General features: G+C 46.4%; 76 protein-coding genes (1 of these 76 cut by a window edge). 51 read left to right on the top strand and 25 right to left on the bottom strand.

Going from position 1 to position 93,510, the window contains the following annotated elements; all coding sequences use genetic code 11:
* A protein-coding gene (locus A4R26_RS13270) for a YpdA family putative bacillithiol disulfide reductase (RefSeq protein WP_081164244.1) crosses the window boundary here: on the bottom strand, window positions 1–66 show its start. 915 nt of this gene lie to the left of the window's left edge; the window shows 66 of its 981 coding nt (coding positions 1–66); its start codon is at window positions 64–66; its stop codon lies beyond the left edge, outside the window.
* Window positions 67–229: 163 nt separating this feature from the next.
* On the opposite strand from A4R26_RS13270, the gene A4R26_RS13275 reads away from it, so the two are divergent.
* The 4 genes from A4R26_RS13275 to A4R26_RS13290 all read left to right on the top strand — a co-directional run bounded on the left by A4R26_RS13275 (window position 230) and on the right by A4R26_RS13290 (window position 3,675).
* A complete protein-coding gene (locus A4R26_RS13275) occupies window positions 230–1,171 on the top strand; it encodes an SPFH domain-containing protein (RefSeq protein WP_081164245.1) in 942 nt (313 codons plus the stop codon).
* A 127-nt stretch (window positions 1,172–1,298) separates the two neighbouring features.
* Window positions 1,299–2,012 (top strand): MotA/TolQ/ExbB proton channel family protein, encoded by a 714-nt coding sequence (locus A4R26_RS13280; protein WP_081164246.1) that lies wholly within the window; start codon window positions 1,299–1,301, stop codon window positions 2,010–2,012.
* 115 nt (window positions 2,013–2,127) lie between these two features.
* Entirely contained in the window at window positions 2,128–2,529 is a 402-nt protein-coding gene (locus A4R26_RS13285; protein ID WP_081164247.1) for an ExbD/TolR family protein, read from the top strand.
* A 123-nt stretch (window positions 2,530–2,652) separates the two neighbouring features.
* Window positions 2,653–3,675: a hypothetical protein gene (locus tag A4R26_RS13290; protein ID WP_081164248.1), complete on the top strand. Its 1,023-nt coding sequence runs from the start codon at window positions 2,653–2,655 to the stop codon at window positions 3,673–3,675.
* A 171-nt stretch (window positions 3,676–3,846) separates the two neighbouring features.
* On the opposite strand, the gene A4R26_RS13295 is transcribed toward A4R26_RS13290, so the two are convergent.
* Window positions 3,847–4,803 (bottom strand): N5-glutamine methyltransferase family protein, encoded by a 957-nt coding sequence (locus tag A4R26_RS13295; RefSeq protein WP_081164249.1) that lies wholly within the window; start codon window positions 4,801–4,803, stop codon window positions 3,847–3,849.
* A gap of 20 nt (window positions 4,804–4,823) precedes the next feature.
* On the opposite strand from A4R26_RS13295, the gene ribD reads away from it, so the two are divergent.
* From ribD to A4R26_RS13315, 4 genes are read left to right on the top strand one after another with little or no spacing between them, the layout of a single operon-like run.
* Window positions 4,824–5,921 (top strand): bifunctional diaminohydroxyphosphoribosylaminopyrimidine deaminase/5-amino-6-(5-phosphoribosylamino)uracil reductase RibD, encoded by a 1,098-nt coding sequence (ribD, locus tag A4R26_RS13300; RefSeq protein WP_242674902.1) that lies wholly within the window; start codon window positions 4,824–4,826, stop codon window positions 5,919–5,921.
* Window positions 5,918–6,802: a DMT family transporter gene (locus A4R26_RS13305; RefSeq protein WP_081164251.1), complete on the top strand. Its 885-nt coding sequence runs from the start codon at window positions 5,918–5,920 to the stop codon at window positions 6,800–6,802. Before ribD ends, A4R26_RS13305 begins: the two co-directional genes overlap by 4 nt.
* Before the next feature lie 31 nt (window positions 6,803–6,833).
* On the top strand, window positions 6,834–7,445 hold the full coding sequence (locus tag A4R26_RS13310) for a YigZ family protein (protein ID WP_081164252.1): 612 nt from the start codon (window positions 6,834–6,836) through the stop codon (window positions 7,443–7,445).
* Between the two features lie 29 nt (window positions 7,446–7,474).
* Window positions 7,475–8,302, top strand: a complete 828-nt coding sequence (locus A4R26_RS13315; RefSeq protein ID WP_081164253.1) for an XAC2610-related protein — start codon at window positions 7,475–7,477, stop codon at window positions 8,300–8,302.
* A 100-nt stretch (window positions 8,303–8,402) separates the two neighbouring features.
* On the opposite strand, the gene A4R26_RS13320 is transcribed toward A4R26_RS13315, so the two are convergent.
* Together A4R26_RS13320 and A4R26_RS13325 are read right to left on the bottom strand one after the other, a co-directional pair.
* On the bottom strand, window positions 8,403–9,290 hold the full coding sequence (locus A4R26_RS13320; protein WP_081164254.1) for a 3-hydroxyacyl-CoA dehydrogenase family protein: 888 nt from the start codon (window positions 9,288–9,290) through the stop codon (window positions 8,403–8,405).
* Window positions 9,291–9,563: 273 nt separating this feature from the next.
* Window positions 9,564–10,205 (bottom strand): carboxypeptidase-like regulatory domain-containing protein, encoded by a 642-nt coding sequence (locus A4R26_RS13325; RefSeq protein WP_165760259.1) that lies wholly within the window; start codon window positions 10,203–10,205, stop codon window positions 9,564–9,566.
* A 103-nt stretch (window positions 10,206–10,308) separates the two neighbouring features.
* Here A4R26_RS13325 and A4R26_RS13330 point away from each other — a divergent pair, with 103 nt between their 5' ends.
* The 13 genes from A4R26_RS13330 to A4R26_RS13390 all read left to right on the top strand — a co-directional run bounded on the left by A4R26_RS13330 (window position 10,309) and on the right by A4R26_RS13390 (window position 31,660).
* Window positions 10,309–11,409: an Mrp/NBP35 family ATP-binding protein gene (locus tag A4R26_RS13330; protein WP_081164255.1), complete on the top strand. Its 1,101-nt coding sequence runs from the start codon at window positions 10,309–10,311 to the stop codon at window positions 11,407–11,409.
* A 154-nt stretch (window positions 11,410–11,563) separates the two neighbouring features.
* Window positions 11,564–12,472 (top strand): glycerophosphodiester phosphodiesterase, encoded by a 909-nt coding sequence (locus tag A4R26_RS13335; protein WP_081164256.1) that lies wholly within the window; start codon window positions 11,564–11,566, stop codon window positions 12,470–12,472.
* Between the two features lie 90 nt (window positions 12,473–12,562).
* Window positions 12,563–13,348, top strand: a complete 786-nt coding sequence (locus tag A4R26_RS13340; RefSeq protein ID WP_081164257.1) for an SDR family oxidoreductase — start codon at window positions 12,563–12,565, stop codon at window positions 13,346–13,348.
* Between the two features lie 187 nt (window positions 13,349–13,535).
* Window positions 13,536–14,822, top strand: a complete 1,287-nt coding sequence (kynU, locus tag A4R26_RS13345) for a kynureninase (protein WP_081164319.1) — start codon at window positions 13,536–13,538, stop codon at window positions 14,820–14,822.
* Window positions 14,819–15,622: an orotidine-5'-phosphate decarboxylase gene (gene pyrF / locus A4R26_RS13350; RefSeq protein WP_081164258.1), complete on the top strand. Its 804-nt coding sequence runs from the start codon at window positions 14,819–14,821 to the stop codon at window positions 15,620–15,622. The genes kynU and pyrF overlap by 4 nt, the downstream gene beginning before the upstream one ends.
* A 563-nt stretch (window positions 15,623–16,185) precedes the next feature.
* Complete coding sequence (locus tag A4R26_RS13355; RefSeq protein ID WP_081164259.1) at window positions 16,186–19,953, top strand: T9SS type B sorting domain-containing protein; 3,768 nt, start codon at window positions 16,186–16,188, stop codon at window positions 19,951–19,953.
* 27 nt (window positions 19,954–19,980) lie between these two features.
* Window positions 19,981–20,979 (top strand): PorP/SprF family type IX secretion system membrane protein, encoded by a 999-nt coding sequence (locus A4R26_RS13360; RefSeq protein ID WP_081164260.1) that lies wholly within the window; start codon window positions 19,981–19,983, stop codon window positions 20,977–20,979.
* Window positions 20,980–21,123: 144 nt separating this feature from the next.
* A complete protein-coding gene (locus tag A4R26_RS13365) occupies window positions 21,124–23,139 on the top strand; it encodes an OmpA family protein (protein ID WP_081164261.1) in 2,016 nt (671 codons plus the stop codon).
* Window positions 23,140–23,573: 434 nt separating this feature from the next.
* Entirely contained in the window at window positions 23,574–24,104 is a 531-nt protein-coding gene (locus A4R26_RS13370; protein WP_081164262.1) for a hypothetical protein, read from the top strand.
* A 234-nt stretch (window positions 24,105–24,338) separates the two neighbouring features.
* On the top strand, window positions 24,339–27,746 hold the full coding sequence (locus A4R26_RS13375) for a SusC/RagA family TonB-linked outer membrane protein (RefSeq protein WP_081164263.1): 3,408 nt from the start codon (window positions 24,339–24,341) through the stop codon (window positions 27,744–27,746).
* Between the two features lie 101 nt (window positions 27,747–27,847).
* Window positions 27,848–29,311 carry a RagB/SusD family nutrient uptake outer membrane protein gene (locus tag A4R26_RS13380; RefSeq protein WP_081164264.1) on the top strand — a complete coding sequence of 488 codons (1,464 nt, stop codon included), beginning with the start codon at window positions 27,848–27,850 and terminating at the stop codon, window positions 29,309–29,311.
* 114 nt (window positions 29,312–29,425) lie between these two features.
* Window positions 29,426–30,301: a zinc-binding metallopeptidase gene (locus A4R26_RS13385; protein ID WP_081164265.1), complete on the top strand. Its 876-nt coding sequence runs from the start codon at window positions 29,426–29,428 to the stop codon at window positions 30,299–30,301.
* 30 nt (window positions 30,302–30,331) lie between these two features.
* On the top strand, window positions 30,332–31,660 hold the full coding sequence (locus A4R26_RS13390) for a DUF4302 domain-containing protein (protein ID WP_081164266.1): 1,329 nt from the start codon (window positions 30,332–30,334) through the stop codon (window positions 31,658–31,660).
* 256 nt (window positions 31,661–31,916) lie between these two features.
* On the opposite strand, the gene A4R26_RS13395 is transcribed toward A4R26_RS13390, so the two are convergent.
* The 3 genes from A4R26_RS13395 to A4R26_RS13405 are packed head-to-tail and all read right to left on the bottom strand — an operon-like array spanning window position 31,917 to window position 34,079.
* Window positions 31,917–32,924, bottom strand: coding sequence for a hypothetical protein (locus tag A4R26_RS13395; protein ID WP_081164267.1), 1,008 nt, complete (start codon window positions 32,922–32,924; stop codon window positions 31,917–31,919).
* Window positions 32,899–33,525, bottom strand: a complete 627-nt coding sequence (locus A4R26_RS13400; protein WP_081164268.1) for a hypothetical protein — start codon at window positions 33,523–33,525, stop codon at window positions 32,899–32,901. Before A4R26_RS13400 ends, A4R26_RS13395 begins: the two co-directional genes overlap by 26 nt.
* A 2-nt stretch (window positions 33,526–33,527) precedes the next feature.
* A complete protein-coding gene (locus tag A4R26_RS13405; protein WP_081164269.1) occupies window positions 33,528–34,079 on the bottom strand; it encodes an RNA polymerase sigma factor in 552 nt (183 codons plus the stop codon).
* 266 nt (window positions 34,080–34,345) lie between these two features.
* On the opposite strand from A4R26_RS13405, the gene A4R26_RS13410 reads away from it, so the two are divergent.
* Genes A4R26_RS13410 through A4R26_RS13420 form a run of 3 tightly spaced genes read left to right on the top strand, consistent with a single transcriptional unit; the run spans window position 34,346 to window position 36,433 of the window.
* Window positions 34,346–35,530, top strand: a complete 1,185-nt coding sequence (locus tag A4R26_RS13410) for an acyl-CoA dehydrogenase family protein (RefSeq protein WP_081164270.1) — start codon at window positions 34,346–34,348, stop codon at window positions 35,528–35,530.
* Window positions 35,531–35,541: 11 nt separating this feature from the next.
* Entirely contained in the window at window positions 35,542–36,051 is a 510-nt protein-coding gene (locus A4R26_RS13415; protein WP_081164271.1) for a shikimate kinase, read from the top strand.
* Window positions 36,044–36,433 carry a DUF423 domain-containing protein gene (locus tag A4R26_RS13420; RefSeq protein ID WP_081164272.1) on the top strand — a complete coding sequence of 130 codons (390 nt, stop codon included), beginning with the start codon at window positions 36,044–36,046 and terminating at the stop codon, window positions 36,431–36,433. The genes A4R26_RS13415 and A4R26_RS13420 overlap by 8 nt, the downstream gene beginning before the upstream one ends.
* A gap of 135 nt (window positions 36,434–36,568) precedes the next feature.
* On the opposite strand, the gene A4R26_RS13425 is transcribed toward A4R26_RS13420, so the two are convergent.
* A complete protein-coding gene (locus A4R26_RS13425; protein ID WP_081164273.1) occupies window positions 36,569–38,554 on the bottom strand; it encodes a sensor histidine kinase in 1,986 nt (661 codons plus the stop codon).
* Between the two features lie 294 nt (window positions 38,555–38,848).
* Here A4R26_RS13425 and A4R26_RS13430 point away from each other — a divergent pair, with 294 nt between their 5' ends.
* Complete coding sequence (locus A4R26_RS13430) at window positions 38,849–41,413, top strand: FtsK/SpoIIIE family DNA translocase (protein WP_081164274.1); 2,565 nt, start codon at window positions 38,849–38,851, stop codon at window positions 41,411–41,413.
* Between the two features lie 120 nt (window positions 41,414–41,533).
* The gene (gene lolA1, locus A4R26_RS13435) at window positions 41,534–42,187 is read left to right on the top strand and encodes an outer membrane lipoprotein periplasmic chaperone LolA1 (protein ID WP_081164275.1); all 654 of its coding nucleotides are present in this window, start codon (window positions 41,534–41,536) and stop codon (window positions 42,185–42,187) included.
* A gap of 323 nt (window positions 42,188–42,510) precedes the next feature.
* On the opposite strand, the gene A4R26_RS13445 is transcribed toward lolA1, so the two are convergent.
* Window positions 42,511–43,080: a UbiX family flavin prenyltransferase gene (locus A4R26_RS13445; RefSeq protein WP_207625744.1), complete on the bottom strand. Its 570-nt coding sequence runs from the start codon at window positions 43,078–43,080 to the stop codon at window positions 42,511–42,513.
* A gap of 39 nt (window positions 43,081–43,119) precedes the next feature.
* Here A4R26_RS13445 and A4R26_RS13450 point away from each other — a divergent pair, with 39 nt between their 5' ends.
* Window positions 43,120–43,689: a thioredoxin family protein gene (locus tag A4R26_RS13450; RefSeq protein ID WP_081164278.1), complete on the top strand. Its 570-nt coding sequence runs from the start codon at window positions 43,120–43,122 to the stop codon at window positions 43,687–43,689.
* 495 nt (window positions 43,690–44,184) lie between these two features.
* On the opposite strand, the gene A4R26_RS13455 is transcribed toward A4R26_RS13450, so the two are convergent.
* Both A4R26_RS13455 and A4R26_RS13460 read right to left on the bottom strand, forming a co-directional pair.
* Window positions 44,185–44,631 (bottom strand): hypothetical protein, encoded by a 447-nt coding sequence (locus A4R26_RS13455; protein WP_081164279.1) that lies wholly within the window; start codon window positions 44,629–44,631, stop codon window positions 44,185–44,187.
* Window positions 44,632–44,881: 250 nt separating this feature from the next.
* Window positions 44,882–46,138, bottom strand: a complete 1,257-nt coding sequence (locus A4R26_RS13460; RefSeq protein ID WP_081164320.1) for an aminotransferase class I/II-fold pyridoxal phosphate-dependent enzyme — start codon at window positions 46,136–46,138, stop codon at window positions 44,882–44,884.
* 308 nt (window positions 46,139–46,446) lie between these two features.
* Here A4R26_RS13460 and pafA point away from each other — a divergent pair, with 308 nt between their 5' ends.
* The 3 genes from pafA (at window position 46,447) to A4R26_RS34450 (ending at window position 52,880) form a co-directional block, all read left to right on the top strand.
* Window positions 46,447–48,099: an alkaline phosphatase PafA gene (pafA, locus tag A4R26_RS13465; protein WP_081164321.1), complete on the top strand. Its 1,653-nt coding sequence runs from the start codon at window positions 46,447–46,449 to the stop codon at window positions 48,097–48,099.
* 255 nt (window positions 48,100–48,354) lie between these two features.
* Window positions 48,355–51,216: a M16 family metallopeptidase gene (locus A4R26_RS13470; protein WP_081164280.1), complete on the top strand. Its 2,862-nt coding sequence runs from the start codon at window positions 48,355–48,357 to the stop codon at window positions 51,214–51,216.
* A gap of 1,172 nt (window positions 51,217–52,388) precedes the next feature.
* Window positions 52,389–52,880, top strand: a complete 492-nt coding sequence (locus A4R26_RS34450; RefSeq protein WP_107685834.1) for a hypothetical protein — start codon at window positions 52,389–52,391, stop codon at window positions 52,878–52,880.
* A 285-nt stretch (window positions 52,881–53,165) separates the two neighbouring features.
* Here A4R26_RS34450 and A4R26_RS13480 read toward each other — a convergent pair whose 3' ends face one another.
* From A4R26_RS13480 to A4R26_RS13510, 6 genes are all read right to left on the bottom strand, one after another.
* Window positions 53,166–54,224: a class I fructose-bisphosphate aldolase gene (locus A4R26_RS13480; protein WP_081164282.1), complete on the bottom strand. Its 1,059-nt coding sequence runs from the start codon at window positions 54,222–54,224 to the stop codon at window positions 53,166–53,168.
* 263 nt (window positions 54,225–54,487) lie between these two features.
* Entirely contained in the window at window positions 54,488–55,558 is a 1,071-nt protein-coding gene (fbaA, locus tag A4R26_RS13490; RefSeq protein WP_242674903.1) for a class II fructose-bisphosphate aldolase, read from the bottom strand.
* Between the two features lie 278 nt (window positions 55,559–55,836).
* Complete coding sequence (locus A4R26_RS13495; protein WP_081164285.1) at window positions 55,837–56,709, bottom strand: MBL fold metallo-hydrolase; 873 nt, start codon at window positions 56,707–56,709, stop codon at window positions 55,837–55,839.
* Window positions 56,710–56,725: 16 nt separating this feature from the next.
* A complete protein-coding gene (locus A4R26_RS13500) occupies window positions 56,726–57,817 on the bottom strand; it encodes a hypothetical protein (RefSeq protein ID WP_081164286.1) in 1,092 nt (363 codons plus the stop codon).
* Window positions 57,818–58,032: 215 nt separating this feature from the next.
* Window positions 58,033–58,812 (bottom strand): helical backbone metal receptor, encoded by a 780-nt coding sequence (locus A4R26_RS13505; protein WP_081164287.1) that lies wholly within the window; start codon window positions 58,810–58,812, stop codon window positions 58,033–58,035.
* Window positions 58,813–60,020: 1,208 nt separating this feature from the next.
* Window positions 60,021–61,388: a pyridoxal-phosphate dependent enzyme gene (locus tag A4R26_RS13510; protein WP_081164322.1), complete on the bottom strand. Its 1,368-nt coding sequence runs from the start codon at window positions 61,386–61,388 to the stop codon at window positions 60,021–60,023.
* A gap of 160 nt (window positions 61,389–61,548) precedes the next feature.
* On the opposite strand from A4R26_RS13510, the gene A4R26_RS13515 reads away from it, so the two are divergent.
* Window positions 61,549–62,202, top strand: a complete 654-nt coding sequence (locus tag A4R26_RS13515; protein ID WP_081164288.1) for an alpha/beta fold hydrolase — start codon at window positions 61,549–61,551, stop codon at window positions 62,200–62,202.
* 342 nt (window positions 62,203–62,544) lie between these two features.
* Window positions 62,545–64,818, top strand: a complete 2,274-nt coding sequence (locus A4R26_RS13520) for a Tex family protein (RefSeq protein WP_081164289.1) — start codon at window positions 62,545–62,547, stop codon at window positions 64,816–64,818.
* 317 nt (window positions 64,819–65,135) lie between these two features.
* Here the strand turns inward: A4R26_RS13520 and A4R26_RS13525 are convergent, their stop codons facing one another.
* Together A4R26_RS13525 and A4R26_RS13530 are read right to left on the bottom strand one after the other, a co-directional pair.
* Window positions 65,136–65,660 (bottom strand): hypothetical protein, encoded by a 525-nt coding sequence (locus A4R26_RS13525; protein ID WP_081164290.1) that lies wholly within the window; start codon window positions 65,658–65,660, stop codon window positions 65,136–65,138.
* 19 nt (window positions 65,661–65,679) lie between these two features.
* Window positions 65,680–66,264 carry an RNA polymerase sigma factor gene (locus tag A4R26_RS13530; RefSeq protein WP_081164291.1) on the bottom strand — a complete coding sequence of 195 codons (585 nt, stop codon included), beginning with the start codon at window positions 66,262–66,264 and terminating at the stop codon, window positions 65,680–65,682.
* A gap of 278 nt (window positions 66,265–66,542) precedes the next feature.
* Here A4R26_RS13530 and A4R26_RS13535 point away from each other — a divergent pair, with 278 nt between their 5' ends.
* Window positions 66,543–66,911: a DUF6249 domain-containing protein gene (locus A4R26_RS13535; protein ID WP_081164292.1), complete on the top strand. Its 369-nt coding sequence runs from the start codon at window positions 66,543–66,545 to the stop codon at window positions 66,909–66,911.
* Window positions 66,912–67,195: 284 nt separating this feature from the next.
* On the opposite strand, the gene A4R26_RS13540 is transcribed toward A4R26_RS13535, so the two are convergent.
* Complete coding sequence (locus A4R26_RS13540; RefSeq protein WP_081164293.1) at window positions 67,196–68,782, bottom strand: S41 family peptidase; 1,587 nt, start codon at window positions 68,780–68,782, stop codon at window positions 67,196–67,198.
* A 482-nt stretch (window positions 68,783–69,264) separates the two neighbouring features.
* Between A4R26_RS13540 and A4R26_RS13545 the strand changes: the two genes are divergently transcribed.
* The 15 genes from A4R26_RS13545 (at window position 69,265) to A4R26_RS13615 (ending at window position 84,732) form a co-directional block, all read left to right on the top strand.
* A complete protein-coding gene (locus A4R26_RS13545) occupies window positions 69,265–70,110 on the top strand; it encodes an N-acetylglucosamine kinase (protein ID WP_081164294.1) in 846 nt (281 codons plus the stop codon).
* A 12-nt stretch (window positions 70,111–70,122) separates the two neighbouring features.
* Window positions 70,123–70,977 (top strand): N-acetylmuramic acid 6-phosphate etherase, encoded by an 855-nt coding sequence (gene murQ / locus A4R26_RS13550; RefSeq protein WP_242674904.1) that lies wholly within the window; start codon window positions 70,123–70,125, stop codon window positions 70,975–70,977.
* A gap of 274 nt (window positions 70,978–71,251) precedes the next feature.
* Window positions 71,252–72,484: a T9SS type A sorting domain-containing protein gene (locus A4R26_RS13555; protein ID WP_081164296.1), complete on the top strand. Its 1,233-nt coding sequence runs from the start codon at window positions 71,252–71,254 to the stop codon at window positions 72,482–72,484.
* A gap of 285 nt (window positions 72,485–72,769) precedes the next feature.
* Complete coding sequence (locus tag A4R26_RS13560; RefSeq protein ID WP_081164297.1) at window positions 72,770–73,333, top strand: hypothetical protein; 564 nt, start codon at window positions 72,770–72,772, stop codon at window positions 73,331–73,333.
* Window positions 73,334–73,650: 317 nt separating this feature from the next.
* Window positions 73,651–74,550 carry a prephenate dehydratase gene (locus tag A4R26_RS13565; protein ID WP_081164298.1) on the top strand — a complete coding sequence of 300 codons (900 nt, stop codon included), beginning with the start codon at window positions 73,651–73,653 and terminating at the stop codon, window positions 74,548–74,550.
* 118 nt (window positions 74,551–74,668) lie between these two features.
* Window positions 74,669–75,847 (top strand): pyridoxal phosphate-dependent aminotransferase, encoded by a 1,179-nt coding sequence (locus A4R26_RS13570; RefSeq protein WP_081164299.1) that lies wholly within the window; start codon window positions 74,669–74,671, stop codon window positions 75,845–75,847.
* Window positions 75,848–75,849: 2 nt separating this feature from the next.
* The gene (locus A4R26_RS13575) at window positions 75,850–76,698 is read left to right on the top strand and encodes a prephenate dehydrogenase (protein WP_081164300.1); all 849 of its coding nucleotides are present in this window, start codon (window positions 75,850–75,852) and stop codon (window positions 76,696–76,698) included.
* 415 nt (window positions 76,699–77,113) lie between these two features.
* Window positions 77,114–78,793 carry a DEAD/DEAH box helicase gene (locus A4R26_RS13580; protein ID WP_081164301.1) on the top strand — a complete coding sequence of 560 codons (1,680 nt, stop codon included), beginning with the start codon at window positions 77,114–77,116 and terminating at the stop codon, window positions 78,791–78,793.
* Between the two features lie 102 nt (window positions 78,794–78,895).
* A complete protein-coding gene (locus tag A4R26_RS13585; RefSeq protein WP_242674905.1) occupies window positions 78,896–79,984 on the top strand; it encodes a chorismate mutase in 1,089 nt (362 codons plus the stop codon).
* 125 nt (window positions 79,985–80,109) lie between these two features.
* On the top strand, window positions 80,110–80,538 hold the full coding sequence (locus A4R26_RS13590; RefSeq protein WP_081164303.1) for a transposase: 429 nt from the start codon (window positions 80,110–80,112) through the stop codon (window positions 80,536–80,538).
* Between the two features lie 8 nt (window positions 80,539–80,546).
* Window positions 80,547–81,569: a 3-dehydroquinate synthase gene (gene aroB / locus A4R26_RS13595; protein WP_081164304.1), complete on the top strand. Its 1,023-nt coding sequence runs from the start codon at window positions 80,547–80,549 to the stop codon at window positions 81,567–81,569.
* 64 nt (window positions 81,570–81,633) lie between these two features.
* Window positions 81,634–82,947, top strand: a complete 1,314-nt coding sequence (gene aroA / locus A4R26_RS13600) for a 3-phosphoshikimate 1-carboxyvinyltransferase (RefSeq protein ID WP_081164305.1) — start codon at window positions 81,634–81,636, stop codon at window positions 82,945–82,947.
* A gap of 174 nt (window positions 82,948–83,121) precedes the next feature.
* Complete coding sequence (locus A4R26_RS13605; protein ID WP_081164306.1) at window positions 83,122–84,114, top strand: chorismate synthase; 993 nt, start codon at window positions 83,122–83,124, stop codon at window positions 84,112–84,114.
* 3 nt (window positions 84,115–84,117) lie between these two features.
* Window positions 84,118–84,426 (top strand): DUF952 domain-containing protein, encoded by a 309-nt coding sequence (locus A4R26_RS13610; protein WP_081164307.1) that lies wholly within the window; start codon window positions 84,118–84,120, stop codon window positions 84,424–84,426.
* A 9-nt stretch (window positions 84,427–84,435) separates the two neighbouring features.
* Window positions 84,436–84,732: an MTH1187 family thiamine-binding protein gene (locus tag A4R26_RS13615; protein WP_081164308.1), complete on the top strand. Its 297-nt coding sequence runs from the start codon at window positions 84,436–84,438 to the stop codon at window positions 84,730–84,732.
* Window positions 84,733–84,915: 183 nt separating this feature from the next.
* Here the strand turns inward: A4R26_RS13615 and A4R26_RS13620 are convergent, their stop codons facing one another.
* Window positions 84,916–85,638: a M15 family metallopeptidase gene (locus A4R26_RS13620; protein ID WP_081164309.1), complete on the bottom strand. Its 723-nt coding sequence runs from the start codon at window positions 85,636–85,638 to the stop codon at window positions 84,916–84,918.
* Window positions 85,639–85,713: 75 nt separating this feature from the next.
* Here A4R26_RS13620 and A4R26_RS13625 point away from each other — a divergent pair, with 75 nt between their 5' ends.
* The 3 genes from A4R26_RS13625 to A4R26_RS13635 all read left to right on the top strand — a co-directional run bounded on the left by A4R26_RS13625 (window position 85,714) and on the right by A4R26_RS13635 (window position 88,740).
* Entirely contained in the window at window positions 85,714–87,411 is a 1,698-nt protein-coding gene (locus A4R26_RS13625) for a L,D-transpeptidase family protein (protein ID WP_081164310.1), read from the top strand.
* 34 nt (window positions 87,412–87,445) lie between these two features.
* Entirely contained in the window at window positions 87,446–87,874 is a 429-nt protein-coding gene (locus tag A4R26_RS13630; RefSeq protein WP_081164311.1) for a septal ring lytic transglycosylase RlpA family protein, read from the top strand.
* Window positions 87,875–88,122: 248 nt separating this feature from the next.
* Window positions 88,123–88,740 carry a hypothetical protein gene (locus A4R26_RS13635; protein WP_081164312.1) on the top strand — a complete coding sequence of 206 codons (618 nt, stop codon included), beginning with the start codon at window positions 88,123–88,125 and terminating at the stop codon, window positions 88,738–88,740.
* A gap of 209 nt (window positions 88,741–88,949) precedes the next feature.
* Here A4R26_RS13635 and hisB read toward each other — a convergent pair whose 3' ends face one another.
* The 4 genes from hisB to hisC form a co-directional block, all read right to left on the bottom strand.
* A complete protein-coding gene (gene hisB, locus A4R26_RS13640; RefSeq protein WP_081164313.1) occupies window positions 88,950–90,089 on the bottom strand; it encodes a bifunctional histidinol-phosphatase/imidazoleglycerol-phosphate dehydratase HisB in 1,140 nt (379 codons plus the stop codon).
* Window positions 90,090–90,114: 25 nt separating this feature from the next.
* On the bottom strand, window positions 90,115–90,534 hold the full coding sequence (locus A4R26_RS13645) for a c-type cytochrome (RefSeq protein WP_081164323.1): 420 nt from the start codon (window positions 90,532–90,534) through the stop codon (window positions 90,115–90,117).
* Window positions 90,535–90,670: 136 nt separating this feature from the next.
* Window positions 90,671–91,960, bottom strand: a complete 1,290-nt coding sequence (locus tag A4R26_RS13650; RefSeq protein ID WP_081164314.1) for a PQQ-dependent sugar dehydrogenase — start codon at window positions 91,958–91,960, stop codon at window positions 90,671–90,673.
* 242 nt (window positions 91,961–92,202) lie between these two features.
* Window positions 92,203–93,261, bottom strand: a complete 1,059-nt coding sequence (gene hisC / locus A4R26_RS13655) for a histidinol-phosphate transaminase (RefSeq protein ID WP_081164315.1) — start codon at window positions 93,259–93,261, stop codon at window positions 92,203–92,205.
* Between the last annotated feature and the right edge of the window lie 249 nt (window positions 93,262–93,510).

The following is a 93,510-nucleotide window of genomic DNA, read 5'->3' on the forward strand; positions in this document are numbered from 1 at the left end:
GGCACAGGCCAGGCCAATAGGCCCGCCGCCAACGATTATAATGTCGAATTGATTGCTTGAGTTCATTATAGCAAAGTTAACATGTGGAATTGTTTTATAGTTCATCAATTAACCATGCCAGGGCTTCATGCGTTCAAATCGGGGAGCGTTGATGACTTAAAGCGGGATTTTCCCTGGGCTTATTTGGATATTTGCACATTTACCGTACTTTTCATTAAAATTTAATCTTATGGAGTTCCTTACGTCCTATTGGTGGGTCATTGTTATCGTACTGATTTTGTTTGCCGGTTTAAAAACCATTAACCAGGGATTTATTGGTGTGGTTACCATGTTTGGTAAATACCGGCGTGTATTGAGCCCTGGCCTGAATTTTTTAATACCCTTCCTGGAACAGATCAGCCGTAAGGTTAGTATCCAGAACCGTTCAGTGGAAATGGAGTTCCAGGCGGTAACGGCCGATCAGGCAAACGTGTATTTCAAAAGCATGTTGCTGTATGCGGTTCAGAATTCTCATGAAGAAACTATCAAGAAAGTAGCTTTTAAATTCCTGAGCGAGCGCGACCTCATGCAGGCGCTTACCCGCACTATCGAGGGTACCATCCGCTCATTTGTGGCCACCAAACGCCAGGCCGAGATCCTCGGTTTGCGTAAGGAAATAGTGGAGTATGTAAAAGAGCAGATCGATCATTTGCTGGAAGAATGGGGGTATCACCTGCTCGACCTGCAGATCAACGATATTACGTTCGATAAGCAAATTATGGACAGTATGAGCAAGGTGGTGGCCAGTAACAACCTGAAGGCTGCGGCAGAAAATGAGGGTCAGGCACTGCTGATCACCAAAACAAAAGGGGCCGAAGCGGAAGGTAATGCCATTAAAATTGCGGCTGAGGCTGAACGTACGGCGGCCCAGTTACGCGGTCAGGGTGTGGCGTTGTTCCGCGAAGAAGTTGCCCGTGGTATGAGCCAGGCTGCCGAGCAAATGAAACAGGCGAACCTCGATACGAATGTGATCCTGTTCAGTATGTGGACGGAAGCCATCAAGAATTTTGCTGAAGTGGGCAAGGGTAATATCATCTTCCTCGATGGCAGCAGTGAAAGTATGCAGCGGAACATGCAGCAAATTATGGCTATGATGCAGATGAAGGGCGATAACAATCAAAGCCGGAATTAACGATTCATTAGCTGTACAATTTTGACTATCAGGGAATTCAATTAGCAAACTTTTAAGAAATATTAAATCGTTCGAGTCGTTTTAGGCACACTATTGCCTACATTTACACCACTAAAACAATATCTGGATGAATTGGTTTTTTTTACAAGTTACCAATCCCGCTACCACCGCCTCCGCCGACTCTTTGCAAAAAGCTGCCACTCCGGGCACTCAGGGCGAACATGTTATGAATGTGATGGACCTGTTGGCTAATGGCGGTCCCCTCATGATTCCGCTGGGATTGTTGTTTGTACTGGCTGTGTTTTTCTTTTTTGAACGGCTTATCGCTATTAAAAAAGCAAGCCGGATCGATCCCAACTTCATGTATATCATACGTGATAATGTGATCAGCGGCAATCTTACCGCTGCCCGGTCTATGGCCAAGAATACACAGAACCCTGTTGCCCGTATCATTGATAAGGGCTTGCAACGGGTAGGAAAAAGGATAGAGGAAATAGAGCGCAGCATGGAAAATGTAGGTAAGATAGAGGTTTATAAAATGGAGCGTAACCTGTCGGTTTTGTCGCTGGTATATGGAATAGCGCCCATGTTCGGGTTCCTCGGTACCATCTTTGGGATGTTGCAGTTGTTCTATAATATCAATGCATCGGGTGAATTTACACCTGCACAGATTGCCGGGGGTATTTATACCAAAATGATCACTTCGGCAGCGGGGTTGATCATTGGTTTGCTGGCCTATGTGGCTTATAACTTCCTGAATGCGCAGATCGATAAAACCGTGAACCGCATGGAAGTGGCCAGCGCCGAGTTCCTCGATATTTTACAGGAACCTACCAGATAGTTTTTGGTTTGTTGTTTATGGTTTGTGGTTGTTCGCCCCTCGGGAAGCTTAATTAAATGCATTAGCCCCTGATTTCGGACGCCATACCTTTACCTGATATTTTAAAAGAAATAAAATGAATTTAAGAAGAAGATTAAAAGGTCACCAGGAGTTGCATGCAGGAGCGTTGAACGATATCCTGTTCATCCTGTTGTTCTTCTTTCTTATAGTTTCTACGCTGGCCAATCCGAATGTGATCAGGTTATCGCAGCCGAAAGCAAAAAGCGATACCAAGGCCAAACAAACGGTGATCGTGAACATTAAACCAACCGGAGAGTATATTATCAATGGTAAACAGATCTCCATTGAGGAAATGACGGCGTTTATACAGCCGTATGTGCAGAAGGACTCAACGCAGGCAACGATTGCCATCAATGCCGATAAAACGGTACCGCTCGAGAATGTGGTGGCCGTTATGCGCGTTGCCCGCGACCTCGGCGCCCGGTCAACCTTGCTGGTAGATACGAAAGTGAAGTGATGCCCGCCAACTGGCGGAGAAACATAAATTTCCAAAGGCCCACGGTGACGCATTTGTACACTGTGGGCTTTTATTTTGGGGAAGCACTTTGCCGTGGAGATTACAAGTAGCATCCATAATAAGATGAAATTATTTAATATCATATTTGCCCTGGTGGCTTTGTCGGTACCTGGCATTGAAAAAGGATATGCGCAGCAGTCTTACAGCCTTGCCAATACCAGGTACCTCGATTCAGTAGAACAGGGAATTAGAAATTATATTTGTAATGATTCATTGGTTTACCCTGCCGGTTACAAAAAGAATTTGCTGAAAAAAGAAATACCGGTCATAGAAGTTTTAAATAGTTTTTTCGACAGCACATTTGAAGCCAACCAGGTGAATGGCAAATTAAAAAAGATCAGGTTTGGAAAAACCAGGTTTGCAAAAGTCAATAAAACAGAAACTGACATCGGATTAATTAAGGTAATTCATGTTATTATCAATGGACCCTATTTGCATGCAGATGTAAAACTTGACTGTATTGGTAACATTGTAATAAGAAAAAGCATTCTATTAAACAGTAACTCCATTGGAAGGTGTGGCTTACACGGAAACCAGATCACCGATTTTAAGATGTTTAAAACCTTTGTAATTCCTAAACTGAAGTTTCCGATCAGCGTGAGGGATTATGCCGATATAATTGCCACAGGTTTCTTACAAAAAAACCTGGCAAAAGCTGCCGAGATCAATAAAGACTACAGGTTTAATCTACCATCGGACAAAGCAAAAAAAGACGACTGGATCAATAACATTCTATATAATCAATACAACAGCGACAGCGCATGCTGCTACTCTTATTATCAGCCTCCTGAAGATTTTGTTGCATTGATCAGGAACGGGCAATTAGCGTTGATCAATGATTTGCTTTATTCACCCAATTATTTATATGCCGTGAATGCCATGGAAGCAATGATTTACCTGGCAAATGAAAACAAACTGGTTATAAATGACAGCATCAGAACTAAAATGGAATTGTTGAAACAGGAGAGATCTGTACTAACAGTGCAAAGAACCTCCGATGTTCTTGGTATTATGCAGGGGTATAATGAATTAAAAACAACCAATCAGCAGGTGATTCAAAAATATCGAAATGGTATCCCTTTGTGAGATACAATCAGTCTTTTAAGCCATTAAGCATGGAGGACTACTTCGAAAAATCAGGGCAGCCAAAATTGCCATACTGAAATGCAACTGGCTAAAGTAAAGGCCGCTGCCCGGAAGTTATAGAGTGGTTGACCTGCTGAGATCCTGTTGTTGGGCCATTAGCACATTAGCAAATTATCCCATTATCAAACTAGCCTTCACCATCCTGTCCTTCCCCTGAAAATCTTTCTTCACATCTGCAGTAAACCCATAGGCTTCGAACAACGCTTTTGTTTGCGCACCAAGATCTTCATGAATTTCCACAAAGATCATTCCGCCGGGAAGTAGTTTTTCCCTGGCAAACCGGGCAATGGCGTCATAGAACAACAACGGGTCTTCATTGGGCACAAACAGCGCAAGGTGCGGTTCCCAGGCCAGCACGTTCTGCAACATTGTGCTTTGATTATTGTGTGGAATATAGGGCGGGTTGCTTACAATGATGTCAACGGCGGGTAACGAGGGCCAGCTGGCAGCATCTAAAAAATCGGCCTGTACAAACTGAACCGGTGCATGCAGGGTGGTGGCATTCTTTTCTGCTACCGCAAGCGCCTGTTCGCTTACATCGCAGGCATAGATGGTTGCCTGAGGCAGTTTCTTTTTAAGAGAGATGGGGATGCAGCCACTGCCTGTGCCGATGTCGAGGATATTGAAGTGGGAGGTAGGAGGCAGGAGGTAAGAGGCGTCCTTATTTTCGGGATCGCCGAACGGTGGCGTTAGCCCGTCGATTCCTGACCCTGTATTTCGTACGTCGTACTTCTTACTTCTTACTTCTTCCACAATCCACTCCACCAATTCCTCCGTTTCAGGCCTGGGAATTAACACGCTCTCATCAACATAGAACGCCATCCCGCTAAACCAGGCTTCGTGCAAAACATATTGCACGGGTTTGTGCGTAAGCAGCTCCCGGGTATATTGTTGTAACTGCTCAAGCCGTTCGGGCAACAAAAGCGACTGTTTGTGCATAATACGATCGATCTTCCGCATGCCGGTAACATGCTCCAAAACCCAGTCCGCTATATTGGCGGCCTCGCGGTTATCGTACAGTTCGTGCAGGGATGTGGTCAGCTGCTGTTGTGCCTCATATAAGGTCATAGCGGCAAAGATGGCGGATTTTGGATTATATTTGCGGCTTTATTTCCATCGACCCACCATTGAATATTCACGAAACATATATGCAGCGCTGTATACAGCTGGCCCGGTCGGCTGCCGGTTACGTAGCGCCCAATCCCATGGTGGGGGCCGTGCTGGTACATGAAAACCGCATCATAGGCGAGGGCTACCATCAGCAGTATGGCGGTCCGCATGCCGAAGTGCATTGCGTGAATTCGGTAAAGGAGGCCGACAGGCACCTGATACCGCAGTCAACGATCTATGTGTCGCTGGAGCCCTGCGCACATTTTGGTAAAACGCCGCCCTGTGCCGACCTGATCATCGAAAAAAAGATCCCGCATGTGGTCGTCGGTTGCCGCGATCCCTTTAAACAGGTCGATGGCAAAGGGGTGGAAAAACTGCAGGCTGCCGGTGTGCAGGTCACCATGAATGTGCTGGAGCAGGATTGTAAAGACCTCAATAAACGGTTTATTACTTTTCATGCAGCACATCGTCCGTATATAGTTTTAAAATGGGCGCAAACGGCCAATGGAAAAATTGGCGGTGAAACCGGTGGGGAGCGATTGCTGATCAGCAATGACTACACCAACCGCCTAGTGCATAAATGGCGCAGTGAAGAAGCGGCTATTCTGGTAGGCACCAATACGGCGTTGTTCGATGATCCTTCTTTGACCACCCGGTTGTGGAAAGGCGCCAATCCCGTGCGGCTGGTGGTTGATATGAACCTGCGGCTGCCATCGTCGTTGCAGTTGTTCAACAAACAGGTAAGCACCATCGTGTTCAACAGCCTGCAACATGAAGAACAGGACAACCTGTTGTATTACCAGGTTACGCAGGATGTGAACCTGGTGCATCAGATCGTACATGCTTTATATCAGTTAAAAATTCAGAGTGTGCTGGTGGAAGGCGGCGCGCAGTTATTGCAGTCGTTCATCGATGAAGGCCTGTGGGATGAAATACGGGTGATCACCAATAACGAAATGGTAGTTCAGCACGGATTACCCGCACCGCGTATGCACACCGGCCGGTTACATAAACAGGAACAGTTGTTTTCAGATACCCTCCAATATTTCATGAACCCGCAAACCCTGGTACTTTGAGTAGTTTATTCTTTCTCATTGCCAGTATTATACTTACTGCCTGGCTTACCATTGCATTCAAGCTCATTGCCCGTTTAGGTATCAATAACCTGCAGGCTATTGTGTATAATTATGTGGTTTGTGTAATAACGGGAAGTATGGTGAACGGCAGCTTTCCGGTAAACAGTTCGCTGGCAAAGGAGCCGTGGCTGCCCTGGGCGCTGGTAATGGGTTGTGGATTTATCTCCCTGTTCAACCTGGCAGCCTATACGGTGCAAAAGATCGGCGTGGCGGCGGCAACGGTAGCCTATAAGCTATCACTGGTGATCCCATTTGTATTTTCAATATACCTATATAATGAAAAGGGAACAGCATTAAAGATCGCCGGAGTGGCGCTGGCATTGCTGGCAGTATGGTTCACCACCAGGCCGGCGGTCAATGACAAAAAAGGTAAAAAGGTATCATGGTTCGTATGGGCTATGCCTTTGCTGCTATTCGTTGGCAGCGGCCTGCTCGATACCATGATAAAATTTGTTGAACAGGCATTTATAAATACCGGTAACCAGGATGCGTACCTGATCACCGCGTTTTGTGTGGCGGCCTCAACGGGCCTGATCGTCCTGTTATTCCTGTTCGCAACGGGTAAACAGCGGTTCTCAGGCAAAGCCTTGCTGGCAGGAATTTGCATTGGTGTACCGAATTACTTTTCTATCTGGTGTTTGCTGGGCGCTTTGAAAGGGTATGCAAACAATAGTTCGGCTATCATTCCCATCAATAACATGGGAATTGTATTGTTCACGGCTATGGTTGCCTTGTTAATTTTTAAAGAAAAGCTCTCGGCTACCAATTGGTTGGGTATTGCACTGTCGCTGGGCGCTATTGCATTGATCGCTTATGGATAAGTTACCCGCCATTAATCAATTACATTCAATTATGAGTGACCCCGAATTTTTTTATACGATCGACCGCACCGTAACCGCAGAGTTTAAAGACCGTGGCAGTAAGTTCATTGCCTATACGTATCCCATTCAATCGGTTGATGATTTCAAAAAAAACATCGAAGCCATCAAAAAAGAACATCCCAAAGCCACGCACCATTGTTTTGCGTATCGTATAGGGCTCGATAATAATACATACCGGGTAAGCGACGATGGTGAACCATCGGGTACGGCCGGTAAGCCCATACTCGGGCAAATAGACAGTAAAAAGCTCACCAACATCCTGGTGGTCGTCGTGCGCTATTTTGGCGGTACGTTGTTAGGAGTTCCGGGCCTCATCAATGCTTACAAATCAGCTGCTTCGCTTGCCCTGCAGATAACGCCCATCATTCCGAAACCCATCGAGGTGGTATATACGCTTCAGTTCGATTATACCCAAATGAACGAGGTAATGACGCAGGTAAAACAGCTCAACTGCCAGGTGCTGGAAAAAGATATGAACCTTTTCTGCCGCCTGGTGATCGGAATACCAAAGGGAAGGCTGGAGGAGGCGATATATAAATTCAAAGAGATCAGAAATGTAGAAATATCGAAAAGTAATTTGTAGTATCTTTCGCTATAGAGGTCTGATAGCGTATGAATCGGTTTATTAAAATAATCCTGTCCCTTTTTGTACTCGCAGGCTGTAACTCGGGTAACAGTCCGTGGGGCAAAAACAAATCGAAAGATACCTTATCGGTGCATTCCGTTCCTTATGAAAGGTTACTGGATAAGGCAATGGACAGCGCCGAGCAAATATCTTTTTTAAAGGATTATTGTATCAGGAACCTCGATAGCCATAAACGGGACGACCGTTTCAGTACCCTGGCCGTTTTCGATGGCGATACCCACCGCATACAATTCTACAAGGGAAACATCTGCACCAATAAAAAACAACATGCTGTTGTCGGTTTTTTGAACAAGAACCTCTTCTTCTTTTTTCTGAAAGAAAATAACTGGAAGCTGCGCCAGGTAATGAATGGTTTCGGCGTTATAAAAGACAGCGCCATCCAGTTCTGTGATGTGAATTTCGATGGCTTTAAAGATCTGTCTATCATCTGGAACTATTCTGCAGGTACCTGTAACTGTTCGGGGCCCGGCTGCCGGGATGTTTATATTTACAATAGCGAAGCCGATAACTTCGACCATATGCCCCAGATACGCTCGTTTTATGATTTCGGTATTTCGGCCGAGGAAAGATCTGTTTACCTCGGCGAGCATTGCACCGGCTTTTATGGAAAATATATGTGGGAGAACGGGCAGTTACAGATCCAGGAGGAATACACTTCGAACCAATGGAGTGAAAAGGATTCTACCCGCTGGCACCTCGAACATTTTATTTATTACGATGGCGAACGCATGCCGGCCTACACCATTCCCAATTTGCCCTTACCTGAAAAATGGCAAAAGACGTTTGGGTGGTGAGTTGTTCAGTTATTCAGTTGTTCAGTTATTCAGTTGTTCAGTTGTTCAGTTGTTCAGTTCTGCGTTTAACTGAATACTCAATAACGGAATAACTAATGGATTAAGCATTGAACCGGTCACTCACAACCAACTCTTTACTTCCTGCAGTATACTTATAGAAGCCTTCACCGGTCTTCATACCCAGGTAACCCGCGGTAACCATATTGGTTAGTAAGGGACAGGGCGCATACTTGGGATTGCCGAACCCTTCGTGCAATACGTTCAGGATCGAATGGCAGGTATCGAGACCTATAAAATCGGCCAGTTGCAATGGTCCCATAGGGTGGGCCATACCCAGCTTCATAATGGTATCTATTTCATTCACGCCGGCTATGCCTTCGTACAAACTGTAAATGGCCTCATTGATCATCGGCATCAGGATACGGTTGGCAATAAAGCCGGGATAGTCGTTCACTACACAAGGTACTTTACCCAGTTGTTTGCTTAGGGCAACAATGGTGTCGGTCACCGTTTGCGAAGTGGCATAACCGTTAATGATCTCTACCAGTTTCATAACCGGTACGGGATTCATGAAATGCATACCGATCACCTGGCTGGCCCGTTTGGTAACGGCGGCGATACGCGTAATGGAAATGGAAGAGGTATTGGTGGCCAGCAGGGCATTGGCCGGGGCCACACTGTCGAGCTGTTTGAAGATATTTAATTTAAGCGCTATGTTTTCGGTAGCGGCTTCTACAACCAGTCCGGCGCCGTCAACCCCTTTGGCCAGGTCGGTAAACGTGGTAATATTGGCCAGGGCGGTATTCTTCTGATCTTCTGTAGCAGCGCCTTTGGCAATCTGCCGGTCGAAATTCTTTTGGATGGTTTGTACGGCTTTTTCGAGCTGGGCGGCATTTACATCGATAAGGTTTACTTTAAAACCGTTCTGCGCAAAAACATGGGCTATTCCATTGCCCATAGTGCCGGCGCCGATTACAGCGATATTCATAATGTGATAATTTGATAATGTGATAATGTGATAATCCCGCAGAGCGGGACAGGTTCTGATAATTGGGCTCGCCTGTTTCGAGCCATCTTTTGCAGGCCGCAACATTCTTTAGCTACAGGATACCCAAATATTAGTGCAGGCAAAAATAAGGGAAACTAACGAGTGTTCGTCGAAAGTGTAATAAAGTAAATTAGCTATGAACAGAATCGCCAGACACGATAATGGAACTGTATTCCATTACCGAAATATCGAATTATCACATTATCGAATTATCTAATTCTGATTTTTAAAGTCTCCCCGTTTCCAGGCCTTGATAAATTCAGCCCAGGCAGCAGGATTGAAGATGTTTTGAGGTGGGGCCTGTCCGCTGTAGTAATACCGTTGTGAATTATTACGCAAAAACATGTTTGAGCTTTCGGTGCCGTCGCGGGGGAGGGTGCGGGCCAGTACTCTGCGTTTTCCTTCATCGGTATTTTTACGGGCAATTTCAATATCGTCATCAGGGATCGACACGTTCACGAAATCGCGCTCGAACTGTTCTTTTGTGGGGCGGGGCCTGATGATGGTGGCCGGCAGGTAAACCGTGTCGGTAACCATCAATTGAAGTAAGCTATATTGATTTCCGTCTAATTCGCGGGGAATGGCGGCCAGTTTAGGTTTATAACCAACCGAGGTGAATTCGACGATATCACCTTTCATCACCACTATGCTGAAGACGCCCTGTTCGTTGGTTATGGTACCGCGGTTTTGGCCTTTGATCATGATTGTTACCGAGGGAATGGCTTTCAGACTGTCGGCGGTCATGACCACACCGTACAGCTGAACTACGGAATCCTTCAGTTTTTCAAACTGAGCTTTAGAGGCAAAGGGAATGGCAACCGCCAGTGTAACCAGAAAAAGTAAACGTCTTTTCATGCCCGTCAAATATATACATAATGACTAAAATACTTCAACAAAATACTCCCCCCAATGGTTAATTTTGTGGCAAATAAATCTTTTTAACAAAACTATTAGATGAATGACCCCAGAGAAAGTTTTAGATGCATTGAGGAACGTTCAGGAACCTGATTTGGGAAAGGATATTGTTACGTTGAACATGGTAAAAGACATTGAGATCAACGGGAATGCGGTGTCTTTCACCCTGGTGCTTACGACACCAGCCTGCCCAATGAAAGACCTGATGGGAAGGGCCAGCGAAAATGCGATCAGATCACTGGTTAATAAAGAGGCAGTTGTAAAAGTGAACTTTACTTCCAATACCAGTTCAAACCGTACCGATCCGGGGTCTGTTCTGCCTAAAGTAAAAAATATTATTGCGGTAATAAGTGGAAAAGGTGGCGTAGGGAAAAGCACGGTATCCGCCAATCTGGCACTTGCACTGGCTCAAAGCGGTGCTAAAGTGGGGTTGATGGACGCCGATATTTATGGCCCCAGTGTGCCCATTATGTTCGGGGTGCGGGGCGAAAGACCCATGATGAAAAGCATGGGCGAAGGCCAGAAAGGAATGATCGTGCCGCTGGAGCGGTTCGGCATAAAACTGATGAGTATCGGTTTGCTGGTTGATGAAAAAAATGCGGTGATCTGGCGCGGTCCCATGGCCAGCAGCGCCATTCGCCAGTTTGTGACCGATGTGTTGTGGGATGAACTGGATTACCTGGTGATCGATATGCCCCCCGGTACCGGCGATATTCACCTAACCCTGGTGCAAACGGTGCCTGTTACCGGCGCCGTAATTGTTACCACGCCGCAGGATGTGGCCCTGGCCGATGCTAAAAAAGCCATCGGCATGTTTAGCCAGGCACAGATAAAAGTGCCGATCATAGGCCTTGTTGAGAACATGAGTTATTTTGTACCCGCCGAACTTCCTGATAATAAGTATTATATCTTTGGCAAAGAAGGTGGTAAACGCCTGGCTGAAGAATACGATCTTCCATTCCTCGGGCAAATACCACTGGTACAAAGTATTCGCGAAGGCGGCGATATAGGAATTCCTATCATGGTGAGCGATGATGTGATCACCCGCCAGGCCTTTGAAGAATTTGCAGCCAATGCCACCCGCAGCATTGCCATGCGTAATGCCAACGTAAGCGCTGCGAAAGTGGCTGAAGTAATAGAATAGTTCCCGGTTACCGGTTACCAGTTCCCGGAACCCGGCAACTGGTAACCGGTAACTAAAGGTTCACTGGTATTAATAAGTTCAACTACCAACTAAGGTCAACATTAAGTTTGATTGCTGCTCCAATATCCCTGAATCATTACTGTAAAAATCTTATATGATTAAATTTAGGGAAGTAACAGAGTTGCTGTTACTCGTTGGGCTGATTTTCGCCTGCCACGCATCTAAAAAAGTTTCAAAACCATTGCTACCTGCATTTGATATAGAGGGTCACCGGGGCTGCCGGGGATTGATGCCCGAAAATACCATTCCTGCCATGATGAAGGCCCTGGAACTGGGTGTTACCACCCTTGAAATGGATGCGGTGATCACCAAAGACAAACAGGTTATCCTGTCACATGAGCCTTTTTTCAATCATGAGATCACCACGGGCCCCGATGGAAAATATATAACTGAGCAGGATGAGCGCAAGCTGAACATCTACCACATGACCTATGCGCAAACGCAAACCTATGATGTGGGGTTGAAGCCGCATCCCCGCTTTCCCGATCAGCAGCGGATGAAAGCTACGAAGCCATTGTTGAAAGAGGTGATAGCAAACGTAGAGGCATATCATAAACTGAACGGCGGCCGCATGGTGTTTTATAATATCGAAACAAAAACACAACCCGTTACCGATGGCGTTTTTCACCCTTCGCCCGATGAATTTGTAAACACGCTGATGAAAGTGATCAATGCAGCCAAAATCAGTGACCGCGTGATCATTCAGTCATTCGACTTTCGAACCCTGCGGGTGATGCATAAAAGACATACAGCGGTAAGAACAGCGGCGCTGATCGAGGATTTTGATAAGCGTTCGTTTGAAGAACACCTGAAAGCACTGGGGTTTAAACCAACCATCTACAGTCCGCACTATAGCCTGGTAAATAAAGAACTGGTTGATAAATGCCATGCACAACAGATGAAAATAATTCCCTGGACGGTAAATGATAAAGCGGGCATCGACAAGTTGAAAGCGCTTGGCGTTGATGGCATTATTACCGATTACCCCAACCTGTTGAAATGAGAAGATGATTGACGGGCTGAATGGGAAGCTGAAAGTTGATAGTTGAAAAAATGAAATACAGTTGCGATAAGCTTATAAATTTACAGTAACATGAATTTATCGTTAGAAGGCCGGAATGCAGTTATCTGCGGAAGCACACAGGGAATTGGGCTGGCCATTGCCGAAGAACTGGCATTGCTGGGAGCTAACTGTACCCTGCTGGCCAGGAATGAAGAAGCACTGAAAACGGCAGTGAAAAAACTCGATATCGCCCTGCGGCAACAACACGGTTACCTGGTGGCCAACTTCAGTAAACCCGAACAGGTAAAACAGGTGATCGGGCAGCATGTGCAGCAACAGCCGGTACATATTCTTGTAAACAATACCGGCGGCCCGCCACCGGGTTCGGTGCTCGATGCAACGGAAGAGGCGTTTTTACAGGCATTCAATCAGCACCTGATCGTAAACCAGTTGCTGGCACAGGCAGTAATTCCCTCAATGAAGCAGGCGGCATACGGCCGTATCATCAATGTGATCTCAACGTCTATACGCATTCCCATCACCAACCTGGCGGTATCAGGCACGGTGCGGGGCGCCGTGGCTATGTGGTCGAAGGTACTTGCCAACGAAGTAGGGCAGTTCAATATAACGGTGAACAATATTTTGCCGGGACTTACCAAAACGCAACGGCTCAACAGCCTGATACAGAACAATGCGGAAAAGCGAAATGTGTCAACTGATGTAATTGAACAGGAAATGGAAAGCGAAATACCAATGAAACGTTTTGGTGAAGCGGTGGAACTGGCTGCGGTAGCTGCATTCCTGGCTTCGCCCGCAGCCTCGTATGTAAATGGTGTAAGCATCCCTGTGGATGGAGGAAAAACAGGCACGTTATAGAAATGAGAAATGAAGAATGAAAAATTAGAAACGAGAAAGGAAATACAAATAGAAAATATCGAATGTTGAATGTCGAAGTGAAAGCAGGAATATGAGTTAAAGGTTGATATTTAGCTGTATTTGTATTTGCTTACAGCTTATGGCTTGCACCTTGCAGCTGTATTTTGTATTCACCAACAAAAACTACATGCAATTTCAAAACACGCAGGCATTCGCTCAAATGCTTGACCAGCAAGACGAACTGCGCTCATTCAGAGACCAGTTCATAATGCCCGTTATAGATGGAAAACAACAGATCTATTTTCTGGGCAACTCCCTTGGCCTGCAACCAAAGCGCACTGCCGGTTACCTGCAACAGGTATTGAACAAATGGGCTAATTATGGTGTGGAAGGATTTTTTATGGGCGAGGAGCCCTGGTTGCAATACCACGATAAACTTGTTCAACCGCTTTCAACGATTGTGGGTGCATTGCCACATGAAGTGGTGGCAATGAACCAGCTTACGGTGAACCTGCATTTACTGCTGGTGTCATTTTATCAGCCAACGCAAAAACGAAATAAGATCATTTGTGAAGCCAGGGCGTTTCCGAGCGATCAGTATATGCTTGAAACGCATGTGAAGTATTGCGGCTTCGATCCCAATGAGGTTATCATAGAAGTGGCGCCCCGTGCCGGTGAACACAATATCAGGCACGAGGATATACTGCAGGCCATTCAGCAGCATAAAGATGAACTGGCCCTGGTAATGTGGGGCGGTTTGAACTATTATACCGGCAAGGTGTTCGATATGGCGGCCATTACAAAGGCGGCACAGGCGGTTGGCGCCAAAGTAGGGTTCGACCTTGCCCATGCCGCCGGCAACATTCCTTTGCAATTGCACAACTGGAACGTGGATTTCGCCGCCTGGTGCAGTTACAAATACATGAATTCGGGCCCCGGCGGAATTGGGGGCGCCTATATACATGAACGTTATCATAACGACGATAGCCTGCACCGGTTTGCCGGTTGGTGGGGCTACGATACTGCCACCCGTTTCCTGATGCAGAAAGGGTTTAAAGCCAACCGTTCGGCAGAGGGCTGGCAATTGAGCACCCCTTCCGCGCTATTATATGCGGCACACCAGGCTGCGCTCGATATTTTCATGGAAGCCGGCATTGACCGGCTGCAAACGAAAAGAAGGCTGTTGAACAACTGGTTATGGTTCCTGCTCGATGAGCTGAACGGCCTGCAAACGGAACCTGTAGTTGATTTCATTACACCTCGCACAGAGGCGGAACGGGGAAGCCAGGTATCTATGTTGATGTTACAACAGGGCAAACAGGTTTTTGATGCACTGGCCCGCGCCGGCGTTATTGTAGACTGGCGCGAACCCAATGTAATACGGCTGGCCCCCGTACCATTATACAATACTTTTGAGGAAGTATGGCAATTCACTAATATCTTGCGACAAATTTTACAACTCCAACACGCATGACACGGCAGCAACTGGTTGAACAAATACGCACTAAAAAAAGCTATCTGATAGTAGGCCTCGATACAGACATTACAAAGATCCCGAAACACCTGTTATCAACGGCCGATCCTATCTTTGAATTCAATAAACAGATCATCGATGCTACCAGGGATCATTGCGTAGGGTATAAGATCAACACCGCATTTTATGAAGCCCTCGGCATTCCCGGCTGGGGGGCGATGGAGAAAACAGCCGCTTATATTCCTTCAACCCATTTTAAAATTGCCGATGCCAAACGCGGTGATATTGGCAATACCTCTTCACAATATGCCAAAGCATTTTTTGAAACGCTGCAATTCGATGCCATTACGGTAGCGCCTTACATGGGATCTGACAGCATATTGCCTTTTCTCGAGTACAAAGACAAATGGACCATCGTATTGGGACTTACTTCCAATACCGGCGCCCGTGATTTTGAACTGCAGAAAGCAGGCGATGAACTGTTGTATGAAAAAGTATTACGCACAACCGCGCAGTGGGGCACAGCCGATCAGTTGATGTTTGTGGTAGGCGCTACGCAGGCTTCGGAATTTACCAACATCCGCGCCATTACGCCCAATCATTTTTATCTGGTGCCGGGGGTAGGGGCGCAGGGCGGAAGTTTAAAAGATATTTCAGAAAAAGCGATGAATAAAGAGGTGGGGCTGTTGGTGAATGCCAGCCGCGCCGTTATTTATGCTTCCGGCGGTGAAGATTTTGCTGTAAAAGCAAAACAAATCGCGGCAGCTTACCAGCAGGAAATGGCCGGGTATCTCAAATAGTTACCCGTTGCCGGTTCCCGGGCCTTAGATTTCGTAACAGGGAACAATTGACCGGGCATTCTGTAATAACCCGGTATCTGCTACCAGGTAACCCGTTCTTCCTTACAATTTTTACCCATACAATTCTCTTCATAAAAGATTTACTTTCACACACTTCGATTTAAAAAATGTGAATTAATTTTTCCCCAACACACAGGGGTGCACACAATTGCAGGCGTTAAAAAGCGTTCTTAAATACTTAAAGACGTAAAGATACCAAAAGCCTTTTCCGTAACTGTTGTAGGTGATTTGAGTTGGATTGCGAAGAAATACTAAGTGAAAGCTCGTATTACTACGGTATTACGGTGAAAATGCAGTACGTATTAAAACGTCATTACCCTATGTACCTATAAATCCGTAAGCCCCTGTTAGAATGAAAATTCTTACATGGGTATGTTGTTGCATGGGGGAACCATTAGCCAATGATCGAAATATACCCGGTAGTTGGTTTTTTAAGTTGCAGCAATTTAAAACATAAATAAAGGTCCATTATCCTATTGAAATTTAAAATCCAATCATCGGCTATGCGAAAAATTTTACGCAAGTGCGTATTTAATAACCGTATTCTGTTTACCCTTTGTTTAGGTTTTTTCTTCCTGGGCGCCAATGCACAGGTGTCGGGTACATTTACCATCAACCGGCTGGTTGCAACCGGCGGATCAAATTTCAATTCATTTGCTGCAGCTGTAGCTCATTTATCGGGCGGTGTTAATGGCGCCGTAACGTTTAACGTGGTTGCAGGCAGCGGTCCGTATAATGAGCAGGTGATCATTAACAATATTGCCGGTACCTCGGCTGCCAATACCATTACATTCAACTGTAATGGAGAAACGCTTACCTTTCTTTCTACAAATAGTAACCAGCGCGCAGGTGTAAAGCTGAACAACGCCGATTATATAACTTTCGATAATCTGGTTGTTGTGCCCCAGGCTGCTGCCGGCGGCGAGTATGGTTACGGCTTTCATTTGCTCAACAATGCCGATCATAATACCATAAGAAACAGTTTCGTCAACAATCAGCCCAACTGGGATGATCCCCAGGCTAATGCTGGCATTGTTATCAACGGTAACGACGGTTATGCTATCGATGCCGGAAACAGCAATTGCGATGATAATCTGATACAGCAGAATACCATTACCGGCTCATTTGAAGGTATTACACTTTCATCTCAACCGGTATCGGGTGCACCTGTATTTATGAGTGGGAACAGGATAGTAGGCAATATGATCGTCAATTCAATTTATATTGGCATTCAAACTTACTATACGTCTAATACATTGATCGATGGTAATGAAATTACCGGCGGGCCTGATGCTATTTATGGATCATATGGTATATATGTGAGTATGGTGAATCATAGCCTTTCGGTTACCCGTAACAAAATACATGGTTTTGATGCTTCTGCGGGTAATTTATTATATGGCATTTATATTGCTTCAGAAAGCGAAGCAGGCAAGGAATGCCTTATAGCCAATAACCTTATTTATGATCTGAAATGCGGTAACGTAATATGGGGTATTGCGTCAAGTGGAGGGCCTTTCACCTCTTTATCAGCCAGTTATCTTAATATTTATCATAACACTATTTCGATCGACGATCAGAGCCTTCCCGGCCAGGAGTCGTATGGTATTTACCTCGAAGAGGTAGCAAATGTAAATGTGGCAAATAATATCGTTACCGTAACCCGTCCAACATTTACGCAAAATTATGGGATCTACCTTGGAAACATACCCACGAATTTTACTGGCAGGAACAACGTTTATTATGTTCCCACGGGCTTGTCGCCCATATGCGCAACCGGTTTTTATGATGGAAATTTTTATGAATCGGTTTCAGAGTGGCGTATGAATACCGGCTATGATCTGTATTCATCCAATGCCAACCCCGCATATGCCAACCTTGCCGGTTTCGACCTAAGACCAACTGCGCAGATAATAGATAACATGGCCATGGCTGCGCTGGGCATTACCGCCGATATTACCGCCGCTGTTCGCGCTGCTGCACCCGACCCTGGTTGTTATGAATACAATTCCGCGGCCTGTTCAACACCTGTTACGGCAGGCACCATCAATGTATTGCCCGATTCAATCCTATGTTCAGGCCCACGGATATATTTTAATTTATCGGGTAATTCGGCAGGTAACGGACAAACGTATACCTGGCAAACATCCACCACCGCATCGGGTACATTTACCAATGTGGCTGCGGCCGGCAGTTATTCTTCTTATGAAGTTACACCCACTTCCACCTTGTTCTACCGCGTTGCGGTTGCCTGCGGCGCTGTTACAGCGTTTACTCCGCCTGTACGCGTGCTGGTAAACACTACGCTTAACGGAGGCACTTATACTATCAATGACGCCCTGCCAACAGGCGGCACCAATTTCAATTCCTTCAGAGATGTGTCCCTTTCGATGCAGTGCGGAATCAATGGTGCCGTGGTATTTAATGTGGCAAGCGGCAGCGGTCCGTATAATGAGCAACTGATCATTCCGGCTGTAAACACTTCACCTGTAAAAACGGTAACATTTAATTGTAACGGCGCTACCATTCAATATGAACCTAACGATCCCGATTTAACCGCGGTGGTTAAACTCAATGGCGCTGATTACATTACTATCGATAGTCTGAATGTGAACGTGCTGGGTACAGTAAATGATTATGGTATCGGCATTCAGATTGCGGGCGATGCCGATCATAACACCATCAGGCGCTGTAAGATCAATATCAATACCACATCACTTAATACCCATTATGCCGGTATTGTTATCAATCCGGGTCTCAGTGATCCGGGCGACCCTATTGCTCACAATTTTTGCGATACCAATACTATTGTGAATAATACAATTACCGGCGGGTATTATGGCATATCCTGTGCTTCAAAGTCGAATGTTGACGGTCAGGAGTATTCAATAGGAAATGTATTCAGGAACAATATATTAAAAGATAATGCCGGTTATGGCATCTTTATAGCCGGTACTGCCGGATCTGTGATCGATAACAACGATATCAGCCAGCCTACGCGTACTGTTCTCGGCAATTTCAACGGTATAAATGTTTTCAGGGCAAACGTTGCATTAACGCTTACCAGGAACAGGATCCATAATTTGTCGGAAAAAGTGAAGTCTTCGACCGTTCAGCTGGAAGGTATCCACTTTGAAAGAGTAAATGTCCTGGCTGCCGCCGATAAGAATGTGGTCAGTAACAATTTGATCTATAACTTCAACGGTAACGGCTGGCAATATGGATTATATACCATTTCCTCGAGTCATCTGAAGTTTTATCACAACACCGTTTCGCTGGAGGATACCGCTTCCAAATCTGTAGGTAATACCCGTGGTTTCGGAATGTTCGGGGTGGTAAGACCAGGAATTGAATTGATAAATAACAGCATCGTTCTGCGCAGGGGCGGCACCGGGCAAAAATCCTGTGTATACATGAATATCAACGACCCCGGCATGATCGCCAACTACAACAACTTATATATTACTTCCAATGCCGGTATCAACTTCATAGGATATGTGGCCGGTTCTATTTATAATACGATGGCTGACTGGCAGGCTACCGGACGCGACGCCAACTCAATAACTATCGACCCCGTTTATCACGATATAGCCAACGGCGATCTTACACCAACCAAGATACCATTCGAAGATAAAGGTACCAGCGTAGGTTTGGCCGATGATATCAACGGCGTTACCAGAAGCACAACAACACCTGATATCGGGGCCATAGAATTTTCTATTTGCCGTGCGCTTTCAAATCCCATGCTGTCGGTTAGTGAAGAAAGCGTGAACACGATAAAGTTTGACTGGACAGCAGTTCCCGGTACTACCGGTTACCGCGTTTCGGTCGATGAAGGCGCCACCTGGACCGTACCTTCTTCAGGAGCTTTTGGCACAACCCATTTGGTTACCGGTCTTAAACCGACAGACAGCGTGGTGCTGAGAGTGAAAGCGCTGGGCGCCCGTATAGATTGCCCTGAATATTTATCACTGGCGGTGCAGGGCAAGGCGCAAACAAACCTGGTATTTATTCCCAATACTTTTTCGCCCAACGGTAACAATATAGACGATCACTTTAAGATTTACAGCAACGTAATGAAGACTATGCGTTTGATGGTCTTTAACCAATGGGGACTAAAGGTTTTCGAAACCAATGATCCGCAGGGAACATGGGACGGCACTTACAAAGGCAAGCCACAGCCTGTTGGTGTATACGTGTATGTGGTAACGGGAGCATTGTCGAATGGCTCCAAAATAAACCAGAAAGGAACGTTCAATTTAATCCGGTAATCAATAACCCTAAAAAAACCGTTTGTAATGCGATATCTTATAAAAACCGGCTTGTCGCTGTTGATGCTAGTGTCAGCGTTTACGGGTCATTCTCAAACAGACCCGCACTTCTCGCAATACTATGCCTATCCCATATGGCTGAACCCGGCCTTAACGGGCGCCATTGATGGTAATTACCGGGTTACGGCTATGTATCGTAGTCAATGGGGAGGTATCAGCAATGCTTTTGCCACGCCCGGCATATCTGCCGATATAGTAACGAATAAGAACGTAAGCCTGGGTTTGAATGTGATGAACCAGCGTGCGGGCAACATAGGTTATAACTATTTAACCGGTTACGCTACCATGGCCTATAATGGTGTTCGCTTCGGTTATCACCAGATATCCATGGGAATGGCCCTTGGCGTTATCAACCGCCGGTTCGATCCTTCGAAGTTCACCTCAGGCAGCTTGTGGCGACCTGATTTTGGCCCCCAGCCGCCCGGCACTACAACCGGAGAAACATTTAGCAAAACATCGGCCATTGCGTTCGATGCCGGTGTTGGTGCAGTTTACTTCGATGGTACGCCCGGTAAAAAAGCCAACTTCTTTGGTGGAATTTCAGCTTATCACTTAACGCAACCGCAGGATCCCTTCCTGGCCGGAGAACATGAAAAAATGCCTATGCGGTTAACAGCCCACGGCGGTATAAAATATAACCTGAACGAAGATGTTAGCATTACACCCAACGTGTTGTATATGCGCCAGGGAAATGCCGATGAAAAAATGGTTGGCGCCTATGCCCAGATGCGGGTAAATGAAACCACCGACTTTTTACTGGGTGGCAACTACCGGTTCAAAGATGCTTTTTCGCCCTATGCCGGTGTTTATTACAAGAACTATATGATCAGCGTGAGCTACGATGTAAATATGAGCGATCTGGGAAAAATGGCAGGCAATGCCAACAACTTCGAAATATCGCTTACGCTCATTGGTCGTAAATCGATAAAACAGGATGCGGTACCCTTTGTTTGTCCGCGGTTGTAGGAATAGCTCCAGAAAAAAAAGTTGTTTGACGGGAATGGCAGGCGATTTCAGGAAAAGAAGCAAGAGGTAAAAAGTAAGAAAATGATAATTCACCATTGACCATTCACCATTCACCAAATTATCTCATTAGCAAATCAGCATATTATGTTTAAGCATATATTAATAATCGCCGGTTTAGGAATGGCTTCAGCCTGTGCCAATGCGCAGGCAACCAATTTTAAACGGGTGGCCGAGCAGTTCTATGCCAAAGGCGATTATTATTCAGCCGCACATTATTTTGAAAAGTACCTGAGCGGAAAAACGCCTTCCCATTCCGGCTACAATGCCTATGTTGTGCAGAAGCAGGGCGCTGCATTGATCAACCCCAATGATCTGGGCGGGCTCGACGGCAACCTGTTATACCATATGGGGGATTGTTATTACAATCTGAACGACTATATCCATGCCGAACAATGGTATAAATTATTGCTGAAGAAAGATTCAACCACGTTCCCGCTGGCACGTTACTATTACGGTATTTGCCTGCGTGCAAACGGTAACTATCCTATTGCGCAACAGGAATTGAACAAGTTCATTAAGGAAAATAATGTAGGCGACATCTATACCAAAGCGGCCCAGCAGGAGATCGATAACTGTACTTTTATTCAACAGCAGTTGTCGAATGGCCCAACAGGTATCAAGATCGAACGGCTTAATAACAATATCAATAAAGAAGGCGCCAATTATGCAGCCAGCTGGTTAAACAGCAACACCCTGGCGTTCACTTCAACCCGTGCTGAAGGTTATAGTAACGCCCTGTACAGCGCCGCTTTACAGGACGGCGGTTTTGGCAAAGTGGAAAAGATAAACGTGGCGGCTCCCCGCAATACGCACCTTGGCACGCCGGCCTTTACACCCGATGGCTCAAAAATGTTCTTTACCAGCTGGATGGTGAAAAACGGGAAAAAAATATCGGCTATCTACATGAGTGAGCGCAATGGCGAACGCTGGAGCGAACCGGTGGTTATCGATGGCAAACTCAGCGAACAATCGTTCAACTCCCGCCAACCCCAGGTTACCCCCGATGGTAAATATCTGTTATTTTCCAGCGACCGTTCAGACGGTATTGGCGGTTTTGACATCTGGTATGCCACGCTCGACAGCAAGGGAATGCCCACACAAATAACCAATATGGGCCCGGCCATCAATACCACGGGCAATGAAGAAGCGCCGTTCTACCATGGCGGCAGCCAGTCGCTGGTTTTTGCTTCCAACGGAAGAACCGGTATGGGCGGCTTCGACCTGTATTCTTCTACCGGCTATTTTTCGGGTTCCTGGACGGTAGCGCTGAACCTTGGCTACCCGGTGAATTCGGAAAAGGACGACATCTATTTCGTAGGACGGGGTAAAGGCCTGCTCGAGGATGCATTGATAAGCAGCGACCGCTTCTCCTTATGCTGTCTTGAATTGTTCTCAGTGACCAAGAACTACCACCAGGTATTTACGGGTGTGGTGCTGGATTGTGATACCAAACAACCGCTCGAAGGCGCTATTGTAACCGCCAAAGACCCGCGTGGCAATGACGTGGCAACTATAAAAACACAGGCGGGCGGGCGGTATACCATTCAAACCGACGCCGGGATAGCCCTGCAGATCAGCGGCGCTCAGGATGATTACCAGAGCGGCCTGCTCATGGCCTACCCTTCAAAAGGGGATACGGTACATGCCCAGGAGCTATGTTTGACCAAAAAGCCCGATCCGTTTAAAAATAAGACGGAGGTTACCTACCAGATCGTGTTCGAGTTGAAAACCGAGATCGCGAAGGAATCGTATCCGTACCTCGATCTGATAGCTGCCTATCTGAAAGCCAACCCGGCCGTGGTGCTTGAAATAAATGTGCATACAGATGGTTTGGGATCGGTTAAATCGAACGAGTTCCTGTCGAAAGGCCGGGCCAATGCCTGCGCCGAATACCTGATAACAGCCGGTGTATCGCCAAGGCAGCTGTCGCCAAGAGGTTTTGGCGAATGTTGCCCGATAGAGAAAGAAACAACGCCTGATGGAAAGGATATCCCTGAAGCCCGCGAGAAGAACCGGCGCGTTGTGTTCAAGATGATCAATGATGGAACCCCGGCCAACAATGGTACTCCGATCATCAATGGCGAGCAGAGGACCAACTAAGCCCGACAAACGGTGACCCATGATCGGTGATCTGCCCCCTTTTAGATCGATGAACCGGCTGCAATGCCGGTTGGCCCTCCAAATATTACCGCGCCCTCGGGTAAATTTTGACTAGCGGAAAAGCACTATAATTAAAAGCCCCCGGATTTCGGCAAGTTCGAATGGTCCGGGGGCCTTATTTTTACGCTGGAAATCCCGGTTTTTCCCGTTAAATTTAATGCAGCCATTGTAGCTTCAAAAAACGGGCTGGCAGCTGTTGCAGGCGCCGGCCGGAAGGTTATCGCTATTTGTTTCGGAATAGCCGCGCAATCCGGGTTATTTCATATTAAAATCCATACAGTTTAAAAATCCTTAAATTGCAATAATACCCAGCCTTTAAGGAGTTTTTTACGTATACGCTTAGTGATCATCTACATAATCAAAATTTACATTTTATGAAACAAGTTTTCTCAGTCCTCTCTGTTACCTGTGTGGCGTTCTTCACGATCTTTTTGTCAACGACCAACGTAGGCTGTAAAAAGGGCGATGATGGTGCCAAGGGTGATACCGGAACGGCTAATGTTATGTTCTCAGGTTGGCTTAACGTTAAATTTCAGCCACAAACAAATAACGATGGTGATACAGTGGTATGGACAGCTGAAATCGATGCTCCCAAATTAACTAAAGCAATACTGGATTCAGGTACCGTAAAAGTATATTTAAACATAGGTACCGCTGCTTCTCAGACTGTTTTTCCTTTGCCTATTGCAGATTTCTACTATGCAGCCGCTTATATTGAAAGTCTGAATCTTTATTATACGCCAGGAAAAATTACGATGTATGCATCACAGGACGCAAGTACAGAAACTGTAGCTGGTCAAACATACTATCAATTCCGCTATGTTATTATTCCGGGTGGTGTGCCAGCTGGGCGTATGGGAACCGATTACCAGGCTGTTAAGGATTATTACAAAATTCCAGACTGAGAAAACTATAAACTGCAGAAATCATTATAGGTGATTCTGATAACCCCATAGAACGCTTTCCCGGGAAAACCGGGTTGAAAGTTTTACCGTATTTATTTCTACATAGAGATCTTATATTAACCTGCGGGCCTGTGCATTTTTCAATGCGCAGGCCCGGCCGGTTACTTTGAATATTCGATTCCCAGGATCCGTAAGAACGTTAACCTATTCTTCAGTAATCAAAATCTAATTGCTATGCGTTTTAAACAAAACGCTTCTGAGGCAAAAGCTCTACAAACAACCTGCAAAAAACTGTTGTTGTTGGTATTTGTAGCTGGTTGTTTGCCTGTCACAACCCACGCATTCAATATTTTCAACCATATAAAGGATACGCCATTTTTCCAGGATACCACCCTCGTAAGAGGTAAGGTCAGCGGCTCGGAGGAAGGCAGTGTATTGCCCCAGGTATCTGTACAGAACCTGGTGAGTGGCAGAGGTGCCTTTACCAATACTTCGGGTGAATTTGCCATAGGAGCAAAACGGGGCGATAGTCTCCGTTTTACCTATACCGGGAAAGCACCCCAAACCGTCATTTACCGCGGCGAGAAGTTTTTAGACGTGCATTTGTCCGAAGGCGGCCGGGCCCTCTCGGAAGTGATCGTAACCGGTTTCCAGACCATCGAAAAAAAGAAATTCGCCGGTTCCGCCGCTACCGTAAAAATGGATGATGCCAAACTGAACGGTCAAACCGATATCAGCCGCATGCTCGAAGGCCGCGCTGCCGGGGTTTCGGTACAGAACGTATCGGGCACCTTTGGTACGGCGCCTAAAGTGCGGGTGCGCGGCGCCACCTCCATCAACGGCGACAACAAACCCTTGTGGGTGGTTGACGGCGTGGTGCTCGAGGATATCGTAAACATTTCGAACGACCAGCTGTCGAGCGGCGACCCTACCACTTTGTTAGGTTCTGCCGTAGCCGGTTTGAACGCCAACGATATTGAAAGCTTCGACATTTTGAAGGATGCATCAGCCGCCGCCCTCTATGGCGCAAGGGCCATGAACGGGGTAGTGGTGATCACTACCAAAAAAGGCCGCGCCGGAAAACCCAATGTAAATTATATCGGCAATTTCAGCACTTACCTGAAACCTACCTATGCCGATTTCAATATTATGAACTCCGCCCAGCAGATGTCGGTACTTGCCGAGCTGGAACGTAAAGGCAGTCTCAATGCCAACATCCTCGACCGGCAGGATAATGGCGTATATGGCAAAATGTACGAGTTGCTGAACCAGGTAAACCCCGACGGTTCATTCGTACTGCAAAATACGACCGAAGCCAAAAAGGCTTTTTTGATCCGGTATGGCCGGGCCAATACCGACTGGTTCGACCTGCTTTTCCGCAATAACTTCCTGCAGGAACATTCTTTAAGTATTTCTTCGGGTACCGACCGTTCACAATCGTATTTTTCTACCAGCTACTTTGGCGATAACGGCTGGACGATCGCCGATAAGGTGAGCCGGTACACCCTCAACTTCCGCAATAATTATAGATTTAACGATAAACTGTCTGCCGATTTTACCACCGTAGGATCGGTTCGCCAGCAAAAAGCGCCCGGCGCCCTTTCGCGCAACAGCAACCCGGTCGATGGCAGCTATGACCGCGATTTCGATATCAATCCATTCAGCTATGCCCTTAATTCAAGCCGCACCTTAACGGCTTTCGATGAACAGGGTAACCGTGAATATTTCCGCCGCAATTTTGCGCCGTTCAATATTCTCACCGAACTGGAGAATAACTATTTAGACCTTAAAGTGATCGACCTTCGCTTGCAGGGCAGCCTTAACTACAAGATCACACCCGAACTGCGGTATGAATTTGTAGGCGCCCTGCGCTTCGTGAAATCGAGCCGCGAGCACCAGATCACCGAATCGTCGAACATGGCCAATGCGTACCGCTCGGCAAATACATCAACTATCAGAGCGAACAATAGGTTCCTGTACCGCGATCCTGAAAATCCCGATGCAGAACCGGTAGTGGTGTTGCCCTATGGCGGTTTCTATAACCGTACCGAAGACCAGCTGCTTAGCTACGATTTCCGCAACACCCTGAACTATACCAAAGAGATCAACGAACTGCATAGCATCAGCGCGTTGATCGGTCAGCAGGTAAAGTATGCCGACAGGCAGAACTTCAACAATACCGGTTATGGATACCAGTACGAGAACGGGGGTGTACCATTTATCGACTACCGCGTGTTGAAGCAAACCATCGAGCTGAACTTCCCTTATTATGGCATGTCGAAAGACTTTGACCGTTTTGTGGCCTTCTACGGTTCGGGTACCTATACTTATAATTCAAGATATAACTTAACCGGAACCGTACGGTACGATGGTTCAAACAGGCTGGGCCGGTCGCGGCAGGCCCGCTGGCTGCCCACCTGGAGCGTAGCCGGATCATGGAACGTAGAGCAGGAAAACTTTATGAGCAGTGTCGGTTGGGTGGATGCCCTTACCGTTCGCGCCAGCTATGGTTTAACTGCCAGCATGGGACCCGCCACCAACTCGAACATCGTATTGAAGAACATCAATACCAACAGAACTTATTTAACAGAAAGGGAATCGGTTATTCAACTGGCCAACCTCGAAAATTCTGAGCTTACCTGGGAAAAATTGTATACCGCTAACGTAGGTATCGATGCCACTATGCTGAACAGGCGGTTGAATTTCAGTTTGGATGCTTACCATCGCAACAGCTTCGACCTCATTAGCCTGGTTAAAACTTCAGGCGTGGGCGGTGAGCCATACAAAGCGGCCAACTATGCCGATATGGAATCGCAGGGTATTGAATTGCTGGTAGGTTATGTACTGGTAAATAACAAAAAGTTCAAATGGCGTACCAATATCACCGCCGGTTACAATACCAATAAGATCACCAACGCCCGCAACGAGCCCCTTATCTGGGACCTGGTTGCTGCCGAAGGCGGAAACAAACAGGGTTATCCCGTACGCAGCCTGTTCTCGATCAACTTCAAAGGGTTGGAACATTTTACCGGTATACCGCAGTTTGTTGATGAAACCGGTAAGATCGCCAATAACGTATACCTGCAGGACCAGAACACCAGCTACCTGGTGTATGAAGGTCCCGTTGATCCCAGGCTCACCGGCGGCTGGCTGAACAGCTTTAGCTATAAAAATTTTACCCTGAGCGTATTCATTACTTATCAGGCCGGAAATAAGATCAGGTTATATCCTGCATTCAGGAACAGCTATTCTGATCTCGACGCTATGCCGAAAGAGTTCTATGACCGCTGGACGATGCCCGGCGATGAGAAGTTCACTTCGGTGCCTTCGATCCTCGGCGCTTTCGAGCAGTCGCGGTTAGGCGGTAACACACCTTATAACAATTACAACTACTCAACTGAGCGTATAGCCAGGGGAGATATGGTGAGGTTGAAGAATATTTCGTTCACCTGGCAGGTGCCGGCCGCTATCATTAAAAGGATAGGCATGAACAGCCTGGCATTGCAGGCCGTTTCGAACAACACCTGGCTCATTTATTCAGATAAAAAGTTAAAAGGGCAGGACCCCGAGTTCTTCAATACCGGTGGTGTTGCTCAACCCGTTCAAAAACAGTTCACATTTTCATTGAAAATGGGGCTATAAGAGTTGTTGAGTTCATGAGTTGTTAAGATCATCTGATTGCCCAATAACTCACAACTAAATAACTGAACAACTGAATAACTAAAGAATTACAATTTGCGACCATGTACAAACAAATAACATATTTTTCTTTATACGCCTTGCTGTTCACCGCAGCAGGATGTAAAAAGTTCCTCGATAAAAACCCTGATAACCGGGCTGCGCTTACAACGCCCGAACAGGTATCGCAGTTGCTGGGTACTGCTTATCCCCAGGCAAACTATATGGCCTTTACCGAATCCATATCGGATAACGTAACCGATAAAGGCACGGGCGTGCAGGATAAAACCAATGTCGATCCTTATTTCTTTCGCGATGTAACCGATAACCAGCAGGATTCTCCGGAGTTTTACTGGAACGCCTGTTATACGGCTATTGCCGCTGCCAACCAGGCGCTGGAAGCCATAGCCAACGCAGGGGCCGACAGCACCGGATACACCGCGCAGAAAGGGGAGGCGCTGGTATGCCGGGCATATGCACATTTTATGCTCGTAACCTTCTTTGCAAAAGTGTATGATCCTTCAACGGCAAGCACCGATCTGGGCATTCCTTATGTAACCACTCCCGAGAAAGTGGTGTTCAAACAATACGATCGCAAAACGGTAGCATACGTTTATCAAATGATAGAGCAGGACCTTACGACAGGTTTACCGCTTATCGATGATACGAAGTACACTATACCGCGTTATCACTTTACCAAAGCGGCGGCCAACGCCTTTGCTTCCCGTTTCTATTTGTTCAAAGGTGATTTTGCCAAAGTGCTCAATCATGCCAACGCGGTATTTGCAGCCGGTAATATAACCTCCATGCTGCGCCCCTGGAACACTACCTACCGCACTATGACGCCGCAGGAACTGTTTGCGGTTTATCAAAAAGCTACCGAAACGGCCAACCTGTTGTTGTGTGAAACCGCTTCTTTATGGGGCCGCAATTATTACACTGTTCGCTATGGAATGAATTCTGAAATACGTGATGAGATCTTCAGCCAGAATGTAACTGGCGGCGAGTGGGCTTTTTCTTACCAAACCTATACCGCCGGTACCAATAACTATGTAATACCGAAGATCAACGAGTATTTTGTGCGTAACTCGGTAAATGCCAATATCGGTTTGCCGTACGTGATGGTGCCTTTGTTCACTACCGAAGAAGTATTGTTCAACCGTATAGAAGCGAACATTTATCTGAACAACAGTAATGCTAATGCCGCCATTGCCGACCTGAACACCTATGCAAGTACCCGTATTGTTAACTATAATGCTGCCACCCATAGCATAACGCCCACCAGGTTGCAGGGGTATTATGGTTCAGCCAATGTAAGGCTAAATGCCCTGAATGCACTGCTCGATTTTAAACGGGCCGAATATGTGCAGGAAGGTATGCGCTGGTTCGATATTTTAAGGTATGAAATAGGGGTTGTTCATACAACTACCGATGGTCAAACCCTTACGCTGCCAGGGAACTCATTACAACGGGTATTCCAGTTGCCGGAATCGGTTAGCCAATCGGGAATGCAGTTAAACCCGAGATAAAAAAGGGAATCTGAAGAATTCGGATGTGGAATTTGGAAGTATTTGAAAAAGAAGGAAAGTCCGAAAAGCGATAACCACAAACAATAAACCACAAACAATAAACTGATTCTTAAAATGAGGAGCATCAAAATATATTTATGTATCATTTTGCTGGCAGCAGCCTGTAAAAAGGAAGATGACCTTGGCGATGTGAGCGCGATACCCGGTTTGGGTGGTGATACCTGGGCGCCTACCGCCATCGATAATTACATCAAAACCAACTTTACCGATCCTTTTAATGTTGCTGCCAAGTATAAATGGGACCAGGGCGAACTCGATTTCGACAAAACCCTTACGCCGCCCAGGGAGGAAAAGATCATTCCGGTGCTGGATGCCATTAAAAAAGTGTGGATCGATAACTATGTGGCCGAAGCAGGAAAAACGTTCATGCAGAAATATATTCCCAAGTTCTTTGTGCTGGTAGGCAGCGCCAACTGGAACCTCGACGGTACCATTACCCTTGGTACTGCCGAAGGCGGCCGCCGCATAGTATTGTATGTACTGAATGATTTCAGAATAAAAGGCATGCCTGGCTATGTTCAAAGCGATTCGGTGAATATAAAAATGATGTTCCATACCATCGAGCACGAGTTTGCCCACATCCTGCACCAGACGGTATTGTACCCTGAAGATTTCAGACGCATTTCCGTAGGCGGTTATACTTCCAACTGGAACAATGTTCTGGATGCGGAGGCCAATGAAAGAGGTTTTATTACAGCATATGCGATGTCGGCCGCCGATGAGGATTTTGTGGAAATGATCTCGATAATGCTTTCGGAAGGCAAAGCCGGGTATGAAGCCATCGTGAATAATATTGCCAGCGCAGAAGCAAGAAGCAAGCTGCGCGAGAAAGAGGCTATTGTGGTGAATTATTTCAAAGATGTGTGGGGCATCAATTTCGCCAGTTTACAAACCCGCACCCGTAACTCGATCAACGCATTGATCAAATAAGTTATAAGTTATAAGTAATAAGTTATAAGTATGAACAAGAACCTGATATATTTCTTACTCGCTATAATAACCCTGGTTGCTTCGTGCCGCAAGGACGATGACAATGCGTTTGATAAATCGCCCGATGAGCGGCTTAATGAAACGCTGCAGCAATACCAGGCGGCCCTGTCGGGCTCAACCTATGGCTGGAATGCCAACCTCACCACCGCCGATGGCGGCTCTTACCGGTTTTATTTTAGCTTCAATGAAAGCAACCGGGTTGAAATGTACAGTGATTTCGACAGCACAACCGCTACCACCATTAGGGAAAGCAGCTACCGGTTGAAGGCATTGCAGCAACCCAGTCTTATTTTCGATACGTACTCTTACATTCACATGCTCAGCGATCCGGATGGCGCAGTGAGCGGTGGAACGTATGGGCAGGGTTTGAGATCTGACTTTGAATTTGCAATAGATACCGTTACGGCAGATAGCATCAGGTTAACCGGCCGTTTTAATGGCAGCAGGCTCAGCTTACGAAAAGCGGCGCAGGGCGACCGCGCTGTGTGGGCCAGTAAACAGGTGACCAACGGGGTGGTTAATTTTCGCAACTACTGGAAGATCCACCTGTATTTCAAAAGGCTTGTTTACGCGGGCACTCAGTATGAGCTGCAGTTCGACACAACGCTTAAAAAAGTATCTGTTTCATGGATAAGCGGCGCGCAAACGAATACTGTAACGAGAGGGTATTACTTCTGGGCCAATGGCGTTTATTTCTCAGACCCCATTGTAAACGGTTCTGCGAACATTCCCGGTTTCAGTATCACCAGTTATAATGCCGGCACCCAAACCATGAATGTAACGGTGAACGGTACCGCAGCAACGATCGGTGGGTTTACCACACCCATCAATTCCGATGTGCGAAATGCCTCCAACCGTTGGTGGCAACGAAGCGGTTCGGGTGATAATTACTGGATCTCGTTCGACGGCTGGCATGTAAATGGGGTAGACGATGCCTATAACATCAAAGCGCTGAAGAACGATACGGCCGATTTCTATTTTATATTGTATAAGGGCAATACCAATGGCGCCGATGCCTTCTTTACCATTTACCTCGACCAGGCCGAACAGGTGCTCGATGTGGAAAATGGTTCGTGGGTAACCATGAATATCAATACCTCGAACGGGCTGGCACGCTTTAATGAAATTGATTTGCGCGACCCCGCCGTGCCCTGGCCTGCAACAGGTGCCGCAGCGCAAACCCGCAGCCAGATGTACCAGCCAAACGGTTATTACTTTGTTCAAAGCAGCGCCAATACTTACGACCAGGTTAGTGTAGCCGATCCAAGAATATGGATCACGTGGTATTGGTTGTTCTGACAGTTTTAAGATAACCAGGGTGAGCCGCTCCGGAAGAGCGCCCCCCTTATAAAAATAAAAAGTGGGCCTCCTGTTCAAACCGGAAGGCCCACTTTTTATTTATGTCAAAACGGGGCCCGGCTGTTATACCGGGGTTCCCGTTGTAGCGCGTCTCGACGCTGCTGACTGCAAATTGTGAAACGGGAAAGGATTGCTGTTTTTGTGCGCTCCCTGTATTTACTTTATCACCTTTATCAACTATATCAACTTTTCAACTTCAGATCCTGACAGTCCCCTTCTTCTCCTTATTCTTCTCTTTATTCTTTTTTTCGTCCTTGTTCATGTTGATGTTCAGGTTGTGGCCGATGGTTATTTGTCCGAAGTCTGACTTTATTTTCATGGCTGTACTGCCGCTGCCCGATTTGCCAAGGTAGCGTTTGTTGAACTTCGGTCCATGTTGTTCTTTATCTTCCTTTTCTTCCTTTATTTCTATGTTCGATTTGTTATGGAAGTCGCCAAAATGCGTGCTGATATCAACGTTGGCCGAGATGTTTGTATTTACATCGAGATAAAGATGCGAAAAGCTGTTCTTTACGGTAAGGGTTTTCGTATTGTTATCAACTCCCAGTTTGGCTACATCGCAATATTCGAACACTGCATTCACCGCACCATCGAGATTGTCGATAGCCGCCTTTGAAAATTTGACCACCAGGCTGCCGTTGTTGATGCTGCCGATGGTTCCCTTTCCAAATTCAATACGCACCTGTTTTACATTGCTCAGTTTGCCGGCGGTAAGGCTGCCGAATTTGCTTTCGAGGGTAACCTCGCCCTGGTAGTCGCCTATGCTGGTAGGGCCAAAATCGTTCTTTGCGTACAAAGGATTGCGGGCGGGAATGAACACTTCATAGTCTATGTGAAATCCCTGTTTTTCACCCTTGCTCCATTTGGGATCTTTCTTTTTATCGAATTTTGTTTTGAAATATACGCCGTCGTTGTTTTTACCATCCTCGATGGTAATGTGGTCGAGGATGGCCTGTGCCTTTTCATCAGTGTTGGCTTCGGCGGTAATGATAACGGTTGCTTTCACTTCATTTCTGTCCCAGGTATTTATTTTTAATTCGCCAAACTGGTTTGTGAAAGAGATTTTATCACTGTTGCTTACGTTATAGGATTTGGTGTACGTTTTCTTTTTTTCCACCAACGGGTCTCCGGCTATGGCCTGCGCCGATGTCAACACGCAGGCAATAAATAAAGCGAACCTATATTTTGCTAAAGATAGTGTCATGTTCATTACTTTTTGATGCTTTGATTTGGTTGATGATGCTTAATTGCTGATTGAGGATCTCAGTCTGCAGCCGAAGGTTCTCAATCATGGCTTCCAGTAATTGTTCGCGGTTAGGGTTTTCAGGTAATTCTTTTTTCAACGCGTTGTAAGAACTGTCCAGTTTATTGATATCCGCAACAAACATTTTATACAGGTTAGGATTTACTTTTTCTATTTCTTTCAGTTCATTTTGTCGTTGTTCAATGAGCCGGGTGAATTGAACTACTTCTTTTGCATAACCGGGGTTTATCTCTTTCAGCAACTTGTCGTTTACAGCAGGGCTGTTTTGTTGGGGCGGGGTAACGGCCACCGGGTTATTACCCGGGCGGTTATTCAACAGCGAATAGATGCCTATACCGGCGAGGATCAGAATGGCTGCGGCGGCTGTCCACCGTAAAATTCTCAGCATGCTGATGATGCCGCCCTGCGACGTTTGTTTTTGTTCGGTTTTTTCTTTAGCGGTCAGTTCCTGTTCCAGGTTCTTCCAAACCCTTTCACCGGGCTCATCCGTATCGAACTGGTTGCGGTTGTCGCGCATAAATTGTTCAAGACCCTTGCTCATATTCAAACTCCTTGTTTTAAAAAAGTCAGCAGTTTTTGTTTGGCGCGCACGTACTGGGTACGTACAGTGTTATGAGAAATATTTAGTATCTGAGATATTTCTTCATGATCGTAACCTTCCAGCAGGTACAGGCTCAGTACGGTCCTGTAGCCATCGGGCAGCCGGCTGATCATTTTTTTCACTTCTTCCACTTTGTACTGTATATCTTCCTCGCTTACCGTTTCTTCTTCAGTTACCGCCTGTAATTCGGTGCTTTCAATGTCAGTCAGGTCATTCCGCCGTTTACGCAGAATGTTGATCGATTTATTGATGACGATCTTTTTCAGCCAGGCGCCAAAAGTGCTTCGGTAATGGAAATCGTGAAGGGAGCGAAATGCGTCAAGGAACGATTCCTGCAGCACATCCTCTGCGTCGGCTGTATTGTTTACGATACGTAAACTGGTGTTATACATAGCTTTGGAATATTTCCGGTACAATAGCTGATAACAATGGGCGTCGCCCCGTTTACAGCCTTCTACCAGTTCATCCCGGATGATGTTTGCAGTCAGCTCCAAAATGATCTGTTTAGGTTGTTTTATATAGAGACATGGGTAAGATCATGATGTTGCATGGCTCGCGATATTTGTTTGTAGTTTATGGTTTGTGGTTTGTGGTTCCTGCCGCGCTTTGGAGCGATTGCTAAATTTTTAAAGCTCTAAAAATCAGGAGGAAGACAGGCTCCGGATTATCGGGCGGGTGCACATAAAATAACCACAAACCACAAACTACAAACCACAAACTTGTCTTACTTTTAGCTTAATATCGAAAAATCAGTTTAGTCATGGGTATCAGAACCGATTTGTTCACCAGCCCGGATTACTTCTTACTGGATGAGTTATTGACCGACGAACAGAAACTTGTCAGAGAATCCGTTCGTAATTACGTAAAAAAAGAGATTTCGCCCATCATTGAAGATTTTGCTCAAAAAGCGGAATTCCCCGAGCAGGTTGTACTGCAATTGGGGGAGTTGGGGTGCTTCGGCCCAACCATACCGGTTGAATACGGTGGGGGTGGACTGGATTACATCAGCTACGGTTTAATGATGCAGGAACTGGAGCGCGGCGATAGCGGCATACGGTCTACGGCCTCGGTACAGGGGTCGCTGGTAATGTATCCCATTTATGAATACGGCAGCGAGGACCAGCGGCGCAAATACCTGCCCAAACTGGCCAATGGCGAGTGGCTGGGTTGTTTCGGCTTAACCGAACCCGATCATGGGTCAGACCCCGGCAGCATGACCACGCATTTTACCGATGCCGGCGATCATGTAATACTCAATGGAGCCAAAATGTGGATCAGCAATGCGCCTTATGCAAAGGTTGCCGTCGTTTGGGCAAAGGATGAACAGGGCGAGGTGCGCGGCCTGATCGTGGAACGCGGCATGAAAGGGTTTACGGCGCCGCTCACCCATAACAAATGGAGCCTGCGGGCTTCCGCCACCGGTGAGCTGGTATTCGACAACGTAAAGGTGCCAAAGGAGAATATCCTGCCCAATGTAAAAGGGCTGAAAGGCCCGTTGAGCTGTTTAACCAGGGCGCGCTATGGTATTGCCTGGGGTGTAGTGGGGGCGGCTATGGATTGTTATGATACCGCCCTGCGGTACTCGAAAGAAAGAATTCAGTTCGATAAACCCATCGGCGGTTTTCAATTGCAGCAAAAAAAGCTGGCCGAAATGATCACCGAGATCACCAAGGCGCAGTTGCTGAACTGGCGCCTGGGTGTTTTGATGAATGATGAGAAAGCCACACCGCAGCAGGTAAGCATGGCCAAACGCAATGGCTGCGAAATAGCGGCGTCTATTGCGCGGGAAGCGCGGCAGATCATGGGCGGCGCCGGCATCACCGGCGAATACTCCATTATGCGGCATATGATGAATATTGAAAGTGTTATTACCTACGAAGGCACACATGACATACATTTGCTGATCACCGGTATGGATGTTACCGGTTTCAATGCTTTTAAATAACTTGCGACGTAATGAGGATATTTTTGATCGGTTTCATGGGTTCCGGAAAAACGCATTGGGGCAAACAGGTTGCGCAAAAGCTGAGTTTACCATTCTATGACCTCGATGAAGTGATCGTAGAGGAAGAAAAGCGAAGCATTCCCGAAATATTTGGCGAGTCTGGTGAAGAATACTTTCGTAATAAAGAAAAAGATGTGCTGGAGAAGATCGTCGATGAGAATACCAATATGGTGCTTTCGTGCGGCGGCGGCACGCCCTGCTTTTTCAACAATATCGAATTCATGAAAAAGTATGGTACGGTGGTATGGCTCAATACCCAGGTTGATGTGCTGTTGCACCGCCTGATGAAAGAGCGTTTACAACGGCCATTACTGAAAGATATCCAGGACGAAGACCTGAAGCATTACATCATTCGTAAACTGAACGAACGCCGGATGTATTATGAACAGGCGGATGTAATTATCAATAAGGAAGATGCCATATCTATGAACGACTTTATTCAAACCGTTTTACATGCATAAAGGTTTTCTGCAAACGGCCGCCATTCTGGGCGCACTGGCCGTAGCTCTCGGCGCTTTTGGCGCACATGGATTAAAGAAAATTGTTCCCCCCGAAACCGTCACTACTTTTGAAACCGGGGTGCGCTATCAATTCTACCATGTATTTGCATTATTGGCCGTTGCCATCCTGTTTGGAAACTTCCCCGGGAAGCATCTCCAGTACGCAGGGATCTGCTTTATTGTTGGCATTATACTTTTCTCCGGTTCTTTATACATTCTCACCATGTTGCAGGCCACCAAAACCGTTGGCATGCGTGGTATAGGCGCGGTTACACCAATTGGGGGATTGTTCTTTATTATAGGATGGATCTTCCTGTTCCTGGCTGTATTGAGGAAGGCGTAAGCAGTTTGTTATTTGTAGTTTGTGGTTTGTTGTTGCTGGCGCGCTTTGGATCTCCTTTCCCGATTTACACTGCCTGAAATTTATCGGGGTTCGCGCGTATAAAGAACCACAAACAACAAAACATAAACCACAAACCTACAACGGAGCTTCGAACGTCAGCACACAATTCAGTTCCGATTCTATTTTAAATGAACCGTCGATGCTTTCCATCCGGCGGCGCATATTGCTGAGGCCGTTGCCGAACCGGCGTAATTTATCGGCATCGATGCCTACGCCATTATCGCTCACTTTTATCATTAGCCATTTGTCGCTGGTTGAAATAATGATCTGTATTTGCGAAGCCTGGGAATGCTTCATGGCATTGTTGAGCGCTTCTTTTATACTCAGGAAGATATTCCTTCTTTTTTCGCCACTCACTTCCGCCTGCGGTATAAGTGCGGGCAACTGCACTTTGCACTCAATAGGCGTGCTATCGAAATACTCTATCGCATGCGCTCTGATGTAAGCGATCAGGCTTTCCAACGTGTCGTTGCTACTTTTCATGGTCCAGATGATGGTGTTCATCTTGCCCAATAATTCATTCGCCGAGTTGGAGATCTTTTCCAGTTCGGGCACTACTTCGCCTTTCAATCTGCTTTTCATGATCTCGCTCATAAGCCTGATGGCCGTTACGCCCGAACCCAGTTCGTCGTGCATATCGGCCGAAATGCGGTTGCGCTCTTCCTGTTTGGCCGCCATTACGGCCATTTGTTTATCGAATTCTTTCCGTTCGTTTTCCAGTTTCAGGCGTTCGCGTTCTTTTACCCGTTCAATGATATCGCGCCGGTTTTTATACGCCAGTCCCGACAGGAAAAAACCCAGTTCCAGCACCAGGCCGATCTCATAATAAAAAAGCGCCCGGTTAAAGATGGAAGTGATATTGTTTTCGACCAGCTTCCAGCCGGTGATGATGATGATATAGGAAATAACGGCAAAAATGATGAGGGCCGCATTGCCTGCCGCCAGGTAATTGAGCAGGGTATTTTTCTTTTTAATACTGTAGATGATAAAGAACATTCCTGTTAAAAAGAATACCTGTTTGATGATAAAGTTTTCCATGATGTTCAGCATAATGTACTTGTCGGTAAGAAAGTACACGATGGAGAACACAATGCTGGCGCCGATCAGCAGCAGCGAAAAGAAATGCAGGAATTTATCGAGCAGCGGGTATTGCTCCCTGCTGTTGATGAACTTTCGCATGAAGATCTGGTACAACACCACGCTGCCCGTCATGATCATGAAATCGAGATACTCCTCATAAAAATAGTTAAAGGGAGTAGCGCTGTAGTTGAGGTATGATTTCAGGAAAAGCAGGGAACAGGTAAGGAAGGTGTAGCCCGCATAAAAAATGAATTCCTTGTTGCGGCTCTGGATATAAACAGCCAGCGAATAAAAGATCATGAACAGCAATACACCCGATACCGTGTAAGTGAACACATCGAGCAACGAATCGCGGTTGCGTTGCGCTATACCCCATTGCTCGAGGTAATCGTGCCTGATAATGCGGGGAATAAGGGAATTTATATTGGTGCGCACAAAGTTGAACCGGCAAAAATAGGTGGCCGTTTCATGCGGCTGCACAGTGATCTGTTTAACGCCGTCATACCGTTCATCGGTAGTAAGACTGTCGGGCATGTGCGCAAAAGTGCCTGCTATATTGTCGGGATTGGCTTTGAACAACGTTACCTTGCGGCAAAACGAACCGGGAATAAAGCATACGGTAATGGCCGTATCGTCGGTATTCTTCAGCATGAATTGTAAAAAACAATCCCGTTCGATCAGTTTGCCCGGCAGGTCGTGCGGCAGGTAATTGCCGGGATTCTGCTTATAGGGCAGGTTAAAAATATCCGCATCGGGGATCTGCTGTTTGGGTTGTGCCGTAAACAGGGAATGTTTGCCAATGGCTTTTTGATAGCGGATAGCCGCTACATCCACGATATTCGAATCGGCCCATTGTGCATAACTATTACAGGCCAAACCCAAAAGCAGGATATAAAAAAATGTATGTTTGATGACCTTGTAATAAGGATGACGGCGAGTAGCGTTGGCAGATACAAATCGAGGATGGCTTTTACTGGTCATATTTTGTCCCGGTGTTGCACAGGGGAGAGTTAGTTTCGAAGTTGAAAATTACAACAAATAAGGGAAACCGTTTAATACGGGGCGTTACCAGTTTGAAGGAACCCGGTACCGGTTACCGGGAATACAGGTTTCAGGTGTAAGTACAATCAGCGATCCCGGTTTTAGTGCTGGCAGCCGGAACCCGGAACCCGGCAATGATATACTGCTAAACAAAAGTTAACATATGCAGCGTGCTTTTTTACCTTCTTCTCACACCCTTCTCCCTTATACCCTAAACTACTTATCTTTGCGACCATGGCCAACCGCTTAAAAGCAGACAAAGCAGAAAAGAAAAAGCCAGCAAATCCGGAAAAGTTCAAACCTGAAAAAGAAGCTCAGGTTACGGTGAAACAATTGGTTAAGGACGAACGTACCCATAAGATAGCCGGTGCTTTCGCTTTATTAGTCAGCCTGTTCTTGTTTATTGCCTTTGCATCTTACCTGTTCACCTGGCGCGAAGACCAGGATAAAGTGTTCAGGGGAGCCGCTATTTTATTACCCGGTGAAGAAGTAAAAACTACCAACCTGCTGGGTAACCTCGGCGCATATATTTCACATTTGTTCTTTTATAAAGGGTTTGGCGCCGCCTCCTTTATGTTCTGCAGCCTCTTTTTCGTAATAGGCGTAAATGCTTTGCTCGCTTCCAGAATATTCTCCCTCTGGCGCAACGTGCGCTACGTAATAGTAAGCCTGTTATTTTTCAGTGTGGTATTTGCTTTTATGTTCCGCGGCAGCGCATTTGCTTGGGGCGGAGCGGTAGGCGATATGTGCAGCGACTGGCTGGTGCGAATGATAGGCAGCGTTGGTACGGCGGCATTACTGCTTGTGGCCGGACTGGCTTATATTATCTGGCGCTTTAATCCCGTGTTCAAAGCGCCTTCGTTGGGTAAAACAAAAACACCGGAGCCTGTAACTGCGATGGAAGGGGCAACATTGGTGGTTGCCAAAGAAGTTTTAAAGCCCGAAGTGATTAAAGAAACCGGCAATAAGCTCAAAGATGGCATGGGCGTGCTGAAAAAGGGACCTAAAGATCCGGATGAAGAAGTTGAAACAGACCTGCAACTGGTAGAAAAAGACGAACCGGTTGAAGAACACCCCGAAGATGTGGAAGAAGATATAGAAGAGGAGGTGGAAGAGCCCGAAAAACCTGAAATTCCACTACAGGTTGAAACGCCTTCCGTTACCGGAAAAAATAAAAACAACAAACCGGCGCCTGACCTCGAGCTTGAGATAAAATCGTATCCCGAAGTAAATGAGCCGGTGGATGTACCGGTTGAGGAAGTGCAACCGGAAGTAAAACCTGTAATTAACCAGGAACCATACGATCCGTCGCTCGAGCTGCGTAATTATAAATTCCCCGGTCTCGATCTGCTCGAGCTGCATGGCAGCGAACGCATCATTCAGGACCCCGCCGAACTGGAGACAAACAAGAACCAGATCATCAATACACTGAAGAATTACGATATCGATATTCAAAAGATCAGCGCCACCGTGGGGCCAACCGTAACGTTGTACGAAATAGTACCGGCTGCGGGGGTGCGCATTTCGCGGATCAAAAACCTGGAAGACGATATCGCGTTGAGCCTGGCGGCCCTTGGTATCCGGATCATTGCCCCTATTCCGGGTAAGGGTACGGTAGGTATTGAGGTGCCCAATGTGAAAAAGACCGTGGTAAGTATGCGCAGTATGCTGTCATCGGAGAAATTCCAGAACAACAGTTTCAGCCTGCCGGTAGCCATAGGTAAAAAGATCGATAACGAAAACTTCATTGTTGACCTTACCACCATGCCGCACCTGCTGATGGCCGGTGCTACGGGCCAGGGTAAATCGGTTGGTTTGAACGCCATCCTGGTATCACTGCTGTATAAAAAACATCCATCGCAATTAAAGCTGGTACTGGTTGACCCCAAAAAGGTGGAGCTGAGCCTGTACCGCCATATTGAAACGCATTTTCTGGCCAAATTACCGGGCGAGGAAGAGGCGATCATCACCGACACCAAAAAGGTGATCCATACCCTGAACGCCCTGTGTATTGAAATGGACAACCGGTACGACCTGTTGAAGGAAGCCGGCGCCCGTAATATTCGCGAATACAACGAGAAATTCATAAAACGGAAGCTCAACCCGCAGAAAGGGCATCAGTTCCTGCCATTCATTGTGCTTGTAGTGGATGAGTTCGCCGACCTTATTATGACGGCCGGTAAGGAAGTGGAAATGCCGATTGCGCGGTTGGCGCAGCTGGCCCGTGCGGTAGGAATCCATTTGATCATCGCCACCCAGCGTCCATCGGTGAACATTATCACCGGTACCATCAAAGCCAACTTCCCGGTACGTATTGCCTTTAAAGTATCTTCAAAGATCGACTCCCGTACCATTCTCGATGCCGGCGGCGCCGAGCAGCTGATCGGTAAGGGCGACATGCTTATTTCCTATAATGGTGAAATCACCCGCCTGCAATGCGCCTTTGTTGATACCCCCGAGGTAGACAGCATTTGCGAATGCATCGGCACCCAGGAAGGCTATCCCCAGGCATTCTTCCTGCCCGAATATGTTGATGAAAAGCAGTTCGAAGGCAAGGAACTTGACCTCGATGACCGCGATACCCTGTTCGAAAGTGCTGCCCGTATGATAGTGAACAGCCAGATGGGCTCAACCTCGTTGTTACAACGAAGGATGAAACTGGGTTACAACCGGGCAGGCCGGTTGATGGACCAGTTGGAAGCTGCCGGTATCGTAGGGCCCAGCCAGGGAAGCAAGGCACGGGATGTGCTTATAAAAACTGAGGCCGATCTGGATCAGCTGCTGGCCGATATAATTTAAGAAGTTAGAACTTTGTTAATGTGATTTTAAAATACAACCCCCATTAACATTTCACGTCTTATTATTGCCGCTAAAGGTTATAACCAATATCTTTGCGGCCTTTACAAAAGCATTCATATAATGAAAAGCCTAATTGTATTAATTTCTACATATTTCATAGCTACCCTAAGTTTTGCCCAACAAAGCGACCCCGCCGCCAAAAAAGTTTTGGATGCGGTAAGCGCGAAGTTCAAGACCTTTAAAGCGGTACAGGCCACCTTCACTTTTCAGAATGAAGACAATAAAGGCAATGTGCTGGGAACCAAAAAAGGTACTGCTTCACTCAAAGGCCCCCGCTACCGGGTAAGTTTTTCCGGAGCCAGCCAGGAGGTTTTTTGCGACGGCACCAATATCTGGACGTACGATAAATCGGCCAACGAGGTAACTATCACCAAACCCGATAATTCGGCCAATACCATAACTCCGCAAAAGATCTTCTCTAACTTTTACGATAAGGATTTCCTGTACAAGCTGAATGGCGATAAAATGGTAGGCAGGAAAAGAGTGCAGGAAATTGAAATGACCCCGGTTGATAAAACCAAACCATTTCACAAAGTATACCTGCTGATCGACAAACAGAACAAAACGCTGTACAGCACCCGCGTACTTGATAAAGCGGGCAACGTAATGGTGTATACCATCAATACCATGAATGGCTCGGCCAACCTGCCCGATAACCTGTTTGTGTTCGATAAGAACAAATATCCCGGCGTAGAAGTGATAGATTTGCGATAGAAAGCCCTAACCGTAATAACTAAATTATTCTGGAGCCCCGGCAATGCCGGGGTTTTGCTTTTTAGGATTTTCATATGAAAACGGTGCGTTTTCATATGATTTTGTACCATTTTCATATGAAAATGATGTGTTTTCATATGATCAGATACCATTTTCATATGAAAACAGTACGCTACCATATGATTTGATACCATTTTCATATGAAAAAGGTATGTTTTCATATGATTTTATACCATTTTGATATGAAAACTGTCCGTTTTCGGATGATTTAAGGTGAATATCATTTATGGAAAGCTCACTGAGATATGTTCCTTATTAATTCTTCATTTCTCATTTTCGCCTCCCCACCGGTAGGTACTTATATCCAGTCCCGCCAGGTCAAGCACCCGGTCGGTAACGGTGGCAACCGCTTCTTCAATGGTGGCCGGGCGGCTGTAGAAGGAGGGGGTGGCCGGGCAAATTATTCCACCAGCCAGGGTAACCGTTTCCATGTTGCGGATATGCACCAGGTTATAAGGTGTATCGCGCACCACGCAAATCAATTTCCGGCGTTCTTTCAAAACCACATCGGCGGCGCGCGAAATAAGATCGCTCGAAACCCCGGTAGCAATGCGGCCAAGGGTGCCCATAGAGCAGGGGGCAATGATCATGGTATTATAACGGCCCGAACCGGAGGCGAAGGGCGCGGTGAAGTCTTTGGTTGAATAGAATGTAACGGGGTATTGGGTGTAATCGGTATTGCCCAGTTCGGTTTCCCAAACCTGTTTGGCGTTATCGGTCATAACCACCCCAACATCCTGCCATTGTTGTTTAATGGTCAGCAACTTTTCAATCAGTAACCGGGCGTAAATACTGCCACTGGCGCCGGTAATGGCCAACACTATTTTGTGCATGGAAATGACTTAATTTTAGGTTATTAAACAAAAATACAGATGCAAACATTGAAAATGTGTCTTTTGTTTTGCTGGGTAGTTGTTTTTTCATGCGGCGAAAAGCCTGCGGTAAACGCAGATAAAGGGAACTGGGGGAAGAAGAAGGAAGGTGCCGCGGCGGAAAAACTGAAGTGGATGAGCCTCGACGATGCAGCGGCCTCGCTGAAAACCGAAAAGCGCCCTGTGTTGATCGATCTGTATACCGACTGGTGCGGCTGGTGTAAGGTAATGGACAGGAAAACCTATGGCAACAAGAACGTGACCAGTTACGTGCAGCAGAAATTTTACCCGGTTAAGTTTGATGCCGAAGGCCGTAAATCAATTACCTGGAATGGTAAGACCTATGACTTCAATACACGCCATAAAACACATGATTTTGCTATTTATCTTACCAACGGTCAATTGAGTTACCCCACTACCGTTTTCATTCCCGCCGATGGCGAACCACAGGCAATTCCCGGTTTTCTGGCCCCCAATGAATTTGAGCTTTTAGCCAGATATTTCGGCGAAGGCAAGTTTGGCAAAGTGCCATTTGATGAATACCGGAAGGGATTTAAGTCGAGCTGGTAGAAGGGTGACCGGAGTTTATTATAAAATAAATCAATTCGATCTTATGGCATGGCGCCTGGAAATGACCGTTGCGAAGTATATGATCAATGTTATGTATTCATTAAGCTCAAATACATAAAGATGTAAATAGGTAAGGTTTCTGAAACAAAATACTTTACATGTATTTTATAGGAATGTATTGTTGATTGAAGAAATTGAAAATTGAAACGGTTACCTGACAAAAGATAAGTATATAATTAAATAATATATTAGTGCAAACGGTTGCGTTTATTATTCAGATAATTAAAATGGACCTAAATTTGATTTATTTTCGTGTTGACTTTAATCAATTATTGAAACCAGACAGTAAAAATACCAGATAGATACGCCCTATACTTTGAGATTTTCATACTATATTTGAATTTTCATAGGATAAGGTTTAATGGTTAATGGTATTTGATTAGTGCAGCCTCCCCTCCGGGAGGCTATTTTTTTGCACCTACCTCAGCTTTTGGCCTATTTGAACGACTTGATATTGGTAATAGCAAGATTGGTGAAGTCAATTTCTATGGTAGGAATGAAGGTACCGGGCACAAATTCATCTGAATGCCCTAATTTATAGCGCAGTTTATTGCTATGCCGCTTATTGATGAACATAAGATCGTTGAAAACATCGTTGTATAAACCAAGGCAGTAAATGGTAATGTAGTATCGGCCTTCGGGCACTTTGGGAATGGTGAACATGTTATCCCTGGGGTAGTAGATATTCTTAACAACGCCGGCCCCGGTATGATCATAGCGGTCGAAAATGACCAATACAGAGTCAACCCGCGGATTATTCGCTTTCCGGGGGTGAAGCCGTATTTGTACATTCACACTGTCGGTAAGTCTTTTATATTGTGCGTTTGCCGTATCAGCTGTAAACAGCATGAACAGCATGGTCAGCACACAGACCGCTTTCATAGATATTGATATTAGGGTGCCGGAATAAAATTCACTTCATGCTTAGTGTTTTTTCTACGTCTTTTTACTATTGAAAACCATTGAACTCTAATAGGTAATAACGCTTATTCATATATTTTCTTATTTATGCGGTTACCAGTTTAGGCATTTTGGCCAAAAAAAATCCCGTTCGGGCTCAGCCGGAACGGGATGCATTAATTTTCAATATGTTGTCAACTTTGACCCAATGTAAACCCGGGCAAAGTTATTATCAGGCCTCAGCCATATCGGGGATTGCAGATACTTTATAAGCGCCTGCATCCAGCTTTTGTTTGGTATCGGAGAACGCTTCCAGTGTTTTCTGGATATCCTCATCGGTATGCACCGCCGTAGGAATTAAACGGTAAATAATGTGGCCTTTCGGAATTACCGGGTAAACTACGATAGAACAGAAAATACCGTAGTTCTCGCGCAGGTCCATCACCATCGCTGTTGCTTCTTCAACTCCGCCGTTCATGTACACAGGAGTAACTACCGAATCGGTCTTACCGATATCGAAACCTCTTTCTTTCAGGCCTTTTTGCAGTTTGGCAGCCACATCCCACAGCTTGTTCTTCAACTCGGGACGGGTCATCAGCAGTTCAAGGCGCTTCAGGTTACCAATAACCAGCGGCATAGGTAAACTTTTAGCGAAGATCTGGCTGCGAATGTTATAGCGGATATAATCGATGATAGATTTAGGACCGGCGATAAATGCGCCGATAGAGGCCATTGATTTGGCGAATGTAGAAAAGTACAGGTCAATATCATCCTGAACGCCCTGTTCTTCACCGGCGCCGGCGCCTGTTTTGCCCAGGGTGCCAAAGCCATGCGCATCATCGACCAGCAGCCTGAATTCGTATTTCTTTTTCAGTGCAACAATTTCTTTCAGTTTGCCCTGATCGCCGCCCATTCCAAAAACCCCTTCGGTAATAACCAGAATGCCACCGGCTTTTTGTTTTTCGATCAGCGCGGTTGCGCGTTGCAGCTGTTTTTCAAAATCTTCTATGTCATTGTGTTTGAAAACATACCGGTGACCGGGATGCAAACGAACCCCGTCTATAATACAGGCATGGCTTTCAGCATCATATACGATAATGTCGTGACGGCTGCACAATACATCGATAAGGCTTACCATGCCCTGGTAACCAAAATTTACTAAAATAGCATCTTCTTTCGATTCAAAAGCGGCCAGCTTTTTTTCCAGCAACTCATGGTTGTTTGAGTTTCCGCTCATCATACGGGCGCCCATTGGTAAAGCTAATCCGTATTGAGCAGCGCCTTCAGTATCGGCTTTCCGCACTTCGGGATGATTCGCTAACCCCAGATAATTGTTCAGACTCCACACGATCATATCCTTCCCCCTGAACTTCATTCTGCTCCCGATCTCGCCTTCCAGTTTAGGAAACGCAAAATAACCATGCGCTCTTTCACGATGTTGACCTAATGGACCTTGATTTTTTAGTAATCTTTCAAAAATATCTGCCATAATATGGATTTTATTAATAGGGTTATTGCTGTTTTTGGCGAATGGCGCAAAGGTAGCGTTTTTAACGGTTTGATAACCTTGCCCGCATGGTTTAATGCCCGCCCCGCAGAACGAATTCGTTGCGCCGGCGTTGTTTGCATAAACGGATATTGGAAGCGAATATTTGAAGCAAATAGCTAAAAGTTTAAAAAAACGGCCATTCAAACAAATTAGCAATCAAACTATTAAGCAATCGTTTGTGTTTGTTATTTTATGAAATTTTAATGTTGGGGTTTGAGCAGCCGGTTATCTTTGCCAAAACTTTTTTAATGCGTCTTCTTTTAGCAACGATTTGTTTTTCGCTGTTTTGTTTTATTGCTCCCGCTCAAACCAAAACCAGCACGGTTTCCGGCACAGCCTTAAGCCGCCCTAAATTAGTGGTTGGTATCGTAATAGACCAGATGCGTTGGGACTACCTCTATCGCTATTATGACCGTTATGCGCCCGACGGCGGTTTCAAACGTTTCCTGAACAAAGGTTTCAGTTGCGAGAACACGCTGATCCCATATGTGCCCACCGTCACCGCCTGTGGCCATACCTGTATTTATACCGGCAGTGTTCCTGCCATTCATGGTATTATTGGCAACGGCTGGTACGATCCCCTGAAACAGCGCAGTGTTTATTGTACCGAAGATCCAGGCGTTGAAACTGTTGGCGCTGCCGCAGGTACGGCCGGTTCAATGAGCCCCCGGAATATGCAGGTGACAACCATTTGCGATGAACTGAACCTCGCCACCAACTTCAGAAGCAAAGTGATCGGTATTGCCGTAAAGGACAGAGGCGGCATTTTACCAGCCGGCCATTCAGCCAATGCTGCGTACTGGTACGATTCACGCAATGGAAACTGGATCTCTTCTACCTATTACATGAAAGAACTGCCGAAATGGGCGCAGGACTTCAATGCAAAGAAACTGGTTGACAAATACTATGGTCTGGGCTGGAACACCCTGTACCCCATCAACTCGTATGTGCAAAGCACGGCAGACGAAAAACCATACGAGGGCAAACCGTTTGGCGCCGAGCAGAAAGGTTTTCCGTATGACCTGAAGAAATTCGCCGGTTCAAACTATGGCGCTGTTAACAGCACACCATATGGCAATACCATTACCATTGAAATGGCAAAAGCCGCCGTTACCGGTGAACAACTGGGCGCCGATAACATCACCGATATGCTGGCCGTTAGCTTTTCTTCTCCTGATTACATTGGCCATGCTTTTGGCCCTAACTCCGTTGAGCAGGAAGACGATTACCTGCGGCTCGATAAAGAACTGGGTGGTTTTTTCAGCTTCCTCGATGCCAAAGTAGGAAAGGGGCAATACCTCGTGTTCCTTAGTGCCGACCATGCCGTAGCGCATGTGCCCGGCTTTAGTGAGGAGCATAAGTTACCGGGCGGACATGCGCCAGCCGGCCGCTGGTCGCAGGACCTTGCCAAACTGCTGAATGAAAAATACGGCAGCAGCAAACTGATCATTGGAAACTATAACCACCAGTTATACCTGAACCACCACCTGATCGATTCAATGAAGCTCGATGAGGATGGTATCAAAAAAACGATTGTACAATACCTCGGCCGCCAGCCGGAAGTTGCACGCGTATTTGCGCTTGATAAGTTTATGGAAGTGCCTTTGACCGCGACGCAGCGCGATATGGTAGCCAATGGCTATAATCAGAAATTAAGCGGTGATATTCAGGTATTATTGCAATCGGGCTATATGGAAGGCGGCGCTACCGGTACCACCCATAGCGCCTGGAATCCCTACGATTCGCATATTCCGCTGTTATTTTATGGCTGGAAGGTGCCTGCAGGCAAAACCAACCGCGAAACCTATATGACAGATATAGCCGCCACGCTGGCCGCTATGCTGCATATTCAAATGCCCAGTGGTTGTGTGGGAAAGGTGATTGAAGAGGTGGCTAAATGATATTTTGTTAATTGATCATACATAGGAGTGTGCTGTAGGAATGGTAACAGGAGGCAGGAAGTAAGTATGACGTAAGAAGATAATAAAAAGGGGAACGCGCTAAAAATTGGCGGGTTCCCCTTTTCTATTTATGATATTTAGTTGTTAAAATTAGTGGCGGTACCTGAGGAATAATGCTCTTCTCACTTCTTTTTTACTAACGGTCGTTCAACAATCCCCCTGTACCAATACATTTGTAGTCCAAAAACACCTATCATGATGTACTCTTTGCATGCTCATACCCGGTGGCTGTTGCTACTGTTGGGCATTTTTGTTTTTCAGGATGCTGCTGCTCAGCTGAACACCCAAAGCAAATTACCGGTAGATGCGAAAGTGAAGATCGGGAAGCTGGCAAATGGCCTTACCTATTACATTCGTCAGAATAAGAAACCAGAGCAGAAAGTTGAACTGCGGCTGGTACTGAATGCCGGTTCCATTCAGGAAGACGAAGACCAGCAGGGGCTGGCCCATATGGCCGAGCATATGGCCTTCAACGGTACAACGCATTTCAAAAAGAATGATATCGTTTCCTTTTTGCAGAACATAGGCGTTGGCTTCGGTAACGACCTGAATGCCTATACCAGTTTTGATGAAACGGTGTATATTCTGCCCATTCCAACCGATAAACCCGGTAATCTCGAAAAAGGTTTCCAGGTGCTGGAAGACTGGGCGCACAACGTTACCTATCTCGATGATGATATCGATGGCGAGCGCGCCATCATTCTGGAAGAAAGCCGTTTGGGCAAGGGCGCCAATGAACGCATCTTCAGAAAGATCTATCCCCGCCTGTTCGAAGGCTCGAAGTACGCAAAGCGGTTACCGATAGGGGTAGACAGTATCATAAAGAACTTTCCCGTTGATAATATCCGCCGTTTTTACAAGGAATGGTACCGGCCCGATCTGATGGCCGTGATCGTTGTGGGGGATATTGAACCGGCCAAAGCGGAAGCCATGGTGAAGAAACATTTTTCGGGGCTTACCAACCCGGCCTCGCCCCGCAAAAGGGAATATGCCGAGGTGCCGCCTTACACTTCCTCACAGGCCATGGTTGTAACCGATAAAGAAGCAACCAGTTATAATGTGGCCATCAATTACCCGGCTGTTAAGAAGGAATCGGCGGTAACTGTTGGCGACTACCGTAAAGAGCTCATAGAGCAAATGTTCGTTTCTATGCTGAATGAACGGTTGCAGGAGCTAACGCAAAAAGAGAATCCGCCTTTCCTGTACGCCTATGCCGATTTTGAATCGTATGCCCGCGGCTACCAGTCGTTCAATACAATGGCTGCTGCCGGCGGTGGCGATGTGCAAAGAGCCATGAATGTACTGGCTGAAGAAATAGAGCGCGTAAAACGGTATGGCTTCACCGCCCCCGAATTACAGCGGGTCAAGAAATCAATACAGGCGCAATATGAAAGAACATTTAACAACCGCGCCAAAACCGAGTCGGCCGATTATGTTCAGGAATACGTGAACAATTTCCTGGTGCAGGAACCCATACCGGGCATTGAGAAAGAGTATGAATATGTGAAAGCGATGCTGCCTGCCATAACACTCGATGAAGTAAATGCGGTGTCGGCAGCCATCAAAGGCCAGCAGAACCTGTTTGTATACCTGAGCGGTCCCGAGCCGAAGGAAGCCGATAAACTGCCTGCAGAAAGCGAACTGCTGGCGATCATTGACTCGAAAACAAAGGCCGATATAAAGCCATATGAAGAAAAAGCGGTTGCTTCAACGTTGTTAAGCAGTGAGCCGGTGGGTGGCAAAGTGGTTAAGGTTACAAAGAACGTTTTACTGGGAACCACTGATTATGTACTCAGCAACGGCATTACGGTAACATTGAAGCCAACCGATTTCAAGAACGACCAGATCCTGATGGGCGCTACCCGTGCCGGTGGTAAAAACAATTACGGCCTGGCCGATAAATACAGTGCCGAGTACATGGTACCTGCTACGGTAGCCATGGGCGTTGGCCAGTTTTCGCCTACTGATCTTGGTAAGGCACTGGCCGGTAAAACAGTAAGCGTTGATCCGGTGTTTACCGCCATTTCGGAAGGCTTCAGAGGCAGCAGCAGCGTGAAAGATCTGAAAACCCTGTTCCAGTTAATCTATCTCAATAGTACAGCGCCGCGCGGTGATACGGCTTTGTTCGGGGCTTTTTTGCAACGGAACAAAACGCAGTTTGCCATGATCGGCGCCAATCCGCGCGCTTCGTTCGTCGATACGCTGTATAAAACTTTGTTCAATAATGATCCCATGGCGCCGGTGGCCGTGCCTAACAGCGCCTACTTCGATAAAGTGAATTACAAACGCGTGATGGAGATCCGTAAGGAACGTTTTGGCGATTGCAGTGGAATGCACTTTGTGTTTGCCGGTAGTTTTAAAGAAACTGACATAAAACCGTTGATTGAAAAATATATAGCCGGTTTGCCCGCTACCGGTAAAAAATTCAGTTTCGCCGATAATAAGGTACGTCCGGTAGAAGGTAAAAGAACGCTGAACGTATATAAGGGAAAAGAAGATCAAAGCCTGATCCTGGCTTTTTATACCGGTGAAACACCATACAATGAAGACCTCGAGCTGAAAGCGCATGCATTGAGTGAAGTGCTGAACATTCGCATCATTGAAGAGCTGCGCGAAAAGATCCAGGGCATTTATGGCGGCGGCACTTATGCCGAACTGGAAAAATACCCGTATAGTAATTACAGTTTTGTACTGAACCTGCCTTGCGGTCCCCAAAAAGTGGATACGCTGTTGAAGGCGATCAAAAACGAATTCAGCAGTATGGTAGCGAAAGGCCCTGATACCTCGTATGTGAACAAGGTAAAAAAACAATGGCTCGAACAGCATAAGCTGAACATGAAAGAGAATGGTGTTTGGGTGGAAAAGTTGTTACAGTACAAATTACAGGGCGGCGATCCCGACAGGTTTGTTCATTATGAAAAGTACGTGAACAAACTAACGCCGTTAGACGTACAGCAGGCGGCCAAACTGGTGCTAAATGGAAATGAGTTCCTGGCCATTCAGATGCCGGAGAGTGCAAAGAGTGGAACAGGAGAGGAGCCAAAGAAAGGCTTTTAGCGGCTAAATAACTATAATACAATACGAAAGCCCTGACGGTACCGTCGGGGCTTTTTTTATGATGGAATAACTGCAATAAATGTGCAGGGCATAATACTACAGGCGGATAGTAAATAGTGAATTTCGTTCATCGTTTGGCGTTTATCGTTCTACATTTATGTGTATTTTATTGAAATGCAATACGCTTGAGCAAAGCGGTAAGCACTAAAAAATACGGCTGGTAAAAACGCGCAAATGCGGGTGGTGCAAGCAATTCACGTGAATTTTTGCTCACACGTTTTATTATTAAAAAACCCTAAAAAAATTTTTTTATTTTCTCTTAAACACTAACTTGCAGGAACAAACGGATATAGCAGAACTCCTCCCAAATGTATTTGCACTCAGAATTTAAAGCTTGGATATTATGCAAGCTAGGCCCTTCATGAACACTATTTTAAAACGTAGTTAGAACTGTACGAACCTGCAAGCATGTTGCTTTGCATGAAGATAAATAATTGAAAATTATAGTAAAGATATCCCGGAGGTGAGAGGTGTCTTTAGTACCGGCTTTAATTAGTAGCGGGTGAAGCTTTGTTCATACATAGCATCGTTAAGTTGCTCTGAAAAATTACCCGTTTAATGATTTCGCTGGTTTAGGGGTTGCTAGATCACGACAGTCGGCCGCATGGCTGGCTGTCTTTTTTTATGCCCGGTTCAACCATTGTGATGTAATGTGTAGTAGTAACGTTATTGAACAATCGAACGGTGTTTATGTCTATAAGTTATTATGTTCTTTAGTTCATAAGTTAACCGCGTAGAGTGTAAATGCAGCTTAAAGCCTTCATCGGCAATCGGCAAACCTCGGCGCGGCCTGCTTCGTCAATTGTCAATCGGCTCGAATGTCGGGCAGTGCAAGGTCATAAATAAATTCCCAAAATTAGTGAGCTCTTTCACGTTTGCCGTTTGCCGTTTCACGTTCAGCGAGGCCATTCACCATTCACCATTGACCATTCACCATTTGAAAAGGATATCATAAATCATTGCAACCACCCTCATTTTTATGTTGTCATTAACGAATAACATGCTGAAACACAGTTGGTATGCAAAAGTTTGTTAATTGAACGGTTGTACACATTTTCAATTAAACGCGGTATGTATTTTGGTTTCTCAGCAGTAACTAAAAACGATGATTTATGAAACGGGTTCTACAGGTTCTGCCAATTCTTGCCATCTTAACAACAGCATCAGTTCATTCATCAAAAGCACAGGTAAGCGTTAGTGTAAATATCGGTGCCCAGCCTATGTGGGGACCCGCAGGCTACACTTCGGTCGATTACTACTACCTGCCCGATATCGAATGTTACTATTATGTACCCCGGCAACAGTTCGTTTACCTGAACGGTCCATCGTGGGTGTTCTCAGCCAGCTTGCCGGCCCGTTATCGCGGGTACGATCTGTATGGCGGTTATAAAGTGGTTTGCAACGGTCCAAGACCTTATACGCACTTCCGCGAGCACCGCGTTACTTATGCCCGTTACAGGGATTACAGGGGCCACCAGACCTGCATACGTGATTCCCGTGGAGGCGGCGGTTACTACGATCGCGGTCCCCGTGGACGTGGACATGGACACGGTCACCATCATGGTCGCGGTCATGGACATGGTCGTGGACATGATCGTTGGTAATGATCGTGTTTGTTACAAAAACGTATAGTGGTTTGGGTGAGCCTGTATTATGAAGTAGGAGGTAGGAGGCAGGAAGCAAGAATAGTCCCACGGCTCAGGCGCTAAATAAATTCAGGTTTGCTGTACGTCATAAAAGAAAAGGTGAGCTTCGCAGTCAATAGCGGGCTCACCTTTTCTTTATCTTACTATTATATAACGGTGACACCACCTTTTGAAGACCCTTGTCAACCTGTTACCTCGTCAACTTACTTCGTACTCTCAGGTCAAAGAAGTGTCACTTTAAAACTAGGCCACGGTGATATCCTTATCCAGGTACACATCCTGGGTAGCCTGCAGCAGCTCAACACCCTCTTTGAAAGGACGCTGGAAGGCTTTGCGGCCAAGGATCAGTCCCATACCACCTGCTCTTTTATTGATAACGGCAGTATAAACCGAATCGGCCAGGTCGCTGGCGCCCTTGCTTTCGCCGCCACTATTGATCAGCCCCACCCGGCCACTGTAACAATTCAATACCTGGTAACGGCACAGGTCGATGGGGTGATCGCTGGTGAGCTTGTCATACACCAGGTTACTGGTTTTACCATGTTTGGTTGCCAGGTAACCGCCATTGTTGGTAGGCAGTTTTTGTTTAATGATATCGGCCTGCAGTGTAACGCCCAGGTGATTGGCCTGACCGGTAAAATCGGCTGCGGTATGATAATCCACGCCATCTACTTTAAAACCGCTGTTGCGCGTATAACACCACAAAATGGTGGCCATGCCCAATTCGTGCGCCAGTTCAAATGCTTCGGCCACTTCTTTCAACTGGCGGGCGCTTTCGGCAGAGCCCCAGTATATAGTAGCGCCAACTGCTACGGCTCCCATGTTCCAGGCGCTCCTGATGGTGCCGAACATGGTTTGGTCGTATTTATTGGGCATACTTAAAAACTCATTGTGGTTGATCTTTACAACAAACGGAATACGGTGTGCGTATTTGCGGCTCATGATACCCAGTACACCATATGTACTGGCTACGGCATTGCAACCACCTTCAATGGCGAGTTTGATAATATTTTCGGGGTCGAAATAAATTGGGTTGGGCGAGAAAGCGGAACCTCCGCTGTGCTCGATGCCCTGGTCGACCGGGAAGATGCTGCAAAAACCGGTGTTGGCCAAACGCCCGTTGCCTAATAATGATTGCAGGCTGCGCAATACCTGGTTGCTGCGGTTGCTGTTGAGCCAGATCTCTTCAATGTGGTTGGGCGAGGGAAGCGTGATGGTTGATTTGTCAATGGTAGTACTCTTGTGCTCTAAAAGATAAGAGGCTTTGTCACCAAGCAGATCGATGATTTTTTTTGACGGCATACTTATTATTTAGTTTGTGTGAATTGTCAATCGTGAATGCAATTCATAAGCCACAGATAACAGCTTAAAACTAAAGCGTAAAGCCAGATACATTTCAATTGCAGGCTTTCTGCTTTTCGCTTTGGCCCTGTATTCCGGCTGCGCAAAGATATGCCGTATCCCATAAATACCGGGACAGTAAAACGAAAGACCCGGCGGTACCGCCGGGTCTGATATCATAATCTTTTAAACCTGTAAAGGAATAGAAAGCTAAATTCTAAATATTAAGCGTTTCTGTTGATGCAATTCAAATCATTGAATGCAATTTCTAAACGTTTAATAAATGTTTCTTCACCTTTGCGTAACCATACGCGCGGATCGTAGTATTTCTTATTTGGTTTGTCAGCCCCTTCAGGGTTGCCCAGCTGATCCTGCAGATACGCTTCGCTCTTTTTGTAATAGCCGAGAACGCCTTCCCAGAACGCCCATTGAAGATCGGTATCGATATTCATTTTGATAGCGCCGTAGCTGATCGCTTCGCGGATCTGGTGTTGGGGAGAACCGCTGCCGCCGTGGAATACGAAGTAAACGGGCTTTTCGCCGGTTTTATATTCTTTTTTGATGAAGTCCTGGCTGTTCTTCAGGATCTCAGGACGAAGTTCCACGTTACCCGGACTATAAACACCGTGCACATTACCAAATGCGGCAGCTACGGTGAACAGGCGGCCAATTTTGCCTAATTGCTCATACGCAAATGCCACGTGTTGTGGTTGTGTATATAATTTATCGTTTTCAACACCGCTGTTGTCAACGCCATCTTCTTCACCACCGGTAACACCCAGCTCAATTTCAATACCCATGCCGAGGGGCGCCATGCGTTTGTAATATTCAACTGATGTATGAATGTTCTCTTCGATCGGCTCTTCGCTCAGATCGAGCATGTGTGAGCTGAACAAAGGTTGTTTTTTCTCTTTGAAGAACTGTTCGCCGGCATCGATCAAACCGCTGATCCATGGCAGCCATTTTTTGGCGGCATGGTCGGTATGCAGCACAACGGGAACACCGTAATATTTTGCTACGTTATGTATATGCAATGCACCGGAAATAGCGCCGGAGATATTGGCCTGCAACTGATCGTTGGGCATACCTTTACCGGCAATGAACTGTGCACCACCGTTAGAAAATTGTATGATGACAGGTGAATTCACTTTTGCGGCTGTCTCAAGGGTCGCATTGATCGTATTAGTGCCAATTGTATTAACTGCGGGTAACGCGAACTGGTTTTCTTTAGCGTCTTTATAAAGGGCTTCCAGTTCTTCACCAAAGAGTACTCCTGGTTTGTATTTTTTCATCATTTTCAGTGTTAAAGCGTGTTGTTATTTATTGAACGTCAAAAGCGTTGAAAAATATTTAATGAAGTATCTATTTTTTTAATAAGCGGCGAAGATAGTCAATTTAGCAATGAATGCAGGCGTATTTGTTACATGATAACGGTGGCCTTGTCGTAAGTCATTGATTTATTGGAGCCCGGCCGGAAAGCGATTTAAATGTTAAGAAATGGTAATGTATGCAAAAGGCGGGTTGTCTTTAGCTTTCAGGTTGAGCTGGTGGCTGCTAGCTGGCGGCCGGCCTTTCAGGCGTTAACGGGTTTCGCCTTCAGTATATCGCTTGCCACCTTACCGGGTAATACCCTGAACACGGGGATGTTGACGGCATACCGGTTACACAGTTCACGTATGCGGCGGTCGATCTGTTCGGGCGAATAGCGGGCCGAAAAATGACCGAGGATGAGCTGTTCTACATTTGAGCGGCTTACCATTTCCAGCACTTCCTCGAGATAGCTGTGTTTGTTGCCATGGGCGAAGATCTGGTTATCGTCCTCATGCATGAAAGTGGCTTCGTGGATCAGGATCTTCGTATGCTCCCAACGGGTAAGGTCTTCCACGGGCGTATCGCCCGAATAGCCGAGTAAAGTGGTTTGAACTTCGGTATGGGTGTTGGCTTTGCCCTGTTCTTCAATGATGCGTCTTATCTCTTCTCCTGAGCGCTGCGTTAGCTCCGGCTTCAATTTCATTTTCGATTGTATTACCTTATAGCTCAGGCTTTTTACGCCTGCTTTTGTGGGCACATGGCCATTGTGTATGGCTTTGATGATGATGTCTTCCCTGATGCGGAGATTGCTCTCGGGTGTAATTGGGTTCCATACCGCGCCCGATACATGCGGATCGAACCGGCTGCTGAAATCCTTTAGCGCCGGAAAAGAACTGCTGTCCCGGGGATAATATATTACGGGGTAACCGGGCCGGGCATTCAGCTGATTGAACTGCAGCAGTCCGGTCAAATGATCGCGATCGGGATGCGAGATGAATACATGTTCTATTTTCCGGCTTTTTTGTAAAAGGCTGGCGCTTACGCCATCGCCGGCGTCGAATAGGAGTTTGAGTTCCTCGATGAAATACCAGGTTGAAAACATGGCGGTTGAATAGCCGGTTATGGTGAATTGCATGGTTGATTGGGTGGATTTAATCCTCAAACTTACCCAGGTTCTTCTGGATCAGTTTCAGGTTCTTTTGCAGGGTTTGTTTCAACTGGCGTTTAACCAGCTGCCCCATGGAATTGCATTTATAAAATTGCTGGTTGTGAAAGTAGTCGCCCAGTTCGGTGCGCAACTGGTGCAGTTTGGCGGGAACCGAGATCTGGTCTTTGGACATAATGTTCAGTAACTCCATAAGCCGGAAACGTGATGAGGCAACCCGGAAGGCCATCATGGTGCGTTCTTCTGTTTGGTACTGGTGAATACTTTCCTTATTGAGCAGTTTTGAACATAGATCAACGTACGCATTGTTCTCTTTAAAGAATTGCGGCATATACAAATTCTTACGGCCTTCGTACGACTGCTGATCGAAGTCGATAGCGCGAATGCGGTATTGATAATCCTCTATATCGGGGGTAATATCAACCACAAAATTGTACGAGCGCATATCGCCCAGCAACCGTACAAAACAGCGTTCGTTGAACTTCACGAATTCCTTTGCCAGCCTGATCTTGTTGGTATGCGGATCGTTCAGGTGATTGGCTATGAACACATCGCCGGGAATGCCGGGTATATGTTCTTCTATAAGCGTGTTTTGATTGGTAAGGTAGGTGATACGGTTGGGTGAAAGAATATGTTCCAGCTCCAATCCGTAAATGCGCGAGGCATCGGCGATCTTTATATAGTAGTGGTCGTAGTTGTCGTTATACTTGTTCACGATCCGGATGCGGAATGGGTTCGAATTGCCAAAGCTGCAATAATCGATGCGCGCTACATCGAGGTGGCTGGTAAAGGTAAGATCGCCCTCTGTTTTCAGAATGGCATACATCTGAACCAGTCCGCCCCTGATATATTCCCAGTCGCGCATATCATACATCACCGTTTCCCAGTAGGTATCGTTTCCTTTTTTATCTTTTAGGGGAAGAGAATAGGTGATGCGCAGCAGGTCGTTATAAGATACGGGCAGTTTTTGCTCGCGGCCATGATTTTTCAGGTAGGCACGTAACCGCTCGTGCACCGGGAACATGGGCTTTTTTCGCGATGGTTTATTGGGCTCGTTATTATCTATGTTTGAGTTCATAATTGGTCAATGGTGAATGGTCAATGGTCAATGGCGAATCGGCAGACGTGAAACCCCCACTTCATCGGGGCAGGCTGTGAAACGGCAAACCCCGGCGCGGCCTTCTTCGGCAATCGGCTTGAATTTCGGGCGGCGCAAGGACGTAAGTAAATCTCAAATTTCGCGAGCCCTTTCACGATTCACGTTTCGCGAGGCCATTCACGATTCACGCAAATTTAAGATATGCTACCCAATAAACTGTTGAAGTAAGCGGGGGCGTTCAGCAGCCGGCTGCCGTACCAGCTGAACATTTCACCGTCTACGAGCATGATCCTGGTGTGAGGCAACAGTGGTTGCAGTTCATCAATATGTTTTTGCGAAAAGGGAAAGGGCTCCGATGAAAGCAGCAGCAGGTCGCATTGTTTCAATTGCCAGGTATCGATGGCGGGGTAGCGGGTAGTATTGCCAAAGATGTTTTGTAACCCGCAGCGGGAAAGCATATCATGAATGAAGGTATCGCGGCCAATGGTCATGTATGGATTGCGCCAGATAAGGTAACCGGTTCGCTGTTGGTTGTTGGTGATTTGAAGTGTAGTGAAGGCCGTATTGATCTGGCTCAGCAGGTGCCCGGCGTTGTTTTGCCTGCCGGTGATCAAGCCGATCTGCTCAATCATCTCCAGCGCATCATCGAGGTTGTTTACATCTGTTATATATACCGGGTATTTTTTCGTCAGTTCATCAACCTGTTCTTTTACGTTCTCTTCCTTATTGGCGATAATAAGATCGGGTTGCAGTTCGTGAATGATTTCGGGCTTGATGTTCTTGGTGCCGCCCACTCTTGTTTTTTGCCTGAACCAGCTTTCGGGATGTACGCAGAATTTGGTAATACCTGTTACCTGATCGTCGAGCTGTAAGGTATACAGCAGTTCGGTTATCGATGGCACCAGCGATACAATGCGGCGTGGTTCGGCCGGTACATCAACCCAGCGGCCCAACTGATCGGTGTAGACTGGCATGGCTAATTGCTAATGTGATAATTCGATAATGTGATAATGAAATACAGCTGCGAAGGTAGGAAAACTAATGTGCTAATTTTCTAAACTGATAATTCGATAATTCGATATTGAAATGCTGGAAGAAGAACGTGGGGGATGGCGTGTTTTGTAAGAAAAGTTTGGAAAGGAGGCTTTGCGTTAAGCCTTAAGCGTTCGGCGTTTAGCCTGGAAGACCGCTGCTGCCTCCTGCTAAAAACTATTGTACGGTTTTAGCAGGAGGGGTTATTGGAGTTAAGCAGACGGTTTTTAACACACAGGAATTGGAACTACCTCGGTCTTTTTCGGACGTTGGATTTTAATACTGGTTAATCAAAGGATATACTGGTGGTTTTTCACGGATATTCGTTTGTCACGGACATTGGATCTGGATAATGGATTTTATGAATGATATTGGATTGTTCTTATTTGAAGTTGACTGGTACCGGATTTCTCTTGATCTTTTATTGGATATTGAACGCTGTTGGTTTTTCCTGAACATTGGAATAGATTGATTAGTAATCAATCAACTTCAGGGACAAAGGTAATACAGAAGCAAATGTTAACAAGAGCAGAAACTCTCGATTTAAATTGTTCAGTATTTACTGCAGAAGTCGTAGCTATCACTTACTGTTAAGCGTAGTATTTCTTCTAAGGGAAAGTAGTATTACGAAAGTGTAAAATATACAGTTTTATTTACATTGATCCTGGTCAAACATTTTATAAAAGCACATGTTTGAAATGCGCTTCCAGTAAGGGTTTGAGCGAATATGTCCAGCTTAATCCGGAATTTATACACATTAAACGAAGAAGGAATGCCATTGATCGAATAAAGTTCCGTCACCGCCAAAACATTGGCATCTTTGTTATGTTATTACGCTGTTGACGTACCCTATAAAATTCGTACCGGATTTACGAATGGCCTTAAATCCTAAAACTGTAGAATAAGCCCCTAAACCCTGAATTTTTTTTGATAATAAGTTTTTTGGTTTTGATCCGTACCCCGCATCCAATATCAATGAAAACCAGAAATCTCTATCAGCAAACCAGTCCTTAGTAAAAACCGTCCAAAGTACCTGAACAAGATTTCACAAGAGCGTCCTGTTAATAGCGGGGCGCTTTGTTTTTTAATGTGATAATGTGATAATTCGATAATGAAATTCCATTATCACATTATCGAATTATCAAATTAGCTAATTGCCCAACGCCTGAATTACATCATACTTGGTAACAATATGGTAATTCCCCAATTCATCCTTACTTAACACCGCCCCATTGTCTTTATTGATCAGCGTGCGCAATTTTTCAATAGGCGTATTGAAATCAACAATAGGGAAGGCGGGCTCCATTACGGTTTCGATGGCGGCATTTTTTATATCGGGGTTTGAAAATATTTTCTGGAACAAACCGCTTTCACTGATAGCGCCTACGGGCCCGCTGCCATTTATTACGGGAATATGTTCGATGTCATACTTGCGCATCAGTTCTACCGCATCCGACACGGTACGGGCAGGATCGATGGTCACCAGTTTTTGTTTGGCGCCGCGGTTATTGATGATGTCCTTACATGTTTTTACATCCATAAAACCTCTTTCCATCATCCACTGGTCGTTATAGATCTTGGCAACATAGCGGCTGCCATGGTCGTGGAAGATGCAAACTACCAGGTCGTCTTTCTTCAGCGGGTGGGCGGCTGCTATTTGCATCAGTCCCTGTATACAACTGCCGGCGCTGTAACCACAGAAGATCCCTTCATCCTTCGCCAGGCGGCGGGCCATGATGGCCCCATCACGGTCGGTTACCTGTTCAAAATGATCGATGACGCTCATGTCGTAGTTCTCCGGAACGAAGTCTTCCCCAAAACCTTCCGATATATAGGGGTGAACCTCATTCATATCTACTTCGCCTGTGCGAAAAAATTTGGTAAGCAGCGAACCGTACACGTCAACCGCCCATATTTTAATATTAGGGTTCTTTTCTTTCAGGTACATAGCCGTACCGGTTACCGTACCGCCGGTGCCGGCGGTGCAAACCAGGTGGGTGATTTTGCCATCGGTTTGTTTCCATATTTCGGGGCCCGTGGTTTCGTAGTGGGCGAGCCGGTTAGCGAGGTTATCGTATTGATTACAGTGAAACGAATTCGGAATTTCTTTGGCCAGGCGGCGGGCTACGGAATAATAGCTGCGCGGGTCTTCGGGTTCAACATTGGTTGGACAAACAATTACTTCGGCACCAACGGCTTTTAAGATATCGACCTTTTCTTTTGATTGTTTATCGGTGGTCGTGAAAATGCATTTGTACCCTTTTACACAGGCTGCCAGGGCCAGCCCCATTCCCGTATTACCGCTGGTGCATTCAATGATGGTGCCGCCGGGCTTTAATTTACCTTCTTTTTCCGCAACTTCTATCATTTTAACCGCCATGCGGTCTTTTATAGAGTTTCCCGGGTTAAAATAATCTACTTTGGCTACAACGGTGGCAGGTAGGTGGTTAGTGATCTTGTTGAGCTTGATAAGTGGCGTATTTCCAATCGTTTCGAGAATATTATTTTTAATATCCATTGCATGTAGTTTGTTGGCTGCAAAGGTACGTTTTTCCCCCGGCAGGTTGATTTTCAATCAGCGCGGCAGCTACCTTTGTGCAATTAGAATCAATACTTTGATGATTTTTTAACGTAGCGGCCCCGGGATCGGGTTTAAATTTGCAGAGGGGACCCTTATTATGAAAGTGTATTTTATTAGTGGACTTGCTGCCGACAAGCGTGTATTTAAATACATTTCGCTGCCGCCTGGTTGCGAAGCCGTACATCTGGAATGGATAACACCGGAAAAAGACGATACGCTTTCTTCGTATGCAATGCGACTGGCATCGAAAATAAACAGGGACGAACCTTTTGCCCTGGTTGGCTTATCATTTGGCGGCATGCTGGCCACTGAAATTGCCAAACAATACAAACCTGCCGTAACCATCCTCATATCGAGTGTACCGGTATCGAAACAGCTGCCCGGGTATTTTCGAATGGCCGGAAAAATAAAATTGCACAAACTGGTGCCGGTATCGTTGTTGAAATCATCGGCCGCCACCAAGCGGTACTTCACCCGCGAAAAAAGTGACGATAAGAAATTACTCTGGGACATCATCAATGAAAGCGACGCCGGTTTAATACGCTGGAGCATCGATGCCATTCTTAACTGGCAAAATGAAACCATTCCCCAACCGGTATGGCATATTCACGGAAGAAGAGATGAGATATTGCCGGTGAAGTTTACACAACCTACACTCACCATTCCCCGGCACGGACATTTGCTGGTAATGACCTGCCCCGAGGTTGTGAATGAATTTCTGGCAAAAGCCCTTACCGAAGGGGTGGCATGATGCCTTTTTACGAAAGTCTTATTGGTTCTCTTGTATATATAAGATGGCCCAGGTTGGGTCGTTGCAAAGCACTATCTGCATGAGCAGGAAGCTGATGGAAATTAGTATTTTTTTTACTTATAAACAAAGCCGGGACCAACCTATATATGTCATAATTTTGAGCACACCCAATAAAAAACCGGTACGTTTTTTATAAAAAAATGTTGTTGGTAAAAACAAGTTTTTTGTTTGTCAGCATACCTTACATTTGCGACCCCTTTGGAGGAAGTCTGACGTTAAGGAGCTGAAAAAGGGAAGCAGGTTCGGAATTACGATATTAAAAAAACTGCAAATTCTCAATAGATGGAAGTAAAGTACATTCAGAAGATCGCTGAAAAATTATCATTCAGCATTAAGCAGATCAATAATATTCACCAGTTGCAGAGCGAAGGAGCTACCATTCCTTTTATGGCCCGTTACCGGAAGGAAGCGACCGGCAATATGGATGAAGTTGGGATTACCCAGGTAGTTGAGCAGATCGCTTATTTTTCTGAACTGGATAAACGCAAAGAAACGGTTATCAAAACCATTGAAGGGTTGGGCAAATTAACGCCTGAGTTGAAAGACCGTATCGATAACAGTTTCGATGCTACCGAACTGGAGGATATTTATCTTCCTTACAAACCAAAACGCAAAACAAGGGCTACCCAGGCAATTGAAAAAGGACTGGAGCCATTGGCGAAAATGGTATTTGAGCAGGGGCTTGAAAATCCTGATGAAGCAGCCGCCAAATTCATCAACGAGCAGGTAAAGGATATCAAAGAAGCCATGCAGGGCGCCCGCGATATCATTGCCGAGTGGGTGAGTGAAAATGAACAGGCCCGTAATAAAGTGCGGCAGCAGTTCACCGAAACAGCCAAGCTTACATCGAAGGTATTGAGCAGCAAAAAAGAAGAAGAGGAAGCGCAGAAATACCGCGATTATTTTGAGTTCAATGAGAACCTGGCCGATAGCCCTTCCCATCGCATTCTGGCTATACGCCGTGCCGAGAAAGAAGGTTACCTGGTTATGGATATCAATATCGATAAACAAACCGCTGTTGAGGAGCTCAACAGAACGTTTGTAAAGAACAACAACCCTTTTGCCAGTGAGGTAAAGAAAGCGGTTGACGATTCTTTCGACCGGTTGTTGAAACCTTCTATCGAGAACGAATTCCGGTTAGTGAGCAAGAACAAAGCCGATGAAGAAGCGATTCAGGTGTTTACCGAGAACCTGCGTCAGTTGTTGCTGGCCTCACCACTGGGCTCTAAAAGAGTGCTGGCGCTCGACCCCGGTTTCCGTACCGGTTGTAAACTGGTTTGCCTTGATGCGCAGGGCAACCTGGTGTACAACACCGCCATCTACCCGCACCCGCCACAAAACGAATGGCAGAAGAGTGTGGCCGAATTAAAATTCCTGGTTGACAAATATGATATAGAAGCCATCGGTGTAGGTAATGGTACCGCCGGTCGCGAAACCGAACAACTGGTGCGCAGCATCGACTTCGGTAAAACCGTAAGCGTGTTCCAGGTAAATGAAAGCGGCGCTTCTATTTACTCCGCATCTGATGTTGCACGTGAAGAATTCCCCGATCAGGATGTTACCGTACGTGGCGCCGTAAGTATCGGCCGCCGTTTGCTCGATCCGCTGAGCGAACTGGTAAAGATCGATCCCAAATCAATTGGGGTTGGACAATACCAGCACGATGTAAACCAAACCCGCCTGAAAGAGGCGTTGGACAGGGTAGTGGAAAGTGCGGTGAACTTTGTGGGGGTTGATGTGAACACCGCATCAAAACACCTGCTGGTGTACGTATCAGGTTTAAGCAACACACTCGCTAAAAATATTGTCGAGTACCGCGCCAAGAACGGCCCTTTCAAAACCCGTGAAGAGTTGAAGAAAGTGCCGATGATGGGACCCAAATCATTTGAGCAGTGCGCCGGTTTCTTACGCATTCCCAATGCCGACAACCCGCTGGATAATTCATCTGTTCACCCCGAAAGTTATCACGTGGTGGAAGCCATGGCAAAAGACCTGCAGGCTTCGCTGGAAGACCTGATCAAAAAAGGCGACCTGCGCAAGAAGATCAACAAAAAACAATACATCACAGAAAGCATCGGTGAATATACCATCGATGATATCTTAAAGGAACTGGAAAAACCCGGTCGCGACCCGCGTGCGCAGATCGAGGAGTTCCGTTTCGATGATACCATCAAGGCCATCGAAGATGTAAAACCGGGTATGACCGTACCGGGCATCATCACCAACATTACCAATTTCGGGGTGTTTGTTGATATTGGCGTAAAACAGGATGGACTGGTGCATATTTCTCAACTGAGTAATACCTATGTAAGCGATCCCAACGAGGTAGTGAAACTGCAGCAGAAAGTAATGGTAACCGTTACCGATGTGGATGTTTCGCGTAAAAGGATCTCGCTTACCATGAAAGATCAACAAAAAGGCGGTGGTGAAAAACGCAGCGGTGGCGGCGATCGCAAACAGAACAGCGGTGGCGGAAAAGCACAGCCGAAAAAGGCTGAACCGCTGAACCCCTTCCAGGCGAAGCTGGCGGAATTAAAGAAAAAGTTTAATGATTAGTTGATTAGTTGACTAGTTGACGAGTTAACTAGGTTCGGGCCCGCGAAAAGTTGATAAAGTGATAAAGGATAACCCGCGTTTCTGCATGCCTCGCAGCAGGAATACAAATAAAGGTTTCTAAATAATAAGTCCCACGCCGGTAACCGGGGTGGGACTTTACATTTAAAGAAGGATGCAAAAACTAAGAACTAAGAACTGAGAACTATGAACTATGAACTATGAACTGAGAACTGAGAACTATGAACTGAACAACTGAATAACCAGAGTCCCCCCGAGTTTGAAAATTCGTTTGTAGAAGACGAAGTTCAGTGACGCGGTTATTTATGCTGGTTGGCGATCTCCTGCTTTTTTCTATTCAGGTACATATCGAGTAGCACAAGGCCCAGTACCGCATTGATCATCATAAATGCCGATGTGTAAGTATTGTTGAAAAAGCCGCTCATATCTACTTTACTGATCCTGCTGTAGTCAATTAATGAAGCGCCGGTTGCTGTTGCCGGCCAGGTCATTTGTGCAAAACCTGCTATCAGCATACCAATAATGCTGCAAAAGAAAAAGAGCGCAATACCCCAAACGATCCGTTTGTTGATATACGATTTGGCGGCAGGCGCAATATGGTGTTTGCTTATAGATTCCATGATGTTTTGTGTGAAACGCATGGAAGGTTCGTCCAGCTCCAGATGGTTGTTCAGCAGGGTTTGTAATTCAAGCAGCTCCTGGTACTTTTGGCGCCACGCGTGGTTAGAAGCGATCAGCTCAGCGATGAACAGGCGCTCATCACCGGTGCAAACACCATCGATGTATTCCCACAAACGTTCCTCCATATTCTGTTGACTGCTCATTGTTTTGTTTTTAAGTTAACTAACCAACCATATCTTTTACTTCTTCCGCATAATGCTTTTCCATTTTCTCTTTCAACCGTTGCCTGGCGCGGTGCAGTTTTACTTTAGCGGTGTTCGGGTCAACGCCAATGATACGGCCGATCTCTTCAAGGCTTTGTTCTGCCTGGTAAAATAAAGTGATTATACGGGCATCGTCGACACTCAATAATTTAATAGCCTCATTAATTACCTGCGCTTTCGATTTCTGTTCTACCTGGTTCGCCCTGAAAGTAGCGTTCTGATTGTCTGCCACTTCAAATATATGTTCATTGTCGAGCGAATGAACGGATATTTTCTTTTTGCGTAAAAAGGTGATACAGGTAGTGGTGACAATCGTATACAGCCAGGTGCTGAATTTTGATTCGCCCCTGAAATCGGCCAGGCTGCGGTAAGCCTTTACAAATACATCCTGGGCAATTTCTTCAGCATCTTCCCGGCTGATCGTATAGCGCAATACAATGGTAAAAACGAAATTCTGGTATCGTTTTACCAAATGCGCGTACAGTGCCTGTTCGCCCCCAAGCACTTTGTTGATGATCTCGTTATCAGCCGGTCCGGTTTGCATTATTTAAACTATGACGATGTTGAAAGTGATCAGGTTACAGTATCTTCCTTAATTTATCGGGGAAGAAAAGGCATTGCCTGTGCCGGAAATATGATCCCATGATTATCAGTAGTTTATTCAGCGTAAATATTACAGGAGTGTTCGGTTTTGATACTTTTCTGTTCATTTTTGAAATAATTTCTGTGAACTCCTGTAACCGGCCGGGCAGGACGGTAGTCATAGTTGATGTATCGGTACTACAAAAATTAAAACCCTAACAATAATAAAATTTAAATAGTATGCAACCAGGAGAAGCCATTGTAATGATTATACTTTTTCTCTCTTTTTTCACTTTGATCTTTGGTATTGTGTATTTGCAAAAGCGTGAAAACCTTGCAATGCTTGAGAAAGGATATAATCCAAGAGAAAAGGTAAACCGTCCGGCACCATATACCAACCTGAAATGGGGTTTGCTTTTGATGGGCGCGGGTATAGGACTGGCATTGTCTTATTTTGTTACCCAATACATGTTGCACGATTATGAGAACCCGGCCCTGTGGTTTGCATTTTTAGCAATCGGCGGCGGAGCCGGCCTTATTGCTTCCTATAAAGTGGAGAAAAAAGAGCTGCTTGATCCACAGAATCAGGCTGAACGAAGAGCGGCTTGAAGTTGTTCAGTTCACAGTTCACAGTTCACAGTTCATAGTTCATAGTTCATAGTTCATAGTTCATAGTTTTTTCAATGATGGTGCGATTACCTATTATTTGCATCTTTGCTTTATAAACAACAGTCCCACCCCGGTTACCGGAGCGGGACTGTTGTTTATAAGTATTCCATTCAACTTTGAATCTTGTAGAGCGTTTTCAGAAACGCGGGTTATCCTTTATCACCTCTATAAACTGCATCAACTTTTCAACTTACAGCGAGCCTGCCCTTGTCAACCCGTCAACTCTACCTCCCCATCACCTCTAACGCTTTCGAAATAGCCGTATCATCAGAATTGCTCACTTCATAATATCCTTCCATTCGCCAGATCTGCCGGGCCAGCCAGGTCTTGATGCGTTTTTCGATCTCCACCTTATCACGCTCAGGTACGTTTTGAATGTTAATAGAGTTCCTGCCTGCATAACCGATCAGGCTGTTCCAGGCGGTGCGGGTATCGTTATAACGGCGCGCAAAATCAGCCGGGTCTTTAAACTGGTCGAAGTAGGCTTTGTTTTGCTGGTAATAGGTATAAATGAATTTACTGAACAGCTGGTTGTCGAACAACACATACACATTGCTCGAGAACGTGGCCGTATCGAACGGAATAAAAACGTCGGGGGTAATACCGCCGCCGCCATATACGATCCTGCCTTTTTTGGTCCTGAACGCGGGGCCGGTATGTTTGGTAACGGTATCGCCGTTTACCAGCTCGCCGTTTGCAAAACGTTCAGCAAGCTCTTCATTATAGGCATCGCGGCCTTTGTTATATGGCTTTTGAATATTGCGGCCGAGGGGCGTAAAATAACGGGCAACGGTAAGGCGCAGAGCAGAACCATCGCTGAGGTCGTATTGCTCCTGTACCAGCCCTTTACCGAAAGTGCGGCGGCCGATAATGGTAGCGCGGTCCCAGTCCTGCAGGGCGCCGGCCACAACTTCACTGGCCGATGCGGAGCTTTCATCAACCAGCAGCACCAGTTTGCCGGTTTCGAACAAACCGGGGCGTTTGCAGAGGTATTCTATCTTTTCCTGTTTATTGCCCTGGGTATAAACGATCAGTCGTTCGTCATCGAGGAATTCATCGACAATATCGGTGGCTTCGGTGAGTATACCGCCGCCATTGCCCCGAAGATCGAAGATGAGTTTTTTCATGCCTTTTTGCTTAAGGGTTTCCATGGCCTTCATGAACTCTTCATAGGTAGTGCCGCTGAATTTGTTCAAATGTATATAACCGGTAGTAGTATCGATCATATAGGCGGCGTCGACCGAATATAAAGGGATGGTGCCGCGGGTAATGACCGTTTCAACCGGTTTGCCATTGCGCAGAATGGTAACGTTAACCTTGCTGCCGCCAATGCCGCGCAGGAGATTCTTTATTTTGTCGCCCGTGATCGACCTGCCTGCAACCGCCGAGTCGCCCACTCTCAGGAATTTATCACCCACTTTCAGTCCGGCTTTATCGCTGGGGCCGTCGGAAAGCACATTGGTAACATGTACCGTATCGTCTATTATAAAAAATTCAACTCCAATGCCCTCAAAATTGCCCTGCAGGTCTTCGTTTATTTCTTCCACGTTAGAAGCAGGAATAAAAACGGAATGCGGATCGAGGTGGGCCAGCATGGCCTGTATGGCTTCCCCGGCCAGGGTGTCAGTATTTACTTTGTCAACATATCTTAAATTCACCAGGTCAACCACCTCCTGTAAAACCGATCGTTTGCCTCTGTTAAAAATACTGCGCGAACCGGGAACGTTATCCCTTAATGCCGAACCAATGGCCATGCCCAAAATCAAAACCAACGAAAACAACAGTGGCATCCATACTTGAAGTCTTTTCATTTGAAATTGTATAGTTTTTTTATGCTTAACGCTGAAGGCTTAACGCTTAACGCCGAATGCTTAACGCTGATCTTCGAAATATAGTCTGCCCGAAAAATTTCGAAGATCTCAAAATTCGGGATTCAGCCTTCCGCCTTTTGCCTTCCGCCTTTTGCGTACTGTCAGTGAATTTGCCGGAGGGGCAACGAAACAGCTTCGCAAGTGATAGAAATCTGCAAAATTTCGGCGAAGTTCATAATTAATTTGCAAGTAACGTTTTTTTGTTTTGAATGGTTACAGTCCGCATGATTCCCACACTTCAAACAAATGAGCGGTATCGGCAGGTGCCTGTAATTCAGGCGGTTTGCGTTTTTATGCAGGTTATTGGACCGGCCTTCAGCATGGTTGTTTCAGCTAGGCGTCTTACCTTCGCGGGATGGCTGATATGTATAAATGAGCCTGTATTAAGGGTTTGGAATTATTCGACTAAACGGTTATAAAATATGGCTATACTGCTGGCAGATAGTGGAGCAACAAAATGTGAATGGTTTCTGGCAGAATCGAAAGAAAGCACTACAACGGCTTTCACTCAGGGCATCAGTCCGTATTTCTTCAATACAGAAAAAACGGTGACCTTATTGCAGGAGGAATTACTGCCGCAGTTGCCTGCATCGGCGGTAATTGAGGAGATCCATTATTATGGCACCGGCATGCGTAACCCGGTTAATGTGGATATGGTACGGCAGTCCCTGGCAACTGTTTTTAAAAAAGCCGACATAGAGGTAAGCGACGACATGCTGGCGGCAGCCAGGGCTTTGAACGGCCGCAATGCAGGCATGGCCTGTAATTTGGGTACCGGTTCTTTTGCGGTGTATTACGATGGTAACACCATAACCCGGCAGGCGGCCGGCATCGGGTATATTTTAGGCGATGAGGGAAGCGGCGCCTACCTGGGCAAAAAAGTACTTCAATATTATTTGTACAATACGTTTGATGAAGAGCTGCGTTATAAGTTCGAAAAAAAGTATAGTGCAACACCCGTTGATATTCTGGAGAATGTATACCGGAAGCCCCTGGCAAACAGGTACATGGCTACTTTTTGCCTGTTCCTGTCGGAGAACCGGGGACATTATATGATCGAAAATATAATCGAAGACGGGTTGAATGACTTCTTTTTCACCCACCTGTGTAAATTCCCGGAAAGCTGGAACAGCCCCATCCATTTTGTAGGCGGCGTGGCTTTTGCGTTCCATGATATAATAAATGATCTGTGCCACTCCTACGAGTTTGACCAGGGAAAAATTCTGAAAGGTGCTATGGAAGGCCTTATCCAATACCATGTACAATAAAAACCCGAATTTGTGAGTAACCCGAATAAAACATTGAACAACAGAAATATGGCAGCAGATTTTACCAGAGTAACCGAGCAGTCGAGCGATTACCGGCATCTTGATCAAATGAGTATTCATGAATTACTTACCAACATGAATAATGAGGACAGGAAGGTGCCTGCTGCAGTGGAGAAAGCCATTCCCCAGATTGAAAAACTGGTAGCCGCCATTTCTGATAAAATGCTTGCCGGCGGCCGGTTGTTTTATATAGGCGCAGGCACCAGCGGCCGCCTCGGTATCCTTGACGCCAGCGAAATTCCCCCCACCTATGGCCTGCCACAGGGCCTTGTTATCGGTATCATTGCCGGCGGCGATATAGCCATTCAACGCCCCGTAGAACAGGCTGAAGACAGCTGGGAGCAGGGCTGGGCCGATCTTATGAAACATGCCATCGATGAAAAGGATGTGGTTATAGGCATTGCCGCCAGCGGCACCACGCCCTATGTAATAGGCGCGTTGACCGAAGCCCGTAAAAAAGGCATCATCACCGGTTGTATAACCTGTAATGCCGGCTCCCCGCTGGCCAATGCCGCAGAGTTGCCGGTTGAAGTGGTGGTAGGCCCCGAATTCGTTACCGGCAGCACCCGCATGAAAAGCGGCACCGCGCAAAAACTGGTGCTGAACATGATCTCCACCGCCGTTATGATCCAGATAGGAAGGGTAGAGGATAACAAAATGGTAAACATGCAGCTGACCAACAGCAAGCTGGTCGATCGCGGCACCAAAATGGTTATGGAAAAAACCGGCATCAATAGTTATGACAAAGCCCGCGAACTGTTACTGAAATACGGCAGCGTTAAAAAAGCGGTTGATTCGTTGAGATAGGAAAAAGGCAACGAGGCAACGAGGCAACGAGGCAACGAGGCAACGAGGCGGAAAGCAATCGGTTTTTGAGCGGCGCAGGGTTGCATTTCCTGCTGAAATTACCGCAAGTTATTTCACAGCCTGCCCCGATGGAGTCGGGGGGTGCTGTTTCTCCTTTCGCGAGGCCACTCACGATTGCCGATGCACGATTCACGTTTCACGTCGGCCGTTTCACGATTTTGAAACCTTCGCAAAAAGCTGTAACTTTTAAGTACATATCATTAAACTTTTACTTATGAGGTACAGCTTTACTTTTGCATCATGCCTGTTGTTGATCACAGCGCAGTTAACTGCCCAGCAAAGACAAACTACCGCCTACGCTATAACAAGTTCCGAAAAGGGAAATTTTAACTGGACCGATGTAAAGCAGATCGACTTTACCTCGGGGGCCGTTACCCGTTCGGTGTTCGATGCCAGGCAAACCAATTTCACGGTGTTCAGTGCACGAACCGGTAAAGAAATAAAACCGCTTACCACAAACGGTGCAACTACCAATGCTACGGTGCCGGTAGCTTCATTGTCGGCCGCATGTGCATACGATCAGCGGCACAACCGTTTGTATTATGCTCCTTTGTTCATGAACCAGCTGCGGTATATCGATCTCGATGAAAAGGAGCCAAAGATCTATTACTTCGATAACGAACAGTTTTCACCTGTAACCGATATAAATAATGAAGCCAATCACATAACCCGTATGGTTATTGGAGCCGATGGAGATGGCTATGCATTGAGCAACGATGCCAACCACCTCATTCGTTTCACCACCGGCCGTAAAGCCGTTATAACCGATCTGGGCGCTTTGCAGGACGATCCTGCCAACGGCGATAAGTCGATTCATGCAAAAGTTACGGGCTGGGGGGGCGATATGATCGCCGATGCAGCCGGTAACCTGTATGTTATATCGGCATACCGCCAGGTGTTCAAAGTGAATATTCAAAGTAAAGTGGCTACCTGGCTGGCCGAAATAAAAGGATTGCCGGCCGCCTTTACTACCAATGGCGCCGTGGTAGATAGCGAAGGCTTTCTGATCGTGAGCAGCGCCAATACTGCCGAAGGGTATTACAAAGTTGATATGAGCTCATGGGCGGCCACCCGCATCGACATTCAGGGAACCGTGTTCAATGCATCGGACCTTGCCAATGGCAACCTGGCCTTTGCCAAAGACGTTCCTTCAGTGCCATTGATAAACAGGGCGCTTATCCGTAATGAAAAAATTGCATTATATCCAAACCCGGTTGCCACCAACCAGATCTATGTAAGCTTCAATAGTAAGGAATCCGGCCGGTACACCATACTGCTGGTTACGCTTACCGGCCAGGTCATCTCTGAAAAAATAGCGGTGATCGCAAATGGCGCACAGGTAGTACCCGTAAATGTAAAAGCCGGTTTGTCAAAAGGTACCTATATGGTGAAAGTGTTAAGTAATAGTAAAAAAGCAATTTTCACCGACAAGCTGATGGTAGAATAATACAATAAAAAATATTTGGAAACCGCATTGCGAAGGCTGTAAATTGCTACAGCCTTTTTTTATTATTTCGGGACTTCTGAATTTCGGGATTTATAGATTGGTTAAATGCAGCGTAATGAAGAGATCTCAAAATCAGAAATCACCAGTTGCCTTCGTGGCATAGTTTTTAATTGATTTTTAATTAAATGCTGAATATGAAACTGAGACAGGCGATGATAATAAGAGGGCCCGGCGTTCAGGTAATTTTGCCACTTGCCTATTGTCTATTGCCTATTGATTTAATTTATGCATGAAATAGAACCATTTTATAATTGGCGTCACATTTACACCAGTGAACAGGACGAGAAATCACCATTCTTCGGGAGGGTGTATTCTGAGTTTACATTTTCACAAACCGTTTACAATTATTATATCCATCCGCAATGGGACGATTTCGGTTCCCGTACCATGTACCTGAAAACATTGATGGCCGATTATGAAGAGAAGTATGCCATCATAGAACTGATAGGCGAGTGGAACGATGCCATCGAAAATGATATCATGGAACTGAAGCGCGAGGTAACGGATGTTTTCTTTTATGAAGGTATTACGAAATTCATTTTCATTGCAGAGAACGTATTGAACTTTCACAGCGGCGATAAAGATTATTACCAGGAATGGTTTGAAGAAGTGACCGATGAAGATGGCTGGATCGCTATCCTGAACATGCCCGAACAAACGCAGCACGACTTCAAACATGCCCGCCTTAACCGCTACATAGAGCTGATGGAGCTTACCAACTGGCGCACCTATAAACCTTTTCATTTATTCAAGCTGATCGACGACCAAATTGGGAAACGACTGGAATAGTCTAGTTGGAAACCGGGTTTTAAAATCGCTGAAATTAGCTGCCAGACAGGGTTTGGTGACTAAAAGCCGGGGTTGGATGCAGTAATTTAATTTGAAAAAAGTTTGAACATAAGTAATTAGTTGTTATTTTTGACCCGATGAATATCTCAAAAGCATACGGTTTCTTTTACTTTTATTTTTATTTCTACTTTAAAAGTAGGCCGGGAATGCTTTTGTTGACAACTAAATAAAAAACAAAAAGATCAACATAAGAAGTCCCGGCCAAAAGCCGGGACTTTTTTTATGCCTTATTCAACGGCACGCATAAAAAAGAATCTATGGTCGACCGAAAACAACAACAGGAGATCACCGGCGCAACGCCAGCATCAAATGGCATGCAAGGCACTGGTATCAAGGTTTCTATACAGGGTTATGAAGGAAGTTTTCACCAGGTGGCAGCCCGCCAGTTCTTTGGAAAAAATGTAGAAGTAATACCTTGCGCCACCTTTCGCGACCTGATCAAAATTGCCACGAATAAAAAGGAAAGCAACGGTGGCGTTATGGCCATCGAAAATTCCATCGCCGGCAGCATTTTACCCAACTACAACCTGTTGCAAAAAAGTACCCTCAGGATCATCGGCGAAATTTACCTGCCTATAAAACAACAACTGTTAGTTAACCCCGGGGTACAACTTGAAGATATACGCGAAGTGCATTCACATTATATGGCCATTCAGCAGTGCCTCGAGTACCTCGATAAATACAACTGGAAGCTGGTTGAAACCGAAGACACGGCCTTAAGCGCCAAACATGTTCACCAGCACCGCAGCAAACACATAGCCGCCATTGCCAGCAAACTCGCCGCCGATCTGTTCAGCCTCGAAGTGATAGCGCCCAACATTCACACAATGAAAAATAACTATACCCGGTTCCTGGTGCTGCAACCAGGGGAAGTAGCACAACCGGTTACTGATGCCGATAAAGCATCGGTAAGTTTTATAACCGATCACTCACGCGGAAGTCTTGCCCGGGTACTTACCCGTATAGCTGATGGCGGTATCAACCTGAGCAAACTGCAAAGCTTTCCTATCCCGGGCAGCGACTGGAAGTACAGCTTTCATGCAGATATGGAATTCGAGACCATTGACCAGTTCAATGATGTTATAAAACATATGCAGCCTATTACCGAAGAAGTGAAAGTATATGGGGTGTATAAGAAAGGAAAGAATGTTGAATAATGGTTGCCGGTTACCGGTTCAGGGTACCGGAAAATACAAATACCGGAACGCCCGGTACCCGGTAACAGCAAAATAAGTCACTAACGATTCAAATAAACGAACCAGGAAATATTATACCATGCAAACTTCAAAGAGACTGGAAGGAATTGGCGAATATTATTTCTCGCAAAAGCTGAGGGAGATCGATGAGTTGAACAAACAGGGGAAGAACGTGATCAACCTCGGTATAGGCAGTCCCGACCTGCCGCCGCATGCCGATGTGGTAAAGACCCTGCAGGAAGAAAGCGCCAAACCCAACGTGCACGCGTATCAAAGCTATAAAGGATCGCCGGTGTTACGTAAAGCCATCAGCGACTGGTACAAAAAATGGTATGATGTTGAACTGAACCCCGAAACCGAAATATTACCCCTGCTGGGTAGTAAGGAAGGGATCATGCACATCTGCATGACCTATCTCGATGCCGGCGATAAAGTACTTGTGCCCAACCCCGGTTATCCCACTTACAGAAGCGCTGTAAAGCTGGCCGGCGGCGGGTGTGTTGACTACGATCTTACCGAAGCCAACAACTGGGAGCCTGATTTTAATGCATTGGATAAACTGGTGGCAGCCGGCGGCACTTTCAAATTAATGTGGATCAACTATCCGCAGATGCCTACCGGTCAGTTGCCTTCAGCCGCCCTGTTTGAAAAGATAGTGGCCTTCGGAAAAAAACATAACATTCTTATTTGTCATGATAACCCTTACAGTTTTATTCTCAACGATGCACCGGCAAGCATCCTGCATGTGCCGGGTGCAAAAGAGATAGCTGTTGAACTGAACTCGCTCAGCAAATCGCATAACATGGCCGGCTGGCGGGTAGGGGTGTTGAGCGGCGCCAAAGAACGCATCGATGAAGTGCTGCGGTTTAAAAGCAATATGGACAGCGGTATGTTCCTGCCCGCGCAATTAGCGGCTGCAAAAGCATTACAATTGCCCAAAAGCTGGTACGATGAAGTGAACGTCATTTACAAAAAACGCCGCCAGAAAGTATTTGAGCTGCTCGATCTGTTGCAATGCGTGTATGATAAAAGTCAGGCCGGCATGTTCGTATGGGCAAAGATCCCTTCGAACTATAAAACCGGTTATGAGCTCAGCGATGAAGTGCTGTATGGAACCGGCGTATTCATAACGCCCGGCGGCATCTTCGGAAAGGCAGGCGACGGGTACATCCGCGTAAGCCTTTGCAGTCCTGAAGAACGTTTTGCCGAAAGCATTGAACGGATCAAAGAATTTAAACCAGCATTAAAAGTTAAATAGAAATGTTCAATACTGTTACCATAGTCGGAGTAGGGTTGATCAGCGGTTCTTTCAGTCTTGCGTTGAAAGAAAGGGCCCTGGTTAAAAAAGTGATCGGCGTAAGCCGTACCGAAGCCAGCGCGCAAAAAGCCATAGAGCTGGGTTTGATAGATGAAGCGCTGCCCCTTGAAGAAGCGGTAAAACAGGCCGACCTCATTTATGTAGCCATACCTGTTGACGCCACCATTGGCGTAATGCAGCAGGTGATGGATATGGTAACGGATAAACAGATCGTTGCCGATGCGGGCAGTACCAAACATGCGTTGTGCGCTGCTATGGACGTTCATCCCATGCGCCGCCGCTTTGTGGCAACCCACCCCATGTGGGGTACTGAGTACAGCGGTCCGGAGGCGGCCGTACGCAATGCATTCGTTGGCCGTTCCTGCGTGATCTGTGAAAAAGAAAAAAGCGATGCGGCCGCGGTTGCAACCATTGAAGAAGTTTACCGTCAATTAGGAATGCACCTGGTATACATGGATGCCGACAGCCATGATATGCATACGGCGTATATCAGCCACATCTCACACATTACCTCCTTTGCACTGGCCAATACGGTTCTGGAAAAGGAGAAAGAAGAAGATACCATTTTTGAACTGGCCGGTGGCGGTTTTGAAAGTACAGTACGGTTGGCGAAAAGTAATCCCGCCATGTGGGTGCCGATCTTCAAACAGAACCGCGAGCATGTGCTCGATGTATTGAATGAGCACATCAGCCAGCTGCGTAAGTTCAAGGCTTGTCTCGAAAAGGAGAACTACACTTATTTGCAGGAGCTCATTGAGCAGGCGAATACGATAAAGAGGATACTTAAGTAGTACCTCCAATCCCCTAAAGGGGGAGGAGTAAATACAGTTCCAGGTCACGAGTTCTTTGTTTTGGCATTTCTGCTTTAGGCAGCCTGAAGCGTGCAAATAATTATGAGGCTTGGGTATAGGACCTTTCACGTTTCCCAGCCTGTCCCGATGATGTCGGGGTTTGCCGTTTCATGATTGCAACCGGGGATCGTAAAACCCACAAAGTTGATTCAGCTAAAATGCTGAATAGAAATAGATAAATCCCGAAACCCTTGCTACGTCCGGGTTTCGTAGAATGAATGGTAAGAAAGACAAATTATACGAGACGGCCGGTAAAAGGCCGGCTTAACATGATATCATCAAATTGCTCTTTGAACCGGATTTTATTTAGGTCAACGGCCATAATAACAGTACCTTTGCGCCAAATTTTCTGACTATGATAACATTTGATGCATTGGGTTTAAATGAGCGGCTGATTCAGGCTACCAATGCTTTAGGATTTGTTAATCCCACGCCGATACAGGAACAGGCTATTCCTGTTTTATTGAGCGGCACCAAAGATCTGGTGGGATTGGCACAAACAGGCACCGGTAAAACGGCTGCATTTGGGTTACCCCTTTTGCATTTGGTGAACGAGCAGGCCAAGCATCCCCAGGCATTAGTGGTGTGTCCGACGAGAGAATTGTGCATGCAGATCGTGAACGAAGTAGAAGGGTTTAAAAAGTTTATGCCCGGTATGTTTGTGGTGGCTGTTTATGGCGGCACCCCAATTGGACAACAGATCCGGGAGTTGAGAAGAGGCGTGCAGATCGTAGTAGCCACACCCGGCCGTTTGATCGATCTGATCGAACGCAAGGCCATCGACCTAGAGCAGATCCAGTACGTGATCCTCGATGAAGCCGATGAAATGCTGAACATGGGCTTCCAGGAAGATATTGAGTTCATTTTAAAGAACACTCCCAAACGTGAAGCCACGTGGTTGTTCAGCGCTACCATGCCACCTGAAATTAAACGGGTAAGCAAGCGCTACATGAAAGACCCGGTTGAGGTTACGGTAGGTAAAGTGAATTCGGCCAACAAGAACATCGATCACCAGTACTATATCACCAGTGCCCAGCACCGGTACGAAGCGCTGAAACGCCTGATCGATTTCAACCCCGGCATTTACGGCATCATTTTCACCCGTACCAAGGCCGATGCCCAGGATATTGCCGAGAAGTTGACCCGTGAAGGATACGATATCGACGCATTGCATGGCGACCTTACGCAGCAGCAACGCGACAAGGTAATGGGTGATTTCAGGGATAAGACCTTACAGCTCTTAATAGCAACCGATGTGGCCGCCCGCGGTATCGACGTACAGGGCATCACGCATGTGATCAACTACGAACTGCCCGATGATGTGGAAGTATACACCCACAGAAGCGGCAGAACGGGCCGTGCCGGTAAAACAGGGGTTTGTATGTCAATCGTGCATGTACGTGAGCTGGGAAAAATGCGGCAGATACAAACCATTGTACAGGCGCCTTTTCACAAGCTCGAGATCCCTACCGGCAAAGATGTTTGCCGCAAACAGTTCTACCATTTCATGGATAAGCTGTTGTCGCTCGAGGTGAACCACGGTGATTACGAAACCTATGTGCCTATGCTCGAGGAGAAGTTCGCCGACATGAGCAAGGAAGAGATCCTGAAGCGCGTAGCCGCCATGGAGTTCGACCGCTTTTTGAAATATTATGAGAACGCCGAAGACCTGAACGTACGTGAACAACGCCGTGAAAGAGGCGACAGGTTAACAGTGAGAAGGGACGGCGCCGGTGGCGACAGAAAGTCATTTACCGATACCCGCGGCAGAAGGTTCGCCGGCGGTGGCGGTGATTATACCAAGTTATTTGTAAACCTGGGCACCAAAGACGGCTTTTACAAAGCCAGTTTCCTGCAGTTCATTTTAGATATGAGCGAACTGCAGAAAGAAGTGCTCGGCAGAATAGATATGAAGGAAATGAATAGCTGGATCGAGATCGATAAGCGGGCAGCCCGCCAGATGATCCAGGCTATTGACGGAAGAAATTATAAGGGTAGAAGGATCAGGATGAATGAAGCGGATAGCAGAAGATAATTAGCTAATTTGATAGTGTGATAATTAGCTAATTGTGAGATACGAAGTCTTCATTTCATTATCACATTATCAAATTATCACATTATCAAATTGAAAATTAATATGCAACAAACATCAACAACCATGAGAGAGACCGTGCAACAGGTGTGGAAAAAGCGTCCTATGATCATTAGCGGACCTTGCAGTGCCGAAACAGAAGAGCAGGTACTGGAAACAGCCACCCGTTTGGCAAAAACAGGAAAGGTAGATATTCTTCGTGCTGGTATCTGGAAACCACGCACCCGTCCCGGCAGCTTTGAAGGCATTGGCACCAAGGGTTTACCCTGGATGCAACAGGCCAAAAAGATCACCGGTTTACCCGTAACTGTGGAAGTAGCAACCGCCAAACAGGTAGAAGACGCACTGACCTTCGACGTAGACGTACTGTGGATCGGCGCCCGTACCACCGTTAACCCATTCAGCGTACAGGATGTAGCTGATGCCTTACGTGGTGTTGATGTTCCCGTTTTGATCAAGAACCCTATCAATCCCGACCTGGAACTGTGGACCGGCGCCGTTGAGCGTGTGGCCAAGGCAGGCATCAAACAAATTGGTTTGATCCATCGCGGATTCAGCTCTTACGGAAATACCGAATACCGGAATGCGCCCATGTGGCACCTGGCCATTGAAATGAAACGCCGCAACCCGGAATTATTAATGATCAACGATCCCTCACATATCAGCGGCCGCCGCGATATCCTGCTCGATGTAGCCCAGAAAGCCATTGACCTCGATATGGACGGTCTGATCATCGAAAGCCATATAGACCCCGATAAAGCATGGAGCGATGCCAAACAACAGATCACTCCTGAAAGACTGGGCGAAATGATCGGACAGATCGTATGGCGTAAAGAAGATATCAACTCCGAAGAATTTCACGCCGCGCTTGAAAAACTGCGCCAACAGATCAACCACCTCGATGATGAACTGATGCAGATCCTCAGCCAGCGTATGAGCATTGCAGAAAAGATCGGCGAATACAAAAAGAACAATAACATCACCATTCTGCAAACCAACCGCTGGAATGAGATCCTGGAAAGAGCATTCAAAAAAGGCGAGAAGCTGAACCTGAGCAAAGAGTTCATCACCAAATATTTTGATGCCGTTCACATGGAGAGCATTAACCATCAGAATAAGATCATGAATTCGTAAATCGTGAATGGTCAATGGTGAATGGTGGATAACCCGCGAATCCGGAGATTCCGAACTAAACGGGGAGCTCAAAAGAGAAATCCATTGACAATTGACAATTGACCATTCTCCATAAGACTTCCTATATGACAAGCCCAAACAGCAAAGTGTATTTGTTCATTCATGTAATTACCTGCGTAAAGAACAAAGAACCTTTGTTGACAAAGCCTGTTCGTACGGTACTTTTCGCCCACATTAAAAAGCATGCAACTGAAAGTGGTATCAACGTGTTGTCGGTAAACGGCACCGAAGACCATATGCATGCCGTGGTGCAAATGATGGCTACGCAGAATCTGGCCCAGATCATGAAAAGCATCCGTACCGAATCGGCCGCCTGGATCAATGAAGGCAACTTCATCAAAAATCACTTCGAGTGGGATGACAGCTTTGCTGCGTTGAGCATTAGCCCCAGTAGTGTGAAACAGGTGTTGGACTATATTGAAAAACAGGAAGAACATCATAAAACGAAGACGTTGGAAAGTGAGCTGGAAGTGTTTCAGAAAATTCAGATTTGATAAGTGGTATGCAAACAAAAAGTTACCGGTTTTCATCTGCCTCCGTAAATTATTATTTCGATGCCGATTTTTCCAGACTGGAAAAAATGATCGGCAAAGATCATGCAGTGCTTATTACGGACGAACATATTTTCCAGGCCCATAAAAAGAAGCTGAAAGGGTGGAACTGCATCTCCCTGAAGCCGGGCGAAGAATATAAAGTACAGGCCACGGTTGATTCTATCGTTGAACAACTGATAGAGTTCAAAGCCGACCGCAGCACCTGGCTCATAGGTATCGGCGGTGGTGTGGTAACCGATATTACCGGTTATGTGGCGGCGGTATACATGCGGGGAATAAGATGTGGTTTTGTTCCCACCAGCATCCTGGCCATGGTCGATGCATCCATCGGCGGTAAGAACGGGATCGATGTAGGTATCTACAAAAACCTGGTAGGTACCATCAGGCAACCGCAATTCCTGCTATACGATTACAGCTTACTGAAATCGCTTCCCAAACAGGAATGGATCAACGGTTTTGCCGAGATCATCAAGCACAGCTGTATAAAGGATCTCCCCTTATTCAAAGAGCTGGAAAAAAATAAGATCACCCATTACCAAAGGAACAAACCGGCATTGGCCAAACTCATTCGCCGCAACGCTGACATTAAATCAACCGTAGTGGTGGCCGATGAGTTTGAAAAAGGCGAACGGCGCTTGCTGAACTTTGGCCATACCCTCGGGCATGCCATTGAAAATATGTATGAGCTCAGTCACGGACAGGCCATCAGTATCGGTATGACGGCCGCCTGCCAGATCTCGAACCGGCTGGTTGGTTTTAAAGACAGCGACCGGGTTATAAAAGTGCTTGACCAATATGGATTGCCCACGCTGGCCAACTTCGATAAGCAACAGGCTTTTGAAGTACTGAAAATGGATAAAAAGCGTGAGCAAAAAGAAATGAATTTTGTGCTGTTGGAGAAACTGGGGAAAGGGGTAGTAAAGCCTATTCCTATGGTGCAGCTCGAGAAGATCGTAAATGAACTTAGTTAACGTGTTGATTAAGTTAACGGGTTAATCAGTTAACCCGTTAACCCGTCAACTAATCAACTTAAACATGATCGTAACAATTCAACCATCTCAAATAAAAGGTTCCATTCAGGCGCCGGCTTCAAAAAGCTCCATGCAACGAGGTTGTGCCGCGTCTTTATTGTACCTGGGAACAACCGTCATTCGCAATCCCGGCCACTCCAATGATGATAAAGCTGCCCTCGGTGTCATCAAAGACCTGGGCGCAAAAGTGGAAACGCTGGCCGATGGTTCATTAAAGATTGCCGGCACCGGCGGTGTTAACCCCGAAAGCGGAACCGTAAACTGTGGCGAAAGTGGTTTGGGTATCCGCATGTTCACGCCCATTGTATCGATGAGCAATAAGCGCATTACCATCAATGGCGAAGGAAGCCTGGTAACCCGCCCCATGGATTTCTTTGACGAAGTATTACCGCAACTGGGTGTAGAGATCATATCGCGCGAAGGCAAACTGCCCTTGCAGGTAAAGGGCCCTTTAACACCAAAAGATATAACCATCGACGGTTCATTAAGCTCACAGTTCCTCACCGGTTTGTTAATGGCCTATGCCGCATCCAATGCAAAAGGCGTAACCATTACTGTCGATAACCTGAAGAGCAAACCGTACATCGATCTTACGCTGGCTGTAATGAAACAGTTTGGCTGGGAAGTGGAGAACAGGAATTACGAAGCGTTCCATTTCAAGGCGGCCGATCCCAAAGCGCCTGCTGCCTCGATGCCGCCGCCCCCGCAAAAGACCTATACGGTTGAAGGCGACTGGAGCGGCGCTGCTTTTTTACTGGTTACCGGCGCCATTGCCGGCGACATTACGGTAAAAGGGCTCGATGTGCAGTCGACCCAGGCCGACCGTGCCGTGTTGCAGGCTTTACAGTCATGCGGCGCCAAACTCAGCATCCAGGCAGAACAGATTGAGGTGGGGCCCGCAGAACTGAAAGCGTTCCAGTTCGATGCCACCGAATGCCCCGACCTGTTTCCGCCGCTGGTTGCCCTGGCTTCTTATTGCAAAGGCACAACGGTGATAGAAGGGGTAGGAAGGCTTACCCATAAAGAAAGCAACCGCGCATTGACGTTGCAGGAAGAGTTTGGTAAAATGGGGGTGGAAATAGAATTGCAGAACGACCTGATGCTGATCAAAGGCGTAACGGCATTGAAGGGAGCCGCTGTGCATTCGCACCACGATCACCGTATTGCCATGGCTTGTGCCGTAGCGGCATTAAAGGCTACCGGCGAAACCACTATCAGCGAAGCCCAGGCCATCAATAAATCGTACCCCGATTTTTATGAGCATATTCAGGAATTGGGCGCTATTGTGAATAAAAAGAGCGTTGCACCCAACGCCTGAGCTAAACGCAAAAAGCTTAACGCGGCGCAGTTGAAAAGTTGACAGGGTTGATAGCGTTCATCACGTTTCCCGATGAAGTCGGGATTTGCCGTTTCACGATTGCCGGTAGCCGGTCAGAGGCCAGTTAATATCAGGATGTTTAAATAGTAACGAGATCATTCAATATTAGAATAAATGAACAGTTTCGGTCGCATATTCAAAGTAACCATCTTTGGTGAATCGCATGGTGAAAGTGTGGGTTTGAATATTGATGGTTGTCCGGCAGGTTTGCCATTGACGGTAGAAGATTTTTTGGTTGATATCGAGCGTCGCAAAGGCGGTACCCAAAAAGGAACCACGCCGCGTAAAGAAGACGATCTGCCGATCTTTAAAAGCGGGGTGTTCAACAACAAAACAACCGGCGCTCCCCTTACTATATTATTCGAGAACAAGAATACCCGCTCGGGCGATTATGAAAAGCAACGCGCGGTTCCGCGCCCCGGCCACGCCGATTTTGTAGCCCACCAGAAATTCGGCGGTAATGAAGATTACCGCGGTGGCGGCCATTTCAGCGGCCGGCTAACGGTAGCGCTCGTGGCTGCAGGCGTTATTGCCAAAAAACTGTTGGGCAGTGCAACCGTTACTGCCAACATCCTCGAGATCGGTGGTGAGAAGGACCTTGAAAAAGGATTACAGAATGCCATCGATCATAAAGATTCTATAGGTGGCATTGTTGAATGCCGCGTGAACGGATTACCGGCAGGTTTGGGCGAGCCCTTCTTCGATTCGGCCGAATCATTGCTCAGTCATGCCGTATTCGCCATTCCAGCCATTCGCGGTATCGAGTTCGGGACCGGTTTTGCGGCCGCCCGGATGTACGGAAGCGAGCACAACGATGCGATTGAAGATATGACCGGTAAAACCCGCACCAACCATGCCGGCGGCATTGTAGGCGGTATCACCAATGGCAATGAAATTGTTTTCCGCATTGCGGTAAAACCTACTTCTTCAACACCAAAGGACCAGCAAACACTCAACTGGGAAAGCGGTGAAATAGAGAATTTTTCGGTAAAAGGCCGTCACGACCTGTGCATTGCATTGCGTGTGCCGGTAGTGCTCGAAGCCGTTACCGCCATGGTGCTGGCCGATCTGCTGTTGCTTGAACAACGCATCAAACGGTTGATCTAAACAATGCCTGTTATCTATCATATTACTTCCTGCAATGAATGGGAGGCGGCTTTCGCAAAAGGTTCCTATGCCGCCCCTTCCCTTGAAACAGAAGGCTTTATTCATTGTTGTACCAGGTCCCAGGTTCAGGGGGTGCTGCAGCGTTATTTTAAAGGCGCCACCGATCTGGTATTGCTTGAAATAGCAACTGAAAAAATACAAAGCCGCCTTGTTTATGAATGGTCGCCTGCAGGCGCAGATGAATTCCCTCATATATATGGGCCCATAAATACCGATGCGGTTATCAGTACAGGGAGCCCGTTCAATCTTTAATCTTCCTTTATGCACCAGTACATCATCAATGCTTCTATTCAGATAGTGCCTATTGTATTGGACAAACATCCCTATGAATGGGTTGATGAGGCCATTGCCATTATACAAAAGGCCGGCATCAGATACGAGGTCACGCCCTTTGCCACCATCCTCGAAGGCACCTATGATGCTGTAATGAAAGTTATTCATGAAGTGAACGAATTCCTGTATCAAAAGGGCTGTGCCGAATGGATCACCAACCTGCAAATTCAAATTCGTAGTGACAGGAATGTTACCGGGGCCGAAAAAACGGAGAAGTTTAGTTAACGGATTTGCCTTTGTGCGGCCGGTTGAGTAGTTAATTCAATTGAACTGTGTTGTAATTGTACTGAACGGAGGCTTCTAATACAATTAACCTGCCTTCAATTGAAAATAAATGGCATTCTTCTGTATTTCCTTGTCAACCCGTTAACATGTTCTGTCAACTTACCAACCTTGCCAACCTGCTCCTTAATAAGCCAGTTTATCAAATGGCAGATCCAGCACCTGATACCCACGATCATTATTCCAGAAAAAATGCCACCACTCGGTATCCAGCTTTTTGAACCCGTGTTTTTCCATGGTTTCCGTCAATAATTTGCGGTGTTCCAGCACGGCTGGAGCCAGGCCGGTAAAGCTGTGATGGGCCGTATCGGTGAAATTGTCAAACCCGGTGCCCATATCCAGTTCGCGCCGGGTTTTCAAATCAATGATGGTAAGGTCAACTGCCAGTCCGCGATTGTGTCCCGAGCCTTTGGAGGGGTTGGCCACATACCGCTCATCGTGGATCAGTTCCCAAAAACTTACGGTTACACTGTACGGCCGGTAGGCGTCAAAGATCTTCAGCCCGTATCCCCGGCTTTTTAATTCCTTTTGAACGGCCGCCAGGGCCCGGGCGGCAGGCAACCGCAAAAAGGTATGCCGGGTGGCCGGAACATACATCTGGCGATGCATAAAATTGTTAATTGTGCCGTAACGCAGGTCGTATACGATACCCGGTATCAGCGTTTGCAGCTCTACCATTTCATGGGCCGGGTCTTTTTTTACAGACAGTTGATATTCAGTGAGTTTATCGATAACCGCCACCCCATACTTACTAACGGCTGTTTGCTGCCCGTGCAACTGGGTAACGTGGAAAAAAATAAGGAAAGCCATTACGGAAATACAGCGGGTAAGCACTATTTTGTATAACATTGTAACCGGTTTAAAAGCCAGATTGGTAAGTGAAAAGATACAAACTTTTATTCCGGATAACCAGGATCAATAAACATGAAAAAATGTATTAATTCGGGCCTTCACTGGTGTTTGATAATTGTAGCGCTCAGTTTGGTGGCCTGTCACAGTCGTGGAAAGGCCGCCGAAAAGCCCGAAAAGCCTAAAGAAAAGGACATTGTGATCCAGCCGGAAGCGCTGAGTGTAAGCATTGTTCGCAACATTGAAACCACCCTCGAATTTGTACTTGCCAGCGACGGTGTATTGAACGACTCCATGGTGCTTGCAAAGGACAGCCTGGTTAACGAGATCTACGCAAAAAGAAGTTTCGAACCCGTATGGAGCACCCAGGAAAAATGGCTGCCCCTGAGCGATTCCCTGCTTGAATTCATTGGCCGGGCCAGGGAGTACGGCTTATTCCAATCCGATTATCATTACCGCATTTTACAGAATATACGCAAAAAAACTATCGAAGACACGCTTGGGCGCAAGGATGCCGCTTTATGGTCGCGGGGCGAAATTCTGCTCACAGATGCCTTTTTCAGAATGTGTTACGACCTGCGAAAAGGCCGTTTGCCTTATGACAGCGTTACACTGCGAAAAGACAGCATGAATACCCAGGCTTACCTGGGCCTGTTCGATACGTTATGGCAAAACAAAGATGTGGCAGGGCTGATGCATGCCCTGGAACCGAAACACGTGGCCTACGATTCGTTGAAGGCCGCGCTGCAAACCTTCCTGCAATCAGCAGAACCACTTAAGAAATATACATATGTCCCTTACCCGGCGGTAAATACTCCCGAATACTATAACATCCTGAAACAACGGCTGTTTGAAGAAGGGCTGCTGGAGTCGCCCTTTGATTACCTCGATACCACATCGATGAAGCTGGTGGTTGGAAAATACCAGCGGAAGAAGGGAATTACCGAAACCGGAAAGCTGAACGCCGGCACGGTAAGCAGCCTGAACAATACAAACTGGGAAAAATTTAAAAGAATAGCTATTACTTTAGACCGGTTTAAGTTATTACCCGATTCAATGCCAACGACTTATATCTGGGTGAACATCCCGGCCTACCGCATGAGGATCGTTGACTCGGGTAATGTAGCACTGGAATCGAACGTTATAGTAGGGCAGCCAAAGACACGAACGCCGTTGTTGACGTCAAATGTGTCGAATTTCATTACCTATCCGCAGTGGACGGTGCCTTACAGCATTATTTTCGGTGAAATGCTGCCGAAAATAAAGGCGAATCCCGATTACCTGCGGAAACAGAACCTGATGGTGGTTGACAAGAATGATAGCGTAATGAACCCCGACAGCCTGAACTGGAAGAAGTTTAACAAAAATAATTTCCCGTACCTTATCAAACAGCGGCAGGGCGACGATAATTCGCTGGGGGTATTGAAATTCAACTTCGCAAATAAATATGCCGTTTATTTGCACGACACCAACGCCCGCTGGCTGTTCTCGAAAGAGAACCGGGCGCTCAGTCACGGTTGTGTAAGAGTTCGGGAATTCCTGAAACTGGCCAACTTTTTGGTAAGGAACGATACCATCCGGTTTCCGCCCGACACATTGCGAAACTGGATAACCCGCCAGGAGAAACATGTTGTGTCGGGGTTTCCGAGGGTGCCCATTTTTATCAGGTATTTCACCTGTGAGGTAAAAGATGGAGATATAAAATTTTATAATGATGTGTATGGGGAAGACCGGGTACTGAGTGAACGGTACTTTGATAACAAGGCACTATAGTTACGATTGCTTTCAGCCTTTAAAATTCTATACCATGAAAAATGTTTTGGTTTTAACAGTCCTGATATGCTCTTTTTTTGTGTCTGTGGCGCAAAGCAGGGATAGCGTGGCATTGAATAAGAAACGGAATGTGCCTGTAACACAATATGGTGTGGCCAGTTTTTATGCCGATAAGTTCGAAGGAAAGCTTACCTGCACCGATGAGGTGTTTACCCAGAAAAAGCTGACCGCCGCGTGCAATACACTCCCGCTCAATTGCTGGATAAGAGTTACCAACCTCAAAAATAATAAAAGCGTGCTGGTACGCATCAACGACCGCATGCACCCGGCTAATCCCCGGTTGATAGATATGAGCAAATCCGCCGCCGTAGCCCTCGGTTATACCGGCCATGGTTTAACGAGGGTGAAGATCACGTATTTGGGTAAAAAGAAACCCGAAGAAGCCGATATGGCTACCAGGTAATCACCGGTTACCAATTCCCCGTTCCCGGTTGCCAGGCCCTGATTCCGGGCAACTCGGCAATTATTAGACTGTATAAATTTTTTGCCCGGTAACTGGTAACCGGCAGCTGGCGCCCGGTTACCGGTACCTGAATCTCCGTTTCAGCTCGTAATTGGTAAGCCCTGTTGATTTTTACATTTAATTTATTTTTCCAGTTTACGGGTAGCGGTTATTTTTGTTTGGAACGGTTCTTCCAAACATAGCCGGTTATGAATAAAAACGTAGGATTACTGCTGGCCGTCCTGCCACTACTGGCGCCTGCTTTTAGCCAGGAGGATGATATACAGCGACCTACGTTGGGGATCTATTTTTTCTTCAATGATTTTAAGACCGCCGAAAACATTCGCGCTACTTCCCTGAGTGAAGTATTGCGTAATTCTCAATTTGGCAAGCTGAAGGAAATGTCGCCGGGGCTTGCGCTGAACTATATCAATGGCATGTCAGGGCATTTCGATTTCGCGGGCACTTTAACCGGTAGTTTCATCGACTATTATAAACGTGACGGCACTTCCCTGGGCCAGGATAATCTGCTGCTTGAAGGCGATGTGTCGCTAAAGGCCAAGCTGTTTTCGAACCGGTATTGGGTGAGCCCGTTCGCGCAGCTGGGCGCCGGTATTTCAAAGTACAGGGTGTATTGGGGCGCATTCATTCCTGCCGGTATCGGCGTGCAGGTAAATCTTTTCGATGAAGCGTTCTTTATTTTCAATGGCCAGTACCGCGTAGCCGTTACCAGTACGGTGAGCAATCATTTCTTTTATAGTTTGGGTATTGCGGGGAATATTGGGGGCAGGAAGAAAAATGTCAATCACTCTGTATTACCGGATTAGTTCACTGTTTATGAGTTATTCAGTTATTCAGTTGTTCAGTTGTTCAGTTAAGGCATTTTTTCACTGACAACCTCACTAACACAGTCTCGAAATTAAAACCTGGGAGCTGTAATATGAGACCTAAGAACTGTGAACTGTGAACTGTGAACTATGAACTATGAACTATGAACTAAATAACTGAACAACTGAATAACTTTTAAGTTAACATCCTACAACACTCCTTTGGTGCTGGGCAAATAATTGGAAAGTGGATCTCTTTTAACCGCCATCCTTATCGCTTTCGCAAATGCTTTGAAGATGGCTTCAATTTTATGATGCTCATTATCGCCATGGCATTCGATATTCAGGTTACAACGGGCGGCATCGGAAAAAGATTTAAAGAAATGGAAGAACATTTCCGTTGGCATTTCACCAATGCGTTCTCTTTTGAATTCGGCATTCCATACGATCCAGTTACGGCCGCCGAAATCGATCACTACTTTGGCATCGGCTTCATCCATAGGTAAGGCAAAACCATAGCGCTCCATCCCGCGTTTATCGGCCAGCGCTTTGGCAAACGCTTCGCCGAGGGCAATACCGGTATCTTCAATGGTGTGATGCTCGTCAATGTGCAGGTCACCGTTAGCCCTGATGGTGAGGTCCATTTTGCCGTGGCGCGCTATCTGATCGAGCATATGATCGAAAAAGCCCAAACCGGTATAAATGGCGCCTTTACCGCTTCCGTCTACATTCAGTTCTATCTTTATCTGCGTTTCATTGGTATTGCGTTCATGTACTACTTTACGTAATCCCAGCTTCAGGAATTCGTATATCACGCTCCAGTGTGTTGTTTCCAGTGCGATCACCGGGCGCAGCTCATCAACCTTGTCTTTTATTTCACCGGCGCCGAGGCTGGAATCGAGGTTCAGCCAAATGGCTTTACAACCCAGGTTCTTAGCCAGTTGAACATCAGTGATGCGGTCGCCGATCACATACGAGTTTTCGATGTCGTAAGCCGGGTTATTGAGGTACTGCTTTAACAAGCCTGTGCCCGGTTTACGGGTGGGGGCATTTTCATTTGGGAAGGTTCTGTCAATATGCACCGCGCTGAAATGAATGCCTTCGCCTTCCAGGCTTTTCATCACCAGGTTGTGCAGGGGCCAGAAGGTATCTTCGGGAAAACCTGCAGTGCCCAGTCCATCCTGGTTCGTAACCATTACCAGCTCATAATCCAGCTCACGGGCTATGCGGCCCATGTATTCGAACATGTGGGGATAGAAAGTGAGCTTGTCAAAAGAATCCAACTGGTAAGTGGGAGGCGCTTCATTGATCAATGTACCGTCGCGGTCGATGAATAGAATCCGTTTCAAAAATGTAAGTTTATTGGTTCTGTTTTTATTTAAGTTTTGCGCGTAATGCTTTTACTTCAGCCATTGTTACCATGCTGGCTTTATTGCCAAAGCTATTGCGAACATACGTCAATACATCGGCAATTTCCTGGTCGTTCAACACCGATTCCTGGGGCGGCATGGGATTGTGAAATGTATCGCCATCGATCTCTATTTCACCACCCTGCAATCCTTTCAATATAATTTTCGTCAATGCTTTCTTATCGCCCAGCACCCATTTCGTTTTAGCGAGCGGCGGGTTCATATTGGGAACACCGCTGCCATCCTGCTGATGACAGGCGAGACAGGCGTTTTCATATACTGTTTTACCGCGTGCAATAGCCGCTTTTAAACCGGCTGGTTGCTGTTGTATGGCAAATGCGGTGGCAAAAATAAAAACGAATACTGCGGGAATTACCTTTTTCATATGTTTACTGTGTTGGGTGAATGCTAGATGCAGGTTACCGGTTACCAGTTGCCAGCCAAAAAAATTATACATTAATTATTGCCGGGCACACTGAGATTCATGGCCTGGCGACCGGGAACCGGAACCTGGTAACTGGCTATTTGCCATAGCTCACTTTCCAGATCATACCATTGTTATCATCTGAAACATATAATGAGCCATCGGGGCCCTGTGCCAGTCCGCAGGGGCGGTATTTTGCTTTTCCGGTAGAGGCGCCTTGTGTAAAGCCCGAGAACCCGTCGGCAAAAACTTCCCATTTACCTGAAGGCATACCGTCTTTGAACGGAACGAACACTACAAAGAAGCCGGCCTGCGGTTCCGGTGCGCGGTTCCATGAGCCGTGGAAGGCGATAAAAGCACCGTTTTTGTATTTATCGGGAAACTGATTGCCGGTATAGAACAGGAGCGCATTCGGCGCAAGGTGACCGGGGAACTGTACGATCGATTTTGTTTTATCGGCGCAGCGGTCAGTTTTTTTGCGGTCGCCGCCATACTCGGGGTTCAACAGCTTTTCTTTTTTGTCAACATCATAATAGCAATATGGCCAGCCGCAATCGGCGCCCTTTTTAATGCGGAACATTTCTTCAGATGGATTTTCCGCGCCTTCTTTCTGGCTGAACAGATCGGGATAGAACTGGTATAACATATCGCGGCCGTGTTGCATAACATACAGTTCATTTACCTGCGTGTTCCAGTCGAGCCCCACTACATTGCGCAAACCGGTAGCATACCGAACACCTTCGCCATATGATTGATTGGTTTTATCTGCTTTGAACTGCCAGATCCCCCCTGCTTTTTCAAGAATAGGGCAGGGGTCCTGTCCCGGTGAACCTTTAACGCGGTCCTGCACCTGGCAACAGTTGGAAGGGGCGCCGATGTTCACATAAATGTTTCCCTCGTTATCGAGCGTCAGTGATTTTGTTTCGTGCTGGTTTTTGGCAACCAGCCCGGTAACGATCTTTTGTTCCGAAGCGGTATCTACCGTACCTGTTTTTTCATCGATCTTATAGCGGTAAACATCCTGGTCAGATGATGCATACAGGTAACCGTTCTTGATAGTGATGCCGGTGCCCCTGTAATTCCCAAAGCCGCTGATCTCATCGGCCCTGCCATCGCCATTGCCATCATGCAGCCTGATGATACCTTTCCCGTCTTTCAGTTTTTCGAGTTTTACAAATACATCGCCATTGGCTGCTACAACCAGGTGGCGGGCTTTGCCGAGGCCGCTGGTAACTACAACCGACGTAAAACCCTGGGGCAGCGTGATCGGCGGCGCGTCTTCTTTCAATGCCTTTGCTGTAGCCGAAGAATGGAGCCTGGTGGTATCATTGGCAAATGCAGTAACGACGATCATCACTGTACATGCAAGCAGGAACTTTTTTTTCATTGTGCAATATTTAAAGCGCTTTTTATACAAGCGGGTTTTAAAATTACTGTTTTAGCACGGCAATCGGCCACCTCAGCGCGGCGTACGTCGGCAAACGGCAAACGTGAAACGGCAAACTTCAGCGCGGCCTGCTTAGGCAATCGGCTCGAATTTCGGGCGGCCCAAGGTCGTGGATAAATCCCAGTTTTCGCGAACCCTTTCACAGCCTGCCCCGATGAAGCCGGGGTTTCACGTTTGCCGTTTCACGATTCACGATCCCAGTTTTTAATGGCATTGACAACCGAAACGTTTTCTGAAGGCGTACCTACCGTTATGCGCAAACAACCGGCGCACAATTCCACGCTGCTGCGGTCGCGCACTACGATGCCTTTTTCGAGCAAATATTTGTACAGGGCTTTGGGCGCTGTAACCTGCACCAGTAAAAAGTTGGCATCGGAAGGATAGATCTTTTGAACCACCGGAATGGTGAGCAGGTCTTTCGCCAGCAGATCGCGCTGGGCCACTATTTCACGGATCATATCATTTACCTGTCCAACCTCTTCCAGCGCCTGCAGCGTGAGCTCCTGTGAAGCCTGGTTGATGTTGTAAGGCGGTTTTATTTTGTTCATCACGTGAATGATCTCCTGCGAAGCGAATGCCATACCAACGCGCAGCGCCGCCAGCCCCCAGGCCTTCGACAGGGTTTGTAAGATCACCAGGTTGGGATAATCATTCAGTTCCTGGGTAAAAGAGCGAAAACGTGAAAAATTGATATACGCTTCATCGATCACAACGATGCCGGAGTAATTATTCAGAATGATCTCAATATCGTCGCGGTCGAGCGAGTTGCCGGTTGGGTTATTGGGCGAACATAAGAAAATGATCTTGGTGTTGTCATCTATCGCTTCTTCAATGGCCGGCAGGTTGAGCTGAAAGGCAGGTGTAAGCGAAACCTTTTTTATGTTAACATCGTTGATATGCGCGCTTACTTCGTACATACCATAGGTGGGCGGACAAATCAGGATATTATCTTTCCCCGGCTCGCAGAACGCGCGCATCAATACATCTATGCATTCATCGCTGCCATTGCCAAGGAAGATGTTCTCAACCGGTACGGCTTTTATGGATGATAGTTTTTCTTTCACCTTTAACTGCAATGGATCGGGGTACCGGTTATACCATTTTGTAAGCGGCGACCCGAAACTGTTCTCATTGGCATCGAGAAAGGTGTTGGCCTCGCCTTTGAATTCATCCCTTGCGGAAGAATAGGGAACAAGTTTCTTTATATTGTCGCGTAACAGATTATTTAAATCAAATGTCATAATATGTTTATTGTCGTGAAACCCCAACTTCATCGGGGCAGGCTGTGAAACTGCAACCGGCAATCGGCAATCGGCAATAAGCTTCGCGAGAACCGCAAGTTTAGAGCCTGTTGCCGGCTTGTCAATAAAATTTAGACAAACAGCAGCCATAAACTACAAACAACATCAATAGTGATGCCTGCAGCTGCTTTTGAGTTTCGAATAAAAGAACTAAGAACTAAGTGATAAATAGCATGACATAGGATACAC

The organism is Niastella populi (genome assembly GCF_002078015.1).
GTDB lineage: Bacteria > Bacteroidota > Bacteroidia > Chitinophagales > Chitinophagaceae > Niastella > Niastella populi.

Excerpts from the sequence above, each read along its gene's own strand:
- A4R26_RS13275 (WP_081164245.1), top strand. The coding sequence starts at position 230 with ATGGAGTTCCTTACGTCCTATTGGTGGGTCATTGTTATCGTACTGATT.
- A4R26_RS13280 (WP_081164246.1), top strand. The coding sequence starts at position 1,299 with ATGAATTGGTTTTTTTTACAAGTTACCAATCCCGCTACCACCGCCTCC.
- A4R26_RS13285 (WP_081164247.1), top strand. The coding sequence starts at position 2,128 with ATGAATTTAAGAAGAAGATTAAAAGGTCACCAGGAGTTGCATGCAGGA.
- A4R26_RS13290 (WP_081164248.1), top strand. The coding sequence starts at position 2,653 with ATGAAATTATTTAATATCATATTTGCCCTGGTGGCTTTGTCGGTACCT.
- A4R26_RS13295 (WP_081164249.1), bottom strand. The coding sequence starts at position 4,803 with ATGACCTTATATGAGGCACAACAGCAGCTGACCACATCCCTGCACGAA.
- A4R26_RS13310 (WP_081164252.1), top strand. The coding sequence starts at position 6,834 with ATGAGTGACCCCGAATTTTTTTATACGATCGACCGCACCGTAACCGCA.
- A4R26_RS13315 (WP_081164253.1), top strand. The coding sequence starts at position 7,475 with ATGAATCGGTTTATTAAAATAATCCTGTCCCTTTTTGTACTCGCAGGC.
- A4R26_RS13320 (WP_081164254.1), bottom strand. The coding sequence starts at position 9,290 with ATGAATATCGCTGTAATCGGCGCCGGCACTATGGGCAATGGAATAGCC.
- A4R26_RS13325 (WP_165760259.1), bottom strand. The coding sequence starts at position 10,205 with ATGAAAAGACGTTTACTTTTTCTGGTTACACTGGCGGTTGCCATTCCC.
- A4R26_RS13330 (WP_081164255.1), top strand. The coding sequence starts at position 10,309 with ATGACCCCAGAGAAAGTTTTAGATGCATTGAGGAACGTTCAGGAACCT.
- A4R26_RS13335 (WP_081164256.1), top strand. The coding sequence starts at position 11,564 with ATGATTAAATTTAGGGAAGTAACAGAGTTGCTGTTACTCGTTGGGCTG.
- A4R26_RS13340 (WP_081164257.1), top strand. The coding sequence starts at position 12,563 with ATGAATTTATCGTTAGAAGGCCGGAATGCAGTTATCTGCGGAAGCACA.
- kynU (WP_081164319.1), top strand. The coding sequence starts at position 13,536 with ATGCAATTTCAAAACACGCAGGCATTCGCTCAAATGCTTGACCAGCAA.
- pyrF (WP_081164258.1), top strand. The coding sequence starts at position 14,819 with ATGACACGGCAGCAACTGGTTGAACAAATACGCACTAAAAAAAGCTAT.
- A4R26_RS13355 (WP_081164259.1), top strand. The coding sequence starts at position 16,186 with ATGCGAAAAATTTTACGCAAGTGCGTATTTAATAACCGTATTCTGTTT.
- A4R26_RS13360 (WP_081164260.1), top strand. The coding sequence starts at position 19,981 with ATGCGATATCTTATAAAAACCGGCTTGTCGCTGTTGATGCTAGTGTCA.
- A4R26_RS13365 (WP_081164261.1), top strand. The coding sequence starts at position 21,124 with ATGTTTAAGCATATATTAATAATCGCCGGTTTAGGAATGGCTTCAGCC.
- A4R26_RS13370 (WP_081164262.1), top strand. The coding sequence starts at position 23,574 with ATGAAACAAGTTTTCTCAGTCCTCTCTGTTACCTGTGTGGCGTTCTTC.
- A4R26_RS13375 (WP_081164263.1), top strand. The coding sequence starts at position 24,339 with ATGCGTTTTAAACAAAACGCTTCTGAGGCAAAAGCTCTACAAACAACC.
- A4R26_RS13380 (WP_081164264.1), top strand. The coding sequence starts at position 27,848 with ATGTACAAACAAATAACATATTTTTCTTTATACGCCTTGCTGTTCACC.
- A4R26_RS13385 (WP_081164265.1), top strand. The coding sequence starts at position 29,426 with ATGAGGAGCATCAAAATATATTTATGTATCATTTTGCTGGCAGCAGCC.
- A4R26_RS13390 (WP_081164266.1), top strand. The coding sequence starts at position 30,332 with ATGAACAAGAACCTGATATATTTCTTACTCGCTATAATAACCCTGGTT.
- A4R26_RS13395 (WP_081164267.1), bottom strand. The coding sequence starts at position 32,924 with ATGACACTATCTTTAGCAAAATATAGGTTCGCTTTATTTATTGCCTGC.
- A4R26_RS13400 (WP_081164268.1), bottom strand. The coding sequence starts at position 33,525 with ATGAGCAAGGGTCTTGAACAATTTATGCGCGACAACCGCAACCAGTTC.
- A4R26_RS13410 (WP_081164270.1), top strand. The coding sequence starts at position 34,346 with ATGGGTATCAGAACCGATTTGTTCACCAGCCCGGATTACTTCTTACTG.
- A4R26_RS13415 (WP_081164271.1), top strand. The coding sequence starts at position 35,542 with ATGAGGATATTTTTGATCGGTTTCATGGGTTCCGGAAAAACGCATTGG.
- A4R26_RS13420 (WP_081164272.1), top strand. The coding sequence starts at position 36,044 with ATGCATAAAGGTTTTCTGCAAACGGCCGCCATTCTGGGCGCACTGGCC.
- A4R26_RS13425 (WP_081164273.1), bottom strand. The coding sequence starts at position 38,554 with ATGACCAGTAAAAGCCATCCTCGATTTGTATCTGCCAACGCTACTCGC.
- A4R26_RS13430 (WP_081164274.1), top strand. The coding sequence starts at position 38,849 with ATGGCCAACCGCTTAAAAGCAGACAAAGCAGAAAAGAAAAAGCCAGCA.
- lolA1 (WP_081164275.1), top strand. The coding sequence starts at position 41,534 with ATGAAAAGCCTAATTGTATTAATTTCTACATATTTCATAGCTACCCTA.
- A4R26_RS13445 (WP_207625744.1), bottom strand. The coding sequence starts at position 43,080 with ATGCACAAAATAGTGTTGGCCATTACCGGCGCCAGTGGCAGTATTTAC.
- A4R26_RS13450 (WP_081164278.1), top strand. The coding sequence starts at position 43,120 with ATGCAAACATTGAAAATGTGTCTTTTGTTTTGCTGGGTAGTTGTTTTT.
- A4R26_RS13455 (WP_081164279.1), bottom strand. The coding sequence starts at position 44,631 with ATGAAAGCGGTCTGTGTGCTGACCATGCTGTTCATGCTGTTTACAGCT.
- A4R26_RS13460 (WP_081164320.1), bottom strand. The coding sequence starts at position 46,138 with ATGGCAGATATTTTTGAAAGATTACTAAAAAATCAAGGTCCATTAGGT.
- pafA (WP_081164321.1), top strand. The coding sequence starts at position 46,447 with ATGCGTCTTCTTTTAGCAACGATTTGTTTTTCGCTGTTTTGTTTTATT.
- A4R26_RS13470 (WP_081164280.1), top strand. The coding sequence starts at position 48,355 with ATGATGTACTCTTTGCATGCTCATACCCGGTGGCTGTTGCTACTGTTG.
- A4R26_RS34450 (WP_107685834.1), top strand. The coding sequence starts at position 52,389 with ATGAAACGGGTTCTACAGGTTCTGCCAATTCTTGCCATCTTAACAACA.
- A4R26_RS13480 (WP_081164282.1), bottom strand. The coding sequence starts at position 54,224 with ATGCCGTCAAAAAAAATCATCGATCTGCTTGGTGACAAAGCCTCTTAT.
- fbaA (WP_242674903.1), bottom strand. The coding sequence starts at position 55,558 with ATGATGAAAAAATACAAACCAGGAGTACTCTTTGGTGAAGAACTGGAA.
- A4R26_RS13495 (WP_081164285.1), bottom strand. The coding sequence starts at position 56,709 with ATGCAATTCACCATAACCGGCTATTCAACCGCCATGTTTTCAACCTGG.
- A4R26_RS13500 (WP_081164286.1), bottom strand. The coding sequence starts at position 57,817 with ATGAACTCAAACATAGATAATAACGAGCCCAATAAACCATCGCGAAAA.
- A4R26_RS13505 (WP_081164287.1), bottom strand. The coding sequence starts at position 58,812 with ATGCCAGTCTACACCGATCAGTTGGGCCGCTGGGTTGATGTACCGGCC.
- A4R26_RS13510 (WP_081164322.1), bottom strand. The coding sequence starts at position 61,388 with ATGGATATTAAAAATAATATTCTCGAAACGATTGGAAATACGCCACTT.
- A4R26_RS13515 (WP_081164288.1), top strand. The coding sequence starts at position 61,549 with ATGAAAGTGTATTTTATTAGTGGACTTGCTGCCGACAAGCGTGTATTT.
- A4R26_RS13520 (WP_081164289.1), top strand. The coding sequence starts at position 62,545 with ATGGAAGTAAAGTACATTCAGAAGATCGCTGAAAAATTATCATTCAGC.
- A4R26_RS13525 (WP_081164290.1), bottom strand. The coding sequence starts at position 65,660 with ATGAGCAGTCAACAGAATATGGAGGAACGTTTGTGGGAATACATCGAT.
- A4R26_RS13530 (WP_081164291.1), bottom strand. The coding sequence starts at position 66,264 with ATGCAAACCGGACCGGCTGATAACGAGATCATCAACAAAGTGCTTGGG.
- A4R26_RS13535 (WP_081164292.1), top strand. The coding sequence starts at position 66,543 with ATGCAACCAGGAGAAGCCATTGTAATGATTATACTTTTTCTCTCTTTT.
- A4R26_RS13540 (WP_081164293.1), bottom strand. The coding sequence starts at position 68,782 with ATGAAAAGACTTCAAGTATGGATGCCACTGTTGTTTTCGTTGGTTTTG.
- A4R26_RS13545 (WP_081164294.1), top strand. The coding sequence starts at position 69,265 with ATGGCTATACTGCTGGCAGATAGTGGAGCAACAAAATGTGAATGGTTT.
- A4R26_RS13555 (WP_081164296.1), top strand. The coding sequence starts at position 71,252 with ATGAGGTACAGCTTTACTTTTGCATCATGCCTGTTGTTGATCACAGCG.
- A4R26_RS13560 (WP_081164297.1), top strand. The coding sequence starts at position 72,770 with ATGCATGAAATAGAACCATTTTATAATTGGCGTCACATTTACACCAGT.
- A4R26_RS13565 (WP_081164298.1), top strand. The coding sequence starts at position 73,651 with ATGGTCGACCGAAAACAACAACAGGAGATCACCGGCGCAACGCCAGCA.
- A4R26_RS13570 (WP_081164299.1), top strand. The coding sequence starts at position 74,669 with ATGCAAACTTCAAAGAGACTGGAAGGAATTGGCGAATATTATTTCTCG.
- A4R26_RS13575 (WP_081164300.1), top strand. The coding sequence starts at position 75,850 with ATGTTCAATACTGTTACCATAGTCGGAGTAGGGTTGATCAGCGGTTCT.
- A4R26_RS13580 (WP_081164301.1), top strand. The coding sequence starts at position 77,114 with ATGATAACATTTGATGCATTGGGTTTAAATGAGCGGCTGATTCAGGCT.
- A4R26_RS13585 (WP_242674905.1), top strand. The coding sequence starts at position 78,896 with ATGCAACAAACATCAACAACCATGAGAGAGACCGTGCAACAGGTGTGG.
- A4R26_RS13590 (WP_081164303.1), top strand. The coding sequence starts at position 80,110 with ATGACAAGCCCAAACAGCAAAGTGTATTTGTTCATTCATGTAATTACC.
- aroB (WP_081164304.1), top strand. The coding sequence starts at position 80,547 with ATGCAAACAAAAAGTTACCGGTTTTCATCTGCCTCCGTAAATTATTAT.
- aroA (WP_081164305.1), top strand. The coding sequence starts at position 81,634 with ATGATCGTAACAATTCAACCATCTCAAATAAAAGGTTCCATTCAGGCG.
- A4R26_RS13605 (WP_081164306.1), top strand. The coding sequence starts at position 83,122 with ATGAACAGTTTCGGTCGCATATTCAAAGTAACCATCTTTGGTGAATCG.
- A4R26_RS13610 (WP_081164307.1), top strand. The coding sequence starts at position 84,118 with ATGCCTGTTATCTATCATATTACTTCCTGCAATGAATGGGAGGCGGCT.
- A4R26_RS13615 (WP_081164308.1), top strand. The coding sequence starts at position 84,436 with ATGCACCAGTACATCATCAATGCTTCTATTCAGATAGTGCCTATTGTA.
- A4R26_RS13620 (WP_081164309.1), bottom strand. The coding sequence starts at position 85,638 with ATGTTATACAAAATAGTGCTTACCCGCTGTATTTCCGTAATGGCTTTC.
- A4R26_RS13625 (WP_081164310.1), top strand. The coding sequence starts at position 85,714 with ATGAAAAAATGTATTAATTCGGGCCTTCACTGGTGTTTGATAATTGTA.
- A4R26_RS13630 (WP_081164311.1), top strand. The coding sequence starts at position 87,446 with ATGAAAAATGTTTTGGTTTTAACAGTCCTGATATGCTCTTTTTTTGTG.
- A4R26_RS13635 (WP_081164312.1), top strand. The coding sequence starts at position 88,123 with ATGAATAAAAACGTAGGATTACTGCTGGCCGTCCTGCCACTACTGGCG.
- A4R26_RS13645 (WP_081164323.1), bottom strand. The coding sequence starts at position 90,534 with ATGAAAAAGGTAATTCCCGCAGTATTCGTTTTTATTTTTGCCACCGCA.
- A4R26_RS13650 (WP_081164314.1), bottom strand. The coding sequence starts at position 91,960 with ATGAAAAAAAAGTTCCTGCTTGCATGTACAGTGATGATCGTCGTTACT.
- hisC (WP_081164315.1), bottom strand. The coding sequence starts at position 93,261 with ATGACATTTGATTTAAATAATCTGTTACGCGACAATATAAAGAAACTT.